The sequence below is a fragment of the Arsenicicoccus dermatophilus genome (assembly GCF_046267915.1).
GTDB classification, from domain to species: Bacteria; Actinomycetota; Actinomycetes; order Actinomycetales; family Dermatophilaceae; genus Arsenicicoccus; species Arsenicicoccus dermatophilus_A.
The window spans coordinates 2,722,681-2,835,161 of record NZ_CP176520.1 but is presented as its reverse complement, the minus strand read 5'-3'; the positions used below and the strand labels follow the sequence as shown (position 1 = coordinate 2,835,161).

General features: G+C 71.0%; 114 protein-coding genes and 4 tRNA genes (2 of these 118 only partly in view). 101 read left to right on the top strand and 17 right to left on the bottom strand.

Going from position 1 to position 112,481, the window contains the following annotated elements:
• From ACK2IS_RS13410 to ACK2IS_RS13315, 20 genes are all read left to right on the top strand, one after another.
• Window positions 1–293, top strand: partial view of an NADH-quinone oxidoreductase subunit B gene (locus ACK2IS_RS13410; RefSeq protein ID WP_241452940.1) — the 3' portion only. It extends 262 nt beyond the left edge of the window; 293 of the gene's 555 nt are visible here — the last part of the coding sequence; its start codon lies beyond the left edge, outside the window; it ends in the stop codon at window positions 291–293.
• On the top strand, window positions 290–1,033 hold the full coding sequence (locus ACK2IS_RS13405; protein ID WP_409483797.1) for an NADH-quinone oxidoreductase subunit C: 744 nt from the start codon (window positions 290–292) through the stop codon (window positions 1,031–1,033). Before ACK2IS_RS13410 ends, ACK2IS_RS13405 begins: the two co-directional genes overlap by 4 nt.
• Window positions 1,033–2,370 (top strand): NADH-quinone oxidoreductase subunit D, encoded by a 1,338-nt coding sequence (locus tag ACK2IS_RS13400; protein WP_409483796.1) that lies wholly within the window; start codon window positions 1,033–1,035, stop codon window positions 2,368–2,370. The genes ACK2IS_RS13405 and ACK2IS_RS13400 overlap by 1 nt, the downstream gene beginning before the upstream one ends.
• A complete protein-coding gene (gene nuoE, locus ACK2IS_RS13395; RefSeq protein ID WP_409483795.1) occupies window positions 2,370–3,305 on the top strand; it encodes an NADH-quinone oxidoreductase subunit NuoE in 936 nt (311 codons plus the stop codon). The genes ACK2IS_RS13400 and nuoE overlap by 1 nt, the downstream gene beginning before the upstream one ends.
• Window positions 3,302–4,618 carry an NADH-quinone oxidoreductase subunit NuoF gene (gene nuoF / locus ACK2IS_RS13390; RefSeq protein WP_409483794.1) on the top strand — a complete coding sequence of 439 codons (1,317 nt, stop codon included), beginning with the start codon at window positions 3,302–3,304 and terminating at the stop codon, window positions 4,616–4,618. Before nuoE ends, nuoF begins: the two co-directional genes overlap by 4 nt.
• Complete coding sequence (locus ACK2IS_RS13385; RefSeq protein ID WP_409483793.1) at window positions 4,615–7,056, top strand: NADH-quinone oxidoreductase subunit G; 2,442 nt, start codon at window positions 4,615–4,617, stop codon at window positions 7,054–7,056. The genes nuoF and ACK2IS_RS13385 overlap by 4 nt, the downstream gene beginning before the upstream one ends.
• On the top strand, window positions 7,053–8,483 hold the full coding sequence (gene nuoH / locus ACK2IS_RS13380; protein ID WP_409483792.1) for an NADH-quinone oxidoreductase subunit NuoH: 1,431 nt from the start codon (window positions 7,053–7,055) through the stop codon (window positions 8,481–8,483). The genes ACK2IS_RS13385 and nuoH overlap by 4 nt, the downstream gene beginning before the upstream one ends.
• Complete coding sequence (gene nuoI / locus ACK2IS_RS13375; protein ID WP_409483791.1) at window positions 8,476–9,234, top strand: NADH-quinone oxidoreductase subunit NuoI; 759 nt, start codon at window positions 8,476–8,478, stop codon at window positions 9,232–9,234. The genes nuoH and nuoI overlap by 8 nt, the downstream gene beginning before the upstream one ends.
• Window positions 9,231–9,998 carry an NADH-quinone oxidoreductase subunit J gene (locus tag ACK2IS_RS13370; RefSeq protein WP_409483790.1) on the top strand — a complete coding sequence of 256 codons (768 nt, stop codon included), beginning with the start codon at window positions 9,231–9,233 and terminating at the stop codon, window positions 9,996–9,998. Before nuoI ends, ACK2IS_RS13370 begins: the two co-directional genes overlap by 4 nt.
• Window positions 9,995–10,294: an NADH-quinone oxidoreductase subunit NuoK gene (nuoK, locus tag ACK2IS_RS13365; RefSeq protein WP_409483789.1), complete on the top strand. Its 300-nt coding sequence runs from the start codon at window positions 9,995–9,997 to the stop codon at window positions 10,292–10,294. Before ACK2IS_RS13370 ends, nuoK begins: the two co-directional genes overlap by 4 nt.
• 13 nt (window positions 10,295–10,307) lie before the next feature.
• Complete coding sequence (gene nuoL / locus ACK2IS_RS13360) at window positions 10,308–12,257, top strand: NADH-quinone oxidoreductase subunit L (RefSeq protein ID WP_409483788.1); 1,950 nt, start codon at window positions 10,308–10,310, stop codon at window positions 12,255–12,257.
• Entirely contained in the window at window positions 12,257–13,795 is a 1,539-nt protein-coding gene (locus ACK2IS_RS13355; protein WP_409483787.1) for an NADH-quinone oxidoreductase subunit M, read from the top strand. Before nuoL ends, ACK2IS_RS13355 begins: the two co-directional genes overlap by 1 nt.
• Window positions 13,792–15,366, top strand: a complete 1,575-nt coding sequence (gene nuoN, locus ACK2IS_RS13350; protein WP_409483786.1) for an NADH-quinone oxidoreductase subunit NuoN — start codon at window positions 13,792–13,794, stop codon at window positions 15,364–15,366. Before ACK2IS_RS13355 ends, nuoN begins: the two co-directional genes overlap by 4 nt.
• 53 nt (window positions 15,367–15,419) lie before the next feature.
• Window positions 15,420–16,397 carry a polyprenyl synthetase family protein gene (locus ACK2IS_RS13345; RefSeq protein ID WP_409485676.1) on the top strand — a complete coding sequence of 326 codons (978 nt, stop codon included), beginning with the start codon at window positions 15,420–15,422 and terminating at the stop codon, window positions 16,395–16,397.
• 140 nt (window positions 16,398–16,537) lie between these two features.
• Window positions 16,538–17,713 carry an alanine racemase gene (locus tag ACK2IS_RS13340; protein WP_409483785.1) on the top strand — a complete coding sequence of 392 codons (1,176 nt, stop codon included), beginning with the start codon at window positions 16,538–16,540 and terminating at the stop codon, window positions 17,711–17,713.
• Complete coding sequence (locus tag ACK2IS_RS13335; RefSeq protein ID WP_409483784.1) at window positions 17,710–19,014, top strand: D-arabinono-1,4-lactone oxidase; 1,305 nt, start codon at window positions 17,710–17,712, stop codon at window positions 19,012–19,014. Before ACK2IS_RS13340 ends, ACK2IS_RS13335 begins: the two co-directional genes overlap by 4 nt.
• A gap of 88 nt (window positions 19,015–19,102) precedes the next feature.
• On the top strand, window positions 19,103–20,872 hold the full coding sequence (locus tag ACK2IS_RS13330; RefSeq protein WP_409483783.1) for a hypothetical protein: 1,770 nt from the start codon (window positions 19,103–19,105) through the stop codon (window positions 20,870–20,872).
• Window positions 20,873–21,068: 196 nt separating this feature from the next.
• The gene (locus ACK2IS_RS13325; RefSeq protein ID WP_409483782.1) at window positions 21,069–23,144 is read left to right on the top strand and encodes a diguanylate cyclase domain-containing protein; all 2,076 of its coding nucleotides are present in this window, start codon (window positions 21,069–21,071) and stop codon (window positions 23,142–23,144) included.
• 64 nt (window positions 23,145–23,208) lie between these two features.
• Window positions 23,209–25,704 (top strand): aminopeptidase N, encoded by a 2,496-nt coding sequence (gene pepN, locus ACK2IS_RS13320; RefSeq protein WP_409483781.1) that lies wholly within the window; start codon window positions 23,209–23,211, stop codon window positions 25,702–25,704.
• Between the two features lie 70 nt (window positions 25,705–25,774).
• Window positions 25,775–26,494 carry a VOC family protein gene (locus ACK2IS_RS13315; RefSeq protein WP_409483780.1) on the top strand — a complete coding sequence of 240 codons (720 nt, stop codon included), beginning with the start codon at window positions 25,775–25,777 and terminating at the stop codon, window positions 26,492–26,494.
• Window positions 26,495–26,645: 151 nt separating this feature from the next.
• Here the strand turns inward: ACK2IS_RS13315 and ACK2IS_RS13310 are convergent, their stop codons facing one another.
• Window positions 26,646–27,143, bottom strand: a complete 498-nt coding sequence (locus ACK2IS_RS13310; protein ID WP_409483779.1) for a YajQ family cyclic di-GMP-binding protein — start codon at window positions 27,141–27,143, stop codon at window positions 26,646–26,648.
• Between the two features lie 180 nt (window positions 27,144–27,323).
• On the opposite strand from ACK2IS_RS13310, the gene ACK2IS_RS13305 reads away from it, so the two are divergent.
• Window positions 27,324–27,407: transfer RNA gene (locus tag ACK2IS_RS13305), tRNA-Tyr, on the top strand.
• A 242-nt stretch (window positions 27,408–27,649) separates the two neighbouring features.
• Here the strand turns inward: ACK2IS_RS13305 and ACK2IS_RS13300 are convergent.
• On the bottom strand, window positions 27,650–29,431 hold the full coding sequence (locus ACK2IS_RS13300; RefSeq protein ID WP_409483778.1) for a M20/M25/M40 family metallo-hydrolase: 1,782 nt from the start codon (window positions 29,429–29,431) through the stop codon (window positions 27,650–27,652).
• A gap of 170 nt (window positions 29,432–29,601) precedes the next feature.
• Here ACK2IS_RS13300 and ACK2IS_RS13295 point away from each other — a divergent pair, with 170 nt between their 5' ends.
• The 7 genes from ACK2IS_RS13295 to ACK2IS_RS13265 all read left to right on the top strand — a co-directional run bounded on the left by ACK2IS_RS13295 (window position 29,602) and on the right by ACK2IS_RS13265 (window position 38,072).
• Window positions 29,602–30,474 carry a CoA transferase gene (locus ACK2IS_RS13295; protein WP_409483777.1) on the top strand — a complete coding sequence of 291 codons (873 nt, stop codon included), beginning with the start codon at window positions 29,602–29,604 and terminating at the stop codon, window positions 30,472–30,474.
• 37 nt (window positions 30,475–30,511) lie between these two features.
• Entirely contained in the window at window positions 30,512–31,345 is an 834-nt protein-coding gene (locus tag ACK2IS_RS13290) for a helical backbone metal receptor (RefSeq protein ID WP_409483776.1), read from the top strand.
• A gap of 9 nt (window positions 31,346–31,354) precedes the next feature.
• Complete coding sequence (locus ACK2IS_RS13285; protein WP_409483775.1) at window positions 31,355–33,070, top strand: NAD-dependent malic enzyme; 1,716 nt, start codon at window positions 31,355–31,357, stop codon at window positions 33,068–33,070.
• Between the two features lie 154 nt (window positions 33,071–33,224).
• A complete protein-coding gene (locus ACK2IS_RS13280; RefSeq protein WP_409483774.1) occupies window positions 33,225–34,595 on the top strand; it encodes an MFS transporter in 1,371 nt (456 codons plus the stop codon).
• Window positions 34,596–34,673: 78 nt separating this feature from the next.
• The gene (locus tag ACK2IS_RS13275) at window positions 34,674–35,117 is read left to right on the top strand and encodes a hypothetical protein (protein ID WP_409483773.1); all 444 of its coding nucleotides are present in this window, start codon (window positions 34,674–34,676) and stop codon (window positions 35,115–35,117) included.
• Window positions 35,118–35,212: 95 nt separating this feature from the next.
• Window positions 35,213–35,884 (top strand): ABC transporter ATP-binding protein, encoded by a 672-nt coding sequence (locus ACK2IS_RS13270; RefSeq protein ID WP_409483772.1) that lies wholly within the window; start codon window positions 35,213–35,215, stop codon window positions 35,882–35,884.
• On the top strand, window positions 35,877–38,072 hold the full coding sequence (locus ACK2IS_RS13265; protein WP_409483771.1) for a hypothetical protein: 2,196 nt from the start codon (window positions 35,877–35,879) through the stop codon (window positions 38,070–38,072). The genes ACK2IS_RS13270 and ACK2IS_RS13265 overlap by 8 nt, the downstream gene beginning before the upstream one ends.
• A 66-nt stretch (window positions 38,073–38,138) precedes the next feature.
• On the opposite strand, the gene ACK2IS_RS13260 is transcribed toward ACK2IS_RS13265, so the two are convergent.
• Window positions 38,139–39,179 carry a Gfo/Idh/MocA family protein gene (locus ACK2IS_RS13260; protein ID WP_409483770.1) on the bottom strand — a complete coding sequence of 347 codons (1,041 nt, stop codon included), beginning with the start codon at window positions 39,177–39,179 and terminating at the stop codon, window positions 38,139–38,141.
• A gap of 23 nt (window positions 39,180–39,202) precedes the next feature.
• Between ACK2IS_RS13260 and ACK2IS_RS13255 the strand changes: the two genes are divergently transcribed.
• Complete coding sequence (locus ACK2IS_RS13255; RefSeq protein ID WP_409483769.1) at window positions 39,203–39,823, top strand: YigZ family protein; 621 nt, start codon at window positions 39,203–39,205, stop codon at window positions 39,821–39,823.
• Here the strand turns inward: ACK2IS_RS13255 and ACK2IS_RS13250 are convergent.
• Window positions 39,820–40,911: an AbrB family transcriptional regulator gene (locus ACK2IS_RS13250; RefSeq protein WP_409483768.1), complete on the bottom strand. Its 1,092-nt coding sequence runs from the start codon at window positions 40,909–40,911 to the stop codon at window positions 39,820–39,822. The two genes, ACK2IS_RS13255 and ACK2IS_RS13250, sit on opposite strands and share 4 nt — an antisense overlap.
• A gap of 102 nt (window positions 40,912–41,013) precedes the next feature.
• Between ACK2IS_RS13250 and ACK2IS_RS13245 the strand changes: the two genes are divergently transcribed.
• The 4 genes from ACK2IS_RS13245 (at window position 41,014) to ACK2IS_RS13230 (ending at window position 44,169) form a co-directional block, all read left to right on the top strand.
• Window positions 41,014–41,610: a biotin transporter BioY gene (locus ACK2IS_RS13245; protein WP_409483767.1), complete on the top strand. Its 597-nt coding sequence runs from the start codon at window positions 41,014–41,016 to the stop codon at window positions 41,608–41,610.
• 1 nt (window position 41,611) lies between these two features.
• Window positions 41,612–42,298 carry an energy-coupling factor ABC transporter ATP-binding protein gene (locus ACK2IS_RS13240; protein WP_409483766.1) on the top strand — a complete coding sequence of 229 codons (687 nt, stop codon included), beginning with the start codon at window positions 41,612–41,614 and terminating at the stop codon, window positions 42,296–42,298.
• A 1-nt stretch (window position 42,299) separates the two neighbouring features.
• A complete protein-coding gene (locus ACK2IS_RS13235; protein WP_409483765.1) occupies window positions 42,300–42,899 on the top strand; it encodes an energy-coupling factor transporter transmembrane component T family protein in 600 nt (199 codons plus the stop codon).
• Window positions 42,900–42,966: 67 nt separating this feature from the next.
• Window positions 42,967–44,169, top strand: coding sequence for a pyrophosphate--fructose-6-phosphate 1-phosphotransferase (locus ACK2IS_RS13230; RefSeq protein WP_409483764.1), 1,203 nt, complete (start codon window positions 42,967–42,969; stop codon window positions 44,167–44,169).
• 454 nt (window positions 44,170–44,623) lie between these two features.
• Here ACK2IS_RS13230 and ACK2IS_RS13225 read toward each other — a convergent pair whose 3' ends face one another.
• Window positions 44,624–45,712, bottom strand: coding sequence for a 2-oxoacid:ferredoxin oxidoreductase subunit beta (locus tag ACK2IS_RS13225; RefSeq protein WP_409483763.1), 1,089 nt, complete (start codon window positions 45,710–45,712; stop codon window positions 44,624–44,626).
• Window positions 45,709–47,616: a 2-oxoacid:acceptor oxidoreductase subunit alpha gene (locus ACK2IS_RS13220; RefSeq protein ID WP_409483762.1), complete on the bottom strand. Its 1,908-nt coding sequence runs from the start codon at window positions 47,614–47,616 to the stop codon at window positions 45,709–45,711. The genes ACK2IS_RS13225 and ACK2IS_RS13220 overlap by 4 nt, the downstream gene beginning before the upstream one ends.
• A 319-nt stretch (window positions 47,617–47,935) precedes the next feature.
• Here ACK2IS_RS13220 and ACK2IS_RS13215 point away from each other — a divergent pair.
• From ACK2IS_RS13215 to ACK2IS_RS13190, 6 genes are all read left to right on the top strand, one after another.
• A tRNA-Thr gene (locus ACK2IS_RS13215) sits at window positions 47,936–48,008 on the top strand.
• Between the two features lie 32 nt (window positions 48,009–48,040).
• Window positions 48,041–48,117, top strand: a tRNA-Met gene (locus ACK2IS_RS13210).
• 59 nt (window positions 48,118–48,176) lie between these two features.
• Window positions 48,177–48,347, top strand: a complete 171-nt coding sequence (gene rpmG, locus ACK2IS_RS13205; RefSeq protein WP_338155550.1) for a 50S ribosomal protein L33 — start codon at window positions 48,177–48,179, stop codon at window positions 48,345–48,347.
• Window positions 48,348–48,461: 114 nt separating this feature from the next.
• Window positions 48,462–48,908: a MaoC family dehydratase N-terminal domain-containing protein gene (locus ACK2IS_RS13200; RefSeq protein WP_409483761.1), complete on the top strand. Its 447-nt coding sequence runs from the start codon at window positions 48,462–48,464 to the stop codon at window positions 48,906–48,908.
• Between the two features lie 2 nt (window positions 48,909–48,910).
• Complete coding sequence (locus ACK2IS_RS13195) at window positions 48,911–49,372, top strand: MaoC/PaaZ C-terminal domain-containing protein (protein ID WP_409483760.1); 462 nt, start codon at window positions 48,911–48,913, stop codon at window positions 49,370–49,372.
• Window positions 49,373–49,391: 19 nt separating this feature from the next.
• Window positions 49,392–50,465, top strand: a complete 1,074-nt coding sequence (locus ACK2IS_RS13190; RefSeq protein WP_409483759.1) for a UDP-N-acetylmuramate dehydrogenase — start codon at window positions 49,392–49,394, stop codon at window positions 50,463–50,465.
• Between the two features lie 111 nt (window positions 50,466–50,576).
• Here ACK2IS_RS13190 and ACK2IS_RS13185 read toward each other — a convergent pair whose 3' ends face one another.
• Window positions 50,577–51,605, bottom strand: a complete 1,029-nt coding sequence (locus ACK2IS_RS13185; RefSeq protein WP_409483758.1) for an adenosine deaminase — start codon at window positions 51,603–51,605, stop codon at window positions 50,577–50,579.
• 363 nt (window positions 51,606–51,968) lie between these two features.
• Here ACK2IS_RS13185 and ACK2IS_RS13180 point away from each other — a divergent pair.
• The 17 genes from ACK2IS_RS13180 to ACK2IS_RS13100 all read left to right on the top strand — a co-directional run bounded on the left by ACK2IS_RS13180 (window position 51,969) and on the right by ACK2IS_RS13100 (window position 71,858).
• Window positions 51,969–52,041 (top strand) — tRNA-Trp (locus ACK2IS_RS13180).
• Window positions 52,042–52,074: 33 nt separating this feature from the next.
• Entirely contained in the window at window positions 52,075–52,317 is a 243-nt protein-coding gene (gene secE, locus ACK2IS_RS13175; protein ID WP_409483757.1) for a preprotein translocase subunit SecE, read from the top strand.
• 72 nt (window positions 52,318–52,389) lie between these two features.
• Window positions 52,390–53,235 carry a transcription termination/antitermination protein NusG gene (locus ACK2IS_RS13170; RefSeq protein WP_409483756.1) on the top strand — a complete coding sequence of 282 codons (846 nt, stop codon included), beginning with the start codon at window positions 52,390–52,392 and terminating at the stop codon, window positions 53,233–53,235.
• 86 nt (window positions 53,236–53,321) lie between these two features.
• Entirely contained in the window at window positions 53,322–53,762 is a 441-nt protein-coding gene (rplK, locus tag ACK2IS_RS13165) for a 50S ribosomal protein L11 (protein ID WP_409483755.1), read from the top strand.
• 129 nt (window positions 53,763–53,891) lie between these two features.
• Window positions 53,892–54,611, top strand: coding sequence for a 50S ribosomal protein L1 (gene rplA, locus ACK2IS_RS13160; RefSeq protein WP_409483754.1), 720 nt, complete (start codon window positions 53,892–53,894; stop codon window positions 54,609–54,611).
• A 97-nt stretch (window positions 54,612–54,708) separates the two neighbouring features.
• Window positions 54,709–55,797 (top strand): hypothetical protein, encoded by a 1,089-nt coding sequence (locus ACK2IS_RS13155; protein ID WP_409483753.1) that lies wholly within the window; start codon window positions 54,709–54,711, stop codon window positions 55,795–55,797.
• A 312-nt stretch (window positions 55,798–56,109) separates the two neighbouring features.
• Window positions 56,110–56,718, top strand: coding sequence for a 50S ribosomal protein L10 (gene rplJ / locus ACK2IS_RS13150; RefSeq protein WP_409483752.1), 609 nt, complete (start codon window positions 56,110–56,112; stop codon window positions 56,716–56,718).
• Window positions 56,719–56,787: 69 nt separating this feature from the next.
• Window positions 56,788–57,180: a 50S ribosomal protein L7/L12 gene (gene rplL, locus ACK2IS_RS13145; RefSeq protein ID WP_409483751.1), complete on the top strand. Its 393-nt coding sequence runs from the start codon at window positions 56,788–56,790 to the stop codon at window positions 57,178–57,180.
• Window positions 57,181–57,702: 522 nt separating this feature from the next.
• On the top strand, window positions 57,703–61,188 hold the full coding sequence (rpoB, locus tag ACK2IS_RS13140) for a DNA-directed RNA polymerase subunit beta (RefSeq protein WP_409483750.1): 3,486 nt from the start codon (window positions 57,703–57,705) through the stop codon (window positions 61,186–61,188).
• Window positions 61,189–61,376: 188 nt separating this feature from the next.
• Window positions 61,377–65,261, top strand: a complete 3,885-nt coding sequence (locus ACK2IS_RS13135) for a DNA-directed RNA polymerase subunit beta' (RefSeq protein WP_409483749.1) — start codon at window positions 61,377–61,379, stop codon at window positions 65,259–65,261.
• A gap of 125 nt (window positions 65,262–65,386) precedes the next feature.
• Window positions 65,387–65,734 carry a PadR family transcriptional regulator gene (locus ACK2IS_RS13130; RefSeq protein WP_409483748.1) on the top strand — a complete coding sequence of 116 codons (348 nt, stop codon included), beginning with the start codon at window positions 65,387–65,389 and terminating at the stop codon, window positions 65,732–65,734.
• The gene (locus tag ACK2IS_RS13125; protein ID WP_409483747.1) at window positions 65,734–66,207 is read left to right on the top strand and encodes a hypothetical protein; all 474 of its coding nucleotides are present in this window, start codon (window positions 65,734–65,736) and stop codon (window positions 66,205–66,207) included. The genes ACK2IS_RS13130 and ACK2IS_RS13125 overlap by 1 nt, the downstream gene beginning before the upstream one ends.
• Before the next feature lie 306 nt (window positions 66,208–66,513).
• Entirely contained in the window at window positions 66,514–66,888 is a 375-nt protein-coding gene (rpsL, locus tag ACK2IS_RS13120; RefSeq protein ID WP_050347836.1) for a 30S ribosomal protein S12, read from the top strand.
• Window positions 66,888–67,358 (top strand): 30S ribosomal protein S7, encoded by a 471-nt coding sequence (gene rpsG, locus ACK2IS_RS13115; RefSeq protein WP_241452871.1) that lies wholly within the window; start codon window positions 66,888–66,890, stop codon window positions 67,356–67,358. Before rpsL ends, rpsG begins: the two co-directional genes overlap by 1 nt.
• Before the next feature lie 108 nt (window positions 67,359–67,466).
• Entirely contained in the window at window positions 67,467–69,569 is a 2,103-nt protein-coding gene (gene fusA, locus ACK2IS_RS13110; protein WP_409483746.1) for an elongation factor G, read from the top strand.
• Between the two features lie 134 nt (window positions 69,570–69,703).
• Window positions 69,704–70,897, top strand: a complete 1,194-nt coding sequence (gene tuf / locus ACK2IS_RS13105) for an elongation factor Tu (RefSeq protein WP_409483745.1) — start codon at window positions 69,704–69,706, stop codon at window positions 70,895–70,897.
• A gap of 148 nt (window positions 70,898–71,045) precedes the next feature.
• Window positions 71,046–71,858: an enoyl-CoA hydratase/isomerase family protein gene (locus ACK2IS_RS13100; RefSeq protein ID WP_409483744.1), complete on the top strand. Its 813-nt coding sequence runs from the start codon at window positions 71,046–71,048 to the stop codon at window positions 71,856–71,858.
• 41 nt (window positions 71,859–71,899) lie between these two features.
• On the opposite strand, the gene ACK2IS_RS13095 is transcribed toward ACK2IS_RS13100, so the two are convergent.
• Both ACK2IS_RS13095 and ACK2IS_RS13090 read right to left on the bottom strand, forming a co-directional pair.
• Complete coding sequence (locus tag ACK2IS_RS13095; RefSeq protein WP_409483743.1) at window positions 71,900–72,577, bottom strand: DUF2599 domain-containing protein; 678 nt, start codon at window positions 72,575–72,577, stop codon at window positions 71,900–71,902.
• A complete protein-coding gene (locus ACK2IS_RS13090) occupies window positions 72,556–73,305 on the bottom strand; it encodes a DUF2785 domain-containing protein (RefSeq protein ID WP_409483742.1) in 750 nt (249 codons plus the stop codon). The genes ACK2IS_RS13095 and ACK2IS_RS13090 overlap by 22 nt, the downstream gene beginning before the upstream one ends.
• Before the next feature lie 443 nt (window positions 73,306–73,748).
• On the opposite strand from ACK2IS_RS13090, the gene rpsJ reads away from it, so the two are divergent.
• From rpsJ to ACK2IS_RS12930, 32 genes are all read left to right on the top strand, one after another.
• Complete coding sequence (rpsJ, locus tag ACK2IS_RS13085; RefSeq protein WP_012867945.1) at window positions 73,749–74,057, top strand: 30S ribosomal protein S10; 309 nt, start codon at window positions 73,749–73,751, stop codon at window positions 74,055–74,057.
• Between the two features lie 10 nt (window positions 74,058–74,067).
• Window positions 74,068–74,727 (top strand): 50S ribosomal protein L3, encoded by a 660-nt coding sequence (gene rplC, locus ACK2IS_RS13080; RefSeq protein WP_409483741.1) that lies wholly within the window; start codon window positions 74,068–74,070, stop codon window positions 74,725–74,727.
• 5 nt (window positions 74,728–74,732) lie between these two features.
• Window positions 74,733–75,392 (top strand): 50S ribosomal protein L4, encoded by a 660-nt coding sequence (rplD, locus tag ACK2IS_RS13075; RefSeq protein ID WP_409483740.1) that lies wholly within the window; start codon window positions 74,733–74,735, stop codon window positions 75,390–75,392.
• A complete protein-coding gene (gene rplW / locus ACK2IS_RS13070; RefSeq protein ID WP_409483739.1) occupies window positions 75,389–75,688 on the top strand; it encodes a 50S ribosomal protein L23 in 300 nt (99 codons plus the stop codon). Before rplD ends, rplW begins: the two co-directional genes overlap by 4 nt.
• A 42-nt stretch (window positions 75,689–75,730) precedes the next feature.
• Window positions 75,731–76,567 (top strand): 50S ribosomal protein L2, encoded by an 837-nt coding sequence (gene rplB / locus ACK2IS_RS13065; RefSeq protein ID WP_409483738.1) that lies wholly within the window; start codon window positions 75,731–75,733, stop codon window positions 76,565–76,567.
• 15 nt (window positions 76,568–76,582) lie between these two features.
• Complete coding sequence (rpsS, locus tag ACK2IS_RS13060) at window positions 76,583–76,864, top strand: 30S ribosomal protein S19 (RefSeq protein WP_050347847.1); 282 nt, start codon at window positions 76,583–76,585, stop codon at window positions 76,862–76,864.
• Between the two features lie 26 nt (window positions 76,865–76,890).
• A complete protein-coding gene (gene rplV, locus ACK2IS_RS13055; protein WP_409485675.1) occupies window positions 76,891–77,265 on the top strand; it encodes a 50S ribosomal protein L22 in 375 nt (124 codons plus the stop codon).
• The gene (gene rpsC, locus ACK2IS_RS13050) at window positions 77,265–78,098 is read left to right on the top strand and encodes a 30S ribosomal protein S3 (RefSeq protein ID WP_409483737.1); all 834 of its coding nucleotides are present in this window, start codon (window positions 77,265–77,267) and stop codon (window positions 78,096–78,098) included. The genes rplV and rpsC overlap by 1 nt, the downstream gene beginning before the upstream one ends.
• Window positions 78,098–78,517 (top strand): 50S ribosomal protein L16, encoded by a 420-nt coding sequence (gene rplP / locus ACK2IS_RS13045; RefSeq protein ID WP_409483736.1) that lies wholly within the window; start codon window positions 78,098–78,100, stop codon window positions 78,515–78,517. Before rpsC ends, rplP begins: the two co-directional genes overlap by 1 nt.
• On the top strand, window positions 78,517–78,762 hold the full coding sequence (rpmC, locus tag ACK2IS_RS13040) for a 50S ribosomal protein L29 (RefSeq protein WP_241452848.1): 246 nt from the start codon (window positions 78,517–78,519) through the stop codon (window positions 78,760–78,762). The genes rplP and rpmC overlap by 1 nt, the downstream gene beginning before the upstream one ends.
• Window positions 78,759–79,061, top strand: a complete 303-nt coding sequence (rpsQ, locus tag ACK2IS_RS13035) for a 30S ribosomal protein S17 (RefSeq protein WP_241452846.1) — start codon at window positions 78,759–78,761, stop codon at window positions 79,059–79,061. Before rpmC ends, rpsQ begins: the two co-directional genes overlap by 4 nt.
• Before the next feature lie 121 nt (window positions 79,062–79,182).
• Complete coding sequence (rplN, locus tag ACK2IS_RS13030) at window positions 79,183–79,551, top strand: 50S ribosomal protein L14 (protein WP_241452843.1); 369 nt, start codon at window positions 79,183–79,185, stop codon at window positions 79,549–79,551.
• A 3-nt stretch (window positions 79,552–79,554) separates the two neighbouring features.
• Window positions 79,555–79,896: a 50S ribosomal protein L24 gene (gene rplX, locus ACK2IS_RS13025; protein WP_409483735.1), complete on the top strand. Its 342-nt coding sequence runs from the start codon at window positions 79,555–79,557 to the stop codon at window positions 79,894–79,896.
• A 2-nt stretch (window positions 79,897–79,898) separates the two neighbouring features.
• A complete protein-coding gene (rplE, locus tag ACK2IS_RS13020) occupies window positions 79,899–80,468 on the top strand; it encodes a 50S ribosomal protein L5 (protein ID WP_409483734.1) in 570 nt (189 codons plus the stop codon).
• A 2-nt stretch (window positions 80,469–80,470) separates the two neighbouring features.
• Entirely contained in the window at window positions 80,471–80,656 is a 186-nt protein-coding gene (locus ACK2IS_RS13015; RefSeq protein WP_050347855.1) for a type Z 30S ribosomal protein S14, read from the top strand.
• 111 nt (window positions 80,657–80,767) lie between these two features.
• On the top strand, window positions 80,768–81,166 hold the full coding sequence (gene rpsH / locus ACK2IS_RS13010) for a 30S ribosomal protein S8 (RefSeq protein ID WP_241452834.1): 399 nt from the start codon (window positions 80,768–80,770) through the stop codon (window positions 81,164–81,166).
• Between the two features lie 27 nt (window positions 81,167–81,193).
• Entirely contained in the window at window positions 81,194–81,733 is a 540-nt protein-coding gene (rplF, locus tag ACK2IS_RS13005; RefSeq protein WP_409483733.1) for a 50S ribosomal protein L6, read from the top strand.
• Window positions 81,734–81,736: 3 nt separating this feature from the next.
• Entirely contained in the window at window positions 81,737–82,114 is a 378-nt protein-coding gene (rplR, locus tag ACK2IS_RS13000) for a 50S ribosomal protein L18 (protein WP_409483732.1), read from the top strand.
• Between the two features lie 40 nt (window positions 82,115–82,154).
• Window positions 82,155–82,811 (top strand): 30S ribosomal protein S5, encoded by a 657-nt coding sequence (rpsE, locus tag ACK2IS_RS12995; protein ID WP_241452829.1) that lies wholly within the window; start codon window positions 82,155–82,157, stop codon window positions 82,809–82,811.
• Window positions 82,811–82,993: a 50S ribosomal protein L30 gene (gene rpmD, locus ACK2IS_RS12990; RefSeq protein ID WP_050347860.1), complete on the top strand. Its 183-nt coding sequence runs from the start codon at window positions 82,811–82,813 to the stop codon at window positions 82,991–82,993. Before rpsE ends, rpmD begins: the two co-directional genes overlap by 1 nt.
• Window positions 82,994–82,995: 2 nt before the next feature.
• On the top strand, window positions 82,996–83,496 hold the full coding sequence (gene rplO, locus ACK2IS_RS12985) for a 50S ribosomal protein L15 (protein ID WP_409483731.1): 501 nt from the start codon (window positions 82,996–82,998) through the stop codon (window positions 83,494–83,496).
• Window positions 83,497–83,607: 111 nt separating this feature from the next.
• Complete coding sequence (gene secY, locus ACK2IS_RS12980) at window positions 83,608–84,936, top strand: preprotein translocase subunit SecY (protein ID WP_409483730.1); 1,329 nt, start codon at window positions 83,608–83,610, stop codon at window positions 84,934–84,936.
• Window positions 84,936–85,499, top strand: a complete 564-nt coding sequence (locus ACK2IS_RS12975) for an adenylate kinase (RefSeq protein WP_409483729.1) — start codon at window positions 84,936–84,938, stop codon at window positions 85,497–85,499. Before secY ends, ACK2IS_RS12975 begins: the two co-directional genes overlap by 1 nt.
• The gene (map, locus tag ACK2IS_RS12970; protein WP_409483728.1) at window positions 85,499–86,359 is read left to right on the top strand and encodes a type I methionyl aminopeptidase; all 861 of its coding nucleotides are present in this window, start codon (window positions 85,499–85,501) and stop codon (window positions 86,357–86,359) included. The genes ACK2IS_RS12975 and map overlap by 1 nt, the downstream gene beginning before the upstream one ends.
• A gap of 177 nt (window positions 86,360–86,536) precedes the next feature.
• A complete protein-coding gene (gene infA / locus ACK2IS_RS12965; RefSeq protein ID WP_006946284.1) occupies window positions 86,537–86,758 on the top strand; it encodes a translation initiation factor IF-1 in 222 nt (73 codons plus the stop codon).
• An 88-nt stretch (window positions 86,759–86,846) separates the two neighbouring features.
• The gene (gene rpmJ, locus ACK2IS_RS12960) at window positions 86,847–86,960 is read left to right on the top strand and encodes a 50S ribosomal protein L36 (RefSeq protein ID WP_019286332.1); all 114 of its coding nucleotides are present in this window, start codon (window positions 86,847–86,849) and stop codon (window positions 86,958–86,960) included.
• A 247-nt stretch (window positions 86,961–87,207) separates the two neighbouring features.
• Complete coding sequence (rpsM, locus tag ACK2IS_RS12955) at window positions 87,208–87,588, top strand: 30S ribosomal protein S13 (protein WP_241452823.1); 381 nt, start codon at window positions 87,208–87,210, stop codon at window positions 87,586–87,588.
• A 108-nt stretch (window positions 87,589–87,696) separates the two neighbouring features.
• On the top strand, window positions 87,697–88,101 hold the full coding sequence (rpsK, locus tag ACK2IS_RS12950; RefSeq protein ID WP_241452818.1) for a 30S ribosomal protein S11: 405 nt from the start codon (window positions 87,697–87,699) through the stop codon (window positions 88,099–88,101).
• A 23-nt stretch (window positions 88,102–88,124) separates the two neighbouring features.
• Complete coding sequence (gene rpsD, locus ACK2IS_RS12945) at window positions 88,125–88,730, top strand: 30S ribosomal protein S4 (protein ID WP_409483727.1); 606 nt, start codon at window positions 88,125–88,127, stop codon at window positions 88,728–88,730.
• 190 nt (window positions 88,731–88,920) lie between these two features.
• On the top strand, window positions 88,921–89,937 hold the full coding sequence (locus ACK2IS_RS12940; protein WP_241452812.1) for a DNA-directed RNA polymerase subunit alpha: 1,017 nt from the start codon (window positions 88,921–88,923) through the stop codon (window positions 89,935–89,937).
• 79 nt (window positions 89,938–90,016) lie between these two features.
• Window positions 90,017–90,574: a 50S ribosomal protein L17 gene (rplQ, locus tag ACK2IS_RS12935; protein WP_409483726.1), complete on the top strand. Its 558-nt coding sequence runs from the start codon at window positions 90,017–90,019 to the stop codon at window positions 90,572–90,574.
• A gap of 132 nt (window positions 90,575–90,706) precedes the next feature.
• Window positions 90,707–91,585 carry a tRNA pseudouridine synthase A gene (locus tag ACK2IS_RS12930; RefSeq protein WP_409483725.1) on the top strand — a complete coding sequence of 293 codons (879 nt, stop codon included), beginning with the start codon at window positions 90,707–90,709 and terminating at the stop codon, window positions 91,583–91,585.
• A 117-nt stretch (window positions 91,586–91,702) separates the two neighbouring features.
• Here ACK2IS_RS12930 and ACK2IS_RS12925 read toward each other — a convergent pair whose 3' ends face one another.
• On the bottom strand, window positions 91,703–92,302 hold the full coding sequence (locus ACK2IS_RS12925; RefSeq protein ID WP_409483724.1) for a helix-turn-helix domain-containing protein: 600 nt from the start codon (window positions 92,300–92,302) through the stop codon (window positions 91,703–91,705).
• 237 nt (window positions 92,303–92,539) lie between these two features.
• Here ACK2IS_RS12925 and rplM point away from each other — a divergent pair, with 237 nt between their 5' ends.
• From rplM to ACK2IS_RS12895, 6 genes are all read left to right on the top strand, one after another.
• A complete protein-coding gene (gene rplM, locus ACK2IS_RS12920) occupies window positions 92,540–92,983 on the top strand; it encodes a 50S ribosomal protein L13 (RefSeq protein WP_409483723.1) in 444 nt (147 codons plus the stop codon).
• Window positions 92,984–93,028: 45 nt separating this feature from the next.
• The gene (gene rpsI, locus ACK2IS_RS12915; RefSeq protein ID WP_241452804.1) at window positions 93,029–93,532 is read left to right on the top strand and encodes a 30S ribosomal protein S9; all 504 of its coding nucleotides are present in this window, start codon (window positions 93,029–93,031) and stop codon (window positions 93,530–93,532) included.
• A gap of 198 nt (window positions 93,533–93,730) precedes the next feature.
• Window positions 93,731–95,086, top strand: coding sequence for a phosphoglucosamine mutase (glmM, locus tag ACK2IS_RS12910; protein WP_409483722.1), 1,356 nt, complete (start codon window positions 93,731–93,733; stop codon window positions 95,084–95,086).
• A gap of 159 nt (window positions 95,087–95,245) precedes the next feature.
• Window positions 95,246–96,466, top strand: coding sequence for a thiamine pyrophosphate-dependent dehydrogenase E1 component subunit alpha (locus ACK2IS_RS12905; protein WP_409483721.1), 1,221 nt, complete (start codon window positions 95,246–95,248; stop codon window positions 96,464–96,466).
• A complete protein-coding gene (locus ACK2IS_RS12900) occupies window positions 96,463–97,545 on the top strand; it encodes an alpha-ketoacid dehydrogenase subunit beta (protein ID WP_409483720.1) in 1,083 nt (360 codons plus the stop codon). The genes ACK2IS_RS12905 and ACK2IS_RS12900 overlap by 4 nt, the downstream gene beginning before the upstream one ends.
• Complete coding sequence (locus ACK2IS_RS12895) at window positions 97,542–99,041, top strand: dihydrolipoamide acetyltransferase family protein (RefSeq protein WP_409483719.1); 1,500 nt, start codon at window positions 97,542–97,544, stop codon at window positions 99,039–99,041. The genes ACK2IS_RS12900 and ACK2IS_RS12895 overlap by 4 nt, the downstream gene beginning before the upstream one ends.
• Before the next feature lie 227 nt (window positions 99,042–99,268).
• Here the strand turns inward: ACK2IS_RS12895 and ACK2IS_RS12890 are convergent, their stop codons facing one another.
• From ACK2IS_RS12890 to ACK2IS_RS12870, 5 genes are all read right to left on the bottom strand, one after another.
• On the bottom strand, window positions 99,269–99,901 hold the full coding sequence (locus ACK2IS_RS12890) for a hypothetical protein (RefSeq protein WP_409483718.1): 633 nt from the start codon (window positions 99,899–99,901) through the stop codon (window positions 99,269–99,271).
• 72 nt (window positions 99,902–99,973) lie between these two features.
• The gene (locus ACK2IS_RS12885) at window positions 99,974–100,459 is read right to left on the bottom strand and encodes an antitoxin (RefSeq protein WP_409483717.1); all 486 of its coding nucleotides are present in this window, start codon (window positions 100,457–100,459) and stop codon (window positions 99,974–99,976) included.
• Window positions 100,460–100,585: 126 nt separating this feature from the next.
• The gene (locus tag ACK2IS_RS12880; protein ID WP_409483716.1) at window positions 100,586–101,494 is read right to left on the bottom strand and encodes an MOSC domain-containing protein; all 909 of its coding nucleotides are present in this window, start codon (window positions 101,492–101,494) and stop codon (window positions 100,586–100,588) included.
• Entirely contained in the window at window positions 101,491–102,192 is a 702-nt protein-coding gene (locus tag ACK2IS_RS12875; RefSeq protein WP_409483715.1) for a carbonic anhydrase, read from the bottom strand. The genes ACK2IS_RS12880 and ACK2IS_RS12875 overlap by 4 nt, the downstream gene beginning before the upstream one ends.
• An 8-nt stretch (window positions 102,193–102,200) precedes the next feature.
• Entirely contained in the window at window positions 102,201–103,904 is a 1,704-nt protein-coding gene (locus tag ACK2IS_RS12870) for a fumarate hydratase (protein ID WP_409483714.1), read from the bottom strand.
• Window positions 103,905–104,231: 327 nt separating this feature from the next.
• Between ACK2IS_RS12870 and ACK2IS_RS12865 the strand changes: the two genes are divergently transcribed.
• From ACK2IS_RS12865 to ACK2IS_RS12840, 6 genes are all read left to right on the top strand, one after another.
• Complete coding sequence (locus tag ACK2IS_RS12865) at window positions 104,232–105,575, top strand: ABC transporter substrate-binding protein (RefSeq protein ID WP_409483713.1); 1,344 nt, start codon at window positions 104,232–104,234, stop codon at window positions 105,573–105,575.
• 8 nt (window positions 105,576–105,583) lie between these two features.
• A complete protein-coding gene (locus tag ACK2IS_RS12860) occupies window positions 105,584–106,744 on the top strand; it encodes a carbohydrate ABC transporter permease (protein WP_409483712.1) in 1,161 nt (386 codons plus the stop codon).
• Window positions 106,741–107,670 (top strand): carbohydrate ABC transporter permease, encoded by a 930-nt coding sequence (locus ACK2IS_RS12855; protein ID WP_409483711.1) that lies wholly within the window; start codon window positions 106,741–106,743, stop codon window positions 107,668–107,670. Before ACK2IS_RS12860 ends, ACK2IS_RS12855 begins: the two co-directional genes overlap by 4 nt.
• A gap of 116 nt (window positions 107,671–107,786) precedes the next feature.
• The gene (locus ACK2IS_RS12850) at window positions 107,787–109,088 is read left to right on the top strand and encodes an ABC transporter substrate-binding protein (RefSeq protein ID WP_409483710.1); all 1,302 of its coding nucleotides are present in this window, start codon (window positions 107,787–107,789) and stop codon (window positions 109,086–109,088) included.
• A gap of 49 nt (window positions 109,089–109,137) precedes the next feature.
• Entirely contained in the window at window positions 109,138–109,743 is a 606-nt protein-coding gene (locus tag ACK2IS_RS12845) for a DUF4245 family protein (protein WP_409483709.1), read from the top strand.
• A 96-nt stretch (window positions 109,744–109,839) separates the two neighbouring features.
• Window positions 109,840–110,076, top strand: a complete 237-nt coding sequence (locus ACK2IS_RS12840) for an exodeoxyribonuclease VII small subunit (protein WP_409483708.1) — start codon at window positions 109,840–109,842, stop codon at window positions 110,074–110,076.
• A 64-nt stretch (window positions 110,077–110,140) separates the two neighbouring features.
• Here the strand turns inward: ACK2IS_RS12840 and xseA are convergent, their stop codons facing one another.
• The gene (gene xseA, locus ACK2IS_RS12835) at window positions 110,141–111,367 is read right to left on the bottom strand and encodes an exodeoxyribonuclease VII large subunit (RefSeq protein ID WP_409483707.1); all 1,227 of its coding nucleotides are present in this window, start codon (window positions 111,365–111,367) and stop codon (window positions 110,141–110,143) included.
• A 190-nt stretch (window positions 111,368–111,557) separates the two neighbouring features.
• Window positions 111,558–112,250 (bottom strand): class I SAM-dependent methyltransferase, encoded by a 693-nt coding sequence (locus ACK2IS_RS12830; protein WP_409483706.1) that lies wholly within the window; start codon window positions 112,248–112,250, stop codon window positions 111,558–111,560.
• Window positions 112,251–112,417: 167 nt separating this feature from the next.
• Between ACK2IS_RS12830 and ACK2IS_RS12825 the strand changes: the two genes are divergently transcribed.
• On the top strand, window positions 112,418–112,481 hold the beginning of the coding sequence (locus tag ACK2IS_RS12825) for a 4-hydroxy-3-methylbut-2-enyl diphosphate reductase (RefSeq protein WP_409483705.1). It continues 944 nt past the right edge of the window; only the first 64 of its 1,008 coding nucleotides appear in the window; its start codon is at window positions 112,418–112,420; its stop codon lies off the right edge, out of view.

Genomic DNA, 112,481 nt, shown 5'->3' with positions numbered 1-112,481 from the left:
GGGACCAGATGCCCGAGCCGAAGTGGTGCATCGCCATGGGCGCCTGCGCCAGCTCCGGCGGCATGTTCAACAACTACGCGATCGTCGCCGGCGTGGACCACATCGTCCCGGTGGACGTCTACCTGCCCGGCTGCCCCCCGCGGCCGCAGATGCTCTTCAACGCCATCATCACGCTGCACGAGTACGTCAAGAAGTCGCCCCAGGGCGTCAACCGCGAAGAGGCTGCCCGGGCCGCCGAGCGTGCAGCCATGGAGGCCACCCCGCTCCAGCTGCAGAAGGGTCTGCTGGCATGACCGACACCACCCTCCCGGCCGACGCCCAGGGAGACGACGCCCGTCACCTGCAGGTCGACGGCCACCCGGCGGCCGCCCCCGTCGAGATGGGCCGTCGGCACGGCATGTTCGGCTCCTCCCGGGGCACGGACACCACGGGGTACGGCGGTCTGGTCTCCCCGGTCCTGTTCCCGGGTGAGGCCGCTCGCCCCTACGGCTCCTACTTCGACCACCTGGCCGACACGCTGGAGAAGGCCCTCGTCGGGTCCTCGGCGTCCTTCCGCGAGGCGGTGGAGTCGGTCGTCGTCGATCGCGGCGAGATGACGCTGCACGTCCGACGCGAGCACCTGCCCGTGGTCGCCCAGGCCCTGCGCGACCACCCCGGCCTGCGCTTCGAGATGTGCATGTCGGTCTCCGGCGTCCACTACCCGCAGGCCCAGGGCCAGGAGCTGCACACGGTCTACCACCTGCTCTCGCTGACCAACGGCTCCCGGCGGCTGCGGCTCGAGGTGTCCTGCCCGGACACCGACCCGCACATCCCCTCGGTGACCTCGGTGTGGCCCGGCACCAACTGGCACGAGCGCGAGACCTGGGACTTCTTCGGCATCGTCTTCGACGGCCACCCCGCGCTGACGCGGATCATGATGCCGGACGACTGGCCCGGGCACCCCCAGCGCAAGGACTATCCCCTCGGCGGTCTCCCGGTGGAGTACAAGGGCGCCACCGTTCCGCCCCCGGACCAGCGGAGGTCGTACAACTGATGAGCACCGCCTACACCGCCACCAGCGGCGCCGGTCCGGACGAGGAGGGCTACCAGCTCACCTCCGTCGGGGGCGACTGGGACGATCTCGCCCAGCAGGCCATCGAGCACTCCGACGAGCGCATCGTCGTCAACATGGGCCCCCAGCACCCGTCCACGCACGGCGTGCTGCGCCTCGTCCTCGAGCTGGACGCCGAGACGGTGACCGACGCCCGCGTGGGCATCGGCTACCTGCACACCGGCATCGAGAAGAACATGGAGTACCGCACCTGGACCCAGGGCGTGACCTTCTGCACGCGGATGGACTACCTCACGCCGCTGTTCCAGGAGGCGGTCTACTGCCTAGCCGTGGAGAAGCTCCTCGGCATCACCGACCAGGTCCCCGAGCGTGCCAGCGTGATCCGGGTCCTGATGATGGAGCTCAACCGGATCGGGTCGCACCTGGTCTGCATCGGCACCGGCGGCATGGAGCTCGGCGCCACCACCGTCATGGAGTTCGGCTTCCGGGAGCGCGAGCGGGTCCTGCGGTTCTTCGAGGCCGTCACCGGTCTGCGGATGAACCACGCCTACATCCGCCCGGGCGGGGTCGTCCAGGACGTCCCGGCGAGCGCGATCACCGACCTGCGCGAGGAGCTGCCGCTGCTCGAGCGCGGCATCCACGAGCTCGAGCTGCTCATCAACGAGCAGCCCATCCTCAAGGGCCGCATGGAGGGCGTAGGTTACCTCGACCTCACCGGGTGCATGGCCCTCGGCGTGACCGGCCCGATGCTCAAGGCCACCGGCTACCCCTACGACCTGCGCAAGGCCGACCCCTACTGCGGGTACGAGACCTACGACTTCGAGGTCGCGACCTGGGACACCTGCGACGCCTACGGCCGCCTGCGGCTGCGCTTCACCGAGATGTGGGAGTCCCTCAAGATCGTCCGGCAGTGCCTGGACCGGCTCGAGGCCCGTCCCGGCCCCGTCATGGTCGAGGACAAGAAGATCGCCTGGCCCGCCCAGCTCGCCATCGGTGGCGACGGCATGGGCAACTCCCTGGAGCACATCCGCGAGATCATGGGCGAGTCGATGGAGTCCCTCATCCACCACTTCAAGCTGGTGACCGAGGGCTTCCGCGTGCCGGCGGGCCAGGCCTACCAGGCCGTGGAGTCGCCCAAGGGCGAGCTCGGCTGCCACCTGGTCTCCATGGGTGGTACCCGCCCGCACCGCGCGCACTTCCGCGACCCGGGATTCAACAACCTGCAGTCGGTGGCTGCCATGTGCGAAGGCGCCCAGGTGGCCGAGGTCATCGTCGCCGTCGCCTCGGTCGACCCCGTGCTCGGAGGAGTGGACCGCTGATGTCAGCCTTTGACGCCCCCAACTACGGCACCCAGCCGGCGCACCCCGGGGAGCCCTGGGACTTCGAGACCGAGGCGCGCCTGCGCGAGGACGCGGCCGCGGTCGTGATGCGCTACCCGCAGCGCCGCTCGGCGCTGCTGCCGCTGCTGCACCTGGTGCAGTCGGTCGACGGTTACGTCTCCACGCGCGGCATCGAGCTGGCCGCCGAGTTCGCCGGGGTCACCGCGGCCGAGGCCTCGGGCGTGGCGACCTTCTACACGCAGTACAAGCGCCACAAGAACGGTGAGTACCTCGTCGGCGTGTGCACCAACTCGCTGTGCGCCGTCATGGGTGGCGACCAGATCTGGGACGAGCTGTCGGAGCACCTCGGGGTCGGCCACGACGAGACCACCGCGGACGGGGTCATCACCCTCGAGCGCCTCGAGTGCAACGCCGCCTGCGACTTCGCCCCCGTGGTCATGGCCAACTGGGAGTTCTTCGACAACATGACGCCGACCTCGGCGCGGGAGCTGGTCGACGCCCTGCGCGCCGGCACCCCCGTTCGCCCGTCGCGCGGGCCGGACCGGCTGCACACCTTCAAGGAGATCTCCCGGGTGCTGGCGGGCTTCCTCGACGGCCATGCCGACGAGGGGCCGAGCGGTGGCCCTGCCACCATGCGCGGGCTGGAGATCGCCCGCCGGGAGGGCTGGGACATGCCGCGCGACACCGAGCAGGGTCGCCAGGCCAGCGCCGCCGGCGGGGCCGACCGGACGCAGCCCACCGGCATACCCACCGGCAAGATCGACGCCCAGCCCGCCCCCGGTGGCACGCAGAGCTCTGCCGATGCGCAGGCCGCTGTCGGCAAGACGTCCGGCGAGGCCCTGTCGCCCGCCGCCAAGCCTGCCGACGAGCGGGCCTCGGCCCGCACCACCGATCCCGAGGGGGACGTCAAGTGAGCACCCAGCTGACCCCCGTCCTGACCCGAACCTGGGACCAGGAGCGGTCCTGGACCCTGGAGACCTACGAGCGCGAGGCCGAGGGCTACCAGGCGTTGCGCAAGGCGCTGTCGATGGAGCCCGACGCGGTGCTCGGGGCCGTCAAGGACTCCAACATCCGCGGTCGTGGCGGCGCCGGCTTCCCCACCGGTCTGAAGTGGAGCTTCATGGCTCCGGTCGACGGTGGGCCGCGCTACATCGTGGTCAACGCCGACGAGTCTGAGCCGGGCACCTGCAAGGACATCCCGCTGATGATGGCGGCCCCGCACCACCTGATCGAGGGGCTGGCCATCGCCACCCACGCGGTGCAGGGCGAGCTGGGCTTCATCTACCTGCGCGGCGAGGTCGTGCACGTCTACCGCCGCCTGCTGCGTGCGGTGGAGGAGGCCCGCGCCGCCGGCTACCTGGGCGACGACGCGATGGGCACGGGCAAGCGCCTGGACATCGTGGTGCACGCCGGTGCCGGGGCCTACATCTGCGGCGAGGAGACGGCGCTGCTCGACTCGCTCGAGGGACGTCGCGGCCAGCCTCGCCTCAAGCCGCCGTTCCCCGGCGCCCAGGGCCTGTACGCCCGTCCCACGTCGGTCAACAACGTCGAGTCCATCGCCTCGGTGCCCGGGATCCTCCTGCACGGCGCCGACTGGTTCAAGGGCATGGGCACCGAGAAGTCCGCCGGGCACGGCATCTTCTCCGTCTCCGGCCACGTCGAGCGGCCCGGTCAGTTCGAGGCGCCCTTCGGCATCACCATGCGCGAGCTGATCCAGATGTGCGGGGGGATGCGCAACGGCCACCGGCTGAAGTTCTGGACCCCCGGCGGGTCCTCCACCCCGATCTTCACCGAGGCCGAGCTGGACATCCCGCTGGACTTCGACTCGGTCGCGGCCGCGGGCTCGATGCTCGGCACCCGGGCCCTGCAGGTCTTCGACGAGACCGTGTCGGTCGTGCGCGTGGTCTCCCGCTGGACCGACTTCTACCGCCACGAGTCCTGCGGCAAGTGCACCCCCTGCCGCGAAGGCACCTGGTGGCTCAAGCAGATCATGGAGCGGCTCGAGGCCGGACAGGGCCACGAGGGCGACGTCGACAAGCTGCTGGACATCTGCGACAACATCCTCGGCCGGTCCTTCTGCGCGCTCGGGGACGCCGCGACCACGCCGATCTCCTCCGGCATCAAGCACTTCCGTGAGGAGTTCGAGGCCGGCATGCACACGCCCTGGTGGGAGATGTTCCCGCCGTCGGCGTCCACCCTGTTCGCGAAGGAGTCGGTGTCCCGATGACCGCCCCCACGACCAGCGCCGCCGACCTGGTCACCCTCACCATCGACGGGGTGGAGGTTCGCGTCCCCAAGGGCACGCTGATCATCCGCGCCGCGGAGGAGATCGGGATCCAGATCCCGCGCTTCTGCGACCACCCGCTGCTCGACCCGGCGGGGGCCTGCCGCCAGTGCCTCGTCGAGGTGGCCATGCCGGGTCGCGACGGCAAGATCGCGCCGATGCCCAAGCCGCAGGCCGCCTGCACCATGACGGTCGCCCCCGGCATGGAGGTCAAGACCCAGCAGACGTCGCCCGTGGCCGAGAAGGCCCAGCACGGCGTGATGGAGCTGCTGCTGATCAACCACCCGCTCGACTGCCCGGTCTGCGACAAGGGCGGCGAGTGCCCCCTGCAGAACCAGGCGATGTCCAACGGCCGGGCCACCACCCGCTTCGAGGACGTCAAGCGCACCTACGCCAAGCCGGTCAACATCTCCTCCCAGGTGCTCCTGGACCGGGAGCGCTGCGTGCTGTGCCAGCGGTGCACCCGTTTCTCCGAGCAGATCGCGGGCGACCCCTTCATCTCGCTCACCGAGCGCGGTGCCGTCTCCCAGATCGGTATCTACCAGGAGAAGCCCTTCCAGTCCTACTTCTCGGGCAACACCGTGCAGATCTGTCCGGTGGGAGCGCTGACCGGGGCGGCCTACCGCTTCCGTTCGCGTCCGTTCGACCTGATGTCGACGCCGAGCACCTGTGAGCACTGCGCCTCCGGCTGCTCGCTGCGCACCGACCACCGTCGGGGTGTCGTGCTCCGCCGGTTGGCGGCCAACAACCCCGAGGTCAACGAGGAGTGGAACTGCGACAAGGGTCGCTGGGCATTCCAGTACGCCACGCAGTCCGACCGGCTGACGTACCCCATGGTCCGCAGGGCCGACGGCGAGCTGCACGTCGCCTCCTGGCCCGAGGCCCTGGAGGCCGCCGCCGCGGGCCTGGGGCGGGCCCGGTCGGCCGGTGTGCTGACCGGTGGTCGCGTGTCCACGCACGACGCCTACGCCTACTCGAAGTTCGCCCGCACCGTGCTCGGCACCAGCTCGATCGACTTCCGGGCCCGGCCGCACTCGGTCGAGGAGGCCGAGTTCCTGGCCGCCCACGTGGCGCTCACCGCTCCGGGCCACGGCGCGGTGACCTACGCCGACCTGGAGAAGGCCAAGGTCGTCCTGCTGGTGGGCCTGGAGCCCGAGGACGAGTCACCGATGGTCTTCCTGCGGCTGCGCAAGGCCTTCCGCAAGTCCCGGGCCACGATCTTCACCGTGGCGCCCTACGCCTCGCGGGGCACGACCAAGCTGGGTGCCACGGTCCTGCAGGCGGCCCCCGGGCTGGAGGCCGAGGTCCTGGCGGCCGTGCGCGACGGCGAGGGTATCTTCGCCGAGGTCGGTGCCGCCCTGCGCGAGGCCGGCGGCGAGGCTGTCGTCCTCGTCGGCGAGCGACTGGCCGCGACCTCCGGCGGGTACTACGCCGCCCTCGACCTGGCCAGCTCGCTGGGCGCACCGCTTGCCTGGGTCCCCCGTCGCGCCGGCGAGCGCGGCGCCCTCGAGACGGGCTGCCTTCCTACGCTCCTGCCCGGCGGTCGTCCGACCACCGCCGAGGGCCGCGCCTCGTTGGGGGAGTTGTGGGACCTGTCCCGCCTCACCGACGAGCCCGGCCTCGACACGGCCGGCATGCTGCGCCAGGCTGCCGAGGGTCTTCTGGACGCGCTCGTGGTCGGCGGCGTGGACCTGGGCGACCTGCCCGACCCCGGCCAGGCCCGCACCGCCTGCGAGCGTGCCTTCGTGGTGTCCCTGGAGATGCGGGAGTCCTCGGTCACCCGGCTCGCCGACGTCGTCCTGCCGGTGGCCGCCGTGGCCGAGAAGTCCGGTGCCTTCCTCGACTGGGAGGGTCGCGTCGGGCCGTTCTCCGCCGCGGTGGAGACCGAGCTCATGAGCGACTACCGGGTGCTCGACCTGATCGCGGGCGAGATGGGGGCCTACCTCGGGACCCGCACGTCCGCGCAGATCGAGCGCGAGATGCAGCAGCTCGGCCCCTGGACCGGTGCCCGCGCCCTGGTCAACCCGGTCGCGCCCGTGGTCCCGGCCCGCTCGGGTGCCGGTCTGGCGGTCCTGGCCACCTGGCACCAGCTGCTGGACGACGGCTCGCTGCAGGACGGCGAGCCCTACCTCGCCGGCACCTCGGTCGGGGCGGTCGCGCGGATGTCCCAGGCGACGGCCGACGCGGCCGCGGTCTCCGACGGGGACCTGGTCACCATCCACTCCGACGCAGGCACCGTGAGCTATCCCGTGCGCGTGACCGCCGGGATGGTCGACCACGTCGTGTGGGTCCCGACGAACTCCGCGGGCCAGTCGGTCCGCACTCGCCTCGCCGCCGACAACGGCGACATCGTCACGCTGACGAAGGGTGCTGCGCTGTGACCTCTCTTCCCTACCTCGCGGCGGCGGCGCTCCCGGGCGTCGGCCGGCTCGCGACCGAGCTCGCCCCGGGCGGTACCTACCGCGCGGACTTCAGCGACACGCCCTGGTGGCTGACGCTGATCAAGGCGCTCATCGCCTTCGTCTACCTGCTCCTCAGCGTCGTGATCGTGATCTGGTTCGAGCGGCGCGTCGTCGGCTTCCTGCAGCAGCGACCGGGCCCCAACCGGTTCGGTCCCGGTGGTGTCTTCCAGACCCTCGCCGACGGCTTCAAGCTGGTGTGGAAGGAGACCTTCACGCCCAAGAAGGCCGACTCCTTCATGTACAACCTGGCCCCGATCATCGCGGGCTCCACCTGCTTCATCGGCTTCTCGATCATCCCGATGGCCGGCGAGGTCACCATGTTCGGCCACCGCACGCCCCTGCAGGTGACCGACGCCCCGGTAGCGGTGTTGATCGTGATGGCGGCCGCCTCGATCGCGGCCTACGGCTTCGTGCTCGCCGGCTGGTCCTCCGGGTCGCCCTACCCCCTGCTCGGTGGTCTGCGCTCGACGGCCCAGGTCATCTCCTACGAGATCGCCATGGGTCTGTCGCTCGTCGCGGTCTTCATCTACGCCGGGTCGATGTCGACGCACGAGATCGTCGCCAAGCAGGCCAGCCTGTGGTTCGTCATCCCGGCGATCTTCTCCTTCCTGGTCTACGTGATCTGCATGTTCGGCGAGACCAACCGGCTGCCCTTCGACCTCGCCGAGGGCGAGGGCGAGATCGTCGGCGGGTACCACACCGAGTACTCCGGCATGAAGTTCGGCATGTTCTTCCTCGGCGAGTACGTCAACATGTTCACGGTCTCGGCGCTGTGCACCACGATGTTCCTCGGGGGCTGGCAGGCACCGCCGCCGCTGACGATGCTGGGCGACGGCATGCTCAACCACGGGTGGTGGGGCCTGCTGTGGTTCACCGTCAAGCTCTGGCTGTTCATGTTCTTCTTCGTCTGGGTCCGCGGCACCCTGCCCCGCACCCGCTACGACCACTTCATGGCCTTCGGCTGGAAGCTGCTCATCCCGATGACCCTGGTGTGGGTGCTCGCCGTGGCCTTCGTCCGCGCGGCCATGCTGGGTCACCTGGGTGGCACCTCCGTAAGCTTCGGCGGTCGCACCTTCTACGTCTCGCTGCTGGTCATCGTGGGGCTGTTCCTCGTGGGGGCGCTGGTCGCGACCTGGCTGGTCGAGAGCCGCAACGAGACACGTCGTGCCGCCCTGCACCCGGAGCACCCGGCCGAGGTCAACCCCTTCGCCGGGGGTCACCCGGTGCCGCCGATGCCCGGGCAGACGCTCGCCGAGCCGGGCTACGACGTCCGGCGCAGCGTCGCCTCCGCCCCCGCCGTGGCCTACGCCACCACCACCGACCACGAGGAGAACCACCGTGGCTGACCGCAAGGGCAAGCCCGCGCCCGACGCCCCGCGCCCCGGCAGCGAGGTCGCCCGGGCCGGTCGATCCGACGAGCAGGGTCGCCCCAAGGCCGACCCGATCACCGAGGCGCTCGGCTCCCAGGCAGGCTTCGGCGTCTCGCTGCGGACCCTGTTCCGCAAGCGCTACACCGAGAACTACCCCGAGGAGAAGCGGCCGACCGCACCTCGCTGGCACGGACGGCACCAGCTCAACCGTCACCCGGACGGTCTGGAGAAGTGCGTCGGGTGCGAGCTGTGCGCGTGGGCCTGCCCGGCGGACGCCATCCTCGTCGAGGGTGCTGACAACACCGAGCAGGCACGGTTCTCCCCGGGCGAGCGGTACGGCCGCGTCTACCAGATCAACTACCTGCGCTGCATCTTCTGCGGGATGTGCATCGAGGCGTGCCCGACCCGGGCGCTCACGATGACCAACTTCTACGAGCTGGCGGACCACACCCGCTCGGACCTCATCTTCGAGAAGCATCAGCTCCTGGCCCCGCTGCAGTCCGGGATGGTGGCCCCGCCGCACCCGATGGCCGAGGGCATGGAGGAGCGGGACTACTTCCGCGGGCGCGTGACTGGTGCCACCCCCGCGCAGGAGCGTTGGGTGGCCGACCACGACGCGCGCCCGGTGGACGGAACGGCCTCGACCGGGGACCCGGTCGAGGGTGTCGACACCCTCAGCTCCGGCCAGCAGGCCACTCGTGACTCGGTGAAGGGAGTCCGGCGATGACCGGCGGCGGCGAGGCCGTGCTCTTCTGGATCCTGTCGATCGTCTGCGTGCTCGCGGCGCTCGGTCTGGTCTTTGCCCGCAAGGCGGTGTATGCCGCCATGTGCATGGCCCTCATCATGATCAACCTCGGGGTGATCTACCTGGCTCAGCAGGCCGACTTCCTCGGCGTCGTGCAGGTGATCGTCTACACCGGCGCCGTCATGATGCTCTTCCTGTTCGTGCTGATGATGATCGGCGTGGATTCCTCGGACTCCACCGTGGAGACCCACCGCGGGATCCGGGTCTGGGGCGTGCTCCTCGGTCTCGGTCTCGGGGCGATGCTCATCGGGATCATCGGCCGGGCGCAGCTGCCGCCGGCGGTCGGCCTGGACAAGGCCAACGCCGAGGGCAACGTCCACGCCCTGGCCAACCTCATCTTCGGCCCCTTCGTGTGGACCTTCGAGCTCACCTCCGCGCTGCTCATCACGGCAGCCATGGCGGCGATGGTGCTGGCGCACCGCGAGCGTCTGGTCCCGCGCACCACGCAGCGCGAGTACGCCGCCCGTCGCTTCCGGACCGGGCACTTCCCCGCCGGTCTGCCGGCCCCAGGTGTGTACGCCCGGCACAACGCCGTCGACACCCCGGCCCTGCTCCCCGACGGGACGCCGGCGGAGATCTCCGTCAGCCGCGTCCTGGGTGCCCGCGACCAGGTCGCGCAGCCGGGCCAGTTCGAGGAGATCGAGCACGCCATCGAGCGCGAGATCGAGGAGGGGCGCACGCGATGAGCCTCATGAACTACATCTACCTGGCGTCGGTGCTGTTCGCCCTGGGCGCGGTCACCGTGCTCGTGCGGCGCAACGCCATCATCGTCTTCATGGGCGTGGAGCTCATGCTCAACGCTGCCAACCTCGCCTTCGTGACCTTCGCGCGGCTGCGCGGAAACCTCGAGGGCCAGGCCATCGCGCTGTTCGTGATGGTCGTGGCGGCGGCCGAGGTCGTGGTCGGCCTGGCCATCATCATGTCCATCTTCCGCGCGCGCCGGTCGGCCTCGGTCGACGACGCCAACCTGCTGAAGCTGTAAAGGAGCGAACGGCGTGATTCTGCTCAGCTCGTCGGCCCTCGTCGCCGCGGAGGGCATCGCCCCCGTGGTCGAGGCGACCGACATCGCGTCCTGGGGGTGGCTGCTCGTCGCGCTGCCGCTCCTCGGCGCCGCGGTGCTCCTGCTCGGGGGACGCCTCACCAACGCGTGGGGTCCCTACCTCGCGACCGGGCTGTCGGCCCTGTCCTGCCTGATCGGCTGCCTCGTCCTCGTGCAGATGCTCGGGGCCTCGCCCGAGCACCGTTCGATGAGCCTCGACCTGTGGCACTGGATCCCGGCCGGTCCCTTCGACCTGCGTGCCGGGATGCTGATCGACCCGCTGTCGATCGCCTTCGTGCTGCTGGTGACCTTCGTGGGCACCCTGATCCACGTGTACTCCCTGGGGTACATGGCGCACGACCCCGACAAGCGCCGGTTCTTCGCCTACCTCAACCTGTTCGTCGCCGCCATGCTCACCCTGGTGCTCGGCAACTCCTACCTGATGCTCTTCGTGGGCTGGGAGGGCGTGGGTCTGGCGTCCTACCTCCTGATCGGCTTCTGGAACTGGAACCCGCCATACGCCTCCGCCGCCAACAAGGCCTTCATCGCCAACCGGGTCGGTGACGTCGGCATGATCGTCGCGATGATGGCGATGTTCGCGCACTTCGGGACCGTCTCGTTCGCGGGCGTCAGCTCCGGGGTCGCGCACGTGGGGGAGGGCACCGCCACCCTGATCGGTCTGGCCCTGCTGCTCGCCGCCTGCGGCAAGTCGGCTCAGTTCCCGCTGCAGTCCTGGCTGGGCGATGCCATGGCCGGTCCTACGCCGGTCTCGGCGCTGATCCACGCGGCCACGATGGTCACCGCCGGGGTCTACCTCGTCGTCCGTTCGCACGCGGTGTTCGAGCACGCCCCCAGGGCTCAGCTCGCCGTCGCGATCGTCGGCGCGATCACGCTGACCATGGGCGCGATCATCGGCTGCGCCAAGGACGACATCAAGAAGGCCCTCGCCGCGTCGACCATGTCGCAGATCGGGTACATGATGCTGGCCGCCGGCCTGGGTCCGGTGGGGTACGCCTTTGCGATCTTCCACCTGCTGACGCACGGCTTCTTCAAGGCCGGGATGTTCCTCGGTGCCGGCTCCGTCATGCACGGGATGGGCGATCGGGTCGACATGCGCACCTTCGGCGAGCTCGCCGGCAAGATGCGCACCACCTGGCTGACCTTCGGAGCCGGCTGGCTCGCCATCATCGGCTTCCCCCTGCTGTCCGGATTCTGGTCCAAGGACAAGATCATCGAGGCGGCCTTCGTCGGCGAGAGCAGCAGCTGGCGCCCCTGGGTCTTCGGCGGTCTGACCATGCTGGTCGCCGGGCTCACCGCGTTCTACATGTCCCGCCTGTTCTTCATGACCTTCCACGGTCGCAAGCGCTGGCTGGCCGAGGACCACCCGCACGAGTCCCCGGCGACGATGACCATCCCGATGACCATCCTGGCCGTCGGCTCCGTCGGGTTGGGCGCGGCGCTGAACTTCCTGGGCTTCACCCACTGGCTCGAGCCGGTGACCGGCGCTCACGCGGAGCACCACCCGGTACTGCCGGCGCTCGTGATCACCCTGCTCACGCAGGCCCTGATGCTGGCGGGCGTGGCTCTCGCCTGGATGAGGTACTGGCGGGACGAGGTGCCGGTCACCGCGCCGCACGGGTCGATCCTCACCCGCGCCGCCCGTCGGGACTTCTACCAGGACGACGTCAACCACGGCCTGTTCGTCCTGCCGGGCAACGGAGCCGTCGCGGCCCTGAAGGCCACCGACGACCACGGGGTCGACGGCGGGGTCCGAGGGCTGGGCGAGGTCGTCGAGGCCACGTCTCACGCCGTGCGCAAGCTCCAGAACGGTTTCGTCCGCTCGTACGCCCTGACGATGCTTGCCGGCGTCGTCGTGATCCTCCTTGCTCTGTGGGTGGTGCAGTGATGTCCAACGTCCCCTGGCTCACCACGATGATGGTGATCCCCCTGCTGGGGTCGCTCGTCGTGGCCTGCCTCCCGTCGACCCTCGCGAGCAGGGCCAAGCAGGTCGCTCTCGGCTTCTCGGTGGTGACCCTGCTGCTCGGGATCGTCGCCGCGCTGCGCTTCGACACCGACTCGGCCGCCATGCAGCTCACCGAGCAGCACCGCTGGATCCCGTCCTTCGGGGTGAGCTACGCGGTGGGCGTCGACGGCATCTCGCTGACGCTCATCCTGATGTCGCTCGTGCTGGCGCCGATCTGCGTCCTGGCGGCCTGGCACGACGTGCCCGAGGGCGGCACCCGCGAGAAGACCTACTTCGCGCTGCTCCTGCTGCTGGTCCCGTTCATGGTGGGTGTCTTCGCGGCGACCGATGTCTTCCTGTTCTACGTGTTCTTCGAGGCCATGCTGGTGCCGGTGTACTTCCTGGTCGCCGGCTTCGGCGGCCCGCGTCGGCGCGCCGCGGCCCTGAAGTTCCTCCTCTTCTCCCTGGCCGGCGGTCTGGTGATGCTCGTGGCGCTGATCGCGCTCTACGTGCACGGCCCCGGCGGCGCGGACGGGTTCCTGATCGGCAGGCTCGTCGGCCTGGACCTGAACCCGTGGGCCGAGCGGCTCATGTTCCTGGGCTTCTTCCTCGCCTTCGCCATCAAGGCGCCGATGTGGCCGCTGCACACCTGGCTGCCCGACACGGCCGAGGAGGCCACCCCGGCCACCTCGACGCTGCTCGTCGGCGTGCTGGACAAGATCGGGACCTTCGGGATGCTGCGCTTCTGCCTGCCGTTCTTCCCCGAGGCCAGCCGCTGGGCGGCCCCGGTCGTCATCGGCCTGGCGCTGGTCTCGATCTTCTACGGCGCCTTCCTCGCCATCGGCAGCAAGGACATGCTCCGCCTGGTGTCGTACACCTCGATCAGCCACTTCGGCTTCATCGTGCTGGGGATCTTCGCCTTCACCCGCACGGGCGGCAACGGCTCGGCGTTCTACATGATCAACCACGGGTTCTCCACGGCTGCGCTGTTCCTCATCGTCGGCATGCTGATCCGCCGACGGGGCAGCGCCCAGATCCCGGCGTTCGGAGGCTGGCAGCGGGTCACCCCGGTGCTCGCAGGTTGTTTCCTGGTCGCCGGCCTGGCCGGGCTGGCGCTGCCGCCGATGGCGTCGTTCGTCTCGGAGTACCTCGTGCTCGTCGGGACCTATCAGCGGCACCCGGCGGTGGCTGCCTTCGCGGCCCTGGGCGTCATCCTCGCGGGCCTGTACATCCTGCTGACCTACCAGCGGGTGTTCACCGGACCCAAGCCGGAGGTCGCCGGCCGGGTCCGCGACCTGACCGGGCGCGAGAAGCTCGTCGTGGCCCCGCTCATCGCGAGCTTCCTGGTCCTCGGCCTCTGGCCGCGTCCGGCGCTCGACGTGATCAACCCGGCCATCACCAAGACCCTGCAGACGGTCGGCATCGCCGATCCCGCGCCCGACGCCGGCGCGCAGGCCACCTCCGAGGGGAGCCACAAGTGAGCGCGACGGTCAGCAGCCTGGTCGCTGCGGACTTCCAGATGACGCCGATCGACTACGCGGCGATCTCGCCGGTCATCGTGGTCGCGGTGGCTGCCCTGGTCGGGGTGCTCGTCGAGGCCTTCGTGCCCCGTCGCGCCCGCACTACGACGCAGCTGGTCGTCGCTCTGGTCGGCCTGCTGGGGGCTCTCGCGGCCCTCGTGACGTGCGGCAAGGACAGCTGGGCCTCGACCGCGGCCGGTGCGGTCGTCGTCGACGGACCTGCCTTGTTCCTGCAGGGGGCGCTGCTCGTCTTCGGCATCATGAGCGTCCTGACCATGGCCGAGCGGTTCGACTCCCAGGCCCCCGACGCCTTCACCCAGTCGGCCGCGGCGGCCCCGGGCTCCCACGGCGAGTCCCTGGCCCTGCGTCTGGGTGCCACCACCACCGAGGTCTTCCCCCTGACCATGCTCGCCATGACGGGCATGCTGCTGTTCCCCGCAGCCGGCGACCTGCTGGTGATGTTCGTGGCGCTGGAGGTGCTCTCGCTGCCACTCTACGTCCTGACCGGGCTGGCTCGGCGTCGTCGCCTGCTCTCGCAGGAGGCCGCGTTGAAGTACTTCCTGCTGGGCGCCTTCTCCTCGGCGTTCTTCCTGTTCGGCGCGGCGCTGCTGTACGGCTTCGCCGGGACGGTCCGCCTGGCGGGGATCGCCCAGGCCATCGGGACCACCGTCGGCATGGACGGACTCCTCCTGCCGGGCGCGTTCCTGGTCCTGGTCGGCCTGCTGTTCAAGGTCGGCGCGGTGCCCTTCCACTCCTGGACGCCGGACGTCTACCAGGGTGCTCCGACCCCGGTCACGGGCTTCATGGCGGCGTGCACCAAGGCGGCCGCCTTCGGCGCCATCCTGCGCCTGCTGTACGTCGGGCTCGCGGGCGACCGCTGGTCCTTCCAGCCTGCGCTGTGGGCGGTCGCCATCCTCACCATGGTCGTCGGGGCCGTGCTGACCGTCACCCAGACGGACATGAAGCGGCTGCTGGCCTACTCCTCCATCGCGCACGCGGGCTTCATCCTCGTGGGCGTCCTGGCCTTCGACCGCTCCGGTGTCGAGGGGACGATGTTCTACCTCGTGGCGTACGGCTTCGCCACCATCGCGGCCTTCGCCATGATCACGCTGGTACGTCGCGGGGGCTCCGAGGCCACGGCGATCTCCCAGTGGTCCGGTCTCGCCCGGCAGCACCCCGTCAGCGCGGCCGTGTTCAGCTTCCTGATGCTCGCCTTCGCCGGCATCCCGCTGACCTCCGGCTTCACGGCCAAGTTCGCGGCCTTCATGCCTGCCGTCGCGCACGGCGGCCGGATGGGTGCGGCCCTGGCGGTCGTCGGCGTGATCTGCTCGCTGATCACGGCCTACGCCTACCTGCGGGTCGTCGGGATCATGTGGTTCGGCGGTCGGGACGACTCCTCCGCCGACGTGGCCACGCCGTCCGTGGCCACCACCGTGGCGATCGCGCTGGGTGTGACCATGACCCTCGTGCTGGGTGTCTTCCCGACGCCCTTGCTCGACCTGGCCGGTCGCGTGTCGACCTTCCTGCCGTGACGCAGGGCATCGGCAGCAGCGGGGCGCCCCAGGAGGGCGCCCCGCGCTCTGCCATGGCCGTCCTGCCCGGCGCGAGCCCGCAGCTGGGGGCGCGACTTGCGCAGGGGCTGCAGGCCGTGGAGGCCCGGCTGCGGGTCGAGGTCGACCACACCGACCCCTTCATCGCCGGGGCGTCGGCGCACCTGCTCTCGTCGGGCAAGCGGTTCCGCCCCATCCTGACCTTGCTCGCGGCCGAGCTGGGCGAGGGCTTCGGTCCCGACGTGGAGACCGCCGCGACCGCCGTCGAGCTGACCCACCTGGCCAGCCTCTACCACGACGACGTCATGGACGAGGCCGAGATGCGGCGCTCGGTGGTCTCTGCCAACGCGACCTACGGCAACTCCACCGCGATCCTGATCGGCGACCTGCTCTTCGGCACCGCGTCCCGGCTCCTCGCGGACCTGGGTGCCGAGGCGGTGCGGATCCAGGCGGAGACCTTCGTCCGGCTGTGCTCGGGCCAGATCCGCGACGACCACGACTGCCCGGAGGGCGTCGACCCGGAGCAGTACTACCTCGGGGTCCTCGCCGACAAGACGGGCGTGCTCATCGCGACCGCGGCGCGCTACGGCGCGATGTTCTCCGGCTGCGACGAGCAGACCTGCTCCGTCGTGGAGGCGTACGGCGAGCAGCTCGGCGTGGCCTTCCAGCTGGCCGACGACATCCTGGACATCTCCTCGGACGCGTCCGGCAAGGCGCCGGGCACCGACCTGCGGGAGGGCGTCGACACCCTCCCGGTGATCTACGTCAAGGCCTCCACCGACGCCGCCGACGCCGAGCTGCAGCGCCTGCTCGCGCAGGACCTGCGCGAGGACGACGACGCTCATGCTCGGGCGCTGGCGCTGCTGCGCGCCCACCCGGCCCTGGACCGCGCCCGGGACTACACCCGGCGCGTCTCCCAGGAGGCCCAGGACCTCCTCGCCCCGCTCGGGGACGGGGACGCGGTGCAGGCCCTGCGGGCCCTGGCCGCCAGCGTGGTCGACCGCGACCTGTGAGCGGGCGGGCCACGGCGCAGCCGGGCCCATGAGCTGCCGCGTCCGGGAGCACCTCCCGGCGCCGTCGTGCTCCGCAGGGGGCGCCATGCCCGGCGTGCCGCCGGTGAGCGGGTCCGGCCGCCGCCCCCTAGAGTGCGGGTATGTCGCCCGACCCCCGCGCCCAGGAGCTGCGCCGGCTGCTCGCCGGCCGTGACGCGCCCTTCGCCGTCGTCGATCTGGACGCCTGGGACGTCAACGCCGCCGCCCTGCTGGGGCGGGCCGCTCCGCTGCCCGTGCGGGTGGCCTCGAAGTCCGTCCGGTGCCGCGCCCTGCTGGAGCGGGCTCTGGGCCAGGGGTTCACCGGAGTGCTCGGCTACAGCCTCGACGAGGCCCTGTGGCTGGTCGACCACGGCGTGGCGGACGTGCTGGTGGCCTATCCGCCGGTGGGCCGTGACGCGCTCTCCCGGCTGGCGCGTCATCCCCGCAGCCACGCCGTGTCCGTGATGACCGACCACCCGGAGCACGTGCGGCTCCTGGGCGAGGTGGCCCGCGAGGCGGACGCGCGGCGGCCGCTGCGCGTCTGCCTCGACGTCGACGCCTCGCTGCGCGTCGGCCCGGCCCACCTGGGCGTGCGGCGCTCCTGCCTGCGGACCCCGACCCAGGCAGCGGCGGCCGCGCGGGCGGTGATCGCCGAGCCGGGGCTCGAGCTGGTGGGGGTCATGTCCTACGACGCGCAGGTCGCGGGTCTTGCCGACTCGTCGGCCGCCGTACGGCTCGTCAAGGCCGCCTCCCGGCGGGACCTGCTGCGCCGCCGCACCGCCGTGGTCGAGGCCGTCGAGGGCGAGCTGGGTCGTCCGCTGGAGCTGGTCAACGCCGGCGGGACCGGCAGCCTGCACCTGTTCGACGAAGACCCGGCCGTCACGGAGCTGGCCGCGGGCAGCGGACTCATGTCGCCCCGGCTCTTCGACGGCTACCGCGACTTCCGCCACCGACCGGCCGCGTGGTTCGTGACGCCGGTGGTCCGCCGCCCGGCGCCGGACGTGGCCACGTGCTACGCGGGCGGCTACGTCGCGAGCGGCGCCCACGGCCGGGACCGGCTGCCCACCCCGGTGGCCCCGGACGGGCTGCGGCGGCTGGGCACCGAGGGCACCGGCGAGGTGCAGACCCCGGTGGCCGGGCCGGGCGCCGCGGACCTGCGCGTGGGCGATCATGTCTGGTGGCGGCACGCCAAGGCGGGCGAGCTGTGCGAGAGGTTCGACACGGTCCTGCTGGTGCAGGGCGAGGAGGTGGTCGGCGAGGTGCCGACCTACCGCGGCGAGGGAAAGGCCTTCGGATGACCACATGGACCAACTGGGCGGGCAACCAGGTGTGCTCGCCGGAGCGGGTCGCCCGGCCCGTGACCGCCGACGAGGTGGCGGCGCTGCTCGTCGAGGCGGGCGAGCGGGGGAGCCGGGTCAAGCCGGTCGGCGCCGGCCACTCCTTCACCGGGATCGCGCTGACCGACGGGGTGCAGGTGAGCCTGGACGCGATGAGCGGGCTGGTCGCCGTCGACCGGCAGACCCATCGGGTGCGGGTCCGCGCGGGCACCCGGCTGCACACCCTCAACGTGCTGCTGCACGACCAGGGGCTGGCGATGGCCAACCTGGGCGACATCGACCGCCAGTCGGTCGCCGGGGCCCTGGCGACCGGCACGCACGGCACCGGGGCCACCCTGCCCGGGCTCGCCGGGCTCGTGGAGGCCCTGGAGATCGTCACCCCCGACGGCCAGGTGCGCCGCTGCGACCGTGAGCACGACCGTGACCTGTTCGACGCCGCGCGGGTCGGTCTGGGGGCGCTCGGCATCGTCACCGAGGTGACGCTGGCGTGCGTGCCGGCCTTCCGGATCGAGGCGCGCGAGGAGCCGGACACGCTGACCGGGGTCCTCGACGACCTGACCCGTCACGTGGCCGACCACGACCACTTCGAGCTCTTCTGGTTCCCGCACACCGACCGGGTCCTCACCAAGCACAACCGTCGGCTGGGGCCCGGGGACGTCAGCGGCCGCGCCCTGCCGCCCTGGCGGGTCGCCCTCGACGACCGGCTGCTGTCCAACACGGTCTTCGACCTCACCTGCCGGCTGGCGTCGCGGGTCCCCGCCACCACCCGCTCGATCAACGCCGTGGCCGCCCGCGCCCTGTCGGCGCGGACCTACACCGACACCTCGCACCGGGTCTTCGCCAGCGAGCGGTCGGTGCGGTTCGTGGAGAGCGAGTACGCCGTGCCCCGCGGCGCGCTCCCGGAGGTGCTGCGCGAGCTGGACCGGTGGCTGGAGCGCTCGGGGGAGCGGGTGTCCTTCCCCGTGGAGGTGCGGTTCGCGGCGGCCGACGACGCGTGGCTGTCGACGGGGTACGAGCGGGACAACGCCTACGTGGCGGTCCACCGCTACCACCGCGAGGACCCGCGAGCGTACTTCGCGGCCTTCGAGCAGGTCGTCGCCGCCCACGAGGGCCGACCGCACTGGGGCAAGATGCACTCCCTCGGGCCGGACCGGCTCGCCGCGACCTACCCGCGCTACGACGACTTCCGGGCGCTGCGGGACCGCCTGGACCCGGGGCGCACCCTGACCAACGCCTACCTCGAGCAGGTCCTCGGCGGGTGACCGGGCACCCGGCGCGCTCGCCCGGCGCCCGGCGGTCCCGCCGGTAGGGTGAGGGAAGCTGCGCCGGACGACCTGGAGGACCCTGACGATGTCGATCGCCGGCCCGCGGGCCGCCTGGGCCCGGGCCAACGGTGAGGAGCGAGGCATCGGTCTGGCCACCCTCGGGCTGCTGCTGTGGTTCCTGGTGCGCGTCCGCTCCGGCGCGGACCTCTACGACGGCTCGCACGTGGTGGCCCTCGCCCAGCGGATCGCCCAGGGGGACAGCCTGTTCGGCGACGAGATGAACGCGCAGGCGGTGGGCTCCGCCGCAGGCGCGCCGTTCGTCTGGGTGTGGACCCACCTGGTCGGTCAGACCGGCATCGTGCTGGCCTACCGCTACTGCTACCTGCTCGTCGCGCTGCTCGTCGGGATCTTGTGCTACCGCGCCCTGCGGACCCGGCTGCGGCCGCTGATCGCCTTCGTGGCCGTCTCGACCTCCCTGGTCGTCACGAGCTATCACGTCGTCGGCCTGTCGTACAACACCGTCCCCACCCTCGCCATGGTGGTGCTGAGCTGCTGCGGTCTGGCGGCGGTGCTGGGACCGCCGGACCAGGCCCGCCGCTGGGTCCTGCCGGTCGGCCTGCTGGCACCCCTCGGGGCGGTGTCGCTGCAGTCGCTCCTGCCCGCCGTCGGCCTGTCCCTGGTCGTCCTCGCCGTGCTGCTGTGGCGGGCGGGTCGCCGGGCGGCGGTGTGGTGGCTGCTCGGCGCGGCGCTGCTCGTGACCGTGCCCGTTGCGGGGTACTTCCTGGGGGTCGTGGGCTGGCCGCGGATCCAGGAGACGATGACCTACACGGTGGACTACCAGCGGCCGCGGTCGACACCGCTGGAACGGTTGACCTTCACCAGCCTGTCCTGGCTCAAGGAGCTGGCCACCCCGGTGCGCCTGCCCGCGGTCCTGCTCGCCGTGAGCGCCGCCGTGCCGCGCCTGGCCCCCCGGTGGCGGCAGGGGGCGCTGGTGGCGCTGCCGGCGGTCCTGGGGCTGACCAGCCTGCTGTCCCTGCTGGTCACCGACGGCAACGTGATGCGGTACTCCGGGTCCATCCAGCTCTACACGGCGATGGTGCTCGTCCCGGTGTGCCTGTGGTGGGTGACCAGCCGGCGCGACCCCGAGGTCACGACGCTGCTGCTGCTCGCCACCCCCACGGCGGTCGTGGGTCTGCCGGCGGTGGCGGCCACGACCTTCGCCGGCCCGTGGTACGGCGAGTTCCCGCCCGCCTCGGTCGCGCTCGCGATCGCCACCACCGTGGGAGCCGCCCGGGTCGTCCAGGGCGTCCGGGGCCGGGTCGAGACCCGGCCGCTGCGGGCCCACGTGCTCGTCACGACGGTGACCCTGCTGCTCACCCAGCTCGCGACCAACTTCTACTCCGGCGCACCCTGGCAGGCGCTGACCCCCGCTCCCTCCGGCGCGTACTCCGGGCTCTACTCCGGCGGTCGCGAGCTGTGGCACCTGCAGCTCGTGCAGCGCACCACCGACCGCTGGGTGCGCCCCGGCGAGACGCTCATGGTGTATGGCGCCGTCACCGGAGCGTTCCTGACCACGGGCGCCCGCGCCGACACCAACATCGTCTGGCTGGAGGACTTCGGCCGGGAGGGGAGGTACACCGTGGACTGGATGCGCCGGACGGGGCGGACCCCCGACGTCGTCCTGGTGTCCACGGACGCCATCCAGGGCGACGGGATCGAGGCGATGATGCACCGTGACCCGGTCCTGGCGGCGCTGCGGGACACCCACGAGGTGGTCTCGGGGCTGGAGTACTTCCGACCCGCGCAGTTCCGGTCCGAGGCCGGGCTGGTGGTCCTTCGACGCAAGGGCTCCTGAGCCCCCCGGGACTGCGGGCTCACCGCACGGGTCCGCCCCTGGCGGCATACCGCCGGGCTCGCACCCCTGCCTCCTGCTGGACGGGACGTCCGGGGGGAGCGGACACCGCCGGGCTGCCGGGTCCGGACCGGCCCGGCTACCCTGGTCCGACGTCGGGCGGGATCCGCCCGGCCCGGACCCCACCCCGAGGACATCGATGAGCGCGACGGCCTGGACGAGGGCGCAGGCGCAGCCCCGTTGGCAGCAGGTCCCGGAGGCGCGCTACATGCTCTGCGTCGCGCCCCTCGGGGCGATCGTGGTGGGGGCCTTCGACCTCGCCTCGTCCGGTGGGGTGACGTCCCACGGCATGATCGGCTTCGGCCTGGTGGTGCTGTTCTACCTGCTGCAGGTGGCGCTGACGCTGCGCTCGCCCGCCTGGGTGGAGACGTGGTGGTCCGCCGCCGTGGCGGTCTGCGCGACCCTGGCGACGGCCCTGTTCTCGATCTTCCTGGTGGCCCCCCGTCCGGGGGTGGCGTGGTTCTGGCTGGTGGGGATGGTGGGGATGCTGGCGGGATACCTGTGCCAGCCCCGTCGCGCCGCGGTCGTCTGGTGCCTGGTGACGGCCCTGTCGATCGTGCTGATGGGGCCGGTCGAGCGCCCCCTCGCCTCGTCCCTGGGCCTGGTGGCGTGTGCCGTCGTCGCCAACATGCTCCCGGCGACGGCGGCGTCGGTGGGGCTCGGCCGCATCCGGCGCCGAGAGCGGGCGGTGCTGCAGACCACCCGCCTCGACCCGGTCACCGAGGTGCTCAACCGCCGCGGTCTGGAGCACGAGCTGCGGGAGTGGAGCCTGGAGCCGGAGGCGCAGCAGACCGTCGCGGTCATCTCGATCACCCTCGACGGCTTCGAGGAGGCGGTGGCGGCCTGGGGCGGCGCGGCCTCGGACCAGGTGCTGGCCCGGGTCGGCGCCGGGCTGGGCAAGGCGCACCACCGCAGCCACCTGGTGAGCCGGTTCGTGGACCACGAGTTCGTCGTGGTCAGCGACGTGGAGCCCGACCTGCTCGTGCCGAGCCTGCTGCGGGCGGTGCGCATGGCGAGCCCGCAGCGCCCGGTCACCGCGAGCGCCGGTGTGGTCGCCGGGGTCCCGCTGGAGCTGTTGGTCTCCGGCCAGCTGGTCCCGCTGGTGGAGCGGGCCCGTCAGATGGTCACCCGGGCACAGGTGTCCGTCGACGCCGCGGCGACCGAGACCTTCGACCCGCAGGGCTACCAACCGATCGGTGTGCCTGCCCCGGTGGCGACGCCCCCACCGCCCGTCGAGCACGGTCGCCTGCCGTGGTCGTCGGCCGAGTGGCGGGTCCTCGGCTGGTGGCTGGCCGCGTCCGGTCTCCTGCTGAGCGCGCTGCCGCGGGCGGTCCCCTGGGACCTGCAGCACACGGTGATGGCGGCGATGGCCTGCCTGGTGCTGGCGGGCGGCGGGGTGTGGCTGGCCCAGCACCCCCGCCCGGACGTGCGGGTCGCCCAGGCCCTGGTGCTGCTCCTCGCCCCGACGAGCGTGGGCGTCGTCGCCGGTTCGGGCTCCACGGACGTCCGTGCGATGGCGATGCAGATCGTCGCCTTCCCGGTGCTGATGGCGGGGACGCTGCTGTCGCCGAGGTTCACCAGGACGATGGCGGCCCTGCTCCCGCTGCAGACCGCCGCTGCCGCGCTGATGGGCCCCGAGCCCGCGCCGTACGGTCTGTCCCTGGCGCTGGCCGCCGTCCTGCTCGCCGGTGTGGCGGCGATGCTCGCGGTGCACATCCGGCTGGAGAGCGGGGCGGCCCTGGCCACCCTGCACGCCCTGTCCCAGACCGATCCGACGACCGGCGTGCTGACCCGCGAGGGCCTGGCCCGCGACTACCTCGACCTGCCGCCGTCGAACCGCAGCGGCGTGCTCCTGGCCCGCGTGCTGCCCCGGGGCGAGGGGCCGACCCTGTCCCTGGAGAACGACCTGGTCCTCGTCGCGACGAGCCTGCACGAGCTGGCCCGTGGACGAGGCCTGGTCGGCCGGGTGAGCACCCGCGACCTGGCGATGGTGATCCCCACCGCCGACCGGCTGGCACTGCTGCGCCGCCGCCTCGACGCCGACCTGGAGGAGAACGCCCCCGACGTACGGGTCCTCGTCGGCATCGCCCACACCGACCACCACACCGAGTCCGGCCTGTGGGAGGCGCTGGCGGAGGCGGACCTGTCGGTGCGGCACCAGCTGACGGGCCGGCAGACCGACAGCCACCTGGTGCCGGCCGATCCCGTCGGGTGAGCGCCCGGCCACCCGCGGCCACCCCGGCACGACCGTGGTGCGCCCCGTGTGGCACGGTGGGGCCATGACGAGCCTGACCCGCACCGAGGCGCGCCAGCGCGCGGCCGCAGTGAGCAACCCCCGCCATACCGTCGAGCTGGACCTGGCGCAGGGGGCGCAGACCTTCGCCAGCCGGACGGTCCTGACTTTCGACGCGACGCCGGGTGCCGAGGTCTTCGTCGACCTCAAGGCCACCGAGCTGCACGAGGCGGTGCTCAACGGCACGCCCCTGGCCGTCGAGGCCTTCGCGGACGGACGGCTCCACCTGCCGCCGCTCGCCGAGCACAACGAGCTCGTGGTGCGCTCGACGATGAGCTTCAGCAAGGACGGGTCCGGTCTGCACCGCGCGGTCGACCCGGCCGACGGCGAGCACTATGTCTACGGCCACTCGTTCATGGACGCGGCGCCGCGGGTCTTCGCCTGCTTCGACCAGCCGGACCTCAAGGGGCCGTATACCTTCCACGTGACCGCGCCGAGCGACTGGGTGGTGATCGGCAACGGCGCCGCCATGCGCGAGGGCGACGTCTGGCACCTGGCCGAGACCCGGCCGATCGCGACCTACGTCGTGTCGATCTGCGCCGGCCCCTATGTCTCGGTCACCGACGAGCACGACGGGATCCCGCTGGGGCTCCATGCCCGCCGCTCCATCCAGGACCAGCTCGAGATCCATGCGCCGCAGATCCTCGAGGTCACCCGCCGCAGCTTCGACTACTTCCACGAGCTCTTCGGGATCCGTTATCCCTTCGGCAAGTACGACCAGGTGTGGGTGCCGGAGTTCAACGCCGGCGCGATGGAGAACCCGGGCTGCGTGGTCCTGCGCGACGAGTACCTCTTCCGCTCGGCGGTCACCCACGCCGAGCTCCTCGGCCGGGACAACACCGTCAGCCACGAGATGGCGCACATGTGGTTCGGCGACCTGGTCACCCTCGCCTGGTGGGACGACCTGTGGCTCAACGAGTCCTTCGCGGAGTACCTGGCCTCCCGCTGCGTCGTGGAGACCGGGCTCTACCCCGACGCCTGGGCCGACCAGGGGATCGTCCGCAAGGCCTGGGGGTATGCCGCGGAGCGCTCGCCGTCGACGCACCCGGTGGCGGGCAACGGCTCCGAGGACGCACTGGCCGCGCTGCAGAACTTCGACGGCATCTCCTACGCCAAGGGTTCGGCCGCGCTGCGCCAGCTGATCGCCCACATCGGCGACGAGGCCTTCGTCACGGGGGTGCGCGACTACCTCTCCCGGCACGCCTACGGCAACGCCGAGATGCACGACTTCTTCGCCGCGATGGAGCGCGCCCACGGGTCCTCCCTGCAGGACTGGACCACGGCCTGGCTGCGCACCGCCGGCCTGGACCAGGTGCGGGTGGACCTGGACCACGCCGAGGAGTCCGACGTCGTGGTCCGCGCCGAGCTGGTGCGCACGGCCCCCGAGGGCCACCCCGCGGACCGTTCGCACGCCCTGGACGTCGCGGGCTGGACCGACGGTGTGGAGGTGGTCCGCGCCCGCGCGACCCTGGACCAGGACCGCCGGGTCGTCCCCGAGCTGCTGGACCGGCCCCGGCCGGCCCTGGTGGTGCCCAACGCCTCCGACCTGACCTGGGCCAACGTCGCTCTCGACGCCGAGTCGCTGCGTCGCCTGCCCGAGCAGCTGCCGCAGCTGGGCGACCTCACGGCCCGGGTGGTGGTCTGGAACGCCCTCGTCGACGGCGTGGCCCTGGCCACCGTCGACCCGCGGCTGGCGGTCGACGTCTTCTGCGCCGCCTGGCCGCGTGAGACCGACGACTCGGTGCTGACGGCCGTGGGTGGCTGGCTGACGGGCACCGTGATCGGGGTGTACCTGCCGGCCGAGGAGCGCCCCGAGGCCCGCGAGCGGGTCGCGTCGGCCGCGTCCGAGGCGCTGGCGGCGGCCGAGCCCGGCTCCACGCGAGCGCTGGCGGCGGCCCGGGTGGTGGCGCGCACCTGCCGGGACGAGTCGCTGCTGCGCAGGTGGTATGCCGGTCAGGACCTGCCCGAGGGCCTGGCGGGTGACGCCGACTTCCGGTGGCTCGTCGCGACCACCCTCGCCGCCGACGACCGTCTCGACGTGGCCGAGCTGGACCAGGTCCGGGATCAGGACCGCACGGTCACGGGCACGCTCGCCTGGCTCGGCGCCCGCGCCGCCCGCCCGCTCGCGCAGGACAAGGCCTGGGCCTGGTCCGAGCTCACCGAGCAGCGCGGTCGCTCCAACCACGAGCTGAACGCCCTGGCCGGTCGCTTCTGGACCACGGGGGACGGCGCCGTGCTGCAGGAGTATGTCGGGCGCTACTTCACCGACATACCGGCCATGTGCGCCTGGGTCGGTGACGACGCGATGGCCCGGGTCGCCCGGCTCGCCTATCCGGTCCACGTGGCCGACCTGGGGACCCTGGACGCCTCGGAGCACACCCTGCGCGAGGCCGACCTCACGGCGGCCGTGCGCCGCGGCATGGTCGACCAGGAGACGATCCTGCGTCAGGTGCTCGCCTCCCGGCAGGCCTTCCCGGGCTGATCCCTGGTCCGACGCGCCCCGCCCGGTTCCCCGGGAGCCGGGCGGGGCGCGTCTGCGTCATGCTGGCCCCATGAGCGATCCGCTGCTGCGCTACCAGTGCCTCGTCATGGACGCCTGCGACCCCGCCACGATGGGCGAGTTCTGGTCCCACGCCACCGGTCTGGTGGCCGAGGAGCAGGACGGGCAGGTGGTGCTCCGCGACGACGCCCCCGCGGCCGAGCAGGATCCGGCCCGCCGGATCTGGCTGGAGCCGGTCTCCGAGTCGCGATCGGCCAAGAACCGCGTCCACCTGGATGTGCACACCCGGGATCTCGCGGACCTGGTGCGCGCCGGCGCGACCCCGGTCGAGGACCGAGGCTGGATGGTGCTGCGCGACCCCGAGGGCGGTGAGCTGTGCGCCTTCACCCGCACCGACGAGCGGGCGGACGGCTATCGCGTCTACGAGCTCGTCGTCGACTGCGCCGATCCCGAGGCCGAGGCCCGGTGGTGGGCCCGCCATCTCGGCGGCGAGCCCGGCCACGACCCGAAGCACCCGTGGTGGTGGCTCTGCCCGCCCGGGCTGCCCTTCGAGTCGGTGGTGTTCGTGCCCGTCCCCGAGCCCAAGGCCGGCAAGGACCGCGTTCACTGGGACCTGACGACCCGACCTGGCGCGACGCCGGCCGAGGCTGCCGCGGAGCTCGCGGGCGCCGGGGCGACCGTGCTGCGCGCCGGTGACGAGGCCCGGCCGTGGTGGGTGCTGGCCAGTCCTGAGGGCCACGAGTTCTGCGTGTTCGCCGGCCAGGGCACCTAGCCCTCGCCCGGATCGGGCCGTGCGGGCGCCTCGCGGTCCGGCCGCGGTCCGGCCGTGGCCCGGCCGTGGCCCGGCGCCTCACCCGCCCCACGCACGACGGCGTCCGACCACCCCGTGAGGTGCGCGGACGCCGTCGGCATACCGTCTCGGATCAGCGGTAGTTCGTGAACTGGACCGCGAAGTCCAGGTCCGCCTCCTTGACCAGCCGCTGCACGGCCTGCAGGTCGTCGCGGGACTTGGAGGTCACCCGCAGCTCGTCGCCCTGGATCTGCGCCTTGACGGACTTGGGGCCCTCGTCGCGGATCAGCTTGGCGATCTTCTTGGCGTTGTCCTGGGTGATGCCGTCGCGCATGGCGCCCTGGAGTCGGTACTCCTTGCCGGACGGCTTGGCCTCCTTGTCCTCGCCGAAGTCGAAGGACTTGAGGGAGACGCCGCGGCGCACCAGCTTGGTCTCGAAGACGTCGAGGACCGCCGCGCACCGCTCGGGGGTGTTGGCCTTGATCAGGACGTCGTCGCCGCTCCACTCGATGGAGGCGCCGACGCCCTTGAAGTCGTAGCGCTGCGCGACCTCCTTGGCCGCCTGGTTGAGGGCGTTGTCGACCTCCTGCTTGTCGACCTTGCTGACGATGTCGAACGAGCTGTCCGCCATGGCTCCTCCTCGGATCGGGATCGGTGGGTTGCGGGCCAGTCTGGCAAAGATCCAGCCGTATGACGCCCGCGGCGCCGGGTCGGTCGACCCCCGTGCGGGATCCGGGGTCGGGCCGGGCGCGGGCTCCCGGCAGCGGATTCGGCATACCTGCTCGTGGTTGCTATGCTTGCCGACGCACCTGGCGGGTTGCCCGAGCGGCCAATGGGAGCGGACTGTAAATCCGTCGCGAAAGCTACGAAGGTTCGAATCCTTCACCCGCCACCAGGAAGCAGGAAGGCCCCGGTCGTCACGACCGGGGCCTTCGCCATGTGCGGTGGTCCCGCCTCGTCCTCCCTCCCGGCTCGTCGTCGGAGGGTCGGAGGTGCTCCGCCGCCGGCGTGCCCGGCCGGGGAGCGGGTGGGCCGGAGCCCCCGGGCCTGGGCTCGAACCGCTCGGGTTCGGGCTGCCCAGGCCCGGGGGCTCACGCGAGGCCTATGCCGTCAGGACGGCGGCGCCGCGACCCGGGCTCACTGCCAGGAGGCCTTGAGGGTCGCACCGCTGTAGGCCGAGTACCCGCGTAGGGCGATGTGGTACGTCCCGGGCTTGGGCGCCCGGAAGCGGCACGTCGCGCTCTGACCGTCGAGGGTGGGGTGGCAGTCGTAGCTCGTGGTGGTGGGGGCCGACCCCTGCTTCACGTAGAGGTCCACGACACCGCGTCCGTTGGTGGCCGTGATGGTGAGCATGCTCGCACCCGCCGGCACCTCGACGGTGTAGGGCGTCCACGAGCCGCGGGCCCCGGACAGACCGGTGAGGGGGACGTCGTTCTGCAGGCCACCGGGGGCGCTGGTGGGGGTCGCGGTCGGCGGGGCCGTCGGGGTCGCCGTGGGGGTGCTCGTCGGCGTGGCGGTGGGTGCGGGGGTGGTAGGTGCGGGGGTGGTAGGTGCGGGGGTGGTGGGCGTGGCCGTGGGGGTGCTGGTCGGCGCCCCGGTCGGGACCGGCGCCGGGGTGGCGCCCGACGTCTTGGCCAGCTCGCCCAGGAAGGCCAGGCCCAGCTTGGCGAACTTCTCCGACGGCTGGGCGGTGTTGCCGAGCGTCTCGAGGTTGTCGCTGGTGGTGTGCAGCTTGGAGAACAGCTCGGACTCGGCGGGCATGGCCGAGGGGTAGCCCTGGCTGGTCCACGAGGCGTGGTCGGAGCAGCCGTAGCCGCACTTCATCTCGCCGCGAGTCAGCCCAGCCGGCTTGAGGTAGGTGTCGAACAGGTTCTTGACGAAGTTCGTCAGTGGCTCGTTGACGTTGTCCATCATCATGTCCATGTCCGGCCCGGACGCGGGGCGGTAGTTGGTCATGTCGAGCTGCAGGACGCCCACGACGTTCTTGCCGCTGGCCTTGAAGGACTTGGCGACGGCGGCGGACCCGCGCAGCCCGACCTCCTCGGCGGCGTAGCCGGCGAAGACGACCGTGCGCTTGGGCTTCCACCCGCTGGCGAGGGCGACCCGGGCGATCTCGGTGACGGTGGCGGTGCCGGAGGCGTCGTCGTCGGCGCCGGGAGCCTTCATGGCGTCCCCCTCGCCGGTGTCGCTGATCGAGTCGATGTGGCCGCCGATGACGACGATCTCGTCGGGCGTCTCGGAGCCCTTGACGGTCATGAGCACCGAGGGCTGGGTGGAGCAGTTGCTGCAGCCGGTGAACAGCTCGGTGGTGACGTCGGATCGGCCGTTGGCCAGGCCGGACCAGGTGTCCTTGATCCACTCCGCGGCCTGCTTGCCGTAGGTGCTGGCGTAGTAGCGGTTCGGGTAGGCCGTGGACAGGTGCTGGATGGTGTCCTTGATGCGCGTGTGGTCGACCTGTCCGAGCCAGGGGTTGACGGTGGCCTGGTTGTCGATGGTGTAGGTCGCGAAGGCCTGGGTCACGGTCTGGCGGGTCAGGTCGGAGGCGATGAAGGCCTCGGCCTCGGCGCGGGAGGAGAAGGCGCGGAACCCGGCGCAGCGGAAGCCCGGCTTCGGCTTGTGCAGCTCGGCGAGCCGGTCGGCGGAGAGGGTGGAGATGACCACGGGGGCGCCGGCCTTGTCGGTGGCGGTGCCCACCTTGGGGGCGACGCCGGCGAAGTCGCGGGCGTACTCCTGGGCGCCGGAGACGATCCACACGGTGGAGCGGTCGACGCCGCCCGGGGCCGCGGACGGCGTCGAGGTGGCCTGGTGCAGGCCGAGGGGGGAGGGGGTGTCCGCCGCGGCGGCGGAGCCGACGAGGCCGGTGACGGCGAGGGTGGCCAGGGTGATGGCGAGGGCAGGGCGCGTGGCGGTGCGGCTCACGATGCTCCTTCAGGGGGGGTGAGCGGCGACGACGGAGGAGGTCGCCGGAGGTGTTCAGGCTGGCAATCATCCATTCGGGTGATACCCGCGTCAAGGTCCTGGCGCGGTTCCCGACCTGCGGGATCGCCGGTAGTGGTGTTGGATGGTGGCCTCTTCGACCGGGAGCCTGCATGTCACCCGAGCCACCGCTCGCGGGGGTGCGAGTCGTGTCCCTCGCCGTCAACGTCCCCGGGCCCGTGGCTGCGGCGCGTCTGCTGCGGCTGGGTGCCGACGTGGTCAAGGTCGAGCCGCCCCGGGGAGATCCGCTGCTCGGCTATGCCCCGAGGTGGTATGCCGAGCTGCGCGCCGGCCAGCAGGTGCAGGCCCTGGACCTCAGGAGCGCGCCGGGAGCCGCGGACCTGGCCGCCCTCCTCGACGACGCCGACCTGCTGATCACGGCGCACCGCACGTCCTCGCTGGAGCGCCTGGGACTGGGCTGGGCGACGCTGCAGGCGCGGTGGCCCCGGCTCTGCCAGGTGGCGATCGTCGGGCACCCGGCCCCGGAGGACGACCTGGCCGGGCACGACCTGACCTACCAGGCGGTCGCGGGGACGCTCACCCCGCCCGCGATGCCCGCCGTCCTGGCGGCCGACCTCGCCGGGGCCGAGCGGGCGGTCTCCGAGGCACTGGCGGCGCTGCTGCTGCGGGACCGCACCGGGGGCGGCACCCGTCGGGAGGTGGCGCTCGCGGCGTGCGCCGGCGAGCTGGGTGCGCCCGCCCGGCACGGGCTCACCGCGCCCGGCTCGCTGCTCGGGGGTGGGCTGCCCGGCTACGCGGTCTATGCCGCGGCCGACGGGCACGTGGCCCTGGCCGCGCTGGAGCCGCACTTCTGGGAGCGGGCCCGGGAGCTCTTCGGGGCGGACGACCACGAGGGGCTGGCGCAGGTCCTCGCGACCCGCCCGGCGGGCGAGTGGGAGCGGCTGTGCGCGGAGCGCGACATACCGCTGGCGCAGGTGCGTCGCAACGCTCAGCCCGACCCGGGAAGGTCCGGGCCGGCCGTCTGACCTCGCGCCTGGCCCCGCGGATGGGTTAGATCGTGGGGTGACCCGTTTCCTGGACGACCTCGGCCACGTCGTGGCCCTGCCCCGAGCGCCGCGGCGGGTGGTCTCCCTGGTGCCCTCCCTCACCGAGGCGGTGGCCTGGAGCGCCCCCGAGACCCTGGTCGCCGCCACGGACTGGTGCAGCCACGTCGGGCCGGCCCAGGTCACCCGGATCGGCGGCACCAAGAACCCGCGCGTCGACGAGATCGTCGCCCTCGCGCCGGATCTGGTCATCGCCGAGGACGAGGAGAACCGCCCGGACGATCTCGCGGCCCTGCGCGCCGCCGGGGTGCCGGTCTGGACCACGCAGGTGCGGTCCGTGGCCGACGCGCTCCGCTCGATCGGTCGGCTCGTCGACGCGCTCGCCGTCGGTCGGGTCACCTGGCTGGACGACGCCCGCCGGGCGTGGGCGGCACCCCCGGCCGTCCGGTCGGGGTGCCGGCTGCGGGCGGTCGTGCCGGTCTGGCGCCGGCCGTGGATGGCCGTGGGCTCCCAGACGTATGCCGGTGACGTGCTGCGGCACCTGGGGGTGGACAACGTGCTGGCACGCCACCCCGACCGCTATCCCACGGTGGTCCTGCCCGACCTGCCGCCGGTCGACCTCGTGGTGCTGCCCGACGAGCCCTACCGGTTCACCGCGGCGGACGGGCCGGACGCCTTCCCGCGGGCGCGGTGCGCGCTCGTCGACGGCCGGGCGCTGACGTGGTACGGCCCCGCCATGATCGCGGCCCCCGAGCGCCTGGTCAGGCAGCTGCGACGGCCCCTCGACCCCCGCGAGGCGGGTGCGACGACGTCCGCCCAACCCCGACGAGGCGGGCTGCTGCGGGGGTCCTAGTGTGGGGTCATGGCGAGCCGACCCTTCGAGTTCGAGTCCGGCCCTGACGGTACGCGTCTGCGCGTCCGGGTCCGCGGCAACGACGTCCTGTCCCACCCCCTGACCAACCGCGGCACCGCGTTCACCCAGGCCGAGCGGGACGCCCTGCACCTCAACGGCCTGATGCCGAGCGGCGTGACGCCGCTGGAGAGCCAGGTCACCCGCGTCTACCAGCAGTACTCCCAGCAGAAGGACGCGCTGAGCAAGAACGTCTACCTCTCGGCGATGCGCGACCGCAACGAGGTGCTGTTCTACCGGCTGCTCGCCGAGCACCTGGAGGAGATGCTCCCGATCGTCTACACCCCCACGATCGGCGAGGCCATCCAGCGGTACTCGCACTGGTACAACCGGCCCCGCGGCGTCTTCCTGTCCATCGACGACCCCGAGGGCATCGAGAACGCCTTCCTCAACTACGGGCTGGACCCGGAGGACGTCGACCTCGTCGTCGCCACCGACTCCGAGGGCATCCTCGGCATCGGCGACCAGGGCGTCGGCGGCGTGCAGATCGCCGTCGGCAAGCTGTCGGTCTACACCGCCGCCGCCGGGATCCACCCCCGCCGCGCCATCCCCGTCGTCCTCGACGTGGGCACCGACAACCTCGCACTGCTCAACGACGACCTCTACCTCGGGGTCCGGCACGCCCGCGTCCGCGGCGAGCGCTACGACGCCTTCATCGAGAAGTTCGTCGAGGTCACGACCCGGCTCTACCCGCACGCCATGCTGCACTGGGAGGACTTCGGGGCGAGCAACGCCCACCGCATCCTGGAGCGCTACCGCGGTGAGATCTGCACCTTCAACGACGACGTCCAGGGCACCGCGGCCGTGGTGGCCGCGGCGGCGCTCGCGGGTGTCAAGGCCCTCGGCCAGCGGATGAGCGACCAGCGGATCGTCGTCCACGGGGCCGGCACCGCGGGGGTCGGCATCGCTGACCTGATGCGGGACATGATGATCCGCGAGGGGTTGTCGCCGGAGGCGGCCAACCAGCGGTTCTGGTGCCTCGGGTCGCGCGGGCTCATCACCACCGCCCTGGGAGACCGGGTCCGGGACTTCCAGCGGCCTTACGCCCGCACCGACAAGGACGTCAAGGGCTGGCGCCTGACCACGCCCGGCAGGATCGGTCTGGCCGACGTCGTGCGCGGCGTCCACCCGACGATCCTCATCGGTACCTCCGGGCAGCCGGGCGCCTTCAGCGAGGCGATCATCCGGGACATGGCGGCGCACACCCCGCACCCGATCGTCATGCCGCTGTCCAACCCCACGAGCCTGTCCGAGGCCACGCCCGCGCAGATCGTCGAGTGGACGCACGGCAAGGCCGCCATCGCGACCGGGTCGCCGTTCCCGCCGGTGGTCTACCACCACCGGACCTACCACGTCGCCCAGGCCAACAACGCCCTGGTCTTCCCGGGGCTGGGGCTGGGCGTGTCCGTCTGCCGTGCCACGCGGGTCAGCGACGGCATGATCGCCGCCGCCGCGGAGGCGATCGCCGGCATCAGCGCCATCACCCGCCCGGAGGAGCCCCTCCTGCCGTCGATCACCCAGCTGCGCTACGTCTCGGCGACGGTAGCCCTGGCCGTGGTCAAGGCCGCCCAGGAGGAGGGCCTGGCGACCGTCGAGATCGACAACCCGGTGCAGGCGGTCTACCAGCGCATGTGGCACCCGGTCTATCCCGAGCTCCAGGCCGTCTGACCTCGCTCGTCCGGAGGGGGCGGGCCTTGTGCTTATAGTGAGCACAAGGCCCGCCCCTTCGGCATACCGCTCCGGAGGAGACGGGCCCTGGCCGCCGCACCCCGGGCGCCGCGCACCCCCGCCATACCCTCGCCGTCGTCCGCCAGGAGCCTCGATGCCCGCCACCGCCACCTCGCCCGGCGCCTCCGACGAGGCCGCCGCCGGGCGGCACCTCACCCGCACCGAGCGGCTCGACCGGCTGCCCTTCACCAGCCGGCACCGGCGGCTGCTCGTCGGCTCCGGCGTCGGCTGGGCCCTGGACGCCATGGACGTCGGGCTCATCTCCTTCGTCCTGACGGCCCTCGCCAAGCAGTGGCACCTGAGCCCCACCGAGGTCTCCTGGGTCGCCTCGATCGGCTCGCTGGGCATGGCCGTCGGCGCCACCCTCGGCGGTCTGCTCGCCGATCGGATCGGCCGCCGACAGGTCTTTGCGCTCACGCTGCTGGTCTACGGACTGGCCACGGGCGCCTCGGCGCTCGCGGGCGGCGTGGCCGTGCTGATGGCGCTGCGGTTCCTCGTCGGGCTGGGCCTGGGGGCCGAGCTGCCCGTCGCGTCCACCCTAGTCTCGGAGTACTCCCCGGCGCACATCCGCGGCCGGGTGGTCGTCGGGCTCGAGTCCTTCTGGGCGCTGGGGTGGATCCTCGCCGCGCTCGTCGGCTACTTCGTCATCCCGGGGCGCCCGGACGGCTGGCGGTGGGCCATGGCCGTCGGCATCGTGCCGGCGCTCTATGCCCTCGTGGTGCGGGCGACCCTGCCGGAGTCGGTGCGCTTCCTGGAGTCCAAGGGCCGGTATGCCGAGGCCGAGCGGGCGGTGCGGGCCTTCGAGGAGCCGGCGGGGATCGCGGCCCCCGACCACGCCCCCGACGCCGCCACCCACGCGCCGGTGCCGGTGCGCGGCGCGGCCCCCGGCCTGTGGACCACGGACTACCGCCTGCGCACGGCCGCCCTGTGGGCGGTGTGGTTCTGCGTCAACTTCTCCTACTACGGCGCGTTCATCTGGCTGCCGTCGCTGCTGTTCGCGCAGGGCTTCGGCATGGTCAAGTCCTTCGAGTACACGCTGTGGATCACCCTCGCCCAGCTCCCGGGCTATGCCGTCTCCGCGTGGCTCATCGAGCGGTGGGGGCGGCGGGCGACGCTGACCACCTTCCTGGCCGGGTCGGCCTGCGCCGCCGGGGCCTTCGGCCTGGCGCACTCGGTGCCGATGATCATCGCGGCGGGGTGCGCGCTGTCGTTCTTCAACCTCGGCGCGTGGGGTGCGCTGTATGCCGTGACCCCCGAGGTCTACCCGACCGTGATGCGCGGCACCGGGTCGGGCGCGGCGGCGGGCTTCGGCCGGATCGCCTCGATCCTCGCGCCGCTGGCCGTGCCCCCGCTCAAGGCGGCGGGTGGCACCGGGCTGGTGTTCACGGTGTTCGCGGTGGCCTTCGTGATCGCGGCGGTCTCCGCGCTGGGGCTGCCCGAGCTCACCGGCCACGACCTCGACTGAGGGTGAATTCTATTGACGTGCAACGAATCCGGCGAGTTCTTCGGTTGACTTGGGCCGGGGGGAGGACACGATCACGTCATGGGCACAGCCACGACCGTGGTGGTGCAAGATCCTGAGTGGATACTCATGGCACGCCTCATGAAGGCTGGCGCGGCAGCGGCGGCACTGGTGATCGCAGGAGCGGGGATGGCGGTCGCCGCCACCAAGGGGACTATCACGCTCGATACCAAGGCAGCGCACTTCAAGGGAGCCTATAACTTCAAGCATCACGTCTCTGGCCCGCAGTACGCCACGGCGGTGTCGGGCAGGTTCACCAACACGGAGAACGACCATGCCTACCTGCAGGCGAGGAGCGATGGCTACGGTTATGTCTCGCTGGCTTCGCTCGATGCGAAGGGGACGACCAAGGTCAGCAAGATCATCGGGGCGGGCGACGTTCTCGTTGCCAAGGAACTCACCGTCAAGGCCTGCGAGTCCCACTGGGGCCCGGACGTTTGCCGCACGGGCGTCTACCAACGCTAGGGCTGAGGCTGGAGCCCCGGGAGGGGTCAGCAGACGTTGTGTGAACGCCGCCGCGCGGGCTGGACCCGCGCGGCGGTCGCGTGGCGGGGAGAGCGATGGATCAGGCGGTCGGGGTCGAGGACCTCTGGGTGGGATATGGGCAGGCTCCGGTGCTGCGCGGGATCTCGTTGGAGCTGTCGGCTCCCGGGTCCGTGGCGGTGGTGGGTCCGTCGGGCTCGGGCAAGACCACCTTGTTGTATGCCATGGCGGGGCTGGAGCGGCCCGACCGAGGGCGGGTCCGCCTCCTCGGGGTCGACACTGCGGCCGCCACGCCGGAGGCGCTCGCGGCGTTGCGCTTGGGCTCCGTGGGCTTCGTCGTCCAGCGAGCCGACCTGGTGCCCGAGCTGACCCTGGCCGAGAACGTCGAGCTGCCGCTGGAGCTGCTGCGGTGGGGTCGTCGGTCCCGGAGGCAGCGGGTGAATGAGCTGGTGGAGCGGCTCGGCCTGACGGAGTGCGCGGGTCGCCGACCCGCAGCGGTGTCCGGTGGTCAGGCGCAGCGGGCAGCGATCGGCCGCGCGGTGGCCACCGGCCCCCAGGTGATCTTCGCCGACGAACCGACCGGCGCCCTGGACTCGCGCAACGGGACAGCGGTGCTCGACCTGCTGCTGGAGGAGTCCCAGCGCTGTCAGGCTCTGCTGGTCATGGTGACCCATGACCCCGTCCAGGCCGGTCGCCTCGGTGGGGAGATCGCCCTGGTCGACGGCCAGGTGGTGGGCCGCGGTGCGTGACCTGGTGCTGGCAGCACGCCTGGTCAGGGGAGCCGGGCGTCGGGACCTGGCCGTGCTCGCCGCGACGGCTGGCGGCATCGCCGTGGCGGTGGCCTTCGTGCTGCTGGCCCCCCAGATCCCGTCGATCCTGACCGCGGAGCAGCGCACCACCCAGGCGCGAATCGCGGAGTCTCCGCTTGAGCCTCGGGCCGGCCGGGTCGGGCCGGTCCGCAGCGGGAGCATCGAGCTCCTGCAGGGGGAGCCCTATCAGCGTCTCGTCTACCGCGGAGTCACGGCGCAGGCACCTCGGCCACCGGGGGTGAGGCAGTGGCCGCAGCCGGGCCGGTCGATGGTCTCTCCCGGCCTGGCAGAGCGATTGGAGGGCGACCCCGCGCTGGCGACCCGCCTCGGGCTGGGGGTGGTCGTCCCGGAGCGCATCGGCGCCCCCGGACTCACCGACCCGGACGAGCTCTTGTCCTACACCGTCGTGCCGGGTCGGCCCTCACCGACGGGGATCGTCGGGTACGGGGCTGGTGGCCAGGGCCTGATGGCGACCCCGGCCACCATGATGGCGGCCGAGCTGGGGATCCTCGTCGGCGCTCCGACCCTGATGTTCCTCCAGCTGTGCCTGCGGGCGACGGCTCGGAGTCGCGAACGCCGGTATCGCTCGCTCGTCGTCCTGGGGGTCTCGGCGCGGCGGTGCGGGCGGCTCTACGCCGCCGAGATCACGCTGCTCGGCGTGATCGGGACCGTGTCGGGGGCCGTGGTGTATGCCGCGACGCATGCAGCGCTGGCCGGATCGGGTCTCGTCGGGGTGCGCTGGTGGGGGGAGCACAGCGCGCCGGGACTCGGGGCCGCCGTGGTCTTCGTCGTCGTCGCCGCAGGGGTCCTGCTGGCGATCCGGCTGCTCGCACGGGTCACCATGTCCGGGGTGCTCTCCTCCTCCGTGCGGCGGCGGGGTCGTCCCCGCTGGCAGCAGCGGCTCGGCTGCTGGGCGACGCGTGCTGCGCTCGTCATGTCCCTCGTGGCGGTGGGCTTTCTCGGGATCATCTGCCTGACGGCAGGGTCCCGCCCCGTGTCCCCCACCGGGAGCCCGCTCTACTCCAAGACGCTGCTCGCCGTCGGACTCCTCGCGGTCAGCGCCCCGGCCACCGTGACCTGGCTGGCCCGACGGGTCTGCGAGGCAGCGCACCGAAGCCGGCTGCTGCTCCTTCGCCACGGGGCCCGTGCTGCCTCCTACCACTGGCCCACGGTGTCCCGTCTCGTCACAGTCATGGTGGTGACCGTCCTGACCTGCGCCATGTGCGGCACCTTCCTGGTGTGGGTGCGGGTGGTCACCGAGCAAGGTCGGCCGACGGTGGCCGTTGAGGTGCCCCTGGAGTCTGTCGCCGCGGACCGGCGAGCGGTCCTGCGGTCCGTGGTGCGCGGGGACGCGGCGGTCACCTACGCAGTGGACGGGCCACGGGACAGCTTTTTCACGGTGGAGCTCACGGGTGGCACCCGCGCCGGCCGACCGTGCAGCGGCGGTCCCTGCCGGGGGCCGTTGCCGGCGGGCATCCGCTCGCTGTCGATCCCCCTCACAGGCCACCGGGTGCACTCGCTGACGCTGCTGTCGATCCCGGTCGACCCGGAGCTGCCTGAGGGGGAGGTGAGGCTGCCACTCGAGGAGAACGGCTGGGCCTGGCAGCTGGAGCAGGGAACGGTGATCCAGGAGATCCCGACCGGGAGCGCCGAGTACGACCGCCGGACCCAGGACATCCACCAGGCACTACCCGAGGCGGAGCTGCGTGCCTGGGGCGGACAGTCGGCCTATGCGCTGGCCCGCGAGCAGGCCATGATCCTCAACCTCGGTGTCATGGCGGCTGCGGTGCTGTGCTTCCTGTCCTTCGTGCTCGTCCTGGACCGGATCCAGGAGTCTGCTCGTGCCTCCACCAACAGCCTGGTGGCGCTGGGGACCTCGACGTCCTTCCTGCGCGGGCGCCGGACGGCGATGGCCCTGCTGCCGATCGGGGTCGGCGGTGTGGGTGGGGTGCTGGCGGCCACGTTGTCGTCGTGGGCCGTGCTGTCGATGTACGGCCCTGACCAGATCGCCGCGCGGTCCCTGTGGTGGGCGCTCGCCCCCGCCGCGGGCGCGGTGGCTCTCGTCTGCGGGTGGGCGTGGCTCCGAGGGAGCCACCGCTTCGAGCGGCAGCTGCTCGGCTCCGACTGACCTACCGCCGGTAGTCGGATCCGCCTGCTCACGTTCCCCAGGCGGATCCGACGACCGCCGGTAGGTCTAGAGCGGGACGCCGATCTGGCGCCGCACCTCGTCGAGCAGCTCCATCACGGCGACCGACTCGTCCAGGGGGAGGAGCGGCGACTCGCGCCGACCCTCCGCGACCAGCGTCGCCAGGTGGGCGGCCTCGTGGCACAGGCCGAGGTGCCCGCGGATCGTCGGCTCCGGACCCTCGACCACCTCGCCCGTGCGCGACACCAGCCGCACCCGCCCGGGCTGGTAGAACTCGCCCGCCAGCTCGACCCGCGCCAGCGACCCCGAGACCGAGGCGGTGGTCGGCGTCCTGGCCGCCAGCGTGGTCGTCAGCACCGCGTGGGCCGACGGTGCCCGGTCGAAGCCGCCGAGGATCATCGACGCCTGCCGCTCCACCCCGGTGAACGCCGTCGTGCCCGCCGCGAGCACCTGCCCCGGCAACCCGAGCACGTCCACCGCGAAGGCCACGGGGTAGATCCCCAGGTCGAGCAGCGACCCGCCCGCCAGCTCCGGGGCGAACAGCCGCGACGTGCGGTCCGGCGCGAACCACTGCCCGTGGTCGGCCTGCACCGTCTCGATCTCGCCGAGCGCGCCGGAGCGGACGAGCTGCCGGACGACGTCGGACTGCGGCAGGAAGCGGGTCCACATCGCCTCCAGGCAGGTCACGTCCGCGGCCCGGGCGGCGGCCACCACCTCGCGAGCCTCGGCCGCGGTGCGCGTGAAGGCCTTCTCCACCAGCACGTGCCGCCCCGCCCCGATGGCGAGCAGCGCGTGGTCGCGGTGCTCGCTGTGCGGCGTCGCGACATACACCGCATCCACCTCGTCGTCCGCCACCAGCGCCTCGTAGCCGCCGTGGGCACGCGCCCCGCCCACCTCCGCGGCATACGCCTGGGCCCGCTCCATCGAGCGCGACCCGACCGCGACGATCCGGCTGCGGGTCCAGCGGTGCAGCCCCTCGGCGAAGGCCCGGGCGATGCCGCCCGGTCCGATCACGCCCCACCGCAGCGGGGGAGCCTCGGCAGGGTCGGGCACGCGGCTGGGGGGCAGGGTGAGGGGCAGGTCGCTCATGGTCACGAGCCTAGGATGACCGGGTGGCCGAGACCTATCGCACCATCGCCGCGCCGGTCGACGCCGAGGTCGAGGCGAAGCGGTCGCGGTTCCTCGCCCGGCTGGAGCCGGTCGCGACGGAGGACGCCGCCCGCGAGGTCGTCGAGCGGGCCCGCAAGCAGCACTGGGACGCCCGGCACCACTGCTCGGCCTTCGTCCTCGGCCCGGACGCGACGACCGAGCGTTCCTCCGACGACGGCGAACCCGCCGGCACCGCGGGCGCGCCCATGCTGGAGGTGCTGCGCGGCCGCGAGCTCACCGATGTGGTGTGCGTGGTCACGCGGTGGTTCGGCGGGACGCTGCTGGGGACCGGCGGCCTGATCCGGGCGTATGGCGACGCGGTGCGCGCCGCGTGCGAGTCCGCGCGGGTGGTCGAGCGGCGGCTGCTGCTGCGGTGCACGCTTGCCGTGGGTCATGCCGAGGCCGGGCGGGTGGAGTCGACCTTGCGCGCCCGCGGGGTCCACGTCGACGGGGTGGACTACGCCTCGGCGGCGACCTTGCGGCTGGACGTGGCGCCGGGGGAGCGGGCGGCGCTCGCGCAGCTGGTCGCCGAGCTCACCTCGGGCACCGGCGTGCTCGTGGACGGCCCGGTGCACTGGACCTAGGTCAGCCGGTCACATCGCGCCCGCGCCCCGGCCGCGCGTGCCCGCGTCCGCAGCCACCGCGCCAGCAGCGGGGCCAGCGCCAGGATCGCGAGCAGCCGTGCCAGCTGCACGGCGAAGACGTACGTCGGTTCGGCGCCGGTGCTGGTCGCGGTGGCCAGCACGGCGAAGAGCCCGCCCGGCGTGGTCGCCAGATAGCTCGTCAGCGGGTCGACGCCGGTCGCCCGTGAGAGCACCCCGCCGAGCAGCCCGCACCCGAGCATCACGACGACGATCAGCGCGAGCCCGGTCGGCAGGAGCCGCCGGATGGCGCCGAGGCTGTCCCGGTCGAGCTTGAGCCCCACCTGCAGCCCGATGACCAGCATCGCCAGGCCGGCGAGCGGCGCCGGCGAGGCGGTCGGTCCGAGACCGCCCCACAGCGCGAGCCCGCCCGCGACGGACAGGGGCCCGACCAGCGTAAACGTCGAGACCGGGATCGCCCGGGCCAGCACCAGCCCGACCACTACCGACACCGCCACCATCACCAGGCTGGGGCCGAGGGGCGCGGCGGCCGTCGTCCGGGCCACCGCGCGCCCGGCGGGGTGGAAGGCCAGCCCCACCACGACGGGCAGCGACACGAGCACCAGCAGCACCCGCAGGTACTGCAGCACCGACACCACGCGCGCGTCCGCCCCGAGCTCGTCGGCGACGCCGGTGATCCCGGACGCCCCGCCCGCGATCATGGCGAACACCCCGGTCGCCTCCGACACCCGGTGCACCCGCGCCAGGACGACCCCGGAGGCGAGGCTGAGCGCCAGGGTCACCACGACCACCGCCACCACCGAGGGCCAGTCGGCGGCGACCTGTTGCAGCGCCGCCGCGGTGACGGTCTCGCCGATGGTGACCCCGATCAGCGCCTGGGACACCAGGATCCACCATCGTGGCAGTGGGGGCGCCGCCCCTGCGGCCAGGGCGAGCACCGCACCGCCGACCAGCCCGGCGAACAGCGACGGCGAGGGCAGGTGCAGCACCGTGAGCACGACCTGCACCGCGAGCCCAGCGGCGACGGCGGCGGCCAGGGTGCGCGGGCGCTGCGGCATCAGGAGGGGCACCTCCGCAGCCTAGGCGCCCCACGTCCCGGGATCGGGCGGGCTGCTGAACGCCGTTCAGGTAGGCTGGTCGACCGCCATACCCGCTCGTCGACCGAGGTCTCGATGTCCCCCGCCAGCACGACCGCACCCCCCGCCCGCAGCCGCCGTATGACGGCCCGTGACCTCGCCCTGGTCGCCGCCTTCTGCGCGCTGGTGGTGGCGCTCGTGCCGGTCAAGGTTCCCGTCGGCGGGGCCGCCCCGATCGTCCTGCAGAACCTCGGCATCATGCTCGCCGGCGCCGTCCTCGGGGCCCGGCGCGGCTTCCTCGCGGTGCTGCTCTTCCTGGTGCTGGCGCTCGCGGGGCTCCCGGTGCTCGGCTCGGGCGCCCGCGGGCTCGCGATCCTCACCGGCCCCACCGTCGGATTCGCGCTGAGCTATCCGCTGGTGGCGCTGGTGACGGGCTGGCTCGTCGAGCGCGGCCCGCGACCTGTGCGTCCCTGGCAGGCGATCGTCGCCGCGCTGGTCGGGGGGATCCTCGTGTCCTACGCCTTCGGGATCCCCGGGATGGCCTGGCGCTCGGCCACGCTCGACCTCGCGGGGGCCGCGGCCTTCGCGCTGACCTTCCTGCCCGGCGACCTGGTCAAGGCCGTGGTCGCCGGCGTCGTGGCCGCGGCGGTCCACAAGGCCGTCCCTGACCTGCTCCCGGCCCGCCGCCGCTGACGTGCCCACCATCCGCCTGGAGGGCGTGGGCCACGCCTACGGCGAGCGCCGCGTCCTGGACCGCGTCGACCTGACGCTCACCGAGCCGCGCGTCGGGCTGGTCGGCGCCAACGGGTCCGGCAAGTCCACGCTGGCGCGGATGCTCAACGGGCTGGTCACCCCCACCGAGGGCCGGGTCCTGGTCGACGGGCTCGATCCCGCGCGCGAGGGTGCCGCGGTGCGCCGCAAGGTCGGGTTCGTCTTCCCTGATCCGGAGGCGCAGATCGTCATGCCGACGGTGCGCGAGGACGTGGAGCTCTCGCTGCGGCGCCGCCCCGACCTCACCGACACCGACAAGCGGCGCCTGGTGGCCGAGGTCCTGGCGCGCTACTCCCTCGCCGACCACGCGGACCACCCCGCGCACCAGCTGTCCTCGGGGCAGAAGCAGCTTCTCGCGCTCGCCGCGGTCCTGGTCACCCGCCCCGAGGTGCTGGTCTGCGACGAGCCGACGACCCTGCTCGACCTGCGCCACTCCCGCCAGGTCGCTCAGGTCCTCGCCGCCCTCGACCAGCAGGTCGTCCTGGTGACCCACCACCTGTGGCTGCTCGACGGCTGGGAGCGCGTCATCTGCATCGACGAGGGGCGCGTCGCGGCCGACGGCCCGGCGGCCGAGGTCCTGTCGTTCTACCAGCGGCTCATGGGGGCCTGAGGTGCTGACCGGAGCGTATGCCGACGGCACCTCCGTCCTGCACCGGCTGCCCGTCCCCGCCAAGCTGCTGCTCCTCGCGGTGTTCCTCGTGCCGGTGTCCCTCGTCCAGGAGCCGTGGATGACGGGGTCGTCGGCGCTGGTCGTCCTGGCCGCCTACCTCGCGTGCCGGATCCCGCTGCGGCTCGGGTGGGGCGAGGTGCGGCCGCTGCGCTGGTTCCTGGTCGTCATGGCGCCCTTCCAGGCGTGGAGCGGCGGCTGGCAGGCGGTGGTGGTGACCTGCGGCGGTATGGCGGTGGGCGTCGCCGCGGCCAGCCTGGTGACCCTGACGACGCGGGCGTCCGAGATGCTCGCCGGCGTCGAGCGCCTCGCCCGCCCGCTGCGGCACGTCGGGGTCTGCCCGGAGCGGGTCGCCCTCACCGTCAGCCTGGCCCTGCGCACTGTCCCCGTGATCGGGCGCCTCCTGCAGGAGACGCTGGACGCCCGACGGGCGCGGGGGCTGGAGCGGTCGGTGCGAGCGGTCGCGACACCGCTCGTCATCCGCACCGTCCGTCATGCCGACCGCGTCGGCGACGCCCTCACCGCCCGAGGTGTGGACGACTGACCGGCCTGGATAGGCTGGTGACGACGACGACGTCCCCGATCCATCCCTTATCTCGAGGAGTCTGCCCATGACCATCAAGCGCGTTGCCATGCTGACCGCAGGCGGCTACGCCCCCTGCCTGTCCGCCGCGGTCGGCGACCTCGTCGAGCGCTACACCGAGGTCATGCCCGAGGTCGAGCTGATCGGCTACCGCCACGGCTACCACGGGGTCCTTACCGGCACCTACACCGTCTTCGACGAGGAGACCCGCCGCGACGCCGGCCTGCTGCGCGACTTCGGCGGCAGCCCGATCGGCAACTCGCGCGTCAAGCTCACCAACGCCAAGGACCTGGTCAAGCGCGGCCTGGTCAAGGAGGGTGACAACCCCCTCGAGGTCGCCGCCAACCGGCTCAAGGAGGACGGCGTCGACGTCCTGCACACCATCGGCGGCGACGACACCAACACCACCGCGGCCGACCTGGCCGCCTTCCTGCACGAGCAGGGCTACGAGCTGACCGTGGTCGGTCTGCCCAAGACGATCGACAACGACATCGTCCCGATCCGCCAGTCGCTGGGCGCCCAGACGGCGGCCGAGCAGGCGTCGATCTTCGCGCAGAACGTCATCGCCGAGCACGGCTCCAACCCGCGCATGCTCATCGTCCACGAGGTCATGGGCCGCAACTGCGGCTGGCTGACGGCCGCCGCCGCGAAGCACTACATGGAGTGGCACGGGCAGCAGCAGTGGCTCCCGCAGGCCGGCCTGACCCCCGAGCGCTGGGCCATCCACGGCGTCTACGTCCCCGAGGTCCACGTCGACCTGGACCGCGAGGCCGCGCGGCTCAAGAAGGTCATGGACGAGATCGGCAACGTCAACATCTTCCTGTCCGAGGGTGCGGGCGTCGACGACATCGTCGCGGCCATGGAGGCCGCGGGCGAGGAGGTCCAGCGCGACCCCTTCGGCCACGTCAAGCTGGACACCATCAACCCCGGCAACTACTTCGCCAGCCAGTTCGCGGACAAGCTGCAGGCGGAGAAGAAGATGGTCCAGAAGTCCGGCTACTTCTCCCGCTCGGCCAAGGCCAACGACACCGACCTCGCGCTGATCAAGCAGATGTGCGACGTCGCCGTCGAGGCCGCCCGGGCCGGCACCCCCGGCGTCGTGGGGCACGACGAGGAGCGCGGCGACGAGCTGCGGGTCATCGAGTTCCCGCGGATCGCGGGCCACAAGGCCTTCGACGCCTCGCAGCCGTGGTTCCAGGAGCTGCTGCGCCAGATCGGCCAGGAGGCCTGACCGCACCTCGGGCCCGGTCCTTCGTCGTATGGCGAAGGACCGGGCCCGCGCCATACCCCCGCCCGGCGGCCCAGGGTGCGACCCACCCCCCGCCGCTCAGGCCGCCCGCCCCACGCCTCACCCCGCTCGCTCCCACCGGGCCGGGGGGCGCCCCCCTTGCTGCGGGAGAACGTCCGCGAGGACGACGTCCGGGAGGGCGGGTGGGGCCTGGTGCGGGTGACCCGCCACAAGCTGCGGGCCTGCCGCGTCTGCACGACGAGATCGACGACGCCCGGGCCCGGGCACACCGGCGCCACGGCGGTCGACCTCGCTGAGCGGGCGGTGTCCGACCCGCTGCCGCGAGGTGTGCTGCGCAGACGTGCTGGACAACCGGTCTGGGCACCGCAGCCAGGAGCGGCCCGGGGCCGACGGCTCGGGGGACTGCCGCCCGGTCGAGCTCCGAACGGCCACGGACTCAGCCGATGGTCCAGGTGTCCCTGCCCCGCAGCAGTGCCTCGACGTCGGCGTCGGTGGCGGGGCCGCCTGCGGAGGCCTGGGCCCCGGCGATCTGGCCGCGCACGAGGTCGTCGTACGTGGGTCGGGTCACGGACCGGAAGATCCCCATGGGCACGTGCAGCTGGTCGCCCGCGTCCAGGCGGGACAGGGCGAACGCCGCGGTCGGGTCGGCGGCGTCGGTGTGGTGCACCACGATCCGTGAGCGGCCCGCCTCGTCGAGGGAGGCCTCGTCGACGACCTCCAGGGAGCCGTCCTCGCGGCGGACGACGACCTGGTGGGCGCCGACACGGACCGGCCGACCGTCCTCCAGGTGCACCAGCCGGGCCGCGGCCCCGCCGCGGTCCTTGAGCATCTGGAAGGCGCCGTCGTTGAAGATCGGGCAGTTCTGGTAGATCTCCACGAAGGACGTGCCACGGTGCTCGGCGGCGGCGCGCAGCACCTCGATCAGGTGCTTGCGGCCCGAGTCCATGGTCCGCGCCACGAAGGTCGCCTCGGCGCCGAGCGCCAGCGAGATCGGGTTGAACGGCGCGTCGACCGACCCCGCGGGCGTGGACTTGGTGACCTTGCCGACCTCGCTGGTGGGGGAGTACTGACCCTTGGTCAGGCCGTAGATCTGGTTGTTGAACAGCAGGATCGTCAGGTTGACGTTGCGGCGCATCGCGTGGATCAGGTGGTTGCCGCCGATGGACAGCGCGTCGCCGTCGCCGGTGACGACCCACACCGACAGGTCCGGTCGGGCGGTGGCCAGGCCGGTGGCGATGGCGGGGGCCCGGCCGTGGATGGAGTGCATCCCGTAGGTGTCCAGGTAGTACGGGAACCGTGAGGAGCAGCCGATCCCGGACACGAAGGCGATGTTCTCCCGCCTCAGGCCCAGGTCGGGCAGGAAGGACTGCACGGCGGCCAGCACGGCGTAGTCGCCGCACCCGGGGCACCAGCGCACCTCCTGGTCGGAGGTGAAGTCCTTCTTGGACTGCGCGGGGTCGCCGTCGCCGAGGCGTGGGACGCCCGCGAGGCCGTGGTTCGGCATACCGAGGTCGATGGTCGTCATGAGCGGGCCTCCTGCCCAGGGGTCACGCGGGGGGTGTGCTCCGGGTCGAGCTCGCGCAGCGCGTCGTGGACGGCGTCGGCCAGGGCCTCGGCGGTGAACGGCAGACCGCGCACCTGGGTCAACGCGCGGACGTCCACGAGGTATGCCGCGCGCAGCAGCGCGGTCAGCTGGCCGAGGTTCATCTCGGGGCAGATCACCCGGTCGTAGCGGCGGAGCACCTCGCCGAGGTTGGCGGGGAAGGGGTTGACGTGCCGCAGGTGGGCCTGGGCGACGGTGGCCCCGGTCGCGCGGGCGTGCCGGACGCCGGCGGAGATCGGGCCGTACGTCGAGCCCCACCCCAGCATCAGCACCCGTGCGTCGCCGGTCGGGTCGTCGACGACCACGTCGGGCACGGTCACCCCGGCGACCTTGGCCGCCCGCAGCCGGGTCATCCGGTCGTGGTTGTCCGGGTCGTAGGAGATCTCCCCGGACACGTCCTTCTTCTCGATCCCGCCGACGCGGTGCTCCAGGCCGGCCGTGCCGGGGATCGCCCAGGGCCGCGCGAGGGTCTGCGGGTCGCGCAGGTAGGGCCGGAAGACCGGGACCCCGGCGTCGTCGGTGGCGTTCGGCTCGGTGGCGAACCCGGGGTCGATCGTCGGCAGGTCCGTCAGGGCGGGGATCGGCCAAGGCTCGGAGCCGTTGGCGAGGTAGCCGTCCGACAGCAGGATCACCGGCGTGCGGTAGGTCACCGCGATCCGCACGGCCTCGATCGCCGCGTCGAAGCAGTCCGACGGCGACTGCGCGGCCACGACGGGCACGGGAGCCTCGCCGTTGCGGCCGTACATCGCCTGCATCAGGTCGGCCTGCTCGGTCTTGGTGGGCAGGCCGGTGGAGGGGCCGCCGCGCTGGACGTCCACGATCACCAGGGGGATCTCCAGGGAGACGGCCAGGCCGATGGTCTCGGACTTCAGCGCCAGGCCCGGGCCGGAGGTGGTGGTCACGCCCAGCGCCCCGCCGTAGCTCGCGCCGAGGGCGACGCCGATGCCGGCGATCTCGTCCTCGGCCTGGATCGTGGTCACGCCCAGGCGCTTGAGCCCGGACAGGGCGTGCAGGACGTCCGACGCCGGGGTGATCGGGTAGGCCCCGAGCACCAGCGGCAGCCCGGCCCGGTGGGCGGCGGTGGCCAGGCCGTACGCCAGCGCCGTGTTGCCGGTGATGTTGCGGTAGAGCCCCTGACGCATCGGCGCCGGCCCGACCTCGTAGGACACCGCGAAGTCCTCGGTGGTCTCGCCGTACGCGTAGCCCGCCCTCAGGGCCGCCAGGTTGGCCGCCAGCAGCTCGGGCCGGGTGCCGAACTTCGCCGCGAGGAAGCTCTCGGTGGCCTCCAGCGGGCGGGTGTACAGCCAGGACAGCAGCCCGAGGGCGAACATGTTCTTGGACCGCTGCTTGTCCTTGCGGGTCAGCGGGTGGTCGGCCAGGGCGTCGACGGTGATCGAGGTCAGCGGCAGCGCGTGCACGTGGAAGCTCTCCAGCGTGCCGTCCTCGAGGGGATTCGCGGCATACCCGACCTTGGCCAGGTTGCGGGTCGTGAACTCGTCGCGGTCGGCGATGATCGTCGCGCCACGCGGCAGGTCGCCCAGGTTGGCCTTGAGCGACGCCGGGTTCATCGCGACGAGCACGTCCGGGTCGTCGCCCGGGGTGAGCACGTCGTGGTCGGCGAAGTGCAGCTGGAAGCTCGAGACGCCATGGATCGTCCCCTGGGGCGCCCGGATCTCCGCGGGGAAGTTCGGCAGCGTCGACAGGTCGTTGCCGAGGATCGCGGTCTGCGACGTGAACCTGTCACCCGTCAGCTGCATGCCGTCGCCGCTGTCTCCGGCGAACCGGATGACGACGCGTTCCAGCCGATGGACGTCCTTGCTCGTCATGGGTGCGGTCTCACTTCGCTCTCGGATCAGGTATGCCGCTGCCAGGCCTCGGGGCACGCCGCTCGACGGGTGCCTCCCGGGGGAACGACGACCCATCGTAGGCGCGCGGACCTGTGGCATCGGTGTTGGTCGCCCGTGATCGGCACCCGACCGCGCGGCGAGGGCGCGGCGAGGGCGCGGGGCGCTCCGACGACGACTGGCCAGGCCAGGGGAGGGTGGTCACCTCGATTTCACTGGGCGGCCAAATCCGTGTACCTTGGTCGTCGCGCTCCCAGAGAGCGTGCAGTGCCGGGCGCCGACCTCCATGTCGGGTGCTCGGGCCCCCTTAGCTCAGTCGGCAGAGCGTTTCCATGGTAAGGAAAAGGTCGTCGGTTCGATTCCGACAGGGGGCTCCGCAGGTCTGGCTCATCGCTGGATTTGTCCTGGCGGGGTAGCTCAGCTGGTTAGAGCGCACGACTCATAATCGTGAGGTCGCGGGATCGAGCCCCGCTCCCGCTACCAAGTTCATCCCAACCGATCGGTCGACCCCGCCGATCACCACTTCGAGAGCAGGTTGCCCCGTGGCTAGCAAGTCCGCTGACGTCCGCCCCAAGATCACGATGGCGTGCACTGACTGCAAGGAGCGCAACTACATCACCAAGAAGAACCGGCGGAACAACCCCGACCGCATGGAGCTCGCGAAGTTCTGCCCGCGCTGCAAGAAGCACACCGCGCACCGCGAGACCCGCTGAGCGCACCCTAGTCATCCTCGAGCGCCGCACCTCCACCGGAGGTGCGGCGCTCGTCGTCTGCCAGGAGTCGCTCGGACGCGCGAGTAACCCGAACGGGTGGCTAGGGTCCCCGCCATGGCAGTCAACGAGTCGTTCGCGGGGCGCAGCTATCCCCCTACCGCCCCCTACCAGGTGGGGCGGGCCAAGATCGCCGAGTTCGCGTCCGCCGTCGGCGCCTGCGACCCGGTGCACACCGACCGCGAGGTCGCCCGCGAGCGCGGCTACGCCGACGTCGTCGCCCCGCCCACCTTCGCCGTCCTCATCGCCCAGCAGGCGGACCGCCAGCTGATCGAGGACCCCGAGGCCGGCATCGACTTCTCCCGGGTGGTCCACGGCGAGCAGCGCTTCGTGCACCACCACCCGCTCACGGCCGGCGACGAGGTGACCACCGTGCTGCACGTGGACACCGTGCGCCTGGTGGGGGGCCACGCCATGGTCACCACCCGCAGCGAGCTCAGCACCGTCGAGGGCGACCCCCGCTGCACCGCCACGAGCACCCTGGTGATCCGGGGGGAGGAGTGACCATGACCGGCACCGATGCCACTCCTGCCGACCCGACCGTCGCCGACCCGACTCCCGTCGACCTGACCTCCGTCGAGCCCGGCCACCGGCTGCCCGGCCGCACCGTCCACGTCACCCGGGCCACCCTCGTGGCCTACGCCGGGGCCTCCTTGGACCGCAACCCGATCCACTGGGACGACCGATTCGCCCAGGACGTCGGCCTGCCCGACGTGATCGCGCACGGGATGTGGACGATGGGCGTCGCGATGCAGCTCGTCGTGGACTGGTGCGGGGACGCCGGTCGCGTGGTCGAGTGCTCCACCAAGTTCGTCGCGCCCGTGGTCGTCCCGCACGACTGCGGCGCCGACGTCGAGCTCGGCGGGGTCGTTCGCTCGGTCACGGACGGACGGGCTACCGTCGAGGTGTCCGCGACGTGCCGGGGCAAGAAGGTCCTCGGGCGCGCGCTGGCCGTCATACGCCTCTGACCGAGCCCGAAGGACCCCCATGCAGGTCGACCACGACATCCCTCTCGCCACCCTGACGACGATGCGGGTGGGTGGCCCGGCCCAGCGGCTGGTCACCGTCACCACCACCGACGAGCTCGTCGACGCCGTCCGCGAGGTCGACGACGCCGACGAGCCGCTGCTGGTGATCAGCGGTGGGTCCAACCTCGTGATCGCCGACCAGGGCTTCGCCGGCACCGTCGTCGTGGTCCGGACGTCGGGGGTGCAGGTCGAGAGCCAGGACCTCTGCGGCGGCGCCTTCGTCCGGGTCGCCGCGGGGGAGTCCTGGGACGGTCTCGTCGAGCGTGCGGTGGGGGAGGGCTGGGCCGGCATCGAGGCGCTGTCCGGCATCCCGGGCCTGACCGGCGCCACCCCGGTGCAGAACGTCGGTGCCTACGGTCAGGAGGTCGCCCAGACCATCGCCCAGGTGCGGGTCTACGACCGGCACGAGGAGCGGGTGCGCACGTTCCTGAGCGCGGACTGCGCCTTCAGCTACCGGCACTCGGCGTTCAAGGGCACCGATCGCTTCGTCGTCCTCGACGTCGCCTTCCAGCTGGAGGTGGCGGACCTCTCGCGCCCCGTGGCCTACGCCGCGCTGGCCGACGGGCTCGGCGTCGAGCTGGGCACCCGGGTCCCCCTCGCCGACGCCCGCGAGGCGGTGCTGGAGCAGCGCCGGCAGCGCGGGATGGTCCTCGACGCCGAGGATCACGACACCTGGTCCTGCGGCTCCTTCTTCACCAACCCGATCCTGGACGAGGAGGGCTGGGAGGAGCTCGCCCGCCGTGCCGTCGCCCGGCTCGGGGCGGACGGTCCGGTGCCGCCGCGGTTCGCGGCGGGGGAGGGTCTGGTCAAGACCAGCGCCGCCTGGCTGATCGACAAGGCGGGCTTCGGCAGGGGATTCGGTATGCCGGGGCCTGCGGCCTTGTCGACCAGGCACCCGCTCGCGGTCACCAACCGCGGGCAGGCGTCGGCCGCCGACGTCGTCGCGCTCGCCCGGCAGGTGCGCGACGGCGTGCACGAGACCTTCGGCGTGACCTTGGTCAACGAGCCCGTCTTCGTCGGCCACTCCCTCTGACCTACCGCCGGTAGTCGGGTCCGCCGGGCTTCGTCACACAGGCGGATCCGACCGCCGCCGGTAGGTCTGCAGGTGTCGGCTCGGCGCCAGGCGCACCGGGTGGATGTGCGCTCAGGCCGGCAGCCGCAGCCAGGCGTCGACGTCCGCCTCCGCCCGGTCGACGACCTCACGCGGCGCCGCCGACACCCGCAGCGACATCCGCGCCAGGGCCGCCAGCTCCTCGTCGGCCATCCCGTGGACCTCCCGGGCCGTGGCGTACTGGTCGACCAGCCGACTGCCGAACAGCAGCGGGTCGTCCGCCGCGAGCGCGACCGGCACGCCCGCGTCGAGGATCGGTCGCAGCGGCACCGCGGCGGCCGCGTCGTAGACCCCCAGCGCCACGTTGCTCCCCGGGCAGACCTCCAGGGCCACCCCCTCTCGCGCCAGCCGGTCCAGGACCCGCGGGTCCTCCGCCGCCCGCACCCCGTGCCCGATCCGGTCGGGGACGAAGGCGTCCAGCGTCTGCGTCACCGCCTCGGCGCCACGCAGCTCGCCCCCGTGCGGGACCAGCGTCAGCCCGGCCGCCCGTGCGATCCTGAAGGCCGGCTCGAAGTCCGCGGTCACTCCTCGGTGCTCGTCGTTGGACAGCCCGAAGCCCACGACGCTGCCGGCGCCCTCCCCGGCATACCTGCTCGCGAGGCGGGCCAGCGTCCGCGCGTCGAGCGGGTGCCGGATCCTGCTGGCCGCGACCACCACGCCCACCCCGATCCCGGACTCGGCGCTGGCCGCCGCGGCCGCGTCGAGGACCAGCTCCAGCGCCGGCGTCAGCCCTCCGCAGAAGGGCGCATAGCTCGTCGGGTCCACCTGCAGCTCCAGCCACCGTGATCCCTCGGCGGCGTCGTCGAGCGCCGCCTCGAGCACGATCCGGCGCATCGCCTGGGGGCTGCGCACGCACGCCCGGGCGGCGTCGTACAACCGCTGGAAACGGAACCAGCCACGCTCGTCCACGTCGGCCAGCCGCGGCGGGTGTCCCTGGGTGAGGGCGTGCGGCAGGCGTTGCCCGTGCTCGCGCGCCATCTCGACCAGCGTCGCGGGGCGCATCGAGCCGGTGAAGTGCAGGTGCAGGTGGGCCTTGGGCAGCTGGTCGAGAGGTCGGGCCATGCGTCCATCCTGCCCATCCCCGTCGACTGTCGGGTCGTATGCCGGTTCCCCGCGCCGGGTGTCGGCCGCGCAGGACAGGACCGCTCGACCGTGGGCAGGCTCCGTCGCCGGCCCGTCGTACCCCTGGCACCCCGACCAGCTCACGGGCCCCACCTTCGCCTGGTCGCCCGCCCGCATCGAGGGCGGACTACCGCGGCTGCTGCACGGGGCCGAGCGCGATCGTGGCCTGCAGCGGTGGAGACATCGGGGGGACGGGTGTCCGGACGTCGGTTAGCGTCGGGACCGATGGGTGACGTATGCTCATCTCTTGGATGGTCGGCGGCGCGTCCGGGTGCTTAGCCCTTGCGTGGTCGAACCTTTCCTAGGGTAGTAGCTCAATTGGTAGAGCACCGGTCTCCAAAACCGGCGGTTGGGGGTTCGAGTCCCTCCTGCCCTGCTGAGCATGCGACGGCTGACGAAGGCAGGGACTGTGAGCGAGGTCAACACCACCCGTGGTGCCACTCCCGCGGCCCGGCGCGGCTTCTTCGGACGCATCGCTCTCTTCATCGCCCAGGTGATGGACGAGCTCCGCAAGGTCGTCCGGCCCACGCGGGACGAGCTCATCACCTACACCACGGTCGTCCTGGCCTTCGTCATCGCGATCATGCTGTTCTGCGCGGTGGTCGACTTCGGCATCGGCAAGCTCGTCTTCTGGGCCTTCGCCGGCAGCTGACGGCGGTCCGGGCGCCGTTCCCAGCGCTCAGGGCGACCAGCCCGACCACCAGCAAGGAAGTAGGCCCGCACCGTGTCCGACCAGCCCTCGCACGACCCCTTCGCCGCCAGCGACGAGGCCCAGGACCTCGACGTGTCCGCGAAGGCTGACGCGACCGCTGACGAGGCCGTCGAGGTCGTTGCTGGCGACGAGCCCGAACAGGCCGTCGTCGCCGAGCCCACCCCCGAGGAGGCCGCCGAGGCTGACGAGCCCGCGACGGCTGGTCCTGCGGCCGCCGACGCGCCCGCGGTGAACCCGCTCGAGGAGTTCAAGCGCGACCTGCGCATGCTCGAGGGCGACTGGTACGTCGTCCACTCCTACGCGGGCTACGAGAACCGCGTGAAGACCAATCTGGAGACCCGCGTCACCAGCCTCAACATGGAGCCCTACATCTTCCAGGTGGAGGTCCCCATGGAGGAGGTCGTGGAGATCAAGAACGGTCAGCGCAAGACCGTTCGCCGCGTCCGGATGCCTGGCTACGTGCTCGTGCGCATGGACCTCACCGACGAGAGCTGGGGCGCAGTCCGTCACACCCCCGGTGTCACCGGCTTCGTCGGGCACACCCACCAGCCGGTGCCGCTCAGCCTCGACGAGGTCGTCACCATGCTGGCCCCCAAGTTCGACGAGCCCGCCGCGCCGGCCGTGACCGGTGGCGCCCCCGCGGACCAGGGCACCGGCGGCCTGCAGCCCGCCCGCCCCGCGGTGGACGTGGACTTCGAGGTCGGGGAGTCCGTCACGGTCATGGAGGGCCCCTTCGAGACCCTCGACGCCACGGTCTCCGAGATCAACGTGGAGACCCAGAAGCTCAAGGTCCTCGTCTCGATCTTCGGCCGGGAGACCCCGGTCGAGCTGGGCTTCAACCAGGTCGCCAAGATCTGACCGAGCCCCACCGTCCTGCGGCAGACCGCAGGGCTGCAACCGGGTCATCGCCCACGGCGTCGGCCCACCACCTAAGGAAGTAGCACATGCCTCCCAAGAAGAAGGTCTCCGGCTTCATCAAGCTGCAGATTCAGGCTGGCGCAGCCACGCCCGCCCCGCCCGTCGGTCCGGCCCTCGGTCAGCACGGCGTCAACATCATGGAGTTCGTCAAGGCGTACAACGCGGCGACGGAGTCCCAGCGCGGCAACGTCATTCCCGTCGAGATCACGGTCTACGAGGACCGCTCGTTCACCTTCGTCACCAAGACCCCGCCGGCCGCCGAGCTGATCAAGAAGGCCGCGGGCGTCCCCAAGGGCTCCGGTGTCCCCAACAAGACCAAGGTCGCCACCCTGACGGCCGACCAGGTCCGCGAGATCGCCCAGCAGAAGATGGAAGACCTCAACGCCAACGACATCGAGATGGCCGCCCGCATCATCGCCGGTACCGCCCGCTCGATGGGCATCAACACCCCTGGTTTCGAGTCCTGATCTCGTGACCTTCCGGCCGCGTCCTCCGGGGCGCGGCCGGACACCGTGGCAGGGCCAGGCGCTGGCCCGACGACCACCCCTCCACAGGGCGATCTCCCGGGACGCCCACCACACCAGCAGGAGCAGACCATGAAGCGCAGCAAGACCTACCGCGCCGCCGCCGAGCGGATCGACGCCGACGCCCTGTACTCCCCGCTCGAGGCCGTCCGCCTCGCCAAGGAGTCGGCGACCACGAAGTTCGACTCGACCGTCGAGGTCGCGTTCCGCCTGGGTGTCGACCCCCGCAAGGCCGACCAGATGGTCCGCGGCACCGTCAACCTGCCGCACGGCACCGGCAAGACCGCCCGGGTCCTCGTCTTCGCGAACGGCGACAAGGCCGAGGCCGCCCGTGCCGCCGGCGCCGACTTCGTCGGCTCCGACGACATGCTGGAGAAGGTCCAGGGCGGTTGGCTCGACTTCGACGCCGTCGTCGCCACCCCCGACCTCATGGGCAAGGTCGGCCGACTGGGCAAGGTGCTCGGCCCGCGTGGCCTGATGCCCAACCCCAAGACCGGCACCGTGACCATGGACGTCGCCAAGGCCGTCAACGACATCAAGGGCGGCAAGATCGAGTTCCGCGTCGACAAGCACGCCAATCTTCACTTCATCATCGGCAAGTCCTCCTTCGACGAGAAGGCCCTGGTCGAGAACTACGCCGCGGCTCTGGAGGAGGTCCTCCGCCTCAAGCCGTCCGCCTCCAAGGGCCGCTACATCACGAAGGCCACCATGGCGACGACGATGGGCCCCGGCATCCCGCTGGACCCCAACCGCACCCGCAACCTCACCTCCGAGGAGGAGGGCCAGGCCTGAGCCCGACCCCCGCGTGATCGACGCCCGGACCGTTCGCGGTCCGGGCGTCGTCGTGCCTGGGTCGTATGCCGCCGCTGCGCGGATAGTATCGGCGACCATGCGCCGTCCCCCTGCCGCTTCCATCCGTCGGCCCGGGCCGTGGTTCGCGGCGACGGCCGTCGTGCTGGCCCTGTCGGGATGCGTCGCCGGCTCGCACACGACACGCTCCACCCTCGGTATCGCCTCGTCGACGGTGCCTGCCACGCCGACCACCCGGGTGCCCGTGGAGGGGGCCAGCCTCGCGGGAAGCACGCCGGACCCCAACGCCCAGCCCATCCCCACGGGGGAGGGCGTGCCGGGGGACGAGCTGGCCCAGCAGATCCGGGCGCTGGTGTCAGCCAAGGGCTCGGTGCGGATGTCCATGTCCACCGTGGCAGGCAGTGCCGAGGCGCGGGTGGACACGCGGACCAGGTCCGCACAGGTGTCGGTGACGACCGGTGGCCGCACCGTCACCCTGGTCAGCCTGAGCGGTCGCACCTGGGTCAAGGGTGCCGGAACGGTCGACGTGACGCTGCCGCCCTCGACGAGCTCGACCGCGGGGGCTCCGTCGGGTCGCCCGCGCACGGATACCCGCCACTGGCTGCTGCTCGATCCTGGTGGCGCAGATGCGATCAGCCGGGCGCTCGGCGACCAGGCGCGGTCGGCGTCCCAGGTCGACCCAGGTCGCTTCACCACGATGCTCCCGGGTCTCCTCGGCGACCGCACCCCTCGCGGCGAGGGGACGCAGACGGTCTTCTCGGTCCCCCCGACGCAGTACCTCGACGCCGTGGCGGCCCCCGCCGCGCTGCGCAGCGCCGTCACCCGTCAGGTGCGGCTGGTGGTGGTGCAGGACCAGCAGGGGGTGCTCACCTCGGTCGTCGCCACCGTGCCCACGGCTCGTGGAGAGATCGTCGACCGGACGGAGTATTCGCGCTGGGGTGAGCCTGCCGAGATCCCGGAGCCGCCGTCCGACGACGTGGCGCCCGCTCCGGGCAGCCCGGTGGCCCAGGACCACGGCACGACGGCACCGACGGGGTCCACCGCCTCCGACGGGCAGCTCACCCCTTCGTCCGAGGCGGTCACCGGGCCGGAGGGGCCCGCGTCCGTCAGCGGTGCTCCGGGGGCTCCGGCGACCGGGTCGTCCGCGTCGGGCTCGGCGCCCCGCTGATCTCCCTGATCGGTCTGCCGCGGCGAGGAGACGAGTCCTGTCCGAAAGGCGTGCTCGAGGCACGGACCGCACGGCGCCGATTTGGCCGTCGACCCTGTCGGCCCGTACTCTTGACCAGACCAATGACCGCCGGTCTGCCGTCCCGCCGCCCTCGGGCGACGTGCGGCACGAAGGTCCCATGAGGGGCGTCCAGCGTAGGTGACCGTGACCGATGCCCGACCGGCCTGCCCGTCGACGCCATTCGAGCCCCGTGCGCCTGCGCCGGGGCTTTTCTCATGTGGCCACCGGCTTCACGCTACGGAAGGAGGCCACATGGCAACCGCTGAGAAGCAGACTGCCATTGCCGAGATCACGGACAAGTTCCGTGGCTCGAGCGCGGCCGTGCTGACGGAGTACCGCGGTCTGACCGTGAAGCAGCTCTCGGAGCTGCGCGGAACGATCCGTGAGCACGCGACCTATGCCGTGGTCAAGAACACGCTGACCCGGATCGCTGCGAAGGAGGCCGGGATCACGGCCTTCGACGAGCACCTCTCGGGCCCGAGCGCCATCGTCTTCGTGACGGGCGACCCGGTCCAGACGGCCAAGAGTCTGCGTGACTTCGCCAAGGCCAACCCGGCCCTTGTCATCAAGGCCGGTGTGCTCGACGGGAAGCCGTTGAGCACGGAGGAGATCACCAAGCTCGCGGACCTCGAGTCCCGGGAGGTGCTCCTCGCCAAGCTGGCGGGCGCCATGAACGCCTCGCTGAGCAAGGCTGTCTACCTCTTCGCCGCACCCCTGTCGCAGACGGCCCGCGTGGTCGACGCCCTGCGTCAGAAGGTCGAGGCCGAGGGTCCCGTCGCGGCTGCTCCGGCGGTCGACGACTCCGCCGAGGCCTCGGCCGAGGCTACCGATGACGTCGCCGCGGGTGGCGACGAGAGCTGATCTGCCCCATGGCAGCTCGCTCGCACCACACACCAGCCACTCACGGCACAGACTAGGAAGGAAGCCACCATGGCCAAGCTCACCACCGACGAGCTCCTTGACGCCTTCAAGGAGATGACCCTGATCGAGCTCTCCGAGTTCGTCAAGCAGTTCGAGGACACCTTCGGCGTCACCGCCGCCGCCCCGGTCGCGGTCGCCGCCGCCGGCGCCCCCGCCGCGGGCGGTGGCGACGCCGCCGTCGCCGAGGAGAAGGACGAGTTCGACGTCATCCTCACCGCCGCCGGCGACAAGAAGATCCAGGTCATCAAGGAGGTCCGCGCGCTGACCTCCCTCGGCCTGAAGGAGGCGAAGGACCTGGTGGACGGCGCTCCCAAGCCCGTTCTCGAGGGCGCCAACAAGGAGACCGCCGAGAAGGCCAAGGCTGCCCTCGAGGGCGCCGGCGCCACCGTCGAGCTCAAGTGATCTGAGGTCGGAGGACCTCCGGCCGTCGATCTGCCTCGGGGCGGGTCCTACCTTCGGGTGGGGCCCGCCCCGTCGTGCGTCCGGTGCCGGCTGGCGGGGAAATGGTCGGGGCTACGTCGCCGCGGACGAGGCCTCGCTCGGGCCCCGACGTACCGCAGGCTGCCCACCGGGAACGTGCCCGGACCGCGCCGTCCCGGGGGTGCCGGAGGCGATCCGCTTGACGGCGACCGCTCGCCGACCCATAGTGATGGGGCGTCGGCCACGGCCGAGGTCGAGCCCGGGTGTTCTACCTGCGCGCGCTCCCTCCGATGTGGCAGATTGGACGTGTCTACGTCCATCGACTATGCTGACGCTTTGCGCTGCCTTGTCGCTGCGCGCCCCGCCATCGCCCGCGCCCCCAGACTCCTCGACACCTGGCCTGACCTGCCATGCTGTCGTGCCCGTCGGACCGCACAGGCTGAGCAGGAGCGCAACGCGAGCTCGCTTCGACTCCATAGCTCCAGGCCCGTGGAAGGACCCTCCTTGGCTGCCTCGCGACCCGCGACCCAGACTGTGTCCACAGCTCAGACGGCTTCCGGCCGCCTGTCCTTCGCAAAGATCAAGGAGCCTCTGGAGGTCCCGGACCTCCTGGCGCTCCAGACGGAGAGCTTCGACTGGCTGCTCGGCAACGAGCGGTGGCAGGCCCGGGTGGCCGCCGCCAAGGAGGCCGGCCGCAACGACGTCCCCGACCGGTCCGGGCTGGAGGAGATCTTCGAGGAGATCTCTCCCATCGAGGACTTCTCCGGCTCCATGTCCCTCTCGTTCCGCAACCACCGCTTCGAGGAGGAGAAGCACTCGATCGAGGAGTGCAAGGAGCGGGACATGACCTACTCCGCCCCGCTGTTCGTGACGGCCGAGTTCATGAACACCAACACGGGCGAGATCAAGTCCCAGACGGTGTTCATGGGCGACTTCCCCCTGATGACCGAGCGCGGCACCTTCATCATCAACGGCACCGAGCGCGTCGTGGTCTCCCAGCTGGTCCGCTCCCCGGGCGTCTACTTTGAGCGCACGCCGGACAAGACGTCCGACAAGGACATCTACTCGGCCAAGGTCATCCCGAGCCGCGGCGCCTGGCTGGAGTTCGAGATCGACAAGCGCGACATGGTCGGCGTGCGCGTCGACCGCAAGCGCAAGCAGTCGGTCACCGTGCTGCTCAAGGCCCTCGGTTGGACCGAGGCGCAGATCCTCGAGGAGTTCGGCGACTACGAGTCGATGCGCCAGACCCTGGAGAAGGACCACACCGCTGGCCAGGACGACGCGCTGCTCGACATCTACCGCAAGCTGCGCCCGGGCGAGCCCCCGACCAAGGAGGCCGCGCAGGCGCTCCTGGACAACCTGTACTTCAACCCCAAGCGCTACGACCTGGCCAAGGTCGGTCGCTACAAGATCAACAAGAAGCTCGGCATCGAGGCCGAGCTGTCCGACTCCGTGCTGCGCATCGAGGACGTCGTCGCGACGATCAAGTACCTCGTGGCCCTCCACCACGGTGACGCGGTCCTGCCCGGCAGCCGCAACGGCGAGGCCGTCGACGTGCGCGTCGAGGTCGACGACATCGACCACTTCGGCAACCGTCGGCTGCGCAACGTCGGCGAGCTCATCCAGAACCAGGTCCGCACCGGTCTGTCCCGCATGGAGCGCGTCGTCCGCGAGCGGATGACCACCCAGGACGTCGAGGCGATCACCCCGCAGACCTTGATCAACATCCGCCCCGTGGTGGCGTCGATCAAGGAGTTCTTCGGCACCTCGCAGCTGTCGCAGTTCATGGACCAGAACAACCCGCTCTCGGGCCTGACGCACAAGCGTCGGCTGTCGGCCCTGGGCCCCGGTGGTCTGTCCCGCGACCGTGCCGGCATGGAGGTCCGTGACGTCCACCCCTCGCACTACGGCCGCATGTGCCCGATCGAGACCCCTGAGGGTCCCAACATCGGTCTGATCGGCTCGCTCGCGTCCTACGGGCGGATCAATCCCTTCGGCTTCGTGGAGACGCCCTACCGCAAGGTCAACGAGGGCGTCGTCTCCGACGAGGTGCACTATCTCTCGGCGGACGAGGAGGACGAGTTCGTCATCGCGCAGGCCAACGCCCCCATGGAGGCGGATGGCCGTTTCGCGGAGGAGCGTGTCCTGGTGCGCACCAAGGGCGGCGAGGTCGACTTCGTGCCCGCCGCCGACGTGGACTACATGGACGTCTCGCCCCGCCAGATGGTGTCGGCCGCGACCGCGCTGATCCCCTTCCTGGAGCACGACGACGCCAACCGCGCCCTCATGGGCTCCAACATGATGCGCCAGGCCGTGCCGCTGGTCCGCGCCGAGGCCCCGCTCGTGGGCACCGGCATGGAGCACCGTGCGGCGCTGGACTCCGGCGACGTCGTGCTGGCCCAGAAGGCCGGCGTGGTTCAGGAGGTCTCCGCGGAGCTGGTGACCGTGGCCGCGGACGACGGCTCCTACCAGACCTACCGGATCATGAAGTTCAGCCGGTCCAACCAGGGCAACTGCTACAACCAGCGGGTCATGGTGGACACCGGCGACCGGGTCGAGGTCGGCCAGCTCATCGCGGACGGTCCGGCGACCGACGGCGGCGAGATGGCGCTGGGCAAGAACCTCCTCGTGGCGTTCATGCCCTGGGAGGGTCACAACTACGAGGACGCGATCATCCTGTCGCAGCGCCTCGTGCAGGACGACACCCTCTCCTCGATCCACATCGAGGAGCACGAGGTCGATGCCCGCGACACCAAGCTCGGTGCCGAGGAGATCACCCGGGACATCCCCAACGTCTCCGAGGAGGTCCTCGCCGACCTCGACGAGCGCGGGATCATCCGGATCGGCGCCGAGGTCCGCGACGGCGACCTCCTCGTCGGCAAGGTCACCCCCAAGGGCGAGACCGAGCTGACCCCGGAGGAGCGTCTGCTCCGGGCGATCTTCGGCGAGAAGGCCCGCGAGGTGCGTGACACCTCGCTCAAGGTGCCCCACGGGGAGACCGGCACGGTCATCGGCGTCAAGGTCTTCGACCGTGAGGAGGGCGACGAGCTCCCGCCGGGCGTCAACCAGCTCGTCCGGGTCTACGTCGCCAACAAGCGCAAGATCACCGACGGCGACAAGCTCGCCGGCCGCCACGGCAACAAGGGCGTCATCTCCAAGATCCTCCCGGTCGAGGACATGCCCTTCCTCGAGGACGGCACCCCGGTCGACGTGGTGCTCAACCCGCTCGGCGTCCCGGGCCGGATGAACGTCGGTCAGATCCTCGAGATACACCTCGGCTGGGCCGCCAGCCGTGGGTGGAACATCCCTGAGGGGGCCGAGTGGGCCACCAAGATCCCGCAGGACGCGCACTCGGCCCCGGCCGGCTCGCGCGTCGCCACGCCGGTCTTCGACGGCGCCAAGGAGGCCGAGATCAAGGGCCTGCTCGACTCGACCAACGTGACTCGCGACGGTCAGCGCCTCATCGGCGAGACCGGCAAGACGCGGCTGTTCGACGGCCGCTCCGGCGAGCCCTTCCCGGAGCCGGTGTCCGTCGGCTACATGTACATCCTGAAGCTGCACCACCTGGTGGACGACAAGATCCACGCGCGCTCCACGGGCCCGTACTCCATGATCACGCAGCAGCCGCTGGGTGGTAAGGCGCAGTTCGGTGGCCAGCGCTTCGGCGAGATGGAGGTGTGGGCCCTGGAGGCCTACGGCGCCGCCTACACGCTGCAGGAGCTGCTCACCATCAAGTCCGACGACGTGCCGGGACGCGTCAAGGTCTACGAGGCCATCGTCAAGGGCGAGAACATCCCGGACTCGGGGATCCCGGAGTCCTTCAAGGTCCTCCTCAAGGAGATGCAGTCCCTGTGTCTCAACGTCGAGGTCCTGTCGAGCGACGGCAGCGCCATCGAGATGCGCGACGCGGACGACGAGGTCTTCCGGGCCGCGGAGGAGCTGGGGATCGACCTGTCGCGGCGCGAGCCGAGCAGCGTCGAGGAGGTCTGACGGTTTCCGGACGTATGGCGGGGCGCGGCTGACCAGCCGGCACAGGCAGCAGCCGCGCCCGCCGTACGGGCTCGAGGCCCGAAGGCATCGATCGCCGCCCCGCCGGGGTCGGCCACAACCGATCAGACCCACAGACTTAGCCATGGTCCCCCCGGACCTGGAGTCGTAAAGACGAGAGAAGGACACACGTGCTCGACGTCAACTTCTTTGACGAGCTGCGTATCGGCCTCGCCACCGCGGATGACATCCGCCAGTGGTCGCACGGCGAGGTCAAGAAGCCCGAGACCATCAACTACCGCACGCTCAAGCCGGAGAAGGACGGCCTCTTCTGCGAGAAGATCTTCGGCCCCACCCGGGACTGGGAGTGCTACTGCGGGAAGTACAAGCGCGTCCGCTTCAAGGGCATCATCTGCGAGCGCTGCGGCGTCGAGGTGACCCGCGCCAAGGTGCGTCGTGAGCGCATGGGGCACATCGAGCTCGCCGCGCCGGTCACCCACATCTGGTACTTCAAGGGCGTCCCGAGCCGTCTGGGCTACCTGCTCGACCTGGCTCCGAAGGACCTCGAGAAGGTCATCTACTTCGCGGCCTACATGATCACCTCCGTCGACGTCGACGCGCGGCACCGCGACCTGCCGTCGCTGGAGGCGCAGATCGAGGTGGAGAAGAAGGAGCACGGCAACCGCCGCGACGCCGACGTCGAGGCGCGCGCCAAGCGCCTCGAGCAGGACCTGGCGGCCCTGGAGGCCGAGGGTGCCAAGAGCGACGTCAAGCGCAAGCTGAAGGACTCGGCCGAGCGTGAGATGAACGCCATCCGCAAGCGCGCGGACGTGCAGGTCGAGCGGCTCGAGCAGGTCTGGGACCGGTTCAAGAACCTCAAGGTCCAGGACCTCGAGGGCGACGAGATGCTCTACCGCGAGATGCGCGACCGGTTCGGTCTGTACTTCGAGGGCGGGATGGGCGCCGCGGCGATCCAGAAGCGCCTGGAGACCTTCGACCTGGAGGCCGAGGCCGAGCTGCTGCGTGAGATCATCGCGACCGGCAAGGGCCAGAAGAAGACCCGCGCACTCAAGCGCCTCAAGGTCGTCACGGCCTTCCAGACCACGAGCAACCACCCGACCGCGATGGTGCTCGACTGCGTGCCAGTGATCCCGCCGGACCTGCGCCCGATGGTGCAGCTGGATGGTGGCCGCTTCGCGACCTCCGACCTGAACGACCTGTACCGCCGGGTCATCAACCGGAACAACCGCCTCAAGCGCCTCCTCGACCTCGGTGCCCCCGAGATCATCGTCAACAACGAGAAGCGCATGCTGCAGGAGGCCGTGGACGCGCTGTTCGACAACGGCCGTCGTGGTCGCCCCGTCACGGGCCCCGGCAACCGCCCGCTCAAGTCGCTGTCCGACATGCTCAAGGGCAAGCAGGGTCGCTTCCGTCAGAACCTCCTCGGCAAGCGCGTCGACTACTCCGGCCGTTCGGTCATCGTCGTCGGTCCCCAGCTCAAGCTGCACCAGTGCGGTCTGCCCAAGCAGATGGCGCTGGAGCTGTTCAAGCCCTTCGTGATGAAGCGTCTGGTCGACCTGGACCACGCGCAGAACATCAAGTCGGCCAAGCGCATGGTCGAGCGCGCCCGCCCCGTGGTGTGGGACGTCCTCGAGGAGGTCATCACCGAGCACCCGGTGCTGCTCAACCGCGCACCCACGCTGCACCGACTGGGCATCCAGGCCTTCGAGCCGCAGCTCGTCGAGGGCAAGGCCATCCAGCTGCACCCGCTGGTCTGCGGCGCCTTCAACGCCGACTTCGACGGTGACCAGATGGCCGTGCACGTGCCGCTGTCGGCCGAGGCCCAGGCCGAGGCCCGCATCCTGATGCTGTCGTCCAACAACATCCTCAAGCCCGCCGACGGCCGGCCCGTGACCATGCCCACCCAGGACATGATCATCGGTCTGTTCCACCTCACCTCCGAGGTCGAGGACGGCAAGGGTGCCGGTCGCGCTTTCCGTACGGCGGAGGAGGCACGAATGGCCTTCGACGCCGGTCAGATCGAGCTGGGCTCGCCCATCAAGATCCGGCTGCGCGACACCGTGCCGCCGGTCGGCTACGAGTTGCCCGCGGACGCCGAGGCCAACGCCGAAGGTCGCTACGACTTCGTGCTCGAGAGCACGCTGGGTCGCGCGATCTTCAACCTCACGCTCCCGCTGGACTACCCCTTCGTCAACGAGCCCGTGGACAAGAAGCGGCTGTCGGGGATCGTCAACGACCTCGCGGAGCGCTACCCCAAGGTCCTCGTGGCAACCTCGCTGGACGCCCTCAAGGAGACCGGCTTCCACTGGGCGACCCGTTCGGGCACCACGGTCGCCATCTCCGACGTCGTGACCCCGTCCAACAAGGACGAGATCCTCGAGGGCTACGAGGCCAAGGCCGCCAAGGTCCAGGTGCAGTTCGAGCGCGGTCTGACGACTGACGACGAGCGGCGCCAGGAGCTCATCGAGATCTGGCAGCAGGCCACCAACGAGGTGTCCAAGGAGATGGAGGCGAACTTCCCGCGTCGTAACCCCATCTTCCGGATGGTCAGCTCGGGTGCCCGAGGCAACTGGTTCCAGCTGCGTCAGATCGCCGGCATGCGTGGCCTGATGGCCAACCCCAAGGGTGAGATCATCCCGCGCCCGATCAAGTCGAACTTCCGCGAGGGCCTGTCCGTGCTGGAGTTCTTCATCTCCACCCACGGTGCCCGCAAGGGTCTGGCCGACACCGCCCTGCGGACCGCCGACTCGGGCTACCTCACCCGTCGTCTGGTCGACGTGTCCCAGGACGTCATCATCCGCGAGGACGACTGCGGCACCGACCGTGGTCTGATGATGCCGATCGCCGTCCGCAACGCCTCCGGCGCCCTCGTCCAGCACGAGGACGTGGAGTCCAGCGTCTACGCGCGGACCCTTGCCGAGGACGTCGTCAAGGACGGCGAGGTGCTCGCCGAGGCCGGCATCGACCTCGGTGACGTGGTCATCGGTGCGCTCGTCGCCCACGGCGTCGAGGAGGTGCGTGTCCGGTCGGTCCTGACCTGCGACTCGCGCGTCGGCACCTGCGCCAAGTGCTACGGCCGCTCGCTGGCGACCGGCAAGCTGGTGGACATCGGCGAGGCCGTCGGGATCATCGCGGCCCAGTCCATCGGTGAGCCCGGCACCCAGCTGACGATGCGTACCTTCCACACCGGTGGTGTGGCCGGTGACGACATCACCCAGGGTCTGCCCCGAGTCGTCGAGCTGTTCGAGGCCCGCACCCCGCGCGGTGTGGCCCCGATCGCCGAGGCCACGGGTCGGATCCAGGTCGAGGACACCGACAAGGCTCGCCGGATCATCCTCACGCCGGACGACGGGTCGGAGGAGCACGCCTACCCGGTGAGCAAGCGCTCGCGCCTGCTCGTCGGCGACGGGGACCACGTCGAGGTCGGCACCCAGCTGGTCCAGGGTGCGATCGACCCCAAGCAGGTCCTGCGCATCCTCGGCCCCCGCGCGGTGCAGATGCACCTGGTGGACCAGGTGCAGTCGGTCTACCGCCAGCAGGGTGTGTCGATCCACGACAAGCACATCGAGGTCATCGTCCGGCAGATGCTGCGCCGCGTGACGATCATCGAGGCGGGCGACGCCGACCTGCTCCCGGGCGAGCTGGCAGAGCGGGGTCGCTTCGAGTCGGAGAACCGTCGCGTCGTCGCCGAGGGTGGCCGTCCCGCCTCGGGTCGTCCCGAGCTCATGGGAATCACCAAGGCCTCGCTGGCCACGGAGTCCTGGCTCTCGGCGGCGTCCTTCCAGGAGACGACGCGCGTCCTCACCGAGGCTGCGATGCACGCCAAGAGCGACCCGCTGCTGGGCCTCAAGGAGAACGTCATCCTCGGAAAGCTCATCCCGGCCGGCACCGGGCTGCCGCGCTACCGGAACGTCAAGGTCAATCCCACGGAGGAGGCCAAGGCGGCGATGTACTCCATGCCCGGGTACGACCAGTTCGACTACACGGCCTTCGGGCCGGGGTCGGGCGAGGCGATACGCCTGGACGACATCACGCTGGGCTTCGACACCCACTGAGCAGCGTCCACCGGCCGCTGAGCGGGCCGTCCCTTCCTTCGGGTAGGGGCGGCCCGCTCCGGCATGCCGGAGGGTCTGATTAGTTGACGGTGCTATCTAGATGGTGTCACCATCTAATAGTGGAGATGGGGTCCGAGCGACAGGCGCAATGGCTGCGCGGGGTTCTCGACCTCGCGGTTCTGGCCGTGCTCGACCGCGAGGGGGAGGCCTACGGCTACTCCCTGCTGCAGGCTCTCGACCGAGCCGGCCTGCCCGACCTCAAGGGGGGCACGATCTATCCCCTGCTGAGCCGGCTGGAGAGGGACGGGCTCGTCGCGTCCTCCTGGCGGGCAGGGGAGTCCGGCCCGGCCCGCAAGTACTTCACCGTCACCGCCGACGGGCGGCGTGCGCTGGGGGCAGGCATCGCGGGGTGGACGGATTTCACGGAGACGATCACCGCGATCCTCTCCTCAGGAGCGAGGAGGTCCCGCTGATGGCGACCGAGATGCAGGTGTATGCCGACGAGCTGCGTGGGGCGCTGGTCCGCCTCGGCGTTCCCCTGGCCCAGTGCGAGCAGATCGTCGCCGAGGTCGAGGCCCACGTCGTGGACACGGGGGAGCGGCCGGTCGAGGCCTTCGGTCCCGCCGGGGTCTACGCCGCGGAGCATGCCGGCGTGGCGGGGGCGCCGCAGGTGTCGGCCGGGGCGCGGCCGCCCCGAAGGAGGAGGGTGAGGTGGGTCCTGGTGGCGGCCGTCGCCCTGGTCCTGCTCGGAGTCCTGGTGCTGCCCGACGTCATACCCCTGATCGCGGGGCCGGAGTGCTTCGGGGAGGGCTGTGATCGCAATCCCCTCCGGCCGCATCTCGCAGAGCTGATGTGGTCGGGTGTCGTCGCGCTCGTGCCGCTACTGATCATCGGTTGCCTGGTGTGGTTCCGGGTGCGGAGCAGGAGGGCCCGGCGCGCGCCCTGAGCGGCGGGTGACACCTGCCAAGGGATGATTTGGAGTGGCTCCGCTCTACCGGTAATCTTGTTCTCTGTGTCGTGCTTGACACGGACACAGCGTGCCCTCTCCACGGAGGGAGCGACGGGGCCGGATGGGCTCTCGTCGCCCGGACGTGGATGATCACAATTCTTGCGCCTGGCGCCCACGACCTGGTCGGGGGAGTGCGGGTGCGAGCACCGCCGACACGCCCGACCTCGGGGTGCGGAGGCGGCATGACAAGGAGTCTGCCCGCCCTAGGCGGGTGGGCTGACCATCAGAACGTACGGAGACTACGTGCCAACCATCAACCAGCTCGTCCGCAAGGGCCGGCAGGACAAGGTCGACAAGAACAAGACCCCTGCCCTCAAGGGCAGCCCGCAGCGCCGTGGCGTCTGCACCCGTGTCTACACCACCACCCCCAAGAAGCCGAACTCCGCGCTGCGCAAGGTCGCCCGCGTGAAGCTGACCTCCGGCATCGAGGTCACGGCCTACATCCCGGGTGTCGGTCACAACCTGCAGGAGCACTCCATCGTGCTCGTGCGTGGTGGCCGTGTGAAGGACCTTCCTGGCGTCCGCTACAAGATCATCCGTGGCTCCCTCGACACCCAGGGTGTCAAGAACCGCAAGCAGGCTCGCTCCCGCTACGGCGCCAAGAAGGAGAAGAAGTAATGCCTCGTAAGGGCCCCGCTCCGAAGCGCCCCCTGGTCGTCGACCCGGTCTACGGCTCGCCGCTCGTGACCCAGCTGGTCAACAAGATCCTCCTGGACGGCAAGAAGTCCATCGCCGAGAACATCGTCTACGGCGCCCTCGAGGGCTGCCGCGAGAAGACCGGCACGGACCCCGTCCTCACCCTCAAGCGCGCGCTGGACAACGTCAAGCCCGCCCTCGAGGTGCGTTCCCGCCGTGTCGGTGGCGCGACCTACCAGGTCCCGGTCGAGGTCAAGCCCGGCCGTTCCACCACGCTGGCGCTGCGCTGGCTCGTCGGCTACTCGCGCCAGCGTCGTGAGAAGACCATGACCGAGCGTCTGATGAACGAGATCCTCGACGCGAGCAACGGCCTGGGTGCCGCGGTCAAGCGTCGCGAGGACACGCACAAGATGGCCGAGTCCAACAAGGCCTTCGCGCACTACCGCTGGTAAGACCCGAACGCCGGCGGCTCGGTCGACCGAGCCGCCGGCATCGCCGGTCCTCCTCCTGGAGCGTGCCGGACTGCTGCACCACCGACTCGAAGAGATGAGAAAACAGACGTGGCACTCGACGTCCTCACGGACCTGAAGAAGGTCCGCAACATCGGCATCATGGCGCACATCGATGCTGGCAAGACGACGGCGACCGAGCGGATCCTGTTCTACACCGGCATCAACTACAAGATCGGTGAGACGCACGACGGCTCCGCGACGATGGACTGGATGGAGCAGGAGCAGGAGCGCGGCATCACGATCACGTCCGCCGCGACGACGTGCTTCTGGGAGGGCCACCAGATCAACATCATCGACACCCCTGGCCACGTCGACTTCACGGTCGAGGTCGAGCGCTCCCTGCGTGTGCTCGACGGCGCGGTCGCCGTCTTCGACGGCAAGGAGGGCGTCGAGCCCCAGTCGGAGACCGTGTGGCGCCAGGCCGACAAGTACGGCGTCCCGCGCATGTGCTTCGTCAACAAGATGGACAAGCTCGGCGCGGACTTCTACTACACCGTGCAGACCATCGTGGACCGCCTCGGTGCGGAGCCGCTGGTGCTGCAGATCCCGATCGGGGCCGAGAACGACTTCGTCGGCGTCATCGACCTCGTCTACAACCGCGCGCTGGTCTGGCACGGCGACGTGAAGATGGGCCAGGACTACGAGATCGAGGAGATCCCCGCCGACCTCGTCGACAAGGCCGAGGAGTGGCGCGGCAAGCTCGTGGAGCGGGTGGCGGAGTCCGACGAGGAGCTGCTCGAGAAGTACCTCGGTGGCGAGGAGCTGACGCCCGAGGAGCTCAAGGGCGCCATTCGCAAGATCACCCTCGCGGGCGAGGTCAACCCGGTGCTGTGCGGCACGGCGTTCAAGAACAAGGGCGTCCAGCCCCTGCTCGACGCCATCGTCGACTACCTCCCGTCCCCCCTGGACGTGCCGGCCATCCAGGCCCACGACCCCAAGGACGAGGAGAAGATCATCGAGCGTCACTCCGACGCGGGCGAGCCCTTCTCCGCCCTGGCCTTCAAGGTCGTGTCGCACCCCTTCTTCGGTCGTCTGACCTACGTCCGGGTCTACTCCGGCGAGGTCAAGCAGGGCGACATGATGCTGAACGCGACCAAGGGCAAGAAGGAGCGCGTCGGCAAGCTCTTCCAGATGCACGCCAACAAGGAGAACCCGGTCGACCACGCGACCGCCGGGCACATCTACGCCATGATCGGTCTCAAGGACACCACCACCGGTGACACCCTGGCCGCTCAGGACGCCCCGGTGATCCTCGAGTCGATGACCTTCCCCGAGCCGGTCATCAACGTGGCCATCGAGCCCAAGACGAAGGGTGACCAGGAGAAGCTCTCCACGGCCATCCAGAAGCTCGCCGAGGAGGACCCGACCTTCCGGGTCGAGCTCGACGAGGAGACCGGCCAGACCATCATCAAGGGCATGGGCGAGCTCCACCTCGACATCCTCGTCGACCGCATGCGTCGCGAGTTCAAGGTCGAGGCCAACGTCGGCAAGCCGCAGGTCGCCTACCGCGAGACCATCCGTCGCACGGTGGAGAAGTACGACTACACCCACAAGAAGCAGACGGGTGGTTCGGGTCAGTACGCCAAGGTCCAGATCACCTTCGCGCCGATGGACACCGCCGAGGGCAAGATGTACGAGTTCGAGAACAAGGTCACCGGTGGCCGCGTTCCGCGCGAGTACATCCCCTCCGTCGGCAACGGCATCGAGGAGGCCATGGGCCAGGGCGTGCTCGCGGGCTACCCGATGGTCGGTGTCCGCGCGACGCTGATCGACGGTGCCTACCACGACGTCGACTCCTCGGAGATGGCGTTCAAGATCGCCGGCTCCATGGCCTTCAAGGAGGCCGCCCGCAAGGCCGACCCGGCCTTGCTCGAGCCGATGATGGCCGTCGAGGTGCGCACCCCCGAGGACTACATGGGTGACGTCATCGGCGACCTCAACTCCCGCCGTGGCCAGATCCAGGCCATGGAGGACATCAGCGGCGCCAAGATCGTTCGCGCGCTCGTGCCGCTGTCGGAGATGTTCGGATACGTTGGCGACCTGCGTTCCAAGACCCAGGGCCGCGCCAACTACACGATGCAGTTCGACTCGTACGCCGAGGTTCCCAAGAACGTCGCCGAGGAGATCATCAAGAAGACCCGAGGCGAGTAATCCGATTCGGAAGTCCAGCGCCCCGGCGCTAGACTTCCGGATCGCGTCTCACACTGCACCACCCCCAGAAGACGACGCCACGTCCTGCTTGGTCGTACGGCGTAACACCTTAAAAGTCCTGAGGAGGACCCCAAGTGGCGAAGGCTAAGTTCGAGCGGACCAAGCCGCACGTCAACATCGGCACCATCGGTCACATCGACCACGGTAAGACGACGCTGACGGCTGCGATCTCCAAGGTTCTGCACGACGAGTACCCGGACCTGAACCCCCAGTTCGCGTTCGAGGACATCGACAAGGCTCCCGAGGAGCGCCAGCGCGGTATCACGATCTCCATCGCGCACATCGAGTACCAGACCGAGGGTCGTCACTACGCCCACGTCGACTGCCCCGGTCACGCGGACTACGTGAAGAACATGATCACCGGTGCGGCCCAGATGGACGGCGCGATCCTGGTCGTCGCCGCCACCGACGGCCCGATGCCGCAGACGAAGGAGCACGTCCTCCTGGCCCGCCAGGTCGGCGTTCCCTACATCGTCGTCGCGCTCAACAAGACCGACATGGTCGACGACGAGGAGATCCTCGAGCTCGTCGAGATGGAGGTCCGCGAGCTGCTGACCGAGTACGAGTTCCCGGGTGACGACCTGCCGGTCGTCCGCATCTCTGCGCTCAAGGCTCTCGAGGGCGACGCCGAGTGGGGCAAGACCGTCGTCGAGCTCATGAAGACGGTGGACGAGTACATCCCGGAGCCGGAGCGCGACACCGACAAGCCGTTCATGATGCCGATCGAGGACGTCTTCACGATCACCGGTCGTGGCACCGTCGTCACCGGTCGTATCGAGCGCGGCATCCTCAAGGTCAACGAGGAGGTCGAGATCGTCGGTATCCGCGAGAAGACCCAGAAGACCACGGTCACCGGCATCGAGATGTTCCGCAAGCTGCTCGACGAGGGTCGCGCCGGTGAGAACGTCGGTCTGCTGCTCCGCGGCACCAAGCGCGAGGAGGTGGAGCGCGGCCAGGTCGTCTGCAAGCCGGGCTCGATCACCCCGCACACCGAGTTCGAGGCCTCGGCGTACATCCTGTCCAAGGACGAGGGTGGTCGTCACACGCCGTTCTACGACAACTACCGTCCGCAGTTCTACTTCCGGACGACTGACGTGACCGGCGTCGTCCACCTGCCCGAAGGCACCGAGATGATCATGCCCGGCGACAACACCTCCATGAAGGTTGACCTGATTCAGCCCATCGCCATGGAGGAGGGCCTGAAGTTCAACATCCGTGAGGGTGGCCGCACCGTCGGTGCCGGTCAGGTCACGAAGATCATCAAGTGATCTGAGCTCCTGCGGGAGCGACTGATCTCGCGAGGGCGGGGTCCGGGATTACCGGGCCCCGCCCTCGGTGTCTGCCTGCCGGGTCGCCGACCCCGCTCGGCATACGGCAGGCTGGTGCGGACACCTGATCGCGATCCCGGGAGGAACCATGGACCTCGGCACCTTCGACACGCTGCTCGTGGAGCAGGACGGCGACGCCCTCGTCGTCACCGTCAACCGGCCCCAGGCGATGAACGCGCTCGCCAGGCAGGTGGTCACCGACCTGGGTGAGCTGGTGAGCGCCGTGGAGGCCCAGGTCGGGCAGGAGGGACGCTGGCCCGTCCGCGGGGTCATCATCACCGGAGCGGGCGAGAAGGCCTTCGTGGCCGGGGCCGACATCGTCGAGATGCAGTCCATGTCGCCGGCGGAGGGCGAGGAGTACTCCCGTCGCATGCAGGGCGTGACCGAGCGCCTGGAGGCCCTCCCGGTGCCGGTCATCGCCGCGGTCAACGGTTTCGCCCTGGGGGGTGGTTGCGAGCTGGCCATGGCGTGCGACTGGATCTATGCGTCTGCCCGGGCGCGGTTCGGCCAGCCGGAGGTCAACCTCGGTCTGGTGCCGGGCTTCGGCGGATCGGTGCGCCTGACCCGGCGCGTCGGCCTCGGTATGGCGCGCGAGCTGATCTGCACGGGGCGGATGATCGACGCTCCGGAGGCGCTGCGCATCGGCCTGGTGAACCAGGTGTTCGACGACCGTGAGTCCCTGATCGCCGGGGCCAAGGCCACCGTCACCGAGCTGGCGGGCAAGAGCGCCGTCGCCGTGGCGGCCTGCAAGCGGCTCCTGAACGAGGTCGAGCCCCTCTCCGTCCAGGACGGTCTGGACCGGGAGGCTCACGCCTTCCGGGCGGCCTTCGAGACCGAGGACAAGGTGGAGGGCGTCCGCGCCTTCGTCGCGAAGCAGACCCCCGCCTTCCCCGGCCGCTGAGGCACCGGCGAGCTCCCGTCGACGGTCGACGACCCCTCGGGTCATCGACCGTCGGGGTCTCGCTCCGCGCCGGGATTGCACCGGGTCGCGATCGTGGCGGGGAGACCGACGTCAGGACGGGTCGGCTCCAGGTGCCACACCTTCTTCCCCGGTGCGAAGGTCACGTGGCACCGCAGCTGGTCCTGCATGCCAGGCAGCCCCATCTCCTGGTGGTGGCGACGCAGGTCGTCCAGCACGGCGTCGGCCGCGCCCGGCCACCCCGTCCCGGCCCACGTCGGGGTGACCGCCAGCGACCGGGCCGATCCCCTGGTGATCCAGCGGGTCGCGGCCACCGGGCGCTCCACGCGCTCGACCACTCGCACGCCGGACGTCCGGGAGCACACCTGCCCGTCCGCGACCTCCAGCCGGGCGTGCGCCGGCGTGACCCGGACACCCCGCACGAAGGTGGCGCCGCGCAGCAGGATCCAGCGATCACGCCCGCGCGGGAGGACCGTGGTCGCGGGAGCCGGGTCACCGATCCCGCCGACGGGGGCACAGCGCGCGTTCGTGGAGGTCCCGGTGGAGAGGGCGCCCCGGGGTGCGGTGGGGGAGGCGTGCTCCGTGCGGCCGATCGGCGCGGTGCCGGAAGCCTCGGGCGCGGGGGACGCCTGGCACGCGACGATCACCAGGACCATCGCCCCGAGCGCCGCTCCCTGCCTCACCGGCGTGCCACGAGCCACGGCTCGACCTGCTCCAGGAGGTGTCGGATCTCCTCCTGCACCCGACCGGCGTGCTTGACCGCCCGCGCCCGCTCGGCCGGAACCTCTCCGTCCACCACGACGTAGAGGCTTCGCATCGCGCGACAGGTGTTGATCGTGGTCGCGGGGATCGGGGCTTCCCCGGCCGTCATCCGCTCGCGGAGGCCGCGGATCCATCCGGTCGCCTCGGCCGCACCGAGATCGTCCTGCAGGAGAACCTGGGCAACGGCCAGGGCCACCCGGTCCTCCTCCTGGTCCCGCCAGACGGTGGAGCTAGGATGGACCAGGCGTCGCGAGACGGCGTCCAGCAGCACGCCGGCCGGCACCGCGCTGGTCTGGCCCAGCTCTCCGAGGACGTCGGCCCCGTGGGCGACCGCGTGCACCCAGCCGATCTCGGCCACGAAGCCACGCTGGTCCGGCTCCTGCACCCACCACTCGAGGAACCGCGGGGTCCACGAGCGACGCCACACCATGATGCTGGCGAGATAGGCGAGCGGCACCGTGGCGAAGGAACGGGTGTGCCCGTCCGGCGCGTCGAGGAGGTCCACCAGGGCGTCGCCGAGCGCCTGCCGCTCCTTGCGGGCCAGCTGCTGCGCCCCGCGCACCACGGTGGCGAGAGCGATCTCACGGGTGGAGCCGTCGCGGGCGGCCAGGCCGTCGAGAGCCGCCCGCAGATCGTCCGGGAGCGGGGTGGTGTCGCGCTTCGCCATACCGTGATCGTCCCAGAGGGCGACGGGTGCGCCATGGGTGGCGGAAAGGTCATCGGCGTGTCGTCTGGATTCCGACACCGCGAATTTGGATCCTGTCCCGCTGTCTGTCACACTAGGGAAGTTGCTTGACGCGTGGCCGAGGCATACTCATCCGCTCTCGCAGGGTTTCCTGTCCGGAGCGATCGAGCATGCGGCTGCCATCGTCCCTCGCGAGAGGTTACTAGCACCACCGGACCGTCCACGGACTGGCTGATGGGCCTGTGACTCCTCGTGCGGGGAGCGCAAGCCCCGGCCCAGACGGACCGGCCCAGCACGGGGTAGCCCGCCGATTCAGCGCGCGCTCGTGAGCGGAGCAAGGGCGACACGCCCGACCGCGTGGGTCGGAGACGCACCTGGTTCGGCCACCGGACCAGCAGGACAGACGAGAGAGAGTCAACGAAGCGATGGCGGGACAGAAGATCCGCATCCGGCTTAAGTCGTACGACCACGAGGTCATCGACAGCTCGGCGCGCAAGATCGTGGACACCGTGACCCGTGCGGGCGCGACGGTCGTGGGCCCCGTGCCCCTGCCGACGGAGAAGAATGTCTTCTGCGTCATCCGTTCGCCGCACAAGTACAAGGACAGCCGCGAGCACTTCGAGATGCGGACGCACAAGCGTCTCATCGACATCATCGACCCGACGCCCAAGGCCGTCGACTCGCTGATGCGTCTCGACCTGCCGGCGGACGTCAACATCGAGATCAAGCTCTGAGGAACCCCACATGACTAACGCTGCCATCGAGCGCAACGTCAAGGGCGTCCTTGGCGAGAAGCTCGGCATGACCCAGGTCTGGGACGCGGACAACCGCCTCGTCCCCGTGACCGTCATCAAGGCGGGCCCGTGCGTCGTCACGCAGGTCCGCGACGCCGAGAAGGACGGCTACCAGGCCGTCCAGATCGCCTTCGGCGCGATCGACCCGCGCAAGGTCAACAAGCCCATGGCCGGCCACTTCGAGAAGGCCGGCGTGTCGCCGCGCCGTCACCTCGTCGAGCTCCGCACCGGGGACGCCGCCGAGTACACCATCGGGCAGGAGATCACGGTCGAGGCCTTCGAGGCCGGCGCGACCGTCGACGTCACCGGCACCACCAAGGGCAAGGGCTTCGCCGGCGTCATGAAGCGACACGGCTTCAAGGGCGTCTCGTCCTCCCACGGTGCGCACCGCAACCACCGCAAGCCGGGCTCGATCGGTGGCTGCTCCACCCCGGGCCGCGTCTTCAAGGGCCTGCGCATGGCCGGTCGCATGGGCGGCGTGCGCCAGACCACCCAGAACCTCACGATCCACGCCGTGGACGCCGACAAGGGTCTGCTCGTCATCAAGGGTGCCGTTCCTGGTCCCCGTGGTGCCGTCGTCCTGGTCCGCACGGCCGCCAAGGGGGCCTGAGCCTAATGACGACCATCGACATCCTGGACGCCAAGGGCGCCAAGGCGGGCTCCGTCGAGCTGCCCGCCGAGGTGTTCGACGTCCAGACCAACATCCCGCTGATCCACCAGGTCGTGGTGGCCCAGCTCGCGGCGGCCCGTCAGGGCACCCACAAGGCCAAGACCCGAGCGGAGGTGTCCGGCGGTGGCGCCAAGCCCTATCGCCAGAAGGGCACTGGTCGGGCTCGTCAGGGATCGACCCGCGCGCCGCAGTTCGCCGGCGGTGGCACGGTCCACGGCCCGGTGCCGCGGGACTACAGCCAGCGCACCCCCAAGAAGATGAAGGCCGCTGCTCTGCGCGGTGCTCTCTCCGACCGCGCCCGCCACGGTCGCGTCCACGTCATGTCCTCGCTCGTCGAGGGCAGCACCCCGTCCACCAAGGCCGTCGCCGCGGTGCTGGGTGCCCTGACCGAGCGCAAGAACCTCCTGGTGGTCATCGAGCGGGAGGACACCCTCGGCCTGGCGTCGGTGCGCAACATCGCCAACGTGCACACCCTGGTGGCCGACCAGCTGAACACCTACGACGTGCTCTGCGCCGACGACGTGGTCTTCACCCAGGGCGCTCTCGAGTCCTTCCTGGCTCGCGGCACCCAGTCGGCCGACAAGGCTGAGGAGGACACCAAGTGACCACCATCAAGGACCCCCGCGACATCCTGCTCGCGCCGGTCGTCTCCGAGAAGTCGTACGGGCTGATGGATCAGGGCAAGTACACCTTCGTGGTGGACCCCCGGGCCAACAAGACCGAGATCAAGATCGCCGTCGAGCAGGTCTTCAAGGTCAAGGTGGACTCCGTGCACACGCTCAACCGCCAGGGCAAGACCCGCCGCACGCGGTTCGGCCTCGGCAAGCGCAAGGACACCAAGCGCGCGATCGTCACCCTCAAGGAAGGGTCGATCGACATCTTCGGAGGCGCTGGCGTCTGACGCCGGCGACCGAGGATCGACTAGGACATTGAGGGACTAGACATGGCTATCCGTAAGTACAAGCCCACGACCCCGGGTCGTCGCGGCTCGAGCGTGGCGGACTTCGTCGAGGTCACGCGCAGCACGCCCGAGAAGTCGCTGGTGCGCCCGCTGCCCAAGACCGGTGGACGCAACTCGAGCGGCCGCATCACCACCCGCCACATCGGCGGTGGGCACAAGCGCGCCTACCGCGTGATCGACTTCCGTCGCCACGACAAGGACGGCGTGCCGGCGAAGGTCGCCCACATCGAGTACGACCCCAACCGCACCGCGCGCATCGCGCTCCTGCACTACGCCGACGGGGAGAAGCGCTACATCCTCGCCCCCAACCGGCTGAGCCAGGGAGACACCATCGAGAACGGTCCCGGCGCCGACATTAAGCCGGGCAACGCGCTGCCGCTCAAGAACATCCCGGTGGGTACCGTCATCCACGCGATCGAGCTCAAGCCCGGCGGTGGCGCCAAGATCGCCCGGTCCGCCGGTGCGCGAGTCCAGCTCGTCGCCAAGGACGGCCCCTACGCCCAGCTACGTATGCCGTCCGGCGAGATCCGCAACGTCGACCTGCGCTGCCGCGCCACGGTCGGGGAGGTGGGCAACGCCGAGCAGAGCAACATCAACTGGGGCAAGGCCGGCCGCATGCGTTGGAAGGGCAAGCGCCCCACCGTCCGTGGCGTGGCGATGAACCCGATCGACCACCCGCACGGTGGGGGTGAGGGCAAGACCTCCGGTGGTCGTCACCCGGTCAGCCCCTGGGGTCAGCCCGAGGGCCGCACCCGCAAGCCGGGCAAGCCGAGCGACAAGCTCATCGTCCGTCGTCGTCGCACTGGCAAGAAGCGCTGATAGGAGCCTTTGGACATGCCTCGTAGCCTGAAGAAGGGCCCCTTCATCGACGACCACCTTCAGAAGAAGGTGGACGCCCAGAACGAAGCGGGCACCAAGAACGTCATCAAGACCTGGTCGCGTCGATCCGTGATCAGCCCCGACATGCTCGGCCACACCCTTGCCGTGCACGACGGTCGCAAGCACGTCCCGGTCTTCGTGACCGAGTCGATGGTCGGCCACAAGCTCGGCGAGTTCGCCCCCACTCGTACCTTCAAGGGTCACGAGAAGGACGACAAGAAGGGGCGTCGTCGCTGATGGCCACCAACCACAAGGAGTTCCAGATGGAGGCCAAGGCCGTCGCGCGTCACGTCCGCGTCACGCCGATGAAGGCCCGTCGCGTCGTCAACCTGGTCCGGGGCAAGAACGTCACCGAGGCCATCGCGACGCTGCAGTTCGCCCCGCAGTCCGCGAGCGATCCGGTCCTGAAGGTGCTGCAGAGCGCCATCGCCAACGCCCGCGTCAAGGCGGACCAGGCCTCCGAGGCCTTCGACGAGCGCAACCTGGTCGTCACGCAGGCCTACGTCGACGAGGGCCAGACCATGAAGCGGTTCCAGCCTCGCGCCCAGGGCCGTGCTTTCCGGGTCCGCAAGCGCACGAGCCACATCACCGTCTTCGTTGGCCAGCCGGTGGCCGCGAGCAAGGGAGGCACCCGCTAATGGGTCAGAAGGTCAACCCGCACGGTTTCCGCCTCGGGATCACCACCGACCACCGCAGCCGCTGGTTCGCCGACTCGACGAAGCCGGGTCAGCGTTACCGCGACTACGTCAAGGAGGACGTGGCCATCCGCCGACTCCTGTCCGAGGGGATGGAGCGCGCCGGCATCGCCCGCGTCGAGATCGAGCGCACGCGTGACCGCGTCCGTGTCGACATCCACACCGCCCGCCCGGGCATCGTCATCGGTCGCCGCGGCGCCGAGGCCGATCGCATCCGTGGCGAGCTGGAGAAGCTCACGGGCAAGCAGGTCCAGCTGAACATCCTCGAGGTCAAGAACCCCGAGGTCGACGCCCAGCTGGTCGCGCAGGGGATCGCCGAGCAGCTGTCTGCCCGGGTCTCCTTCCGTCGCGCCATGCGCAAGGGCATGCAGTCCGCCCAGCGCGCCGGGGCCCTCGGCATCCGGGTCATGTGCGCCGGTCGTCTCGGCGGGGCCGAGATGTCCCGCTCGGAGTTCTACCGCGAGGGACGCGTCCCGCTGCACACCCTGCGCGCCAACATCGACTACGGCTTCTACGAGGCTCGTACGACCTTCGGTCGCATCGGTGTCAAGGTGTGGATCTACAAGGGCGACATCACCGCCAAGGAGCTCGCGGCCCAGCAGGCTGCCGCGCCGCGCCCGTCGCGCGGGCCGCGCCGTGACGGCGCGGACCGCCCCGGCCGTGGTGGTGGCCGCGGCCCCCGTCGTGACAACCGCGACGCAGCCCCGGTGGCAGAGGCCCCCGCTGCGTCCGACACCACGCAGGCCCAGCCTGCGGAGCAGGGAGCTGAGTCCTGATGCTGATTCCCCGTCGTGTGAAGCACCGCAAGCAGCACCACCCCAAGCGCAGTGGTGCGGCCAAGGGCGGCACCAAGGTGTCCTTCGGTGACTACGGGATCCAGGCCCTCGAGCCGGCCTACGTCACCAACCGGCAGATCGAGTCCGCTCGTATCGCCATGACCCGCTACATCAAGCGTGGCGGAAAGGTCTGGATCAACATCTACCCGGACCGCCCCCTGACCAAGAAGCCTGCCGAGACCCGCATGGGTTCCGGTAAGGGGTCGACCGAGTGGTGGGTGGCCAACGTCAAGCCCGGCCGCGTCATGTTCGAGCTGGCCGGCGTCCCGGAGCCCGTCGCCCGTGAGGCCATGCGTCTCGCCATGCACAAGCTCCCGATGAAGTGCCGTTTCGTGGCGCGCGAAGGTGGTGACATCTGATGGCAGTCGGTTCCAAGGACCTGACGTCCGAGCAGCTCCGTGGTCTGGGCGACGACCGCCTGGTCGACGAGCTGAAGAAGGCGAAGGAGGAGCTGTTCAACCTCCGCTTCCAGTCCGCCACCGGCCAGCTGGAGAACCACGGCCGTCTGCGTGCGGTCCGCAAGGACATCGCCCGGATCTACACCGAGATGCGTGAGCGCGAGCTCGGCATCGGCGCCGCCCCCGCGAAGGGTGCCAAGGCATGAGCGACAACCAGAAGGAAGCTGCGAACACCGTGAGCGAGACGACTCTCGAGCGCAACTACCGCAAGACCCGCCAGGGCTACGTGGTGAGCGACAAGATGGACAAGACCGTCGTCGTCGAGGTCGAGGACCGTGTCAAGCACGCTCTCTACGGGAAGGTCCTGCGCCGCAGCAGCAAGGTCAAGGCGCACGACGAGCAGAACTCGGCCGGCATCGGCGACCGCGTCCTCATCATGGAGACCCGACCGTTGTCCGCCAGCAAGCGCTGGCGCGTGGTCGAGATCCTCGAGCGTGCGAAGTAATTCGTCACCGCTCACCTCAAGCATCGGCCTCGGGAGGACCTGAGGCCAGCCCCACCAACAGTTCGGCAAGGCTCGACCGGAGGAACCCGGAGAGAACCGGCTCGACGACAGGAGTTCGACAGTGATCCAGCAGGAGTCGCGACTGCGCGTCGCCGACAACACCGGTGCCAAGGAGATCCTTTGCATCCGCGTGCTCGGCGGTTCGGGTCGTCGGTATGCCGGCATCGGCGACGTCATCGTCGCCACCGTCAAGGACGCGATCCCCGGTGGCAACGTGAAGAAGGGCGACGTGGTCAAGGCCGTCATCGTCCGCACCACCAAGGAGCGTCGTCGCGTCGACGGTTCCTACATCAAGTTCGACGAGAACGCGGCCGTCATCCTCAAGAACGACGGTGACCCGCGTGGCACGCGCATCTTCGGCCCGGTCGGGCGCGAGCTGCGTGAGAAGAAGTTCATGAAGATCATCTCTCTGGCGCCGGAGGTGCTGTAACCCATGGCGAAGATGAAGATCAAGAAGGGTGACCTCGTGCAGGTCATCACCGGTCCCGACAAGGGCCTGCAGGGCAAGGTCATCAGCGTCGACACCGAGACCCAGCGTGTGCTGGTCGAGGGTGTCAACCGGGTGACCAAGCACACCAAGGCCGGTCAGGGAACGAGCCGCACCGGCGGCATCGTCCACACCGAGGCGCCGATCCACGTGTCCAACGTGCAGGTCGTGGACGCCGAGACCAAGAAGCCGACCCGCATCAAGACGCGCGTCGAGACGGTGGAGCGAGACGGTCGCACCAAGACCCTTCGCACCCGCGTCTCGGTCCGCTCGGGCAAGGACCTGTGACCATGACCACGACCACCCCTGAGAACACGCAGCCCCGCCTCAAGGCGCGCTACGCCGCGGAGATCAAGCCGGCCCTGCAGGACCAGTTCTCCTACGCCAACGTGATGCAGGTGCCCGGCGTGACCAAGGTCATCGTCAACATGGGCGTGGGCGAGGCCGCACGCGACTCCAAGCTCATCGAGGGCGCCGTCCGCGACCTCACGGCCATCACCGGCCAGAAGCCCGTGGTGACCAAGGCCCGCAAGTCCATCGCGCAGTTCAAGCTGCGCGAGGGCATGCCCATCGGTGCGCACGTCACGCTGCGCGGTGACCGCATGTGGGAGTTCCTGGACCGCCTGCTGTCCGTGGCTCTCCCGCGCATCCGTGACTTCCGTGGCCTGTCGGGCAAGCAGTTCGACGGCCGCGGCAACTACACCTTCGGCCTCAACGAGCAGTCCATGTTCCACGAGATCGACCAGGACAAGATCGACCGCGTGCGTGGTATGGACATCACGATCGTGACGACCGCCACCAACGACGACGAGGGTCGGGCCCTGCTCAAGCAGCTCGGCTTCCCCTTCAAGGAGAACTGACCGTGGCCAAGACCGCCCTGATCAACAAGGCGAACGCCAAGCCCAAGTTCAAGGTTCGCGCCTACACGCGTTGCCAGCGCTGCGGCCGCCCGCACTCGGTCTACCGCAAGTTCGGCCTGTGCCGCGTCTGCCTGCGCGAGATGGCGCACCGGGGCGAGCTCCCCGGTGTCACCAAGAGCAGCTGGTAATCCACCCCTCGAATTTCCACTCCGTTCTACATCGCAGGTCGGGGACGAGCCGCCGGGGGACCGGCATACGGCTCAGGCCTGAAACCGCGGTGAGGAAGGGCAAGCAGCCCAATGACAATGACTGACCCGATTGCGGACATGCTGACCCGCGTCCGGAACGCCAACTCGGCGCACCACGACGCTGTCTCCATGCCGTTCTCGAAGCTCAAGAAGAACATCGCGGACATCCTCGAGGCGGAGGGCTACATCGCCGGCTCCAAGATCGAGGACGCCGAGGTGGGTCAGACCCTGACCATCACCCTCAAGTACGGCCCCAACCGGGAGCGTTCCATCGCCGGTGTGCGCCGTGTGTCCAAGCCGGGTCTTCGCGTCTACGCGAAGTCCACCAACCTCCCCAAGGTCCTGGGAGGACTGGGCGTGGCGATCATCTCCACGTCCTCGGGTCTTCTCACGGACAAGCAGGCCGCTCAGAAGGGCGTGGGTGGGGAAGTCCTCGCCTACGTCTGGTAATCCCAGGCACTCGGAAAGGAAGATCGCATGTCCCGCATCGGACGTCTCCCTGTCTCCGTGCCCATGGGTGTGGAGGTCACCATCGACGGTCAGACCGTGACCGTCAAGAAGAACAACAACGAGCTGACCCACGTGGTCAAGGAGCCGATCTCGGTCGCCAAGGCCGAGGACGGCACCATCCAGGTCAGCCGCCCCAACGACGAGCGCGAGTCCCGTGCCCTGCACGGGCTGACCCGTTCGCTCATCGCCAACATGGTCGAGGGCGTGACCAACGGCTACGAGAAGAAGCTCGAGATCCACGGCACGGGTTACCGCGTCGCTGCCAAGGGCTCCAACCTCGAGTTCGCGCTGGGCTTCTCGCACCCGGTCCTGATCGAGCCCCCGGCCGGCATCACCTTCCAGGTGGAGAGCCCGACCAAGTTCTCGGTCAAGGGCATCGACAAGCAGCTGGTCGGCGAGGTCGCTGCCAACATCCGCAAGCTCCGCAAGCCCGACCCGTACAAGGGCAAGGGTGTCCGCTATGCGGGCGAGCAGATCCGCCGCAAGGTCGGAAAGGCTGGTAAGTAAGCCATGGCACGTCTCATCGTCAAGCGCGGCAAGGGCAAGTCGGCCGCTCGCTCGCGTCGCCACCTGCGTCTGCGCAAGCGCGTCACCGGCACCGCCGTGCGGCCCCGTCTCGTGGTCAACCGCTCGGCGCGCCACATGTTCGTCCAGATCGTCGACGACGCCGAGGGCAAGACGCTGGCCAGCGCCTCCACCATGGAGGCCGACCTGCGCTCCTTCGACGGGGACAAGACGGCCAAGGCCAAGCGGGTCGGCGAGCTGATCGCCGAGCGTGCCAAGGCCGCAGGTGTGTCGGCCGTCGTCTTCGACCGTGGTGGCAACCAGTACCACGGTCGGGTCGCCGCGATCGCTGACGGCGCCCGTGAGGGTGGTCTGGACCTGTGACCGCTCACCAGACGTACGTTTCAGGAAAGAGGAACATCTGATGCCAGGACCTCAGCGCCGCGGAACCGGCGCCGGCACCGGCCAGAACGGTGGCGAGCGCAACAACGACCGCCGTGACCGTCGCGAGCGCAACGACCGCCGCGACTCCGCCGAGAAGAGCCAGTACATCGAGCGCGTCGTGGCGATCAACCGCGTCGCCAAGGTCGTCAAGGGTGGTCGTCGCTTCAGCTTCACCGCGCTCGTCGTGGTGGGTGACGGGGACGGCACCGTGGGTGTCGGCTACGGCAAGGCCAAGGAGGTGCCCGCGGCGATCGCCAAGGGTGTCGAGGAGGCCAAGAAGGCCTTCTTCCGGGTGCCGCGCATCGCCGGCACCATCCCGCACCCCGTCCAGGGCGAGGCCGCCGCCGGTGTCGTCCTTCTCCGCCCGGCTGCGCCTGGTACCGGTGTCATCGCCGGTGGACCGGTGCGCGCCGTGCTCGAGTGCGCGGGTATCCACGACGTGCTGTCCAAGTCCCTGGGCTCGGACAACTCGATCAACGTCGTGCACGCCGCCGTCGCCGCCCTCAAGGGCCTGGAGCGTCCGGAGGCCGTGGCGGCCCGCCGCGGCAAGTCCCTCGAGGACGTCGCCCCGGCTGCGCTGCTCCGCGCACGCGCCGCCGGCATGGCGTCGTCCGCCCCGGCGGAGGTGACTGCGTGATGGCACGCCTCAAGGTGACCCAGACCCGCGGCCACGTCGGCTGCAAGCAGAACCAGCGTGAGACCCTGCGCACGCTTGGTCTCAAGCGCATCGGCGACGTCGTCGTCAAGGAGGACCGCCCCGAGATCCGCGGCATGGTCCGCACGGTTGCCCACCTGGTGGCCGTCGAGGAGGTTGACTGATCATGGCTACGACCAAGAAGGCTGCGGCCGGCGAGCAGGAGCTTCCTGCCGACGGCACCACGCACGCCCTCAAGGTGCACCACCTGCGTCCCGCCCCCGGAGCCAAGACTGCCAAGACCCGCGTCGGTCGTGGTGAGGGCTCCAAGGGCAAGACCGCAGGCCGTGGTACCAAGGGCACGAGCTCGCGCTACCAGGTTCCCGAGCGCTTCGAGGGCGGGCAGACGCCGCTGCACATGCGTCTGCCGAAGCTTCGCGGCTTCAAAAACCCCTTCAAGACCGAGTACCAGGTCGTGAACCTCGACAAGATCTCGTCGCTGTTCCCCGAGGGCGGCACCGTCACCGTCGCGGACCTCGTCGAGAAGGGCGCCGTCCGCAAGGGCTCGCTGGTCAAGGTGCTCGGCACCGGGGAGATCGCCGTCAAGGTCGACGTGACCGCTGACAAGTTCTCCGGCTCGGCGAAGACCAAGATCGAGGCGGCCGGCGGAACCACCACCGAGGCCTGACCTCTCACACGTACGACCCCGGAAGCCCTCCAGCTTCCGGGGTCGTCGTGCGTTCTGGCCATCCGGCACCCGGATGCTACTCTCGGCAGGTTGCGTCCCCGAGGAGGACCTGTGCTCACGGCCTTTGCCCGGGCGTTCAAGACGCCTGACCTTCGCAAGAAGATCTTGTTCACCCTGATGATCATGGCGCTGTTCCGGGTGGGTTCGCTGGTGCCCACCCCTGGTGTGAACTATGCCGACGTCCAGCAGTGTCTGGCGGGCGCGAGCTCGACCTCCGGCGTGCTGGGCATGATGAATCTGTTCAGCGGCGGTGCCCTGCTGCACCTGTCGATCTTCGCGCTCGGCATCATGCCGTACATCACCGCGAGCATCATCGTGCAGCTGCTGACCGTCGTGATCCCGCGCTTCGAGGCCCTGAAGGAAGAGGGTCAGTCGGGTCAGACGAAGCTGACGCAGTACACGCGCTACCTGACCATCGGTCTGGCCATCCTGCAGTCCGCGACCTACGTGACGTTCGCGCGGAACCCGCAGCAGCTGTTCGGGGGTCAGTGCACCTCGATCATGCCGGACGAGTCCTGGACCGCCCTGCTGATCATGGTGATCACCATGACCGCCGGGACCGGTCTGGTCATGTGGATGGGTGAGCTGATCACCGACCGCGGTGTCGGCAACGGCATGTCGCTGCTGATCTTCACCTCCATCGTCGCCGGCTTCCCCACCGCGATGTGGTCCGGTGTGGCGGCGAACGGTCGACAGATGGGGCGCTTCGCCATGGTGATGGCGCTCGGGATCCTCATCGTCGCCGCGGTGGTGTTCGTGGAGCAGTCGCAGCGCCGGGTCCCGGTGCAGTACGCGAAGCGGCTCGTGGGCCGCCAGGTCTACGGCGGCTCCAGCACCTACATCCCGCTGAAGATCAACATGGCCAACGTGATCCCGGTGATCTTCGCGTCCTCCCTGCTGCAGCTGCCCATGATGGTGGCCCAGTTCCAGCAAGGCCGGGCCAAGAACGGTTCGATCCCTGGGTGGGCGGAGTGGATCATGACGCACCTGGGCCGGGGCAGCGGACTGTGGTACGGCGTGATCTTCTTCGTGCTGATCGTGTTCTTCACGTTTTTCTACGTGTCGATCACCTTCAACCCCAAGGAGGTCTCGGACAACATGAAGCGCTACGGCGGCTTCATCCCCGGCATCCGCGCCGGCCGACCCACGGAGCAGTACCTCGACTACATCCTGACCAGGCTCACTGTCGTCGGTGCGCTGTATCTCGGGGTCCTGTCGTTGATCCCGATCCTGGCCCTCGAGGGGATGGGCGACGGGGTCGCGCAGAACTTCCCGTTCGGCGGGACCTCGCTGCTCATCATGGTGGGTGTGGGCCTGGAGACCGTCAAGCAGATCGAGGCACAGCTCGAGCAGCGCAACTATGAAGGGTTCCTCCGGTAATGCAGTTGATCATCATGGGCCCCCCCGGGGCCGGCAAGGGCACGCAGGCTGCGAAGATCGCCGACGAGCTCGGCATCCCCGCCATCTCGACGGGGGATATCTTCCGCGCCAACATCAAGGACGAGACCGAGCTGGGGCTCAAGGTCAAGGAGATCACGGCGGCGGGTCGGTACGTGCCCGACGAGATCACCAACGCCATCGTCGCCGACCGGCTCACCCAGGCCGACTGCGAGCCGGGCTTCCTGCTCGACGGCTACCCGCGCACCGTGGGCCAGGTCGAGGCCCTCGACGGCATGCTGGCCGAGGCCGGCCGCTCGATCGACGCGGTGCTCGTCCTGACCGTCGACACCGACGCCGTCGTCCGGCGGCTGCTGAAGCGCGCCGAGATCGAGGGGCGCGCCGACGACACCGAGGACGTCATCCGCGAGCGGATGGCCGTCTACGAGCGTGAGACCGCCCCGCTGATCGACGTCTACCGCCGCCGCGGGCTGCTCCGCGAGATCGACGGCATGGGCGAGGTCGACGAGGTCACCAGCCGCCTCCTGGCGACCGTGAAGGCCTGATGTTCGGCCGCCCCAAGCTCCAGGGCAAGACCGACGACCAGATCCGCGCCATGCGGCGTGCGGGTCTGGTCGTCGGCCAGACGCTCGAGATGCTGGGTCGCGAGCTGCGGCCGGGCACGACCACGGGCGAGCTCGACCGGCTGGCCGAGACCTTCATCCGGGACCACGGGATGCGCCCCAACTTCTCGGAGGTCCCGGGCTACCGGCATACGCTCTGCGTCTCGGTCGGTCCCGAGATCGTGCACGGCATCCCTGGTGAGCGGGTGCTGCGCGAGGGCGACCTCGTCTCCGTCGACTGTGGCTGCTACGTCGTGGAGGACGGCACCCCCTGGCACGGGGACGCCGCCCGGACCTTCGTCGTGGGGGGGCGCGAGGCGGCTCGCCCCGCCGAGCTGGCCCTGTCGGACGCCACGGAGGCATCCCTGTGGGCCGGCATCGCGGCGCTGCGCGTCGGTGGCCGGCTGCACGACGTCGGTGCCGCGGTCGAGGACTGCATCGAGACCGCAGGGGGCAGGGACGGCGTCGAGTACGGGATCGTCGAGGACTACGTCGGTCACGGGATCGGTACGGCCATGCACATGGAGCCCCAGGTCTACAACTACCGGGTCCGCGAGCGGGGTCCGGTCGTGCGCAGCGGCGTGACGATCGCCATCGAGCCGATGATCACCCTGGGCTCGCCGGAGAGCCACGTCCTCGAGGACGGGTGGACGGTGGTCACCGACGACGGCTCGGTCGCCAGCCACTGGGAGAACTCCGTCGCCGTCACGGACGCCGGTCTGTGGGTGCTCACCGAGCTCGACGGGGGCGAGGCGCGCCTGGCGACCCTCGGTGCGCCCTACGGTCCGCTCGACCAGGCGTGACCTGCCGCCCTCCTGGCTGCCCGGATTTCCCCGCGTGCGACTCCATGGCGTAGGCTGGTGCGTCGGCTCACGAGCGTCTTGGACGTGAGCCAGGCTGGCGTGTCGATCGCCGGCCGATGTGTGCCATGGCGGTCGCGCTGCGTCCCTGCAGGACCGCCCCGACGGAATGTGGAGGACATGGCCAAGAAGGACGGTGTCATCGAGATCGAGGGCACGATCGTGGAGGCTCTCCCGAACGCGATGTTCCGGGTCGAGCTCACCAACGGTCATAAGGTGCTCGCCCACATCTCCGGCAAGATGCGTCAGCACTACATCCGCATCCTGCCCGAGGACCGGGTCGTCGTCGAGCTCAGCCCGTATGACCTGACCCGAGGGCGCATCGTCTTCCGGTACCGCTGACCGGGCCCCGGTCGGTGCGGAGGCACAACCCGTTCCATCCGCCTGGTGCACGTCCGTGCTCCGGGCCCGATCTGAAGACAGTAGGCAGATGAAGGTTCAGCCGAGCGTCAAGAAGATCTGCGACAAGTGCAAGGTGATCCGCCGCAACGGTCGGGTCATGGTGATCTGCGAGAACGCCCGCCACAAGCAGCGTCAGGGCTGATCACCGACCGGGAGCTCCGGCGCCCGGTCCCGCACGGCGCGCAGGCTTTCGCCGCACGCAATGCAGCAGGACAGCAGCACCCGGCACCAGGCCCCGACCTGGACGTCACCCCCGGCACGGAGGCCGGGGACCGCAGCCGCCACCCGAGCGAGGGCCCGACCACTGACAGGGATCCGAGCGACGACGGTGCAGGTATGGCGGAACGGTGTTGCTCCAGACCTCCGTACACACCAGGAGAACCAACCACATGGCTCGTCTCGTTGGAGTCGACCTGCCGCGCGAGAAGCGCGTCGAGGTCGCACTGACGTACATCTTCGGCGTGGGTCGCACCCGCGCCGTCCAGACGCTTGCCGCCACGGGTGTCGACCCGTCCACGCGCGTCAAGGACCTCACCGAGGAGGAGCTGGTCAAGCTCCGCGACCACCTCGAGGAGAACTTCCAGATCGAGGGTGACCTCCGCCGCGAGATCGCTGCCGACATCCGCCGCAAGGTCGAGATCGGCTCCTACGAGGGGCTGCGCCACCGTCGTGGCCTGCCCGTCCGCGGTCAGCGCACCAAGACCAACGCCCGCACCCGCAAGGGTCCGAAGCGTACGGTCGCCGGCAAGAAGAAGGCCGGCAAGAAGTAACCCCTGATGTGAACCGAGCCTGCCCGGGGCGACCCCCGGTGCACGGCACATCAGTCGGTCCACTTCACGCACAGTCTTCACTTTCCGAGCACAAGGAGTACCAGCCACATGCCTCCCAAGGGCCGTCAGGCTGCGGCGAAGAAGATTCGCCGCAAGGAAAAGAAGAACGTCGCCCACGGGCACGCTCACATCAAGAGCACGTTCAACAACACGATCGTCTCCATCACCGACCCGACCGGCGCGGTCATCTCGTGGGCCTCCGCCGGCCAGGTCGGCTTCAAGGGCTCGCGCAAGTCCACGCCGTTCGCCGCGCAGATGGCCGCCGAGGCGGCTGCCCGCCGCGCCATGGACCACGGCATGCGCAAGGTCGACGTCTTCGTCAAGGGCCCGGGCTCGGGTCGCGAGACGGCGATCCGTTCGCTGACCGCCACCGGCCTCGAGGTCGGCGCCATCAGCGACGTCACGCCCACCCCCCACAACGGCGTGCGCCCGCCCAAGCGCCGTCGCGTCTGAGACACGGAAGGAGTTACTGACTTATGGCTCGTTACACCGGACCCATGAGCAAGAAGTCCCGTCGTCTCAAGACCGACCTCGTCGGTGGCGACCGGAACTTCGAGAACCGCCCCTACCCACCCGGCATGCACGGCCGCGGTCGCGTCCAGGAGAAGGAGTACCTCCTCCAGCTGCGCGAGAAGCAGAAGGCCCGCTACATGTACGGCGTCCTGGAGAAGCAGTTCCGCAACTACTACGAGACGGCCTCCCGCCGTCCCGGCAAGACGGGCGAGAACCTGCTCCAGATCCTGGAGTCCCGCCTGGACAACGTGATCTACCGCGCCGGCCTGGCCCGGACCCGTCGTGCGGCCCGCCAGCTGGTGAGCCACGGCCACTTCCTGGTCAACGGCGTCCGCGTGGACATCCCGTCCTACCAGGTGACGCAGTACGACATCATCGACGTGCGTCCGAAGTCGGTGAACACCTTCCCGATCGAGCTGGCCCGCCAGACCTTCGGCGAGCGCCCGATCCCGGCGTGGATGCAGGTCGTGCCCAGCACGCTGCGCATCCTGATCCATCAGCTGCCCGTGCGTGAGCAGATCGACGTGCCCGTCGAGGAGCAGCTGATCGTGGAGCTCTACTCCAAGTAACAGGCCCTGACGGATGGCGGTGGGCCGGGTCTCGGCCCGGCCTGCCGCCATCCGTCTGAGGTCGGCGATCTGGCAGGCTTGACCTGCCAGATCACTCGGGCCCGTCCACAGACAGAGCTGGACCGGTCGTCCCCGTCGCGGGGAGTCATGAGACGTCATATGGCGGGCGTCCATGGGAAGGAATCACACCGTGCTGATCGCACAGCGTCCGGTGCTCTCGGAGGAGCAGGTCTCCGAGTCGCGCTCCCGGTTCACCATCGAGCCCCTCGAGCCGGGCTTCGGCTACACCCTTGGAAACTCGCTGCGGCGCACGCTGCTGTCGAGCATCCCGGGTGCCGCCGTCACCAGCCTGCGGATCGACGGGGTCCTCCACGAGTTCTCCACCGTCCCCGGGGTCAAGGAGGACGTGACCGAGTTCATCCTGAACATCAAGGGTCTGGTCGTCTCCTCTGAGCACGACGAGCCCGTGGTGATGTATCTGCGCAAGCAGGGCCCGGGTGCCGTCACGGCGGCCGACATCACCCCGCCGGCGGGGGTCGAGGTGCACAACCCCGACCTGCACATCGCGACGCTCAACGAGAACGGCAAGCTGGAGATGGAGCTGACCGTCGAGCGCGGTCGCGGCTACGTCTCGAGCCACCAGAACAAGTCCGGCGACCAGGAGATCGGGCGCATCCCGGTCGACTCGATCTACTCGCCGGTGCTCGCCGTGACCTACAAGGTCGAGGCGACGCGTGTCGAGCAGCGCACGGACTTCGACCGCCTGGTGGTCGACGTGGAGACCAAGAACTCCATGACCCCCCGCGACGCGATGGCCTCGGCCGGCAAGACGCTCGTCGAGCTGTTCGGGCTGGCCCGCGAGCTCAACGTCGAGGCCGAGGGCATCGACATGGGCCCGTCCCCGACCGACGCGGCCCTGGCCGCCGACCTGGCTCTGCCGATCGAGGACCTCGACCTGACCGTCCGGTCCTACAACTGCCTCAAGCGCGAGGGCATCCACACCGTGGGCGAGCTCGTGGGGCGCAGCGAGGCCGACCTGCTCGACATCCGCAACTTCGGTGCGAAGTCGATCGACGAGGTGAAGGCGAAGCTCGTGGGGATGGGCCTGCAGCTCAAGGACAGCCCGCCCGGGTTCGACCCGGCCAGCATCGCCGAGGCCTACGACAGCTACGAGGACGACATCGCCCTCGAGGACGAGCAGTACTGATACCCCCTGATCGGCCGCAGCCTGGACTCACGACGCCGTCGGCGTCACCTGCGGCCGGTCGGAAGACCTAGGAGAAACCATGCCTACCCCCACCAAGGGTCCCCGTCTCGGCGGCGGTCCGGCTCACGAGCGTCTGATCCTGGCCAACCTGGCCACCTCGCTCTTCGAGCACGACCGCATCACCACCACCGAGGCCAAGGCCAAGCGCCTGCGCCCGCTCGCCGAGCGGATGATCACCTTCGCCAAGCGCGGTGACCTGCACGCCCGCCGCCGTGTCCTGACGGTGATCCGGGACAAGGGCGTCGTGCACCGCCTCTTCGTCGAGATCGCTCCCGACATGGCCGAGCGCCAGGGCGGCTACACCCGCATCACGAAGGTCAGCGCCCGCAAGGGTGACAACGCGCCCATGGCGGTCATCGAGCTCGTCCGCGAGCCCGTCGCCAAGCGCGCCACCGTCAAGGAGGCCGAGGCGGCCACCCGCCGCGCGGCCAAGGACGCCGAGCCCACCCCGGCAGCTGCCGAGGCCGAGCCGGCCGAGCAGGCCGCACCGGTGACCACCGACGCGCCCGCGGCCGAGGCCCCGGTGGAGGACGCGCCGGCCACCAAGGCCGCCGAGGCTACGACCGACGAGAAGTGACCCACGCGGCCGGGTGACCGGCCGACGGGGGCACAGCCAGGGTCCGCCTGCTCGCACGAGCAGGCGGACCCTTCGGCATACCCGCTGGTCCTGTCCCGGGCGACCGGCGAGGCGCGGCTAGGATCGACCCCCATGGAGACTCCCGGCGCCACGACCCGGCTGCGGGTGGACTTCGCGTACGACGGGACCGACTTCAGCGGGTGGGCCGCTCAACCGGGGTTGCGTACCGTCGAGGACACCCTGTCCGAGGCCTGGCGGACGATCCTGCGCACCCCGCAGGCGCCGCGGCTGACCGTCGCCGGGCGCACCGACGCCGGGGTCCACGCGCGTGGCGCGGTCTGCCACCTCGACGTGGGGGACGCGGCGCTGTCCCGCCTGCCCGGGCGCTCGGACCGGCCCCCGACGCAGGCCGCGGTGACCCGGCTCAACGGGGTTCTGCCCGGCGACCTGGTGGTGCGAGCCGTGCGGGTGGCGCCCGAGGGCTTCGACGCCCGCTTCTCCGCGGTGGAGCGCAGGTATCGCTATCGCCTCCTGGACGATCCCTCCCGACTGGACCCGCTGCGGCGCCGGGACACGACCGTGGTGCGTCGCCCGCTCGACCTGGCCCGGATGCAGGACGCGTGCGCGCAGCTCGTGGGGCTGCACGACTTCGGGGCCTTCTGCAAGCGGCGGGAGGGGGCGACCACGATCCGCACGCTGTTGGAGTACTCCTGGCGCCGCGGGGACGACGGTGTGCTCGTCGCGACCGTGCGGGCCGACGCCTTCTGCCACTCCATGGTCCGCGCCCTGATCGGTGGTGCAGTGCCGGTGGGGGAGGGGCGCCAGGACGCGGCCTGGCTGCACGCGGTGCTGGTCGGCGCCCGCCGCGACCCCGGCGTGGCGGTGATGCCGCCCCAGGGGCTCAGCCTGGAGGAGGTCGTCTATCCTCCGGGCGAGGAGCTGGCCGCCCGGGCGGCGGCGGCCCGGAGCGTGCGCACCCTGCCCGGCGTCGGCGAGACCCGCGACGCGTGACCGGCCCGCGGTCTTCTGGCTCCGGCCAGCTCCGCCAGCCACGGCGGCTGCCGCTGCTCGAGGCCCACGGGCGCCCGGCGGTCGTCGGCACGGCCAGTGACACCGTGCGCGGCGGGGTCATCGGCGGCGCGGGGGCTTGTCCATGTCGATGGGATAGGCCACGTAGTAGTAGTTGACCCGCTTGGCCTCGGGGTTGCCCTGACCCACGGTGCTGTAGGACCCGACGAGCTCGCCGACCCGCTGCTGCAGCTCGCGCAGCTGGACGTCGGTCACCACGATCATCCGGTCACCCATCCCGGCCGCGTCCTGCCACGCGCGCGGCCAGCGGTGCCGGGCGTCGAGCCAGGCGCCGAACTTGTCGGCGAAGTGCCGCAGCCAGTCACGCTCCAGCCAGCCGAGCGCGGTGTCGGCGTCCTCGTCGTCGGCGACGTCGCCCGGATCGAGGCGGGTGAGGTCGGCCGAGGCCGCCCACAGCCGGATCCGGCCCTGGCGATCGCCCACCTCGGTCACCAGCCCCACCTCGGCGAGCTTGCGCAGGTGGTAGGACGTGGCGCCGCTGTTGGTGCCCATGACCTTGGCGAGCGCCGTTGCGGTGGAGGGGCCCTCGCGGCGGAGGGCGCCCACGAGGCGGGAGCGCAGCGGGTGGGCCAGTACCTTGACGGCGGCCGCGGTGAGCCGGACCGAGGACAGCGGGGGAGGGGGTGGTCGGTCTGTCACAGAGTACACACTATCTTTGCATAGTTTCTCTGCACAAGAGGTGTGCGCGGATCCATCGTCGGCACATCGCCGCAGGTCAGCGGTGGTATGACGGCCGCGTCTCGGTCGTTTGGGGGTGCGGACCCCGCCCGGTAGACTGGATGACTGTTGTGCCGTGCGCCCTCTGCTGGGCGTGCCCCCGCCGGGAGCCCACGGCATACGCCTCAGAAGCAATCGTCAACGTAAGGCAGAACCACTGTGCGTACGTACACCCCGAAGCCGGGCGAGGTCACTCGCACCTGGCACGTGATCGACGCGACCGACGTCGTGCTCGGCCGTCTGGCCGTCCAGGCCGCCACCCTCCTGCGCGGCAAGCACAAGGCGACCTTCGCGCCGCACATCGACACCGGTGACTTCGTCATCATCGTCAACGCGGAGAAGGTCGCCCTCACCGGCGCCAAGCTCGAGCAGAAGCGCGCCTACCGTCACTCGGGTTACCCGGGCGGTCTGAAGAGCACGTCCTACGCCGAGCTGCTCGAGAAGGACCCGACCCGCGCCGTCGAGAAGGCCATCCGAGGCATGCTCCCCAAGAACTCCCTCGCCCGTCAGCAGCTGACCAAGCTCAAGGTCTACCGCGGCGCCGAGCACCCGCACCAGGCCCAGCAGCCTGTTCCCTTCGAGATCACCCAGGTCGCGCAGTAATCGCCTCGCGCGCGACGCTGCCAGTACAGATTCAAGGATTGACACATGGCTGACACCAGCACCGACTTCGAGGCCCAGCTCGACACCGACGAGCCCGAGCTCACCGAGTACACCAGCGAGTCCTCGGCCCCCGTCGAGGCCGCCCGCAAGCCCTCCGCCTCCGCCCCCGGCGCCGGCACCGGCCGTCGCAAGCAGGCCATCGCCCGCGTGCGCATCGTCCCCGGCACCGGCGAATGGAAGATCAACGGTCGCACCCTGGAGCAGTACTTCCCCAACAAGGTGCACCAGCAGATCGTCAACGAGCCCCTCAAGGTCCTCGAGCTCGACGGCGCCTACGACGTGCTCGTCCGCGTGCACGGCGGTGGCCCCTCCGGCCAGGCCGGTGCGGTCCGCCTCGGCGTGGCCCGCTCGCTGAACGAGGTCGACGAGGAGCTGAACCGTCCGGTCCTGAAGAAGGCCGGCTTCCTCACCCGTGACGCCCGCGTCCCCGAGCGCAAGAAGGCCGGTCTCAAGAAGGCCCGCAAGGCGCCTCAGTACTCCAAGCGCTGATCCGGCACCCGCGCTCGTCGCGGGCCCGCTCGGAGCCTCGGCTCCACGCACCACCACCGCACGGCGGTCTCCTCGGCACGAGGAGACCGCCGTGCGGCCGTGTCACCCGACGGTCCTGTCGTGGCGCGAAGGCCACGTAGTACGGTCATGTCGCACCTCACCCCTGGGCGACATGCGCCCGACGACGAAAGGCCACCTGTGGGACGACTCTTCGGCACGGACGGGGTCCGCGGACTCGCCAACCGTGACATCACCGCCGACCTGGCGCTGCGGCTGTCCGCAGCCGGGGCCCGGGCACTGGGGGACCGGGGCGCCTTCGGCGGTCACCGGTCCGTCGCGGTCGTGGGCCGTGACCCCCGCGCCTCCGGTGAGTTCCTCGGTGCGGCCGTGTGCGCGGGTCTGGCCTCGGCGGGCGTCGACGTGCTGGACGCGGGCGTGCTGCCGACCCCGGCCATCGCCTACCTCACCGGGCGGATGAACGCCTCCATCGGTGCCGTGCTGTCGGCCTCGCACAACGCCATGCCCGACAACGGCATCAAGTTCCTCGCCAAGGGCGGGCACAAGCTGTCCGACGCGGAGGAGGACGAGATCCTCGCCCAGCTGGAGAACGAGGGCACGGTCGACGACCTCCCCACGGGAGCCGGCGTCGGCCGGATCCGCCCCTTCCCGCAGGGCGCGGAGTTCTACATGGAGCACCTGCTCGCGGCCGTCCCCACGCGCCTCGACGGTCTGCACGTGGTCGTGGACGCCGCCCACGGCGCCGCCAGCCAGGTCGGCCCGCAGGTCTTCGAGCGGGCGGGGGCGACGGTCGACGTGATCGGCGCCTCGCCCGACGGGCTCAACATCAACGACGGCTACGGCTCCACCCACCTCGAGGGCCTGTGCGAGGCCGTCGTGGCCCGCGGCGCCGACCTCGGGGTCGCCTGGGACGGGGACGCCGACCGCTGCCTGGCCTGCGACGCCGAGGGCAACGTCGTCGACGGCGACCAGATCATGGCCATCCTCGCCCTGTCCCTGCGCGAGCAGGGCCGCCTCGCCGAGGACTCCCTCGTCATCACCGTCATGAGCAACCTCGGCCTGCTGCAGGCCATGGAGCGCGAGGGCATCACCACCCGCCAGACCGCCGTGGGCGACCGCTATGTCCTCGAGGACATGCGCGCCAACGGTCTCTCCCTCGGCGGTGAGCAGTCCGGCCACGTGATCATGCTCGACCACGGCACCACCGGCGACGGCGTGCTGACCGCCCTCATGCTGGCCTCACGGGTCGTCCAGTCCGGCCGGTCGCTGGCCGACCTCGCCTCGGTGATGACCCGCCTGCCCCAGACGCTCATCAACGTCAAGGGCGTCGACAAGGACCGGGTCGGCGACGACGAGGGGGTCCAGAGCGCGGTCCGCGAGGCCGAGCAGGAGCTGCAGGGGACCGGGCGCGTGCTGCTGCGCAAGTCCGGCACCGAGCCCCTCGTGCGGGTCATGGTCGAGGCCCAGACCCAGGAGCAGGCCCACGCGGTCGCCGAGCGGCTGGCGGGCGTCGTCAAGGACCGGCTCGCCCTCTGAGCGGCGCTCCCCGAGCGAGCTCCCACGGCTGCGGCCGGGACCGGCATCACGCCGGTCCCGGCCGAATTGCTTTCCCGCCCCGGATGGGCGGACGATGACGAGGCACACGGCGGGCGGCGACGAGGCCGTTCGTCCCGACATACGTGGAGGTCGTCGACGATGACACCCGAGCAGGCCCCGACCGGGCCCGCCGCCGCGGACCGGGTCGCCGGGAGGGCTGCCGCACAGGCGGCCCGGACCGGGGGGTCCGAGCAGGAGCAGCACCACGAGCCCTTCCAGCGAGGACTGATCCCGGCCCCGGAGCCGGTGCGCTTCCTGGACGACGCGGGCAACCGGGTGGAGCCGATCACGGACGACTACACCGAGCCCGACCCGGAGCAGCTCGTCGAGGCCTACCGCAAGATGGTGGTCGGCCGGCGTTTCGACATCCAGGCGACGGCGCTGACCAAGCAGGGGCGCCTCGCGGTCTACCCCTCCTCCCGCGGCCAGGAGGCCTGCCAGGTGGGGGCGATGCTGGCGCTGAAGGACGGCGACTGGGTCTTCCCGACATACCGCGACTCCGTCGCTCTCGTCTCCCGCGGCATCGACCCGGTCGAGGTCCTGACCCTGCTGCGCGGCGACCAGCACTGCGGGTATGACGTCGCGAAGACGCACGTGGCCGCCCAGTGCACCCCGCTGTCCACCCAGCTGCTGCACGCGGCCGGCGTCGCCCACGGCGAGCAGCGGCGCGGGCGGGACACCGTGGCGCTGGCCTTCATCGGGGACGGCGCGACGAGCGAGGGCGACTTCCACGAGGGGCTGAACTTCGCCGCGGTCTTCAAGGTCCCCGCAGTCTTCGTGGTGCAGAACAACGGCTGGGCCATCTCGGTGCCGCTCAGCAAGCAGACCAAGGCGCCGTCGCTGGCCTACAAGGGCATCGGCTACGGCGTGGTCTGCGAGCAGGTCGACGGCAACGACGCGGTCGCCACCCTCGCGGTGCTCAACAAGGCCGTCGCCTGGGCCCGGGCGGGCAAGGGACCGGTGCTCGTCGAGCTGCACACCACCCGGCTCGAGGCGCACACCAACGCCGACGACCACCTGCGCTACCGCACCCCCGAGGAGCTGGAGGCGATCGCCCACGAGGACGCGGTGGCCCGGCTCGAGGCCTACCTGCGGAGTCGGGGCCTGGTCGACGACGCCTTCGTCGAGGAGTGCAAGGCCGAGGGCGAGCGCCTCGCCGCCGACCTGCGCGAGCGCATGAACGCCGACCCGGTGACCAGCCCCGACGACCTGTTCGTCCACGTCTACTCCGAGCTGACGCCGCAGCTGCGCGAGCAGCAGGAGATGCTGCACGCCGAGCTGGCCGCCGAGGCCGACACCGACAAGGAGGGCGCCCGATGAGCGCCGCGACCTTCGCCTCCGCGCTCAACCGGGCGCTCGCCGACGCCATCGTGGCCTGCGAGGACGTCCTCGTCTTCGGCGAGGACGTGGGCGTGGCCGGCGGCGTCTTCCGGATCACCGACGGCCTCGCCGCGACATACGGCGAGGAGCGGTGCTTCGACACCCCGCTCGCCGAGTCTGGCATCGTGGGCTTCGGGATCGGGCTGTGCCTGGCCGGCTTCCGGCCGGTCGTGGAGATGCAGTTCGACGCCTTCGCCTACCCCGCCTTCGAGCAGATCGCCTCGCACGTCGCCAAGATGCGCAACCGCACCCGCGCGTCGGTGACCGTCCCGATGACCCTCCGCATCCCCTTCGCCGGTGGCATCGGGGGCGTGGAGCACCACTGCGACTCCTCCGAGGCGTACTACGTCGCGACCCCCGGCCTGAAGGTCGTCACCCCGGCCACGGTCGAGGACGCCTACCTGCTGCTGCGGGCGGCCATCGACTGCCCGGACCCGGTGGTCTTCCTGGAGCCCAAGCGGTTGTACTGGTCCAAGGACGACGTCGACCTCGACGACCTGTCCGCGCGCTGGGGCACCGGCGAGCTCACCTGGGACCAGGTCATGGGGCGGGCGGCCGTCCGGAGGTCCGCGACGACCGACCAGGCTGTGACCCTGGTGGCCTACGGCCCGACCCTGTCGGTCGCGCTGGAGACCGCCGACGCGGCCCGTGAGGAGGGCTGGGACGTCGAGGTCGTCGACGTACGGTCCCTCGTGCCCTTCGACGACGAGACCGTCGTCGCGTCGGTCCGGCGCACCGGTCGCTGCGTGGTGCTGCAGGAGGCCCAGGGCTTCGCGGGGGTGGGCGCCGAGATCGCCGCCCGCGTGCAGGAGCGGGCCTTCCACTCCCTGGCTGCACCCGTCCTGCGGGTGACCGGCTTCGACGTGCCCTATCCCGCACCCAAGATCGAGCACCTGCACCTGCCGTCGGTCGACCGGGTGCTCGACGCCGTCGCCCGGCTGCAGTGGGACGACCAGCCCGACACCCGGCACCTGAGCGGTGCGGCGGCCGGGACCGAGGGTCTGGGGGGCGGGCGATGAGCGAGAAGGTCTTCCTGCTGCCCGACCTCGGTGAAGGGCTGACCGAGGCCGAGGTCGTCAGCTGGCTGGTCGGCGTCGGCGACGAGGTCACCGTCGACCAGCCCATCGCCACCGTCGAGACCGCCAAGGCGCAGGTCGAGCTGCCCTGCCCGTACGCCGGCACGGTCGTCACCCTGCACGGTGACGCCGGTCAGGTCATGGACGTGGGCAAGCCCTTCATCACCGTGGCCGTCGGGGCTCCGGGCGACGCGACGACGGGCTCCGGCACCGCCGACGGCGCCAGCGCCTCCGACGGTCGGCCCGTCGAGGACTACCGCGAGGAGGAGCGGGCAGGGTCGGGCAACGTCCTCATCGGCTACGGCACCTCCGAGGGCTCCCGCACCCGCCGTCGCCGCGCGGGCGTCCCCACCCGGGCGGCCGCCGGCTCCTCGCTGCCCTCCGCCGGTCCGGCCGTGCCCGACGCGGACGTCCCCACCGTCGACGCGCCCACCGTGGACGCCCCCGGCGAGGTCGCGGCGGGCGGCGCGCGCGTCGTCGGCCAGCAGCCGGGGCTGAGCTCCGGGGCCGGTGACGCCGAGGTGTCCAGCCGGCCGGGGTCCGCCATCCGCGTCATCTCCCCGCTCGTCCGCACCCTCGCCGCCGAGCACGGCGTCGACCTGCGCACGGTGACGCCGACCGCCCCCGGCGGGGTGATCCGGCGCGTGGACGTGATGGCCGCGGCCGAGCGCCGCAGTCAGGGCGGGCAGGAGGCCCAGGTGAAGGCTCAGGCCGTGCCGGACCCCGCCGCGCGCCCCGCCTCCGGTCAGGACCGCCGGATCCCGCTGACCGGGATCCGCGGGACCATCGCGGCCCGGCTCGCCACCTCCCGGCGCGAGATCCCGGACGCGACCACCTGGGTCGACGTCGACGCCACCGAGTTCCTCGCGGTCCGCAAGCAGCTCGCCGAGGCGCGGCCCGCGGCCCGCATCGGGGTGCTCGCCCTGCTGGCTCGGGTCATGGTCGCGGGGCTGCGGGCGTTCCCGGAGCTCAACTCCACCGTGGACACGGCCGCAGGCGAGGTCGTCGTCCGCGGCGACATCAACCTCGGCTTTGCGGCGCAGTCACCGCGCGGGCTGGTCGTGCCGGTCGTCCACGGCGCCGGCGAGATGTCGCTCGAGCAGCTGTCGCTCGCGCTGCGGGACCTGACGGACCGGGCGATGGCCGGGACGCTCTCGCCCGCGGAGATGACCGGAGGCACCTTCACGCTCAACAACTACGGCGGCTACGGCGTCGACGGATCGACCCCGATCATCAACCACCCCGAGGCCGCGATGATCGGCGTGGGGCGGATGATCGACAAGCCCTGGGTCGTCGACGGGCAGCTCGCGGTCCGCAAGGTCGGCACCATCGGGCTGACCTTCGACCACCGGGTGTGCGACGGCGGCACGGCGGGCGGGTTCATCCGCCACGTCGCCGACTGCCTGGAGCGACCGGCCACGCTGCTGCTCGACCTCTGATCGCCGACGAGGGGCCCGCACCGATCGGTGGGGGCCCCTCGTCGTCCCTGGCCGTATGCCGAGCCTGGCGGGTCTGAGGCTCGGCGTCGTCAGCCGCGGACCCAGCTGCCGTCCGGTGCCCGCCGCCACCCGCCGGTGTCGACCCCGGCGGCCGGCGGCGCTGATGGGGCCGCGGGTGGCGCAGGGGTGGCCTGACCGGGGGGTGCGCCCTGACCGGGGTGTCCGCCCTAACCGGGGTGTCCGCCCTGACCGGGGTGTCCTGCCGGAGCCGGCATACCGCCGCCCAGCCGGGCCGCCCGGAACCGCGCGAGGTGGTCGGCCCACTGCGCGCACGACGGCCGGTGCCCGGGCGTCGGCGACAGGGAGGCCGCCAGCAGGTGCTTGCCCTCGTCGTCGAGCATCCCGTCCACGCGCCGGGTGTCGCGGGCGGTGGAGGCGTTGGCACCCGGGGACAGGCACCGCAGCACGAACAACGCGTACTTGTAGACGTCGGTCTGGGTGGTCAGCTGGGTGCGCTCGGCCTGGGGCGGCTCCCAGTCCGGGGTGTTCAGCTGGGGCACCGCCGACCTGGTGCCCTTGACCCGGACGGCGTCGCAGTCGACGAGCATGATCGCGGCGTCGGCCCGGCCGGGGCCGACGGCGAACAGAGCGTTCTTGGCGTTGACGTCGCCGAAGACCACGTTGTGGGCGTGCCGCAGCGCGAGGACCCGGGCGAGCTCCTCGCACAGCCGCAGCCGCTGGTGCAGGTTGACCAGGAGGAAGCCGAGCTTGGCGCAGCGGTCGGCCGCGAGGAAGAAGTACTGGATCTCGCGTTCCTTGCGCAGGGCCGAGGAGCGGCGGCGAGGACCATCCCCCCGCACGAGGGGCAGAAGGTCGCGCCCGCCGAGACCTGGGCGCCGCAGTGGGTGCAGCTCATCGTCGGACGGCCCGGCTCAGGACCGGACCCACTGGCCGTCCGGTCCCCGGTGCCAGCCCTCCTGAGGCGGGGCCGGCGGGGCCGGGCTGGACGAGGGGGCGGGCATGGGCTGCGCCGGGGGAGCGGCCGGACTCGTCGTCGCGGCGTGCTGGAGGGTGCCCGGCGCAGGAGCGGTGCCGGGGGAGGCACTGGTCGTGGTCGTGGCTCCGGGGCCCCCGGCGACCACGTCGACGCCCTTGTGGACCCAGGTCTTCGCCGTCTCGACCTGCTCGTGGTACTTGCCGCCGGTGCGGCTGTCGACGGTGCCGCCCAGCTTGTCGAGGGCGGCGGCGATGCGACCGCGGTTGGCGGCGGCGGTGCGGGCGACCTGCTCCCGGGCCTGCTTGGCGGCGTCGAGGGCGCCACGGGTGAAGGTGTCCACCGGAGACGCCGTCGGCGCCGTCGGAGGGGTGCCGGGCGCCGGCGTGGACTGCTGCGGGCGGCCGGGCGGGGTGGTCGTCATGGTCGTCTCCTCCAGGAGCGGGGTCCAGGACAATCCTTTGAGTAATACCCCACGACCCGCTTCCGTCATCCCTGCCAGGGGCGTGCGCCTCACGAGATCGACCTGGTCGGACGCCGTGCGGACCGGTCAGGGAAGCGGCAGCACCGGGTCGCCGACGTGCAGCGTGCCGACGGACTCAGGAATCAGGTTGACGCCGAAGACGATCCGCCCGTCGATGGTGTTGTGGGCGGCGATCGACCGCAGCGGCTCCTTGGTCTTGGTGAGGGTGACCGGGTCGAAGGTCGTCATGACGCAGCGACCGCAGTGCTTGGCCATCCGGAAGGTCACCTCACCGATGCGGACCCGCCCCCAGCCCTGCTCCACGAGCGGCTCGAGGGGTCCGTCGACCACGACGTTGGGGCGGAACCGCTCCATCGACAGCGAGATCGGCCCGGTGCCCTGCTCCCGGGCCGCGTCGTCGACCCACCGCTGCACCAGTCCGAGCGAGGCGGTGGTGGTGAGCAGGAGCGGGAAGCCGTCCTGGTAGACGACCGTCTCGCCGGGCTCGGCGTGGTCGAGGTCGATCTGCCGGTCCCGCGGGTCGTCGCACCACAGCAGGTGCACCGGCCGCCCGACCACGTCGGCGAGCCACGCGTCGGCGGCGGGGACCTGACGCCCGCGGACGTCGGCCCCCCAGATCTCGCTGGGCAGGTATGACGACCCGTCCGCCGTCACCTCCAGCTCGGGTCGGCCGGGTGCGGCCAGCCGCAGCCGGGGCTCGTCCAGGTCGCCCGTCGGCGTGGCCGTGACGTGGAGCAGGCGGGGGTCCTTGCGGGCCGTCACCATCCGGCCGTCGGCCTCGACGAGCATCCACCGTCGGTCACCGCGCAGGCCCCAGGGGTCCACACGGGCCTCGCCGAGGGGGAGGGGGGCGGCCGACTTGAGCGGGTGCACCCGCAGCGCCGACACGTGAGGCGTCGCCCCGGCGGGCGACCGGGCTCCGTCGGCCGTGCCGTCCCGGGAGTCGTCGGTCCCCCGGGACGTCCCGGACGTCATACCGACCGGACACCGGGGCGCAGGTCCCCGATGTCACCGACGTGGTCGACGTGGTGCACGTCGCCCTCCGCGAGCCGGTAGTTGATGCCGACGATGGCCAGGCGACCCGAGCGGATCAGGTCCTGGACCAGGGTGGAGCGCTCGGCGAGCATCCGCACGGTGCGGCGCACGTGCCAGGCGCCGATCTCCTCGGCGCTCGCCTCGGGGCCGTGCTGGCTGCGCGCCTGGACGACGGAGGGCATGACCTTCTCCACCAGGTCGCGCATGTAACCGCCGGGGATCTCGCCGCTGTCGGTGGCGGAGATCCCGGTCTTGACCGCACCGCAGGCGTCGTGGCCCATGACCACGACCAGGGGGGTGCCGAGGACGCCGGCGCCGAACTCCAGGGAGCCGACCACGCAGGGGTCGAGCACGTGCCCCGCCGTGCGCACCACGAAGAGGTCGCCGAGTCCCTGGTCGAAGATCATCTCGGCAGCGACCCGGGAGTCCGCGCAGCCGAAGAGCACCGCGAACGGCCGCTGGCCCGAGGCGAGCTCGGAGCGGTGGTCGACGTCCTGGTTGGGGTGCAGGCGCTCGCCGGCGACGAAGCGGCGGTTGCCCTCCAGCAGCCAGCGCCAGGCCTCGGCGGGGGAGTCCGGGCGCGGCCCGCCGCCGGTGCCGGCCCCGGCCGACCCGGCGTCCGGCCGGGGCGAGGTCACCGCCCCGGTCATCCGTCCAGCCCCGGGCGCTTCTGGATGGTCATGGCGACCGGCTTGGCGAACTCCGCGAAGAAGTCGTTGCCCTTGTCGTCGACCACGATGAAGGCCGGGAAGTCCTCGACCTCGATCTTCCAGACCGCCTCCATCCCGAGCTCGGGGTACTCCAGCACCTCGACGTTCTTGATGCAGTCCTGGGCGAGGCGGGCGGCCGGGCCACCGATGGAGCCGAGGTAGAAGCCGCCGTGCTTCTGGCAGGCCTCGGTGACCTGCATGGAGCGGTTGCCCTTGGCCAGCATGACCATCGAGCCGCCGGCGGCCTGGAACTGGTCGACGTAGGAGTCCATGCGCCCGGCCGTGGTGGGGCCGAAGGAGCCGGACGGCATGCCCTCGGGGGTCTTGGCGGGGCCGGCGTAGTAGACCGGGTGGTCCTTGAGGTACTGCGGCATCTCCTCGCCGGCGTCCAGGCGCTCGCGGATCTTGGCGTGGGCGATGTCGCGGGCGACGACCAGGGTGCCGGTCAGGGACAGGCGGGTCCTGATCGGGTGCTTGCCGAGCTCGGCACGGATCTCGTCCATCGGCCGGGACAGGTCGATCTCGACCACGTCGGGCGAGCCCTGGCCCGTGTCGCCCTCCTCGATCAGGTGCTCGTCGGTGGTGTCCGGGAGGTACTGGCCGGGCTCCATCTCCAGCTGCTCGATGAAGACGCCCTCGGCCGTGATCTTGGCGCGGCACTGACGGTCGGCCGAGCACGAGACGGCGATGGCGACGGGCAGCGAGGCGCCGTGGCGGGGCAGGCGGATGACGCGGACGTCGTGGCAGAAGTACTTGCCGCCGAACTGCGCGCCGATGCCCTGCCTGCGGGTGAGCTCCAGGACCCGCTCCTCCATCTCCAGGTCGCGGAAGCCACGGCCGGTGGCGGGGTTGCCGGTGGTGGGCATCGTGTCGAGGTAGCGCGCGGAGGCGTACTTCGCGGTCTTGAGGGCGAACTCGGCGGAGGTGCCGCCCACGACGATCGCCAGGTGGTAGGGCGGGCAGGCGGCCGTGCCCAGACCGCGGATCTTCTCGTCGAGGAACGTCATCATGGCGTCCGGGTTGAGGATCGCCTTGGTCTCCTGGAAGAGGTAGGACTTGTTGGCGGAGCCGCCGCCCTTGGCCATGAACAGGAAGGAGTACTCCGCCTCGTGGCCGCGCTCGGTGTCGGCGTAGATCTCGATCTGCGCGGGGAGGTTGTTGCCGGTGTTCTTCTCGTCCCACATGGTGACCGGGGCGTTCTGCGAGTAGCGCAGGTTGAGCGCGGTGTAGGCGTCGAAGATGCCGCGCGACAGGGGCTCCTCGTCGACGCCCTCGGTCAGCACGTGCTGGCCGCGCTCGCCCTTGACGATGGCGGTGCCGGTGTCCTGGCACATGGGCAGCACGCCGGACGCGGCGATGTTGGCGTTCTTGAGCAGGTCGAGGGCGACGAACTTGTCGTTGTTGCTCGCCTCCGGGTCGTCGAGGATCTTGCGCAGCTGGGCCAGGTGACCGGGGCGCAGGTAGTGCGCGATGTCGTGCATGGCGGTCTCGGCCAGCAGTCGCAGCGCCTCGGGCGCGACCTTGAGGAACTGCCGGCCGTCAGGGCCGTCGACCAGCTCCACGCCCTCGGAGGTGAGCTTGCGGTAGGGCGTCTCGTCGTGACCGTGTCCCAGGATGGCTTCGTAGGCGAACTCGGGCATGTGACTGGACTCCTGCTCCTCGGGCGGCGGCAGCGCAGGGCTGCGCTCTCTCGAGTCCCAGCCTAGGCCTGCCCGGCGCGCCGTGACGCGGTGGGGAGCGGGTGGCGAGGGCCGCCGGTCGGCATACCGCCGGACGGAGGAGAGCCTGGCCCCGCGGTCACAGGAACGTTGCAGAGGTTCACTCCCCGTTGACGGAACGTTCAACGGTCCTGATAGTGAGGGGACAAAACCGTCAAAGTCCGCCCGCAGCGTCGCGTGCCCCCCGATCCTCTGCCGTGCGCGCGACGCCCGTCGTGCGGCTGACCAGGGATGAGGAATGCCATGCGGATGCGCACGCTCTCCACCGCCGCCCTCCTGTGCGGCGTCGTGGCGATGTCCACCACCGCCTGCCTGCAGAACCCGAGCTCGACCGGCGGTGACGGCGCCGGCGGTCTGAACGGCGCGGTCCGGGGCGGCAGCGCGGTTGGCGACAAGCAGGTCACGATCCTCGGCGCCTTCGGCGGTGACGAGGAGAAGTTCTTCAACCAGTCGCTCAAGGCCTTCCAGGAGCGCAGCGGCATCACGGTCCAGTACGTCAGCGACCAGGACTTCGCCACGACGATCAAGTCCAAGGTCAGCTCGGGCGACGCGCCCGACATCGGCCTGTTCCCGCAGCCCGGCGGCCTGCTGGAGATGGCGGCCCAGGGCAAGATCCAGCCGATCGACTCCTACCTGGACTACGACGCGCTCAACAGCTCCCTGGTCCCCGGCTTCATGGACGCCTCCCGCTACAAGGGCCGGGTCTACGGCGCCCCCATGCGCATGGCCGTGAAGTCGATCATCTGGTACCCGAAGGTCGCCTACACCGCGGGCGGCTACGACAAGGCGCCCGCCACGGTGCAGGAGGTCTACCAGGTCGCCGACCGGATCAAGGCCAAGGGCATCGCCCCCTGGTGCATCGCCTGGAACTCCGACCAGGCCACCGGCTGGGTCGGCACCGACTGGTTGGAGGAGTACGTCCTGCGGATGTACGGGCCCGAGGTCTACGACCAGTGGACCTCGCACAAGATCCCCTTCAACGACCCGCGCATCGTCAAGGCCCTCGACGAGCTCGGCAAGATCTACAAGGTCCCGGGCATGGTGTACGGCGGGACCAAGGCCGTCCTCAGCACCAAGTTCGGCCTGGCCATGACGCCCGCCTTCAGCACCCCGCCGAAGTGCATGCTGCACCGTCAGGGCAACTTCGCGACGACGTTCTACCCCAAGAACGTCCAGGCCGACCTGGACGGCCAGGTGGGGACCTATCCCCTTCCGGCCTTCGCGGGTGGCTACCAGGGCAAGCCGATCCTCGGCGGCGGTGACCTGGCCGCGCTGTTCAACGGGACCGACCCCGACGCCAAGAAGGTCATGGAGTTCCTGTCCTCCGACGCCTTCGGCGCCGAGTGGGCCAAGGCCGGCGGCTGGCTGTCGCCGCACAAGACCTTCGACCTGAAGAACTACCCCGACGAGACGACCCGCAACATCGCCAGGATGGCGACCACCGCCGACGTCTTCCGGTTCGACGGCTCGGACCTGATGCCCAAGGAGGTCGGCTCCGGCACCTTCTGGACCGGGATGGTCGACTGGGTCAACGGCTCCAAGAGCTCCCAGCAGGTCGCCGACGCCATCGAGCAGAGCTGGCCCAAGCGATGAGCACGGTCGTGGATCGCGCCCCCGCCTCACCGTCCTCGCCCCGCGGCACCGACCCGGCCGCCGGGCCCGTGGAGGACGGCCGGCTCAAGCCCGCACGGCTGGTCCTCGGCCTGGTCGGCATGGGCGTCGTCGTCTGGGCCGTCACCAACCTCTTCCTGGCGCTCGCGTACTACCCCCAGTGGTTCGGCAGCGTCAAGGTCCTCATCGGCCTGATCGCCCTCGCCGCCGGCGTGGGTGGGGCGTTCGCGTTGTTCTTCTTCCTCAACGTCTTCGTCGAGGCGCTGCCCCGCAAGATGTCCGAGGGCCTGATCCCCTACGCCTTCCTGCTGCCGGGCTTCGGCCTGATGTCGCTGATGCTGCTCTACCCGACGGTCCAGACGATCGTCTACTCGTTCGCCAACGACGACAGCACCGCCTGGGTGGGGGCCAAGAACTACCAGGACGTCTTCGGCGACCAAGGTTTCCGGGAGTCCCTGCTCAACAACTTCCTGTGGCTGCTGATCGTCCCGGCGTCCACCGTGGCGCTCGGCGTCGTGGTCGCCGTCCTCGCCGACAAGCTCTCGCCCCAGGGGGAGAAGCTCGCCAAGTCGGCGATCTTCCTGCCGATGGCGATCAGCTTCGTGGGCGCGTCGGCGATCTGGAACCTCGTGTACGCCTGGAACGCCGACGGCACCGCCCAGACCGGGCTGCTCAACGCGGGCTACTCCGCCCTCGGGGGCAGCCCGCAGACCTGGCTGACGATCTCCTCGGGCCGGCTGAACTCCCTGCTGCTGATGATCATCCTGATCTGGCTGCAGGTGGGCTTCGCGATGGTGCTGCTGTCCTCGGCGATCAAGGGCGTGCCGGACGACACCCTCGAGGCCGCCCGCATCGACGGTGCGGGCGAGTGGCAGATCTTCTGGAAGGTCGTCATCCCGCAGATCTGGGGCACGATCCTCAGCGTCTTCATCACCACGGTGATCCTCGTGCTCAAGGTCTTCGACATCGTCTACGTCCTCACCAACGGGCGCGACAAGACCAACGTCATCGCGAACCTCTTCTTCAACGAGATGTTCGCCAACAGCAACGCGGGCAAGGCCTCGGCGATCGTCGTGATCCTGCTGATCCTCATCCTGCCGGTGCTGATCTACCAGGTGAAGATGTTCCGCGAGCAGGAGGCCAACCGATGAGCACCCTGGCGACGACGCCCTCGGCCCCCGCAGGCACCCCGGTCACCGGGCCCACCGCCCGCCGCCACCGCTCGGTCATGAAGGACGGGCGCCCCCGCAGCTGGGTGGCGATCGTCTCGATGCTCCTGCTGTCCCTGCTGTGGTGCCTGCCGACCCTGGGCCTGCTCGTCACGTCCTTCCGCAGCAAGGACGACGCGGCCACCTCGGGGTGGTGGACGGCGCTGCTCGACCCCTTCGGGGCGGGGTGGACGACCGGGAACTACAGCAAGGTGTTCGACCAGGCGGACATCGGCACCGCGCTGCTCAACTCGATCGTGGTGGCGATCCCGGCGACGATCCTGCCCATCATGTTCGCGGCCTTCGCGGCCTACGCCTTCACGTTCATGGACTTCCGGGGCAAGGACGCGCTGTTCATCGTCATCGTCGCGGTGATGGTCGTCCCCATCCAGGTGGCCTTCCAGCCGCTGCTGGACCTGCTCGGGCCGCGGCACCTGGGCATCTCCGGGCAGTACATCGCGGTCTGGCTGCTCCACACCGGCTTCGGCATGCCGCTGGCCGTCTACACCCTGCGCAACTACATGGCGACGCTGCCGCGCTCGATCGTCGAGTCGGCCAAGATCGACGGCTGCGGGCACTACCAGACCTTCTGGCGGCTCGTGTTCCCCATGTCGATGCCGGCCATCGCGGCCTTCGCGACGCTGCAGTTCCTGTGGGTGTGGAACGACCTGCTGATCGCCAAGCTGTTCCTGAAGACCGACAACAGCACGGTGATCGTCAAGCTCCAGGGGCTGCTGGGCACCCAGGGGCAGGGCGCCGAGCTGCTGACGGCCGGAGCCTTCCTGTCGATGATCCTGCCGATGCTGGTCTTCGTCGTGCTGCAACGCTTCCTGGTGCGCGGTATGACGGCCGGCGCGGTCAAGGGCTGAGCCGCAGCACCGCCCGCGGGGTCCGCGCCTCCCACCCGGGGCACGGACCCCGCACCTGCTCCATCCTCACCCGCCGCCGACCTGGTGCCCCTCGCCCCACCGTCCAGGAGACCCTCGTGCGCGTACCCGTCCTCGCCCTGCCGGCCGTCGTGGCCGCCGCGCTCGCCCTCGGCGCCTGCAGCGCTCCCGACGGGGTGACCCTCGCGTCGGCCGACGAGACCCGCCGTATCGAGGTGATGTACTCCTTCGGCGGTGACCAGGCGGCCGGCTTCCAGGAGGCGGTGGGGCGGTGGGCGCGGGCTCACGGGGCCGCGGTGACCTACACCCAGAGCGACGACCTCGCCGGCGACATCGCCGCCCGCGAGCGGTCCGGTCGCCTTCCCGACGTACTCCTGCTGCCGCAGCCAGGGCTGCTCCACCAGCTGCGCGAGCACGGGACCATCGACGCGGTCGACGACGTGGTGCCGGTCAACCGGGTCGCGACCAGGCTGGTTCCCGGGCTGGTCGAGCCGCTGCGGTCGGGCGGGCGGACCTACGGCGTCCCCGTGGCCATGAGCGTCAAGTCGCTGCTGTGGTACGACCGGCACGCCCTGCACGCGCTCGAGCTCGACCCGCCGCAGACCCTCCCAGAGCTCGTCGCCACCACCCGGGCGCTGCGGGCGGCGGGGCGCACCCCCTGGTGCCTCGGTCTCGCCGAGGGCGCCGGCAGCGGCTGGCCGGGCACCGACTGGGTCGAGCAGCTGGTCCTGTCCCAGGCCGGGGTCCAGGCCTACGACGGGTGGGTGCGCGGCGACGTCACCTTCTCCGACCCGAGGATCCAGGTCGCCTTCCGGACGTACGCCGAGGAGGTGGCCGGCGGCTCCGAGGGCGGGGGCGCGGCCGCCGCCACCCGCGACGTGCGGCACGCCGCCGACGGGCTCTTCGGGGACCCGCAGCGGTGCTCGTTGCTCAAGCAGGGCAGCCAGGCCACCCAGAGCGGCTTCCTGCCCGACCGGGTGCGGCGCAACCTGGACCGCACCGCCTCGGTCGTGCCCTTTCCCGTGGGCACGGACGGGGCCCTGCAGGTCGGCGCGGACTCGGCGGCGCTCACCCGGGGGCACTCGATGGCGGCCGAGGAGCTGGTGCGCCACATGGTGACCGACGTGCGCTTCGCGGTGGACTGGGCCGGCTCGGAGGACCGCGGGTTCATCTCGCCGCGCACCGACTTCGACCTCGCGCGGTACGCCAGCACGACGACCCGCAAGATCGCCGCGGCGGCCTACGAGGCGCCCGTCGTGCGCTACGACGCCTCCGACCGGATGCCGCCGGCGCTCGGGTCGGGCGCCTTCTGGCGGACCATGGTCGACCTGACGGCGGGACGGGTGACCGTCCCGCAGGCGGTGGCCCGGCTGGACGCGGCGCGGGCTCGCCGTGGGTGACGGCCTGTCGGGTTTGGGCAACGGGGGGTCCAGTCGCCACGATGGGCCCATGAGCACCAGCGCCACCGCCGACAGCAGCCCGCACCCGGAGTCGGCCCCGCGCCGGGAGCCCCCGCAGCCGCCCGCGCGCCGCAACCCGCACCTGCACGGCACCACGAAGTCGATGATCTGGTCGACGCTCGCCGTGACCGCTCTGGTGCTCGTGTTCTACGCCCTGGTGGTCCGCCCGGACCAGGTCGTCCGCCCGGTCGTGGACGTGCGCGGCGTGGTCGGTGAGGCCCGCCGCGCGACCGGGTGGCAGCTCGGGACCGTCGAGGGCCTCGGGGCCGGCTGGGCCCCCACGGTGGCGCGCCTCGAGCCGGCCGCCGACGGGTTGCGGACCTGGCAGGTGCGGTACGTCGAGGGCGAGCACCACTACGTCGCTCTCACCCAGACCGCCAGGGCCACCCCCGGCTGGATCGACGGCCAGGTCAAGGGCCGACCCTCCGCCGGGGCCGTACGCGTCGGACCGGTGCCGCTGGACAGCTTCGCCTCGGCCGCGGGGTGCACCCTGGTGCGCCGCGGCGGCGAGGGCCTGACCAGTGTGATCGAGACGGGGGAGAGCTGTGACCGGGCGATGGCGTATGCCGCGAAGGTGACCCCCGCGCTGCGCTGACCGCCTGGCGGTCGAACCGGGCGGCGTCCCGACCCTGCGCCGCAGCGACCGCCGCGTCGGCCGGGGACGGTCGCCCGCTGCCCCTAGGGTGGTCCCATGGCCGAGCAGACCCCCGCGACCGAGCGCCCCGTCGACGAGCTGACCTACGAGGCGGCGCGGGACGAGCTCGTCTCCATCGTCTCGCGGCTGGAGGCCGGCCAGCTCCCTCTGGAGGAGAGCCTGCGGGTGTGGGAGCGCGGTGAGGCGCTGGCGGCGCACTGCGCGAGCTTCCTGGACCGCGCCGAGGCGCATCTCGCGGCGCAGGACGCCGAGACCGCCGCAGGCCAGGGCTGAGCGGGTTCGCCGACCGGCGCGCTGGGGTGAGACGTACGCGCCCCTGAGAGACCGACCGTCCGGCTCAGCCGAGGACGGTGACCCCGAAGTCACCGTCCGCCACCCGCACCCGCAGCAGCTCCGCCGGCGCCACGTCCTCGCGGCCGGTGATCACCGAGCCGTCCTCGTGCTGCACCACGGCGTAGCCGCGCTCCAGCGTCCCGAGCGGCGACAGGGTCCGCAGCCGACCGGCGACCCCCTCCAGGCGGGCGCGGTCCCGCTGCACCGTCGACTCCACCCGGCGGGTGGCGCGGTCGACGAGGCGGGTGATCTCGTGGCGGCGCTGCGTCACCAGGGTGGTGGGGTCGGCCATCACCGGTCGCGAGAGGAGCGCCTGCAGTCCACGGCGCTCGCGCTCGACGTACGACCGGATCGCCCGCTCGAGCCGCTCGGAGGCGACGGACACGGTGCGCCGCTGCTCGGCGAGGTCGGGCACGACCCGCTTGCCCGCGTCGGTGGGGGTGGAGGCGCGCCAGTCGGCGACGTGGTCGAGCAGCGGGGCGTCCTCGTGGTGGCCGATGGCGCTGACGACGGGGGTGCGGCAGTCGGCGACGACGCGGACGAGCGCCTCGTTGCTGAAGGGCAGCAGGTCTTCGACGGCGCCGCCACCGCGGGCGACCACGATGACGTCGACGTCGCGCATGGCGTCGAGCTCGCGGACCGCGGTGGACACCTCGGCGACGGCGTTCGCGCCCTGCACGGCGACCCGCCGGATCTCGAAGTCGACCGCGGGCCACCGGCGTCGGGCGTTCTCGACCACGTCGTGCTCGGCCTGGCTGGCCCGCCCGCAGACGAGGCCGACCCGGCGGGGCAGGAAGGGCAGCGGGCGCTTGCGCGCGGCGTCGAAGAGGCCCTCGGCGCGCAGCACCGACTTGAGGTGCTCGAGCCGGGCGAGAAGCTCGCCCACCCCGACGGCCCGGACCTGGCGCCCCTCGAGCTGGAGGGTGCCGCGCTTGGTCCAGAAGGTCGGCCTGGCCTGCACCACCACGCGGGCGCCGTCGGCGAGCGGGGTCGGGAGGCGGTCGAGGACCTGCGAGGGGAGGGTCACGGACAGGGACATGTCGACGTCGGGATCGCGCAGCACGAGGAAGGCGAGCCCGGCGCCCGGGCGGCGGTTGAGCTGCACGACCTGCCCCTCGACCCACAGCCCGGACATCTTGGCGACGTAGTCCGCGATCTTCGTCGAGAGCACGCGGACGGGCCACGGCTGCTCGGCCGTCGTCTGGTTGGCGCGCTCGGGGAGGGTGCTCACCCCCCGATCCTGCTGGCCACCGGGGGCACGTGGGGGGTGTTCGCGCGGCGTGTCGCGTCGACGAGGGGCACGTGGCGTGCGGCGAGGAGGGTGGGGTGGCGTGGTCGAGGGGGCAGACACGTTCCCGTCAGGATGTCTGCCGGGGCGCCCTGGTCGTCTCGACCGGTCGATCGCCGAGCCGGGGGAGGTGTCAGCGAGCGAGCAGTCGCAGCGCGATAAACCCGGGCTCGGCGTCGAGCCGCTGTGCGAGCGCCGGGGCGAGGGCCGTCATCGAGGGGGCGGGCCGCATCTCCACGATCCGCTCGACGAGGAAGCCGGCGCCGGCCATCTCGTCGACCTGCACGCCGAGGGGAGCCCGGCGGAAGACGACCGGCCACCCGTCGTTCCACACGTCGTGGCGCATCTCGTCGGTGAAGTAGGACCCGCCGATCCGGAGCCAGTCCGCGGTCGGATGAACCGTCGAGACGACGAGGGAGCCACCGGGGCGCAGGACGCGTCGCAGCTCGCGCAGGAGGGGAGTGGGGTCGGGCAGGTGATGGATGACGAGGGCGAGGACGGCGATGTCGAAGGTCGCGTCGTCCCAGGGCAGAGGGTGGCGCAGGTCGTGGAGCCGGACGTCTGCCCCAGGGACGCGTTCCCGGGCCAGCTCGACGAGCCGGGCGGAGCCGTCGCACCCGGCGACGTGAGCGCCGCGGGCGTCGAGCTCGGCGAGGTAGTGGCCGGCTCCGCACCCCGCGTCGAGGACGTCACGGCCGTGGACGTCGCCGATCAGGTCCAGGACGGCGGGCCGGTCGTAGTGGGCGTTGTAGGGGGAGGCGGCGGAGTGGGTGGCGAAGGCGTCGGCGAAGCTCTCGTAGCCGTGCGGCATGGCGTCGGATGGCACCCGACCATGATGCGGCACGGCGGCCCCACCTCTGTGCGGGCGCCGTGCCGCTGCGCCCTGGCGCGATGCGGTCCGTCTCGGCATCGTCGTGGGCGGCCGAGGCGGAGGCAGGGGCGGGTGTATGCCGGAAGGGTGGGCGGGGTCGGGCGCTCGCCTAGGATTGGGGGGTGACCGACCCGCAGCCCTCCGCCAAGCGCGTCCTGCTCGCCGCCCCTCGTGGCTACTGCGCCG

Coding starts and splice junctions, on each gene's coding strand:
- rplD (WP_409483740.1), top strand. CDS start 74,733: ATGACGACCATCGACATCCTGGACGCCAAGGGCGCCAAGGCGGGCTCC.
- ACK2IS_RS13275 (WP_409483773.1), top strand. CDS start 34,674: ATGGGCACAGCCACGACCGTGGTGGTGCAAGATCCTGAGTGGATACTC.
- ACK2IS_RS12845 (WP_409483709.1), top strand. CDS start 109,138: ATGAGCACCAGCGCCACCGCCGACAGCAGCCCGCACCCGGAGTCGGCC.
- rpsD (WP_409483727.1), top strand. CDS start 88,125: ATGGCTCGTTACACCGGACCCATGAGCAAGAAGTCCCGTCGTCTCAAG.
- rplE (WP_409483734.1), top strand. CDS start 79,899: ATGACCACGACCACCCCTGAGAACACGCAGCCCCGCCTCAAGGCGCGC.
- ACK2IS_RS12885 (WP_409483717.1), bottom strand. CDS start 100,459: ATGACGACCACCCCGCCCGGCCGCCCGCAGCAGTCCACGCCGGCGCCC.
- ACK2IS_RS13185 (WP_409483758.1), bottom strand. CDS start 51,605: ATGGCCCGACCTCTCGACCAGCTGCCCAAGGCCCACCTGCACCTGCAC.
- map (WP_409483728.1), top strand. CDS start 85,499: ATGTTCGGCCGCCCCAAGCTCCAGGGCAAGACCGACGACCAGATCCGC.
- ACK2IS_RS12895 (WP_409483719.1), top strand. CDS start 97,542: ATGAGCGAGAAGGTCTTCCTGCTGCCCGACCTCGGTGAAGGGCTGACC.
- ACK2IS_RS13330 (WP_409483783.1), top strand. CDS start 19,103: ATGTCGATCGCCGGCCCGCGGGCCGCCTGGGCCCGGGCCAACGGTGAG.
- ACK2IS_RS13225 (WP_409483763.1), bottom strand. CDS start 45,712: ATGACGACCATCGACCTCGGTATGCCGAACCACGGCCTCGCGGGCGTC.
- ACK2IS_RS13195 (WP_409483760.1), top strand. CDS start 48,911: ATGACCGGCACCGATGCCACTCCTGCCGACCCGACCGTCGCCGACCCG.
- ACK2IS_RS13125 (WP_409483747.1), top strand. CDS start 65,734: ATGGCGACCGAGATGCAGGTGTATGCCGACGAGCTGCGTGGGGCGCTG.
- rplL (WP_409483751.1), top strand. CDS start 56,788: ATGGCCAAGCTCACCACCGACGAGCTCCTTGACGCCTTCAAGGAGATG.
- rplV (WP_409485675.1), top strand. CDS start 76,891: ATGGAGGCCAAGGCCGTCGCGCGTCACGTCCGCGTCACGCCGATGAAG.
- ACK2IS_RS13155 (WP_409483753.1), top strand. CDS start 54,709: ATGCGCCGTCCCCCTGCCGCTTCCATCCGTCGGCCCGGGCCGTGGTTC.
- rplF (WP_409483733.1), top strand. CDS start 81,194: ATGTCCCGCATCGGACGTCTCCCTGTCTCCGTGCCCATGGGTGTGGAG.
- rpsG (WP_241452871.1), top strand. CDS start 66,888: ATGCCTCGTAAGGGCCCCGCTCCGAAGCGCCCCCTGGTCGTCGACCCG.
- rpsK (WP_241452818.1), top strand. CDS start 87,697: ATGCCTCCCAAGGGCCGTCAGGCTGCGGCGAAGAAGATTCGCCGCAAG.
- ACK2IS_RS12870 (WP_409483714.1), bottom strand. CDS start 103,904: ATGCCCGAGTTCGCCTACGAAGCCATCCTGGGACACGGTCACGACGAG.
- rplQ (WP_409483726.1), top strand. CDS start 90,017: ATGCCTACCCCCACCAAGGGTCCCCGTCTCGGCGGCGGTCCGGCTCAC.
- rpmJ (WP_019286332.1), top strand. CDS start 86,847: ATGAAGGTTCAGCCGAGCGTCAAGAAGATCTGCGACAAGTGCAAGGTG.
- ACK2IS_RS13260 (WP_409483770.1), bottom strand. CDS start 39,179: ATGAGCGACCTGCCCCTCACCCTGCCCCCCAGCCGCGTGCCCGACCCT.
- ACK2IS_RS13310 (WP_409483779.1), bottom strand. CDS start 27,143: ATGGCGGACAGCTCGTTCGACATCGTCAGCAAGGTCGACAAGCAGGAG.
- ACK2IS_RS13325 (WP_409483782.1), top strand. CDS start 21,069: ATGAGCGCGACGGCCTGGACGAGGGCGCAGGCGCAGCCCCGTTGGCAG.
- rplR (WP_409483732.1), top strand. CDS start 81,737: ATGGCACGTCTCATCGTCAAGCGCGGCAAGGGCAAGTCGGCCGCTCGC.
- rpsC (WP_409483737.1), top strand. CDS start 77,265: ATGGGTCAGAAGGTCAACCCGCACGGTTTCCGCCTCGGGATCACCACC.
- ACK2IS_RS13100 (WP_409483744.1), top strand. CDS start 71,046: ATGGACCTCGGCACCTTCGACACGCTGCTCGTGGAGCAGGACGGCGAC.
- ACK2IS_RS13190 (WP_409483759.1), top strand. CDS start 49,392: ATGCAGGTCGACCACGACATCCCTCTCGCCACCCTGACGACGATGCGG.
- ACK2IS_RS12905 (WP_409483721.1), top strand. CDS start 95,246: ATGACACCCGAGCAGGCCCCGACCGGGCCCGCCGCCGCGGACCGGGTC.
- ACK2IS_RS13370 (WP_409483790.1), top strand. CDS start 9,231: ATGACCGGCGGCGGCGAGGCCGTGCTCTTCTGGATCCTGTCGATCGTC.
- rplX (WP_409483735.1), top strand. CDS start 79,555: ATGGCGAAGATGAAGATCAAGAAGGGTGACCTCGTGCAGGTCATCACC.
- ACK2IS_RS12865 (WP_409483713.1), top strand. CDS start 104,232: ATGCGCACGCTCTCCACCGCCGCCCTCCTGTGCGGCGTCGTGGCGATG.
- rpsI (WP_241452804.1), top strand. CDS start 93,029: ATGGCTGACACCAGCACCGACTTCGAGGCCCAGCTCGACACCGACGAG.
- rplK (WP_409483755.1), top strand. CDS start 53,322: ATGCCTCCCAAGAAGAAGGTCTCCGGCTTCATCAAGCTGCAGATTCAG.
- rplJ (WP_409483752.1), top strand. CDS start 56,110: ATGGCAACCGCTGAGAAGCAGACTGCCATTGCCGAGATCACGGACAAG.
- rplP (WP_409483736.1), top strand. CDS start 78,098: ATGCTGATTCCCCGTCGTGTGAAGCACCGCAAGCAGCACCACCCCAAG.
- ACK2IS_RS13130 (WP_409483748.1), top strand. CDS start 65,387: ATGGGGTCCGAGCGACAGGCGCAATGGCTGCGCGGGGTTCTCGACCTC.
- ACK2IS_RS13355 (WP_409483787.1), top strand. CDS start 12,257: ATGTCCAACGTCCCCTGGCTCACCACGATGATGGTGATCCCCCTGCTG.
- ACK2IS_RS12855 (WP_409483711.1), top strand. CDS start 106,741: ATGAGCACCCTGGCGACGACGCCCTCGGCCCCCGCAGGCACCCCGGTC.
- ACK2IS_RS12975 (WP_409483729.1), top strand. CDS start 84,936: ATGCAGTTGATCATCATGGGCCCCCCCGGGGCCGGCAAGGGCACGCAG.
- rplB (WP_409483738.1), top strand. CDS start 75,731: ATGGCTATCCGTAAGTACAAGCCCACGACCCCGGGTCGTCGCGGCTCG.
- nuoK (WP_409483789.1), top strand. CDS start 9,995: ATGAGCCTCATGAACTACATCTACCTGGCGTCGGTGCTGTTCGCCCTG.
- rpsJ (WP_012867945.1), top strand. CDS start 73,749: ATGGCGGGACAGAAGATCCGCATCCGGCTTAAGTCGTACGACCACGAG.
- ACK2IS_RS13285 (WP_409483775.1), top strand. CDS start 31,355: ATGGCGAGCCGACCCTTCGAGTTCGAGTCCGGCCCTGACGGTACGCGT.
- rpsS (WP_050347847.1), top strand. CDS start 76,583: ATGCCTCGTAGCCTGAAGAAGGGCCCCTTCATCGACGACCACCTTCAG.
- ACK2IS_RS13280 (WP_409483774.1), top strand. CDS start 33,225: ATGCCCGCCACCGCCACCTCGCCCGGCGCCTCCGACGAGGCCGCCGCC.
- rpsE (WP_241452829.1), top strand. CDS start 82,155: ATGCCAGGACCTCAGCGCCGCGGAACCGGCGCCGGCACCGGCCAGAAC.
- ACK2IS_RS13200 (WP_409483761.1), top strand. CDS start 48,462: ATGGCAGTCAACGAGTCGTTCGCGGGGCGCAGCTATCCCCCTACCGCC.
- rpsH (WP_241452834.1), top strand. CDS start 80,768: ATGACAATGACTGACCCGATTGCGGACATGCTGACCCGCGTCCGGAAC.
- ACK2IS_RS12880 (WP_409483716.1), bottom strand. CDS start 101,494: ATGACGTCCGGGACGTCCCGGGGGACCGACGACTCCCGGGACGGCACG.
- rplC (WP_409483741.1), top strand. CDS start 74,068: ATGACTAACGCTGCCATCGAGCGCAACGTCAAGGGCGTCCTTGGCGAG.
- ACK2IS_RS13335 (WP_409483784.1), top strand. CDS start 17,710: ATGACCACATGGACCAACTGGGCGGGCAACCAGGTGTGCTCGCCGGAG.
- ACK2IS_RS13230 (WP_409483764.1), top strand. CDS start 42,967: ATGACCATCAAGCGCGTTGCCATGCTGACCGCAGGCGGCTACGCCCCC.
- rplA (WP_409483754.1), top strand. CDS start 53,892: ATGAAGCGCAGCAAGACCTACCGCGCCGCCGCCGAGCGGATCGACGCC.
- ACK2IS_RS13270 (WP_409483772.1), top strand. CDS start 35,213: ATGGATCAGGCGGTCGGGGTCGAGGACCTCTGGGTGGGATATGGGCAG.
- ACK2IS_RS13400 (WP_409483796.1), top strand. CDS start 1,033: ATGAGCACCGCCTACACCGCCACCAGCGGCGCCGGTCCGGACGAGGAG.
- ACK2IS_RS13340 (WP_409483785.1), top strand. CDS start 16,538: ATGTCGCCCGACCCCCGCGCCCAGGAGCTGCGCCGGCTGCTCGCCGGC.
- ACK2IS_RS13245 (WP_409483767.1), top strand. CDS start 41,014: ATGTCCCCCGCCAGCACGACCGCACCCCCCGCCCGCAGCCGCCGTATG.
- rpsQ (WP_241452846.1), top strand. CDS start 78,759: ATGAGCGACAACCAGAAGGAAGCTGCGAACACCGTGAGCGAGACGACT.
- ACK2IS_RS12840 (WP_409483708.1), top strand. CDS start 109,840: ATGGCCGAGCAGACCCCCGCGACCGAGCGCCCCGTCGACGAGCTGACC.
- ACK2IS_RS13405 (WP_409483797.1), top strand. CDS start 290: ATGACCGACACCACCCTCCCGGCCGACGCCCAGGGAGACGACGCCCGT.
- ACK2IS_RS13295 (WP_409483777.1), top strand. CDS start 29,602: ATGTCACCCGAGCCACCGCTCGCGGGGGTGCGAGTCGTGTCCCTCGCC.
- rpmC (WP_241452848.1), top strand. CDS start 78,517: ATGGCAGTCGGTTCCAAGGACCTGACGTCCGAGCAGCTCCGTGGTCTG.
- ACK2IS_RS13090 (WP_409483742.1), bottom strand. CDS start 73,305: ATGGCGAAGCGCGACACCACCCCGCTCCCGGACGATCTGCGGGCGGCT.
- infA (WP_006946284.1), top strand. CDS start 86,537: ATGGCCAAGAAGGACGGTGTCATCGAGATCGAGGGCACGATCGTGGAG.
- ACK2IS_RS12930 (WP_409483725.1), top strand. CDS start 90,707: ATGGAGACTCCCGGCGCCACGACCCGGCTGCGGGTGGACTTCGCGTAC.
- ACK2IS_RS13220 (WP_409483762.1), bottom strand. CDS start 47,616: ATGACGAGCAAGGACGTCCATCGGCTGGAACGCGTCGTCATCCGGTTC.
- rpmD (WP_050347860.1), top strand. CDS start 82,811: ATGGCACGCCTCAAGGTGACCCAGACCCGCGGCCACGTCGGCTGCAAG.
- rpsM (WP_241452823.1), top strand. CDS start 87,208: ATGGCTCGTCTCGTTGGAGTCGACCTGCCGCGCGAGAAGCGCGTCGAG.
- pepN (WP_409483781.1), top strand. CDS start 23,209: ATGACGAGCCTGACCCGCACCGAGGCGCGCCAGCGCGCGGCCGCAGTG.
- nuoE (WP_409483795.1), top strand. CDS start 2,370: ATGTCAGCCTTTGACGCCCCCAACTACGGCACCCAGCCGGCGCACCCC.
- rplO (WP_409483731.1), top strand. CDS start 82,996: ATGGCTACGACCAAGAAGGCTGCGGCCGGCGAGCAGGAGCTTCCTGCC.
- ACK2IS_RS13345 (WP_409485676.1), top strand. CDS start 15,420: ATGGCCGTCCTGCCCGGCGCGAGCCCGCAGCTGGGGGCGCGACTTGCG.
- ACK2IS_RS12900 (WP_409483720.1), top strand. CDS start 96,463: ATGAGCGCCGCGACCTTCGCCTCCGCGCTCAACCGGGCGCTCGCCGAC.
- ACK2IS_RS13315 (WP_409483780.1), top strand. CDS start 25,775: ATGAGCGATCCGCTGCTGCGCTACCAGTGCCTCGTCATGGACGCCTGC.
- ACK2IS_RS13385 (WP_409483793.1), top strand. CDS start 4,615: ATGACCGCCCCCACGACCAGCGCCGCCGACCTGGTCACCCTCACCATC.